Below are 112,707 nucleotides of genomic sequence, written 5' to 3'. Positions count from 1 at the left end.
CCCATCGCGAGCCCGACCTGCTCGATGAACAGCGCGTTCAGCGGGCCGGGCGCGTCGAGGCTGTCGGCCACCGCGTGCGCGAGATGCCCGAGCACCGGGTCGCGCGCATCGACGCGGCACGTGAGGCCGTCGACCGGGCTGCCGCCGTGTTCGGGGCCGATGCGCGCCAGATACGGGTGCGGCAGCTCGACCAGCACGAAGTCGAAGTTGCCGTACAGGTCCGCGTGGAAATGGCGCGAGAAGTCGCGAATGTAGATCGAGTGATGCTGGAACCGGCGCTCGCTCGCGCCGGCGCGCCCATAGAGCGTGCGGCGGTGGCCGCCGTTCAGCGACACGCCGACCAGGAAGCCGCGGTCGCACGCGGGCATGTCGATCCGTTCGACGTGCGCTTCGCGCATGCATTTGCGGTGGAGCTTCAGGCCGCCGGATGCCGTCTCGACATCCTTCGCCAGCAGGCTCGACACGCACCCGAGCGTGTCTTTCGGCCGTGGCGGAGGCGATGCCGTCGGGGCTGCGATGACGGAGTCTGACATGGAATTCCCCAGCGAGGGACTCGGAGCGTGAAATGACGAGTCCAGTTTAGATGCGCGCGCGAACGTTCAAAATGAATTTGCATAAACGTCCGCTCTTCATCCTGACAAATTGCTTTCAATGCGTGCGCGCGGTGAGTGCGTGCCCCGGCGCGACGCCTGCGCGAGCGGCCCGGCAGAGTATAGCGCCCCACTTTTACACGCAAGCGATCGTGCCGGCCGCGCGTGCGCGGCATGCGCGGACAGCGCATTTTCCTTCAAGATTTTCACGGCATGCCCCTCTACACTCGACCCGTATTTCGACATTTATCGTCCGGCGCGGCAGCACGCCGGACTTGGACTCTCCGCCGGGCGAACTGCCGCGTTCACCCGGCGCTCATCCCGAGGTACCCGGAGGCGGCCATGGTCCAGATCGGAACTTTGTCGGTGGATTTCGAGCAGCGGGACATTCGCCGTCACGGCGCGTCGCTGCGCATCGGCGCGCGCGCGCTCGACATTCTCGAGGTCCTGCACCGCGCGAGCGGTTCGGTCGTGTCGAAAGACGACATCATGGATGCGGTCTGGCCGGGCCTGATCGTCGAGGAAAACCGGCTGCAGGTGCATGTGGCGACGCTGCGCAAGGCGCTCGGCGCGAGCCGCGATCTGATCAAGACGGTGCCCGGGCGCGGCTATCTGCTGGTCGCGAGCCCGTCGCCCGGCCCGGACCTCGTGCCCGCGGCCGACGCGCCGGCCGTCGCGGCGCCGCCCGACGTCCCCGCGTCGTCGCTGCTCGCGCCGCTCGTCGGGCGCGACGCCGAAATCGCGCAGATCGTCGACATGCTCGAGCGCACGCCGGTCGTCACGCTCGTCGGCGCGGGCGGCATCGGCAAGACGAGTCTTGCCGTGCGCGTCGCGCACGGCGTGCGCAGCCGCTCGCGCGAGCGCGTGCTGTTCGTCGAGCTGGCGCGCGCGTCGACGCGCGACGACATGCTGATCGCGCTGGCCGCCGAGCTCGGTCTCGACACGCAGGGCGTGCCGGCCATCGAGCGCATCGGCGACGCGTTCGCGACGTCGCGCTGCCTGCTCGTGCTCGACAACGCGGAGCACATCGTCGATCTGGTGGCGAGCCTCGTCGAAACGCTGACGTCGCGCGCCGGCTCGCCGCGCGTGCTCGTGACGAGCCGCGAGCCGCTGCACATCTCGGCCGAAGCGGTGCTGCGGATGAGCCCGCTCGCGGTGCCGGACGGCGGCGCGTCCGTCCCGGAAATGGTCCGCTGTTCGGCCGTCGAGCTGTTCCTGGAGCGCGTGCGCACGGCCGCGCCGGATTGCCCGGTCGACGAAGCCGGCGTGCGGGTGATCGCGGACATCTGCCGGCGCCTCGACGGGCTGCCGCTCGCGATTGAGCTGGCCGCGGCGCGCGTGGCGACGCTCGGGCTCGCGGTCGTCGCGTCGCGTCTCGACGACCGGCTGAACCTGCTGACGGGCGGGCTGCGCTCGGCGCTGCCGCGTCATCAGACGCTGCGGGCGACGTTCGACTGGAGCTACGTGCTGCTCGATCCGGCCGCGCGCGCGCTGTTTCGCCGGATGGGATGCTTCATCGGGCCGTTTTCGTTCGATGCCGCGCGCGCGGTCGCGACCGAGCCCGGCACGTCGGCCGCGGACATGATCGCGGTGCTCGGCGAGCTGGTGGCGAAGTCGCTGGTGACCGTCGAGTTCCATGGCGCGTATGCGCGCTACCGGCTGACCGAATCGACGCGCGCGTACGCGCTGGAAAAACTGCACAACGAAGGCGAATTCGAACGCATCGTCGCGCGCCACGCGGCGTACGAGCGCGAGCATGCGCCCGCGCGTCCCGCGACGCTGGCCGACGCGCTGCCCGCGGATGCACCCGCGCCGGCCGCGGACGAACCGGCGGAGGCCGCCGTGGCCGCAGGCGTGCCCGAGCCCGACCGGCTGGCGCGCGCGCTGCTCGAGCCGGCGCGGATGCGCGCGTGCACGGCGCGCGCGCGCCAGGTACTCGACGCGCTCGACACGGGCGCCGCGGGCCCGGTCGACGCCGCGCGCGAGATGCGGCTGCGGGCGGCCTGCGCGTCGGCGCTGCTGCATACCGATGGCGATGCGCCGGCCGCCGCCGCGATGTGGAACCGCACGCTCGGTCTCGCCGCGCATATCGGCGACGATGCGTTCGACGCGCGCGCGCTGGTCGGGCTGTGGCATACGATGCTGACGCTGTCGGACATCCACGAATCGCTGCGCTACGCGACGCGCTTCGAGCGCGCGGCCGAGCGGCGCGGGGACCGGTCGCAGCGGTTGCTGGCGAACACGATGGTCGCGACGTCGCTGCATTACTTCGGCGAGCATGCGCAGGCGCGCGAGCGGCTGGAAGCGGCGACGGCCGAACTCGCCGACGCGGACGAACCGGCGTGCGCGCAGGCCGCGCTCGGCGTCGACATGGCGACGCTGGGGCGCACGATGCTGATCCGTCTGCTCTGGATGCAAGGCGAGCCCGAGCATGCGATGCGCGTCGCCGCGCAGGCGGTCGAGTGCGCGCGCCGCGGCCCGTCGGCGCTCACGCTGTGCATCGTGCTCGGTGCGGCCGCCGCGCCGATCGCGCTGCGCTACGGCGATCACGACATCACCTCCGACTATCTCGCGACGCTGCGCGCGACCGCCGACGCGCACGGCTTCGACATCTGGCGCAGTCACGCGGAATGCCTGACCGGACAGTTCGACATCCAGGCCGGCCATCCCGGCGCCGGTCTCGCCCGCCTCGAACCGGCGCTGCGGCGCGTCGAGGCGAGCGGTTTCCGGCGTCTGCTCGCGCCGTTGACCGTTGCGTACGCGGAGGGCCTCGTGCGGACCGGCCGCGCGAACGAAGCGCGCTCCCGGCTCGATGCGACGCTCGCGCGCTGCCGCGCGCACGGCGAGCACCTGTTCGTCCCGGAATTGCTGCGGGTGAACGGCGTCGCGATGCTCGAACAGGCGCGCACCGTCGGCGCGGATCTCGCGGTGGCGTACGAGGCCGACGGCCATCGTCATCTGCAGATGGCGATCCAGACCGCGAACGCGCAGGGCGCCGCGATGTGGGCGCTGCGCAGTTCGCTCGATCTCGCCGATCACCTGATCGAGCGCGGGCACACCGCGCAGGCGTCGACGCTGGTCGCCGCGGGCGCGCGGCACTTCGATCCGGATTCGCGCGCGCACGACGTGCGCCGCCTGCTGCGCGTGCAGAACTTCGTCCGTCAGGAGGCGCCGCTCGCGCCGTGCCGGACGCGCGCGCGACGCGATGCCGCCGACGCGGCGCAGCAGGCGGCATAGCGATGCGCGAATCCGGTGCAGCAGCGCGCCCGCGCGATCGCGGCATGCGTGCCGACGCGCGCGGTGCGGCCGCGTTTCAGGCAGCGTCGCCGCGCAGCGCGTCGCGCGCGGATGCGCACGGGAGGCCCGACGGTGCTTAGGGCGACGGAACCCGCGCGCTCGGCGGACCTCGTCGTCTTCAACGGCAAGATCGCGACCCAGGACGAACGACGCTCGTTCGTCCGCGCGCTCGCCGTGAAGGACGGGACCATCGTCGCGACCGGCGACGATCGCGACGTGCTGCGCCATGCGCGCGACGACACGACCCGTATCGATCTGAACGGCCGTACCGTGATTCCGGGCCTGATCGACGCCCACCTGCAGGCGATCCGCGGCGGCATGAACTTCAACCTAGAGGTGCGCTGGGACGGCGTGCCGTCGCTTGCCGACGCGCTCGATCTGCTGGGCCGGCAGGTGCGACGCACGCCCGCGCCGCAATGGGCGCGCGTGGCGGGCGGCTGGACCGCGCTGCAGTTCGCGGAAAAGCGCGGCCCGACGGTGGCCGAGCTCAACGCGATCGCGCCCGACACGCCCGTATTCATTCAGCATCTGGGCGACAGCGCGTGGCTGAATGCGGCCGCGCTGCGCGCGCTCGGCTACGGCCGCGACACGCCCGATCCGCCCGGCGGCGAACTGCGGCGCGATCGCCACGGGCGGCCGACCGGGCTGCTGCTCGCGCGTCGGGATCCGGCCGTGCTGTTCGCGGCGCTCGCCCGCGCGCCCATGCTCGATGCGGCCGACCGGGTCAACTCCACGCGGCAGTTCATGCGCGCGCTGAACCGCGTGGGCGTGACGAGCGCGATCGACGCCGGCGGCGACGGCCTCGCGTATCCGGACGACTATGCGGCGGTCGCGACGCTCGCGCGGCGCGGCGAACTGACGACGCGCATCGCCTATGCGCTGGGCGCGCGGCACGCCGGCCGCGAACTCGACGATTTCGCGACATGGATCGCGCGGACGGCGCCCGGCGACGGCGACGGCGACGCGTTCCTACGCGTGAGCGGCGCGGGCGAGCGGCTCCTGTGCTCGGCGATCGATCTCGGGAATTTTCTCGAACCGCGCGTCGACCTGCCCGCGTCGGTCGACGCGGAACTGGCGGCCGTCGTCCGGCTGCTCGTGCGCCATCGCTGGCCGTTCCGGCTGCATGCGACCTACGACGAATCGATCGGCCGCTTCCTCGACGTGTTCGAAGCGGTGGATCGCGACACGCCGTTCGACGGGCTGCGCTGGTGCTTCGACCGCTGCGAGACGATCTCGGATGCCAATATCGCGCGTGTCGCGGCGCTGGGCGGCGGCATCACCGTGCAGCCGCGCATGGCGTTCCAGGGCGAAGCCTTCATCGCCCGCCACGGCGCGGCGGCGGCCACGCGCGCGCCGCCGATCCGCGCGATGCTCGCGGCCGGGCTGCCGGTCGGCGCGGGCTCCGGGGCGACGGGCGCGGCGAGCTACAACCCGTTCGTCGCGCTGTACTGGATGGTGTCGGGGCGCTCCGTCGGCGGCACCGCGCTGTATCCGGCGCGCAACCGGCTCGGCCGGATGGAGGCGCTGCGCCGCTATACGGTCGGCAGCGCATGGTTCTCCGCCGACGAGCACCGCAAGGGCGCGCTGGTGCCCGGCCGGTACGCCGACTTCGCGGTGCTGAGCGACGACTACTTCACGATCGACGCACGGCGCATCCCCGCGTTGTCGTCGGTGCTGACGGTCGTCGACGGGAAGGTCGTGCACGCGGAGCAGGAATTCGCGCCGCTGGCGCCGCCGCCGCCGCCCGTCAGTCCCGCATGGTCGCCGGTCGCGGAAGGCGGCGTCGGCGGCGCGGCGCTCGCCCGTCCGCATGCGTCGGCGGCGGGCGACGCATGCGCGGCGCCCGGCAGCGATGCGTGCCGGGCGCGCGGTCACGGCCGCCGCTTCGCGCGGCCGCGCTATCCGACGGCAAGTGCGGCCGCCGAGCGCTGCGAAGCGTTCGGCCGCTGCTGCGTCGCGTTTTGAGCGGCGCGTGCCGGTGCGCGACGCGCCGCGCGCCGGACGCCCCCGGGCATTGAACGATTTTCCGCCCCGTGCGCGGGGCATGAAGGAGACAGGATGAATGCTGCGCACCCGCGCGCACCGGCCATCGGCGACGAAGTGGCCGGCGTTCGCATTCCGCGCACGCCCGTTGCGCTCGATGCGGCCGACGCGGCCCGCGCGTCGTTGCCCGCCGTGCTGGTCGATCACGCGGCGCGCGTGTTCGTGTTCGCGTCGCTCGCCGCGCGGCGGGCAGGCGACGCATGCAACGCATGCGACGCCGACGCGCTGTACGTCGCCGCGATGTACGCGAACATGGGGTTGAGCCACGCGTATTGCCGCTCGACCGAGCGCTACGAGCTCGACGGCGCGGATGCCGCATGCGCGCTGCTGTTGCGCCATCGGCGCTCGCGGCGCGTGCGCGACGACGTGTGGCAGGCGATCGCGCTGCATACGACGCCCGGCGTGGCCGCCCGCGCGTCGCCGCTCGCGCGCGCGCTGGCGGCCGCCGTGTCGACCGACCTGATGGCGACCGACTTCGACGCATACACGCTCGACGAGCGTGACGCGTTGCTCGCCGCGTATCCGCGCGGCAGCGGTTTTCGCGAAACGTTCCTCGCGACGGTCGCGCGCGGCGTCGAACATCGGCCGCAATCGACGTTCGGCACGTGGAGTGCCGACGTGCTCGAACGCGCGGATCCGGATTTTCATCGGCCGAATTTCTGCGGGCGCGTGCTGGGCGCGCGGTGGAACGATACGTGACGGCGCCGCTCCGGCACGCGGTGGCCGGACGCGTCGCGGCACCGCGCCCGGCATGCCGGGCCCTGCGCGCCGCATGCGCGGATCATGCGTGCGACTGCACGGCGTCGTGCCGCGCATAGTCGACGTAGCCGGCGCGGTCGCCGCCGTACCAGCCGATGGTCTTCGGCTCCGCGAGCGGTGCGCGGGCCGCGATGCGCTCCACGAGATCCGGGTTCGCGATGTACGCACGCGCAAACGCGACGAGATCGGCGTCGCCCGCGTCGATCAGCGCGTTCGCCGCGTCCGGTGAAATGCCGCCGTTGACGATCAGCGTGCCGCGGAACGACCGCCGCGCGTGCTCGACGATGCGCGGCAGATCGGGCTCGCCGCTCCAGCCGTTGGTATCGGCCGCGTGCAGATAGGCGACGCCCGCCGCGTCGAGCATCCGGCCGACGTAGGCGAGCGTCGCGTCGGGGTCGGCGTCGCGCACGTTGTTGTATTTCGCGTACGGCGAGATGCGCACGCCGACGCGGTTCAACGGCATCACGCCGCCGACCGCGTCGACGATTTCCTCGAGAAAGCGCGCGCGGTTCGCGACCGAGCCGCCGTAGCGATCGTCGCGGCGGTTCAGCGTCGACGACAGGAACTGGTGCGGCAGGTAGCCGTTGGCCGCATGGATCTCGACACCGTCGAAGCCCGCGGCCATCGCGCGCGCGGCCGCCTGCCGGAATTCGTCGACGGTCGCGACGACTTCATCGGTCGTCATTGCGCGCGACGGCGTCGCATGAATCTTCGTGTAGTAGCCGTTCTGCAACTGCGCCCAGACCTGCAACTGTTCGAGGTCGTCGTTCACGCCGGACGGCGACAGCGGCGCGGCGCCGCCGAGCAGCGTCAGCGAGCTGACGCGGCCGCCGTGCCACAGCTGCGCGAAGATGCGCCCGCCGTTCGCGTGGACGGCGTCGGTGACGATTTTCCAGCCGGCGGCCTGTGCATCGTCGACGAGGCCGGGCGTCAGCTCGAACGCCGCGGAGGCCGCGCTGACGTTGGTGGCCTCGGTCACGATCAGGCCGGCCGACGCGCGCTGCGCGTAGTACTCGGCCATCAGTTCGGTGGGCAGGCCGCGCGACGGCGCGCGCGAGCGCGTCATCGGCCCCATCACGACGCGGTTCGGCAGCGCGAGGCCGCGCAGATCGTAGGCACTGAGCAGGGAAGACATGATGGACTCCTGTGGTTCGACGTGGAGCGGGGCGGCGGCGCGCCCCGCGAACGGATCGATTCGATGGGTGAGGGCGGCTCAACCCGCGGCGTGACGTTGCGCGTGCGGCCGCCCGACGAGCAGGTAGTGGGCGAGCGCGACGATCGGGAACGCGCCGGCCGCCGCGGCGACGAGCGGCCAGCCGCCACGCTCGTACAGCGGGCTCGCGAGCGCGGAGCCGACGGCGCCGCCGACGAAGATGCTCGTCATGTACAGCGCGTTCAGCCGGTTGCGGCTCGCCGCGTGCAGTGCGTAGATCTCGCGCTGGCCGAGCACCATGTTCATCTGCACCGCGAAGTCGAGCACGATGCCGGTGACGACGAGCCCGTACAGGCCGGTGCCGTGCACGAACCCGACCGCATACGACAGCGCGCCGGCCACGAGCGCGATCAGCGTCGCGCGCACCGTATGGCCGGCATCCGCCAGACGCCCGGCTACCGGCGCCGACGTCGCGCCGATCGCACCGACCAGCGCGAACAGGCCGATCGCCGATTGCGACAGCCCGTAGTGACGCGTCAGTTCGACCGGCACGGCCGTCCAGAACAGGCTGAACGACGCGAACATCAGGCCCTGGTAGAACGCGCGGTGGCGCAGCACCGGCATCGTGCGAACGAGGTGCAGCAGCGAGCCGATCAGCTCGAAATAGGTCGCGCGGTGATCGGGCTGGCGCGACGGAATCGTCAGCGCGAGCACGGCCGTGACGAGCGTCATCAGCACGGCCGCGGCCGCGAACACGAAGCGCCAGCCGAATGCGTCGGCCACCACGCTCGACAGCGGACGGGCAAGCAGGATGCCGAGTAGCAGCCCGCTCATGATCGTGCCGACGATGCGGCCGCGCGAATGATCCGGCGCGAGGTGCGCGGCGAGCGGCACGAGAATCTGCACGGCCACCGAGCTGAACCCGATCAGCAGCGAAACCGCGAGAAAGAGCCCGGGCGTGCGCACGAGCGCCGCCGCCGCGAGGCTCGCGATCGACACGACGGCCGTCACGATCATCAGCCTGCGGTTTTCGAGCAGATCGCCGAGCGGCACGATGAAGAACAGGCCGAACGCATAGCCGATCTGCGTCAGCGACACGATCAGGCTCGCCGTGTCGCCGGACATGTGCAGGCTCGGCGCGATGAGCTCGGTGATCGGTTGCGCGTAGTACAGGTTCGCGACGATCGCGCCGCAACTGAAGGCGAACAGCAGGATCAGCCCCTGCGTGAGCTTGGCGCCGTGCGCGGGCGGCGCGAGCGGTGTTGAATCCGTTGACATGGTCGACTCCTGGAAAAGGGAAAGGCCGGCTACCGGAGCGCCGCGCCGGCATGGAGGCCGGCCGCGATACGGTGCACCGCATTGCCGTCAATACTATTGATCAATCGATAAAGCCGGAAGCGGAACGCCGCGCAATCGAGCGTTGCGCGGCACGCAAAGGTGTCGCGCCGGGCGGGTTCAGCCGCGTTTGCCCTGCAGCGTCGGAATCTGCTCGAACAGCCCCGCGAGCCAGTCGACGAACACCTTCAGCTTGACCGGAATGTGGCGATTGGGCGGATACAGCACCGAGATCGGCCGGGCCGGCGCGTTGAAATCGGTCAGCACCTCGCGCAGCCGGCCCGATTTCAGGTACGGCTCGACGAGGTACAGCGACGTCTTGATCAGCCCGATGCCGGCGACGCCGCACTCGATGTAGTTGTCCGCGTCGTTGACGGCCACCGTGCCGCACATCTGCACGATGCGCGGCTCGCCGTCGACCACGTAGTCCCACGCGCGCGGCCGCCCGGTATCGGCGGAGATGTGACTGACCGCGACGTGCCGCGCGAGATCGTCGACGGTCTCCGGCTCGCCGAACCGCGCGAAATACGCGGGCGAGCCGCACGTGCAGGTGGTCAGGCTGCCGATCCGCCGCGCGATCATTCCCGAATCGTCCAGCGCGCCGATGCGCACCACGCAGTCGACCCCTTCGCCGACGAGGTCGATCTGCCGGTCGGTCACGCCGAGTTCGAGCATGATGTCCGGATGGGCGTCGAGAAACGCCGGCAGCGCGGGCACCACGACCTGCTTCGCCATCGCCGGCGGCAGGTTCACCTTCAGCCGGCCGCGCGGCACGTTGCGCGCCTGCGAGACCGACGCCTCCATGTCGTCGATCTCGCGCAGCACCGCGACGGACCGTTCGTAGTAGGCCTGGCCGTCCTCGGTCAGCGAGATGCGGCGCGTGGTGCGGTTCAGCAGCCGGCAGCCGAGGTGCTGCTCGAGACCGCTCAGCAGCGCCGACACGCGCGGCGTGGTGAGGCCGGTCGTGTCGGACGCGCGCGTGAAGCTGCCGGTTTCGACGATGCGCGTGAACACGCGCATCGAAAGCAAGGTATCCATCGTCGAAAGTTCTCCAGCCTGTCGGCATGCGGCGCCGGTGCGTGCCGGCGCCGTCTGGTCGGATATCGGGTATCGCGTAGCGGGGGCGACCGGGCCGCTATGCGTCGATGCGCTTTCTCAGCGCGTCGCCGGCAAACGGCATTTCACGCATGCGCTGGCCGGTCGCGTCGAAGATCGCGTTGGCCAGCGCGCCGGCGGTCGGCCCCATCGACGCCTCGGCCGCGCCGAGAAACGGCGCGCCGGGACGATTGATCAGATGAACCTTCACGCTTTGCGGCGCCGCCGAGAAACGCAGGATCGGATAGCTGCTCCAGTCGAAGCTGCGAATCCGTTCGGTGTCGTACTTCAGCGCCTCGTACAGCGTCCAGCTCGCGGCCTGCACGATGCCGCCCTCGATCTGGTTGCGGATCCCGTCCGGCGACACGACCTGGCCCGCGTCGACCGCCGCTTCCGCGCGCTCGAGCGTCACCTGGCCGGTTTCCGGCACGACCGACACCTCGACCGCGATCGCGACGTAGGCCATCAGGTTCTTGTACTTGCCGAACGCGAAGCCGACGCCGCGGTTGCGCGCACGCGGCGGCCGCGGCCAGCCGAAGTGCGTCGCGGCGAGCTTGATCACCTGCCGCGCGCGATGGTCGTCCATGTGGCGCAGCCGGAATTCGACCGGATCGACGCCGGCCGCATGCGCGAGCTCGTCCATGAAGCTTTCGATCGCCCAGACGTTGGTGTGCGCGCCGAGCGAGCGCATCGCGGAGGTCTGCAGCGGCATCGTCGGCGAGAAGTTGTTGACGATGTGCTGGTTCGGCAGCGCATACAGCGGAATCGCGTTGCGGTCGCCGCCGCCTTCCGGTTGCAGCATCGGCGTCGACGGCGCGGGCACGAACGGCGGCTCCAGCATGCGCGCGGGCAGCAGCCGGCCGGCGTTGACGATCCGCTCGTTGTGCGAGCTGCTCCACAACGCATAGTTCCAGTCGACGATGCGCCCGCTCGCGTCCAGCGATGCGCTGACCTCCGTCACCATCGCGGGCGTGAAGTGGTCCCACGTGTGTTCCTGTTCGCGCATCCATTGCACGCGAATCGGCTTGCCCGGCATCGCGGCGGCGATCAGCGCGGCGTGCGCGGCCGCGTCGTCCGCCGCATTGTGCCCGTAGCAGCCCGACCCCTCGGTGTGAATGCAGCGGATGCTCGCCTTCGGCATCGACAGCATCTCGGCGAGCGCGTCGCGCAGCGGGTAGACGCCCTGCGAGTGCGTCCACACCGTCATCATCCCGTTCTCGAGATGCGCGACCGAACACGACGGCCCGATCGACCCGTGCAGCAGGTAGTTCTTCAGGAACGTCGCATTGAGCGTCTTCACGGCTGGTGCGGTGGCCGCGTGCGTGTTCGCGATCTCGATGCGCTGTGTCGCGATCCGCTTCAGGTCCGCGTGCACGGTGCCGCGCTCGGGCAGCGTGCGGCCCGGCGACCAGCGGCAGCCGGCGGCGAGCGCGCGCTGCGCGACCACCGCCTGCCATTCGCCCTGCGCGACGACCGCGAGCATGCTGCCGTTGCGCACGATCCGCACGACGCCCGGCAGCTTCAGGACCGCGGCTTCGTCGAACGACAGCAGCTTCGCTTCATATACCGGCGGCATCACGACGCGCGCGTGCAGCATGCCGGGCAACTGCATGTCCTGCACGTAGCTGACGCCGCCCGTGACCTTGTTCGGGATGTCCACGCGCGGCAGCGACGTGCCGATCACGGCGAACGTCGCCGGGTTCTTCAGCGGCGACGTGGGCGTCGCATTGCGATGCAGGTCGACCGTGCGGATCGCGTCGCCGTAGGTCATCGTGCGTCCGTCGGGCGCCGTGATCACCGCGTCGGCGGTCGTCAGCACGCGCGGCTCGACGCCGAAGCGCTTCGCCGCGCCTTCCACCAGCAGCGCACGCACCTGCGCGGCCGCGTTCAGCAGCGCGGAGCCGCTGTCGGCCATCGTGTGGCTGCCGGCCGTCAGGCCCTCGTCGGGCGACGCGCCGGTGTCGGCCGTCAGGAACGTGATCAGCGACGGCTTCATGTCGAGTTCCTCGGCGGCCACCTGCAGCAGCGCCGTGCGCACGCCGGTGCCGAGCTCGACCTTGCCGGTAAACACGGTGACCTTGCCGTCGGGCGCGATCTTGATCCACGCGTCGAGCAGCGGATTGGTCTTCAGGCTGCCGGCGAGCGCCTGCGTGGCTTTCGCCACGTGCACGGCCGCGCCTTCGTCGGCGATCACCAGCTGCGCGGCCGCGCGCGACGCGGGCGCGAGACTGAACGCGACGAACAGCGCGCCGGAGACGATGAAGTGCCGGCGGCTTTCGTCGATGTCGTCGTGGGAATTCATTACAGCCCCTTGCTGATCGTGACGGGAGCGGAAGCGGGTTCGGGGGCCGGCAGCCCCGCGACCGAGCGCACCGCCGCGAGAATCCGCATGTGCGTGCCGCAGCGGCACAGGTTCGGTTCCATGTGCGTGCGCAGTTCCTGTTCGGTCGGTTTCGGGTTGCGTTCGAGCAGCGCCTGCGCGCGCATGATCATCCCGGCGATGCAGTAGCCGCACTGCGCGGCCTGGTGCTCGATGAACGCGCGTTGCAGCGGGCCCGGACGCTCGGCGGTGCCGAGGCTCTCGATGGTACGCACGCTGCGCGAACCGACCGCGGCCACCGGCATCAGGCACGAGAACGTCGGCTTGCCGTCGACGATCACGGTGCACGCGCCGCACTGCCCGAGGCCGCAGCCGAACTTCGCGCCGTGCAGGTGCAGGTCGTTGCGCAGCGCGTACAGCAGCGGCGTGGACGGGTCGATGTCCAGCGTGTGGCGCACGCCGTTGACGGTGAGGGTGATCATCGTGCGGTGTCCTCTTTTCTGAGCTTCGCGGCCATCGCGTCGACGCCCGACCACGCGGGGCGGTCGGTATAGGTTTCTCGCACGTACGCGGCGAGATCGGCGATCTGCGCGTCGTCGTACTGGTCGATGAACGACGGCATGTAGTTGAGCGTATCCTCGCCGTGCCAGCCGATGCCGTTGAACATCATCTGGATCGCGTTGCGCGGCGTGTCTGCGTTGACCGCCGTGTTGAACGCGAGCGTCGGCCGTTCGCCGATCGACTGCATCGGCGCGGCCGGCCCGTGGCACTGCGCGCACGATGCCTGGAACAGCACCGCGCCGCGCTGCGCGGCCGGCGTCGTCGCGACGCGTTCGACCGGATGCGCGGCCGCGGCCGCACGTGCGTTCGCCGGTTTCTGGATCGACAGGATGTACGCGGCGATCGCCTCGACGTCCTCCACCGGCACCGTCGCGAGGTCGCGCGTGACAGGCAGCATCGGCCCGGCCGCCGCGCCGTGCTCGCTCGCGCGGCCGGTGCGCAGGTAGGTGACGAGCTGCGCCTGCGTCCACGGCCGCGCGGCATCGCCGAGCGCATTGAGCGGCGGCGCTTCCCAGCCGTCGACAATGCCGCCGTCGAACGCGCGGCCGCGCTGCTCGCCGCCGATCGCGTTCAGCGGCGAATGGCACGATGCGCAGTGGCCGAGCCCGTCGACGAGCATCCTGCCGCGGTTCCATTGCGCGGACTGCGCAGGGTCGGGTTGATATGCGCCTTCGTGCAGGAACAGCACGTTCCAGAACGCCACCAGCGGCCGGAAGTTCAGCGGGAATATCAGGTCGTTGGCGGGCGTCGTCGCGCGCACCGGCTCGCGGGTCATCAGGTACGCATATGCGGCGGCGATGTCGTCGTCGGACATCCGCGTGAAATGAATGTACGGAAACGCCGGGTAGAGCGGCTGGCCGTTGCGTCCGATGCCGGTGCGCAGCGCGCGGGCGAACGCGTCGCGCGACCAGCGGCCGATCCCCGTTTCGGCATCCGGCGTGATGTTGGTCGCGTAGATCGTGCCGAACGGCGTCGCGAGCGGCAACCCGCCCGCGAACGGCTTGCCGTCCTTCGCGGTGTGGCACACGACGCAGTCGCCGAGCGCGACGACGCGCGCGCCGGCGCGCACCAGTTGCGGATCGAACGAAGCGGGGGCGGGCGGGTCGATCGGCGCGATCGACGGCCGCACCATGATGCCGATCGCGATCGCCAGGCCGGCGAACGCGATGCCGGCCGCGCCGAACCAGAGTCGTTTGTGCTTCATGCGCGCTCCGCGCGAAGCGGTATGCCGCACGTCGCGCGCGGCGTGCCCGGGCCGTCGTGCGTCGGCCGGCCGGGCCGCGAACGCGTTGCGGCGAGGCGGTAATTGGCAACTGGATTCACGTCGTCACTCCATCAGTCGAAAAGGCGCGCCGGCTGACCAGCGCGGTCGCTCTTGCAGCCAGTCTACGCAGACGCCCGCATCATTTCCTGAAGTCCGGCTGAAACGTTCTGAACGGCGGGCCGGGCCGGTTCGGCGACATCCGGCACGCGCGCGCCAGCTAGATCCGCAGCAGCCGGCCCGCATTGCCGCCGAGCACCATCGCGCGCTGGTCGTCGGGCAGGTCCAGCCGATCGAGAAAACGCACCGGTTGCGCGTAGCCCATGTCGAAGCAATAGTCGCTGCCGAGCACCAGCCGGTCGATGCCGACGTTCTCGATCAGGAAGCTCAGCACCGGCCCCGAGTGGGACACCGTGTCGTAGCTGAAGCGCCGCAGGTAGCTGCTCGGCTTGTGCGCGAGCCGGCGCGTTTCCGGCCGGACGGTCCAGCCGGCGTCCAGCCGGCCGACGAGGATCGGCAGCGCGCCGCCCGCATGCGGCAGCGCGACATGCAGCGCCGGATGGCGGTCGAGCACGCCGCCGAGGATCAGGTGCGAAGCGGCGATGGCCGTATCGAACGGATTGCCGAGCAGGTTGCTCAGGTAGAAATCGCCGAGGCGCGCGTCGCCGACGGTTTGCTGCGGATGCAGGAACACCGGCAGCCCGAGCTGTTCGATGCGCGCGAACACCGGCGCGAACCGCGGATCGTCGAGGTCGCGGTTGTCGATGTTCGTGCCCATGTACACGCCGCGCACGCCCGGCAGCGTCGACGCGCGCTCGAGCTCGTCGATCGCGTCGGTCGCGTCGAGCATCGGCAGCGTCGCGAGTACGACGAAGCGCGCCGGATGCTGCTGGTGCACGCGCGACGCGGCCGTATTCCATGCGCGCGCCAGTTTCGCGTTGAACGGCCGGTCGCCCCAGTACGTCATCGGCACGCTCAGCGACAGCGCCTGCACGTCGACGCCCGACGCGTCCATGTCCGCGAGCCGCGCATCGACGTCGATGAATTTCATCGGCAGCGGCCCGAGGCCGCCGGCCGGCGTGCGGAACGTGAACGTCGTGCCGTCGCACGCGAATGCGCCGCCGAAGCGCTTGCCTTCGCCGCCGACGAGGTCGCAGAAGCTTTCCGGGTAGTAATGCGCGTGGATGTCGATCGCGCGCGGACGCCGGCCAGCCAGCGTGGCCGAAGCGGCCGACGCGGGCGACGCGGCCGACGCGGGCGCCGGTTGCGCCGCCGCGGCGGGGCGTCCGGCAACGGCCGCGCCGGCAAGCGCGGCGAACGCGCCGAGCATGCGGCGGCGCCCGGCGGACAGACAGCAGGGGCAGGTCATCGAATCGTCTCCAGGTCGGGATTGTCGTGTTGCCGCGCGCCGTGGCGCGGCAGGGTGCCGAGTTCGCATGCGACGAGCTGCGCGTCGAAGCGCGCGCGTTCGCGTCGCGCGCGGGCGGACCCGTCGGTGGCCGATACCGCGACGATCGCGATGAACGCGGCGGCCATCGAGAACAGCGCCGGATATTCGTACGGGTAGGGCGCGTGCGCGTGGCCGAGCACCTGGACCCAGACGGTCGGGCTCAGCACGGTGAGCGTGACCGCCGTGACGAGGCCGATCGTGCCGCCGGCCACCGCGCCGCGCGTCGTCAGGCCGCGCCAGTAGATCGAGAGCAGCAGCACCGGAAAATTCGAGCTGGCGGCGATCGAGAACGTGAGGCTGACGATGAACGCGATGTTCTGCTTCTCGAATGCGATGCCCAGCACGATCGCGAGCACGCCGAGCACCAGCGTCGTCGCGCGTGCGACGCGCATTTCGTCGCGGTCGGTCGCCCGGCCGCGGCGCAGCACGTTCGCATAGAGGTCGTGCGAGATCGCGGACGAGCCGGCGAGCGTCAGCCCGGCGACCACGGCGAGAATCGTCGAGAACGCGACCGCGCAGATGAAGCCGAGGAAAAAGTTGCCGCCGACCGCATGCGCGAGATGGATCGCCACCATGTTCGCGCCGCCCGCGACCGCGCCGGACGCATCGTGATACCGCGGGTCCGCCGCGACGAGCGCGATCGTGCCGAAGCCGATCACGATGATCAGCGCATAGCCGGCCCCGACGATGCCCGTCGCATGGAGGATGCTCTTGCGCGCCGCGCCGACGTCGCCGACCGTGAAGAAGCGCATCAGGATGTGCGGCAGGCCGGCCGTGCCGAAGATCAGCGCGAGGCCGAGCGATACCGCGGACACCGGATCGGACACGAGGCCGCCCGGCCGCATGATGGCCGCGTGCTTCGGATGGACGCGCAACGCCTGCGCGAACAGCGCGTCGAGGCTGAAGCCGAAGCGGCTCAGCACCATGAACGCCATGAAGGCTGCGCCGGCGAGCAACAGCACGGCCTTGACGATCTGGATCCACGTGGTGGCGAGCATGCCGCCGAAGAATACGTAGACGACCATCAGCACGCCGACGATCACCACCGCGACCGTGTAGTCGAGCCCGAACAGCAGCTCGACGAGCTTGCCGGCGCCGACCATCTGCGACACGAGATACAGCAGGACTATGACGATCGAGCTCGACGCGGCGAACGCACGGATCGGCTGTTGCTGCAGCCGATACGACACGACGTCGGCGAGCGTGTACTTGCCGAGATTGCGCAACGGCTCCGCGATCAGGAACAGGATGATCGGCCAGCTCGCGAGAAAGCCGACCGAATAGATCAGCCCGTCGTAACCGCTCGTGAACACGAGCGCCGAGATGCCGAGCAGCGACGCGGCCGACATGTAGTCGCCGGCGATCGCCCAGCCGTTCTGCAGCGCGGTGATGCGCCCGCCGGCCGCGTAATGATCGGCGACGCTGCGGTTCTGGCGGGCGGCCCAGCGCGTGATGACGAGCGTCGACGCGACGAACAGCACGAACATGCCGATGGCGACCGGATTGTGCACGTGGGCGAGCGCGGCGGGGCCGGCCGCGAACGCCGGCGCCGTGGCGACCGCGGCCGCGGTGACGAGGATGGCGACGGTGCGTTTCATTGGCCGCCTCCGTCGCGGATCGACGCGACGAGCGCGTCGTGCACCGCATTCGCACGCCACACGTACAGCGCGACGAGTGCGAACGTCGCGACGAACATGCCGAAACCGACCGGGATGCCCCACGTGGTCGGGCGGCTCGCCACGATCGGCCGGCCGAGCCATGCCGGCGAGAACGCCAGCGACAGGATGAATGCGAAGTAAAGCGCGAGCATGACCGCGGTCAGCGACCACGCGAATCGCCTCCTTCGCGTGACGAGATGGCGGAAGCGGGCATCGCGCGGCAGCGGATGCGTGGCCGCGGCGGGCAGGTCCGGATCGGGTGCGGGGCCGGCGGCAGCCGGAATCGAGCGGTTCACGGTGTCTCCTTGTCGGTATCGGATGGGGCGCGATGCGGCGGGCGCGACACGTCGTGCATGCGCCCGCCGGTGGTCAGAGCGACGGCGGCACGGCCGTTTCGCGCATCACGACTTCCGCGGTGCGGTAACGCTCGGCCATCTCGCGTTCGGTGTCGTTCTTCAGTTGCGCCTGCATGTACGCGCCGAGATGGCGCGCGTGTTCGACGATCGCGGCGCCGAACGCGGTGCGCGTTTCGCTGTACGCGTGCAGTGCGTCGAGCGGATCGGCATGCGCGGCCAGCGCGCCGACGAGCGCCAGCGCGTCGCCCGCGGCCTTCGTGACGCCCATTCCGCAATGCGGCCGCGCGACGAATGCGGCATCGCCGAGCAGCGCGATGCGGCCGAACGCCATGCGCGGCACCTCGAGATCGTAGATCGGCTGGAACAGCGGCTGCGCGGCGCGCGACACGACTTCCGCGAACTGCGGCGCGAGCAATGCATGCGCGGCGTCTTCCATGTCGGCGAGCACGTCGCGGCGGATCAGCGTCGGCGGAATGCCGGCCGCCCACACCTTGCCCGTCGCGTCGGTGAGCAGGTTCGGCAGGTCGGTGTCCTCGCGGGTCGCGCGATACCACACGAAGTTGTAGCGGCGCTCGCCGGGCTGCGTGCTGTTGTGCTGGCCGGCGACCGGGTAGCCGAGGATCTGCTCGTGCGGCGGCAGGCCGAACGCGAACTTGTCGAACAGCGCCGCATGCGTGCGCCCGGACAGTTCGCGTTCGTCGACGAGGCCGCGCCACGCGACATAGCCCGCGTACCGCAGACGCGCGTCCGGCAGCAACCGTTCGCGGATCGCCGAACGGAAGCCGTCGGCCGCGACGACGAGGTCGGCATGCACGACCGATCCGTCGGCCAGCGTGAGCGTCGCGCGCTCGGGCCCGTCCGCGACATCGGCGACGACGGCCCCCGCGTGATGGTGCTGGTCGGGCAGCGCGGCGCGCAACACGTGGTACATCTTGCTCCATGCGGTCAGCGTCTGCGGCTGTTGCCGCTCGGCGGCGAGCGAACCGTCCCGCGCCAGCGTGATGCGCGATTCGACGTTCACGCCGATCGATGCGTCGATGCGCACGCCGGCCGCGCGCAGCACGTCGAACAGCTCCGGATGCGTGACGATGCCGGCGCCGCGGCCGGACAGCGCGTCGGGCACGCGTTCGAACACGTCCACGTCCCAGCCGTGGCGCAGCAGCAGGTTGGCGGCGAACAGCCCGCCCAGCGAGCCGCCGACGATGGCGGCCTTGCGATGCGTCGAAGTGGTGCGCATGTCAGTCTCCACGGGTGGCGGCGGCCGCTGCGGCGCCGCGTATGTCGAGGCCGGCGACTTCGGCGGCCGGGTAGTTCAGTTCGATCGTCACGCCCGACGGATCCTCGATGAACACCTGATGCAGCCCGAGCCTCGGCACGGTGCGGTCGCGCCACGCGATGCGCTCGTCACGCAGCGTGCGCCACATCGCCTCGACGCCGGTCGCGACGAACGCGATGTGGTCGACGGTGCCGGTGCCCGCGGCCGGCACGGGCTTGTCGCCGAGATACGCGGCCAGCCCGTGGGGGTTGGCCGGATCGATGCCGATCAGGTGGACCGTGCCGTAATCGGCTTCGTCGTCGCCGAGATAGAGCCACGCGCCCGGAAAGTCGAACGGCGGGCGGTAGCCGCGTCTGAAGCCGAGCACGCGTTCGTAGAAGCGGCACGAGGCTTCGAGATCAGGCGTGCGGATCGAGTAATGCGCGAGTCGCGAGACAGGCATGGCGAACCTCTTGTTTATCGAAGGATAAGTTATCGTTCGATAAATTCTAGGCCGAAAACGACGCGGCGCAAAGCCGTGATCCAGCCGTGTTAACCCTTGGCCCGGAACCGGGGGCGAATCGGCGACGAACGGGCGCCGAGTGCGCCGCGCGTCACGTTACGACGGCACCTCGCCGGCGACGACTTCGTCCTCGTAGCACCAGATCCAGCGCTCGCCGGGCTCGATCGAGCGGACGAGCCGGTGTCCGGTGTCGCGGAAATGCCGGCTCGCGTGGCGATTCGGCGACGAGTCGCAGCAGCCGACGTGTCCGCAGATCAGGCACATCCGCAAATGCACCCAGCCGCTGCCCGATTTGATGCATTCCTCGCAGTAGTCCTTGTCGGTGTCGAGCACGCGTGCTTCGTCGAGATGCGTACAGGCGATGGCCATCTTGCGCTCCGGTGCCGGCGCGGGGAACGACGCTTGCGACGCGGCCGGCGCGATGCCGCAAGCGGGGACGGGGATGCCGCATTGTGCGGCGCCGCGCGGCGGCCGCGCCTTAATTGTTATGAAATCGCGCGTGCGGCGCGTCGGCGCGGCGTACAGTCGCGGTGCGTCCGGCTCACCCTTTTATCCTGGCGACGGCCGGACCGCATCCAGCATCGATTTCTTCGGGAGCCGCGCATGATTCAGTCGCAACTGGTCCGGATCGTCGGCCTGCCGCACAGCAAGGACGCGTACGCGATCCGCGATTTCCTGCAGCGGCGCATGGTCGCGTACGACTGGTGCGAGCTGACGTCCGACGCCGACTGCGCGCGCGAGCTCGGCATCGCGCCGCTGCGCGACATCCGGCTGCCGGTCGTGATCTTTCCGGACGGCTCGCGCCTGTACCAGCCGACGCTGGCCGACATCGCCGCGCGGCTCGGCTGGGTCGCGCGGCCGCGCTTCGTCGAATACGACGTGTCGATCTACGGCGCCGGGCCGGCCGGGTTGTCGGCGGCGGTCTACGCGGCGTCCGAAGGGCTGCGCGCGGTCGTGATCGAGCGCGGCGCGGTGGGCGGGCAGGCCGGCACGAGTTCGCTGATCGAGAACTACATGGGCTTCCCCGACGGCATTCCGGGCGCGGAACTCGCGGAACGCGCGCGCGAGCAGGCGGTCAAGTTCGGCGTCGAGCTGCTGACGATGCGCGAGGGCGTGCATGCGACCTTTGTCGACGGCAAGATCCGCGTCGAGCTCGCCGACGGGTCGACCCTGGTCGCGCGCGCGAACATCTGCGCGACCGGCATCGAATATCGCAGCCTCGGCCTGCCGGAAGAGCCGGCGTTCCTGAATGCAGGGCTGTTCTACGGCGCCGGTTCGAGCGAAGCGCCGATGTGCGCGGGCGAGCAGGTGTTCATCGTCGGCGGCGGCAACTCGGCCGGCCAGGCCGCGATGAATTTCTCGCGGCACGCGCGTCAGGTGACGATGCTCGTGCGCGGTGCGTCGCTCGCCGACACGCTGTCGCGCTACCTGATCGACCGGATCGAGCGGACGCCGAACATCGAGGTCCGCTACCAGTCGAGCGTCGTTGCCCTGCACGGCGACGGCTGGCTCGACGCGATCGAGCTTCGCTCGGCGGACGGCACGCGCGAACGGCTGCCGGCCACGCGCCTGTTCGTGTGCATCGGCGGCGCGCCGAACACCGACTGGGCGAAGGATACCGACATCATCCGCAATCCGGACGGTTATCTGGTCACCGGCGGCGACCTGTACGACTGTCCGGCGTTCGAGCGCGTGTGGCCGCTCGAGCGCCGGCCGTACCATCTGGAAACCAGCGTGCCGGGATCGTTCGCGGCCGGCGACGTGCGATCGGGGTCGGTCAAGCGCGTCGCGTCGGCGGTCGGCGAAGGCGCGATGGCCGTGACCTTCGTGCACCGGTTTCTCGGCGAGGACGCACATCGCCTCGCGAGGGCCTGACGCGCGTGCGAAGGCGTCGCGACCGCCCCGGATCGCGGTTTCATCCGGCGTCGGCCTGCGTCGAACCGCGCGACCCGTCATCGCGCGACCCGTCACGGCCCGTCCGCGCCGGCGGCGTCCACCCGCCGCCCAACGCACGCACGAGGCTCACCGTCGCGATCGCGAGCGCCTGCCGGCTGTGAATCAGCTGGCGCCGCGCGTTCAGTGCGTCGCGATCGGCATCGATGACTTCGAGGTAGCTGACGTAACCGTGCGCGTAACGGCTCAGCGACAGGCGCGCCGCCGCGTCGGTCGCGCGCGCGGCGCTGGCGTAGCGTGCGATCCGTTCCTTTTGCGCGGCGATGTCGTTGAGCGCGTCCTGCACGTCGCGCAGCGCGCCGAGCGCCGTCGCGCGATAGTTCGCGTCGGCGATGTCCGTGCCGGCCCGCGCGGCGGCAACCGCCGCGTCGCGCTTGCCGCCGTCGAACAGCGTCAGTGCGACGTTCGCGCCGAGGCTCCACAGCGAGCTGTTGCGGTCGAGAAACGAGCGCAGGTCGCGGGTGGCGAAACCGCCGTCGGCGGTCAGCGTCAGCGTGGGCAACCACGCGGTGCGCGCGATGCCCAGTTCGAGCGACGCCGCATCGGCGCGCCGCGCGGCCGCGAACACGTCGGGGCGTCGCGCCAGCAGCGCGGACGGCAGCCCGGCCGGCACGTCCGGCACGCGCACGGGTACGGCGCGCGTGTCGACGTCGAACGCAGTCGGCGACACGCCGGTCAGCACCGCGATGGCGTCGACGAGGTTGTCGCGCAGCCGGCGGCTTTCCGCGAGATCGGCATGCGCGGTATCGAGGTCGGCCGACGCGCGCAGCCCGTCGAGGTCGCTCGCCGCGCCGGCCCGCACGCGTGCGGCGATCACGTCCAGCGCGGTGCGGCGCAGCCCGATCGCTCTGTCGAGCGTCGCGAGATCGTCGTCGACGTAGCGTAGCGTCAGGTAGTCGACGGCGACTTCGGTCGCGATCCTCAAGCGGATCGCATCGCGATCGGCCGCGGCCTGCAGCACGTTCTGTTCGCCGACGTCGGCGTCGCCGCGCAAGCGCCCCCATAGATCGACTTCGTAGCTCGCGGCGACGGGAACCGACCAGTTGTGCATCGTCCGCTTCGGCAGCGCGTTGTCGACCGTGCCCGATACGCGCGTGCGGCTGAACGACGGATCGACGCGCACGGTCGGCGCGAGCGCGGCATCGCGGATGCCGAGCAGCGCCCGCGCCTGGTCGACGCGCGCGGCCGCCGCGCGGATATCGAGGTTGTGCGCGAGCGCGGCGTCGACGAGGCGGCCGAGCTGCGGATCGCCGAACCACGCGGGCCATGCCGCGAGCGACGGCGCACCCGCATCGGTCGACGGATCGGCATGGCGGAACCCGTCGTGTCCGACCGGGACGGGCGCGAGCGGTTGCGGCGAGATCGAGCACGCGGCCAGCACGCTCGCGGCGACGAGGATGCATGCGCGCTTCATCGCGATTCACCGCCGGGTTGCAGCGTGACGACGACCGACAGCCCGGGCCGGATGCGTGGCTCCGTCGCCGCCGGGCCGTCGAGCAGGATCTTCACGGGCACCCGTTGCGTGACCTTCGTGAAATTGCCGGTCGCGTTGTCGGGCGGCAGCAGCGCGAACTGCGCGCCCGTCGCGGGCGACAGGCTGTCGATGCGGCCGGTGAACGCGCGCTGCGGCAGCGCATCGAAGCGCAGTTGCACGGCGTCGCCGGCGCGCACGTGCCGCAGTTGCGTCTCGCGGAAATTGGCGACGATCCACGGATGCGGCTCGACCAGCGTGAGCAGCGCCTGACCGGGCGCGACATGCTCGCCGGTCTCGACGGTCTTCTTGCCGACGTAGCCGTCCGACGGCGCGACGACCGTCGTGTACCCGAGCTGCAACTGCGCGTCGCGCAGCTCGGCATCGTTCTGGCTCGACGCGGCATCGGCGGCCTGAGCGGCGGCGGCGGCGCTGCGCCGTTGCGCATCGGCCGCCGCGACGCGCGCGCGGGCCGACTTGCGTGCGGCATCGGCCGCATCGAACTCCTGCTTCGACAAGCCGCGCGGCGTCTCGCGGGTCAGCTCGCGGGCACGCGCGTAATCAAGTTCGGCTTTTTCGGCATCGGCGTGCGCCGACACGAGCGCCGCGTCCGCCTGTTCGATCAGCGCGCGTGCGCGGCTCGCATCGGCATGCGCCTGGGCGACGCGTGCGCGCTGCACCGCGACGCGCACGTCGAAATCGCGGCGGTCGATCTGCACGAGCGCGTCGCCCGCATGCACGAACTGGTTGTCGTCGACGAGCACGCGCTCGACCGCGCCGGCCACGCGCGGCGAGATCACGTGCAGGTGGCCGGTCACGTACGCGTCGTCGGTGCCGCGATCGCGTGCGTCGAACTCGTACACGAGCAACGCGACGAGCAACAGCGCGAGCACGGCGATCGCGACGACGGCCGGCCGGCGCGAGCGCGCGGGCGCGGGCGTGGAAGGCGCGGAGGCCGCGGAAGATCGGGTATCGGGCGAGGGCGGGGTCATGATCGGCACACTCCATCGTACGGACGGGATTCGGCGCATCGCGTTATGCTGGCGCCAGCTTGACAAACGGGAGCCGCTCGACGATGAACACGACGTTCGCCACCGGCAGTGCCGCGCCAGGGCCGGCCTCGGGCGCGGCCTCCGACGTTCCGACGTTCCGGTCGATCGCCGCGATCGCGGCCGTGCTGCTCGGTGCGGTCATCGCGACGCTGACGTCGCGCATCACGTCGCTCGGCTTGGCCGACGTGCGCGGCGCGCTCGGCATCGGCGTCGACGAAGGCGCGTGGATCAACACCGCATTTACCGCGTCGCAGATGTTCATCGGGCCGCTGGCGATCGCCGCGGCCTACCTGTTCGGCACACGCCGCGTGCTGCTCGCGGGCGCCGTGGTGTTTCTCTGCGCCGAAAGCGTGCTGCCGCTCTGCACGCGATTCGGTGCGTTCATCGTGTTTCAGGCGCTCGCCGGGTGCGCATCGGGCGTGTTCGTGCCGCTGACGATCGGCTTCGTCGTGCGCACGCTGCCGCCGCGGCTCATTCCGTTCGGCATCGCCGCGTATGCGATGAATCTCGAGATGTCGCTGAACCTGTCGGCCACGCTCGAAGGCTGGTACAGCGAGCACCTGAGCTGGCGCTGGCTGTTCTGGCAGAACGCGGTGCTGACCCTGCCGTTCATTGCCTGCCTGATGCTGTCGCTCGCCGACGAGCCGGTCAAGCGCTTCGCGTCCGGCATCGACGCGCGCGGCATGCTGCTCGGCGCGGGCGGGTTCGCCTGCCTGTGCATCGCGCTCGACCAGGGCGAGCGGCTGTTCTGGCTGCAGTCGCCGCTGATCGTCGCGCTGCTGGCCGTCGGCATCCTGATGGTCGCCGCGTTCCTGATCCACGAGCTCGCGTCGCCGCGCGCCGGCATCGATCTCGGCTACCTCGCGCGGCCGAACGTCGCGCTGCTGATCGTGCTCGTCGGCCTCGTGCGCTTCACCGTGCTCAACACGAGCTTCATCCCGTCGCTGTTCCTCGCGAGTACGTACGGGCTGCGCCCGCTGCAGATCGGCGATACGCTGCGCTGGATCGCGATTCCGCAGTTGCTGTTCGCTCCGTGCGTCGCGCTGTTGCTGCAGCGTGTCGACCCGCGCCGGCTGATCGTCGCCGGCTTCGCGGTGGTGGCGATCGCGTTTGCGCTCGGCTCGCGGCTCACGCCGGTGTGGGCCGAACCCGACTTCATTCCGTCGCAATTGCTGCAGGCGCTCGGCCAGACGATGGCGCTCACGTCGGTCATCGTCTTCTTCGGCAGGCACGTGACGGCCGAGCATGCGCTGACGTTCGGCGCGATCGTGCAGACGACGCGCCTGCTGAGCGGGCAGCTCGGCACGACGTCGATCGCGGTGATTCAGCGGATCAGGGAGGCTACCCATTCGAATCTCGTCGGTCTGCATGTGTCGCTGTCGGATCCGGAAACGCTCGAACGACTGCGGGCCGGCGCGGCGTCGCTGGTGGCGCACGGCGCCACGTTCGCGACGGGCAACGAGGCGGCCTATGCGCTCGTCGATCGTGCGGTGCGCGTGCAGGCCACGACGCTCGCGCTGGCCGACAACTTTCGCGTGGCGATGGCGTTCGCGCTCGCCGGCGCACTGCTCGGCATCCTGTTGCGCCCGGTGCGGGCGCCGTGAATGCGGCGCCGCATGGGCTGAAATGTCCTGAAAAGTCCTGAACGGCGCTGGCGGCGTCCGTCGCGGCGGCATGCGCGCCGCCGCGACGGACGGCAGGCTTACGCCTGCAGGAACGCGAGCAACTCGGCGTTGATGCGATCGGCGCTCACCACGCACATGCCGTGCGAGCCGCCTTCGATCACCTTCAGCACCGCGTGCTTCACGATCTTCGACGACAGCCGGGCCGAATCGTCGATCGGCACGATCTGGTCGTCGTCGCCGTGCAGCACGAGCGTCGGCACGTCGATCTTCTTCAGGTCGTCCGTGTAGTCGACTTCGGAAAACTCCTTCACGCACAGGTACTGGCCATGGATGCCGCCCATCATCCCCTGCGACCAGAATGCGTCGATCGTGCCCTGCGACACCTTCGCGTTCGGGCGATTGAAACCGAAGAACGGCACGGCCAGATCCTTGTAGAACTGCGAACGGTTTTCCGCAACGTTCTTGCGGATGCCGTCGAATACCTCCATCGGCAGGCCGCCCGGATTGGTCGCCGATTTCACCATCTGCGGCGGCACCGCGCCGATCAGCACCGCCTTCGACACGCGTTTCGTGCCATGCCGGCCGATGTAGCGCGCGACTTCGCCGCCGCCGGTGGAGTGGCCGACGAGCGTCGCTTCGCGCACGTCGAGCGCGTCGAGCAGCGCGGCGAGATCGTCCGCGTACGTGTTCATGTCGTTGCCGTTCGACGGCTGGCTCGAACGGCCGTGGCCGCGGCGGTCGTGCGCGATCACGCGATAGCCGTGCTGCACGAGGAACAGCATCTGCGCGTCCCACGCGTCCGCGCACAGCGGCCAGCCGTGCGAGAACACGACCGGGCGGCCGCTGCCCCAGTCCTTGAAGTAGATCTGCGTGCCGTCCTTCGTGGTGATCGTGTTCATCGTGTGCGCTCCTGAATGCGCGGAAGAGGGGTGGCGGGAGGGCGTGCCGGCCGCGGCCGCCATCGCGGGCAGCGCGGCGGCCGCGACGGCGGTCGCGCCGGCGAGCAGCATGTCGCGGCGGCGAGCCGACGAAACGGCGTCGGTCTGTTCGGGATGCATCTGGACTCCTGAGGTGTGCGGCGGCGAGGCCGCGGGATGGTGGATCGGTGGCGGCCGGCCGCGGCCATCCCGCCCGGCGGCCGTCCGGCGTGCGCCGTCGCGTCGGTTGGTGCGCGCGGACGATCGGATGCCGTCAGGAGCGTATCCCGGCGCGGTGCGCGCCGTACTGAAATCCGGCTGAATTTTCTTGAACGCCGCGGCGCCGCGAGCGGCATTGCCGCACTGCAGAAAAATTAAGCGCGTGACCGGGACTCTTCAGCGCACGGCGACTATCGTCAGCATCGGGTCACCCGCCGTGTGTTTGCCGCGACGCGAGCGGGCCCCCACGCCCGCACCGCCCGTCACTTGCCTGGATAAGCCGCCATGGACGCCTTCAATCGTTGGGAGCACATGATCACGTCGCTCAGGCCGTCGCCCGCCGCGAGCCTCCGGATGATGCCGCGCGAGCGGACCGCGGACGGCTCCTGTCGCCCGCATCGGGACGACGCGCCGACGCCATCGAGCGGCGACGTGCGCCGCCGCAGCGCGATCGTCGCCGTCGAGCGGCAGACCGATTCGTCGATGCTGGTGTCATGGAGCGATCCGACGCGCTGTCGCTACGACGAGCAACGCTGGATCTGCGCGAAGGCGCGCAGGCTGGCGCGCTGCGCGCTCACCGGGCAACCGATCCGGGTGGGCGACGTGATCTACAAACCCCAATGGCGCGGCGAGAGACGCCCCGCGAACTGCCGCGAGATGATTCTCGCGGCGGCGCTCGAGCAGTTCGCCGCCCGGCAGTCCCGGGCATGACGCGCCGCGCCGCACGCTTCGGCCGCGCCCACATCCGCGGGCGCGGCTTCCCTATTCGAAAGGAACCCTCATGAGCACGTTCACCACCCGCGACGGCGTGTCGATTCACTACAAGGACTGGGGCAGCGGCCGCCCGGTCGTGTTCATTCACGGCTGGCCGCTGAATGCCGACATGTGGGACGTGCAGATGCACCATCTCGCGTCGCACGGCCTGCGCTGCGTCGCATACGACCGGCGCGGCTTCGGCCGCTCCGGCCAGCCGTGGGGCGGTTACGACTACGACACGCTGGCCGACGATCTCGCGACGCTGCTCGACACGCTCGACCTGCATGACGTGACGCTCGTCGGCTTTTCGATGGGCGGCGGCGAGGTGGCCCGCTACATCGGCCGGCATGGCACGAAGCGCGTGTCGAAGGCGGTGCTGATCGGTTCGGTGACGCCGCTCATCGCGCGCCGCGACGATCATCCGGAAGGCGTGGACGTCGCGCTCTTCGACGGCATTCGCGCGGGCATCGCGGCCGATCGCGCCGCCTTTCTCGACGGCTTCTGGCCCCTCTTTACCGGGTCGAACCGCGACGGTTCGACGGTTTCGCGCGCCGCGCTCGACTGGACGTCGTTCATGGCGTGGCAGGCCGGGCTGAAGGGCACGCTTGATTGCGTTCGCGCGTTTTCCGAGACCGATTTTCGGGCCGACCTGCAACGATTCGACGTGCCGACGCGCGTGATTCACGGCGACGACGACCAGACGGTTCCGCTCGCGCTGACCGGCGCCGCGACGGCGAAGCTGGTCCCGCATGCGACGCTGAGCGTCTACGAAGGCGGTCCGCATGCGCTTTACCTGACGCACGCGACGCGGCTGAACGACGAGCTGCTGGCGTTCGCGCGGTCCTGAGCGCGCGCCGCGGCACCGCGCGGCGAATCGATTCGAGGCGATGCCGATAATCCCGCGGATATTCGGCCGGTGCAACGGATCGAGCGGAAAATGAATCGGGAATCGGCCGGGCGAATCGAAAAGGAAAATGCGCGGCATTTCCGCGCTCGGCAATTTCGTCTGATATATCGAAATCGCGTTCATGGGCGCATCCATGATTTGCACATGAAACGGGCATCGTCGTGCCGCATGCCGGTGCATGCGGACGTGTCGGGCGCCGAGCCCGCCGCGGCATTTTCGTCATTTCAAAAAATTCGAGCCGTCCATTCTGATAATTTGAATCATTCGATCATGCAAATACCGTAGCATTGATGGCGAACCGGCACCCGATTTCAGCCGGGCGCCGTTGAATGTCACCCTCAAGAAATTCCCATGATCCGGATTGGAACACTTCACGTTTTTCTCGACAGACGTGAAATTCGTTCGAACGGCAAGCTGCTGCGCATCGGCAGCCGCGCATTCGAAATTCTCGAACTGTTGATTCGGGCGAACGGTGCGCTGGTATCGAAAGATGAAATCATGCAGCGCGTGTGGCCGCACACCGTGGTGGAGGAAAACAACCTGCAGGTGCACATCGCATCGCTGCGCAAGGCGCTGGCCGGCGACCGGAACCTGATCGTGACGGTACCCGGTCGCGGCTATCGGCTGGTTTCCGGGCAGGACGCGGGCGCCGCGCCCGTGCGCCCGGCCACGTGGCGGCCGTCCGCCGCGCCGGGCGCGTTGTTCGGCCGCGAACAGACGGTCGCCGACGTGCTGGCCGCGCTGCGCACGGCGCGCATCGTGACGCTCGTCGGCGCGGGCGGCATCGGCAAGACGCGGGTCGCGATCGAAGCGGCGGCGCGCGCCGACGCGCGCTTTCCGGAAGGCACCGTATTCGTTTCGCTCGCCACCGTCGCGTGTCCGCGCTTCGTGCCGGACGCGCTCGCCGGCGCGTTCGGCATCACGCAGCCGACCGGCTCGCTGACGCTCGAAGCGGTGCTCGCCAGCGTCGCGCGGCGCCGGATGCTGCTCGTGCTCGACAACTGCGAGCACCTGCTCGACGCCGCCGCGCGGATCGCGAGCGCGCTCACCGATGCGGACGACGGGCTGTGCGTGCTCGCGACGAGCCGGGAATCGCTGCGCATCCACGGCGAGCGCGTGTGCCCGGTGCCGCCGCTCGACATACCGGGCGAAGGCGCCGGCGATCACGAGGCGATGGGCGCGAGCGCGGTGCAGTTGTTCGCCGCGCGCGCCCGCGCGGCCGATCCGCGCTTTCCGCTCGATGCGCGCAGCCTGTCGTTGATGGCGTCGGTCTGCCGCCGCCTCGACGGCCTGCCGCTCGCGATCGAGCTGGCCGCGGCACGCGCCGCCGTGCTCGGCATCGACGTGCTGGCCGCCCATCTCGACGATCACTTCCGGCTGCTGACCGGCGGATTTCGCACCGCGTTGCCGCGCCATCAGACGCTGCAGGCGATGTACGACTGGAGCTACCGGTTGCTCGGGGAGTCCGAGCGCCTGCTGCTGCGATGGCTCGGCGTGTTCCGCGACAGCTTCGCGATCGAGGCCGTGCGCGAGGTCGTCGGCGCCAACGGGCTGGCCGGCGCCGACCTGCTCGATACGATCGCCGGCCTCGTGTCGAAGTCGCTGCTGATCCTCGAGACCGCGCACGGCGCGCCGCGCTACCGGCTGCTGACGACCACGCGGGCCTACGCGCAACAGCAGCTCGACAGTCACGGCGAGGGCGAGGCTGCCGCCCGCGCGCATGCGGCCTACTTCCTCGCGCTGTTCCGGAGCGCGACCCACGGCGGCGAGCAGCCGGGCGTCGAGCCGGGCGGCACGACCCGGCTCGACGCGGTCCGGTGCGAACTCGGCAATCTGCGTGCTGCGCTCGACTGGGCATTTTCGGCGCGCGGCGACGCGGCGCTCGGCATCGCGCTCGCGGCCGTCGCGGTGCCTTGCCTGTTCGATCTGTCGCTCGTCGACGAATGTCGGGAGCGCGCGCGCGTCGCGCTCGATGCGATGCGCGACGCGGATGCCGCCCTGGTGTCCGACGATGCGCGCGTGCGCTTGCTGGCCGCGTATGCGGCTGCGCTCGCGCATACGGCGGAGTCGACGCAGGCTGCGCATGATGCGTGGTCGGAAGTGCACGCGCTCGGATTCGATGCGGCCGAGGCCGAGTTGCCGTCGCGCGAGTCGTGACGCCGGGTTCGCGCGCTGCTCGCCTGTTTCAGAACGATTCAGCCCGGATACAGGACAGCGGCAGGCGGCACGCGTAGATTGCCTGGACGGCGGGCGCCGGCATGCCACCCGGCGCACGCCGCCGTGCATCCCGCTCAATCGACGAAACGCCGTATGAATCCTGCCCACTCCGATCTTTCCAGCCACGCGACCGATCTCGGCCTGCTGTTCCTGCGTGTATCCGCCAGCGTGCTGCTGCTCGTGGTTCACGGCCTGCCGAAGATCCTGCATTACACGGCCGAAGCCGCGGCCATCGAGGATCCGTTCCATCTCGGCCGCACGCTGTCGATCGTGTTCGCGATCTTCGCGGAGGTCGTGTGCCCGATCTTCATGATCGTCGGCCTGTACCCGAGGCTCGCGGCGCTGCCGGTGATGATCGTCACGCTCGTCGCGTTGGTGTTCGTGCACCCGGACTGGCCGCTGCGCGATGCGCAGTTCGCATGGATGCTGCTGATCCTGTTCGGCACGATCGCGATCGCGGGCGCCGGCCGCTACGTGTTGCCGTTGCCGGGCGTCGCGCGCCGGCGGGACTAGCCGCGACCGGCGCGACGGCGGCCGGCACGCGATGCGTCCGATGATTCCGTTCCCGCGGCGACGTTCGTCTTGCCGCCTTGACCCTTTCGCGCGCCGCGCTGGCGATCCGACATGTTGAATTTCTCCGATACGGCGATCTACGGCGCGCCGATCGTGCTGGCCGATCTCGCCGCGTGGCGGCTGTTCGGGCACGCGCGCCCCGTGACGCGCGCGATCCGGCGCTGTGCGGCGTTCGCCGCGCTGAGCGCCGTGCTGTTCGCGACCGGCGTGAGCCCGCTCGCGGTGCCCGCATCAATCGGCGGGCTCGACCGGATCGCGGTCCAGGCGATCTGCATCGCATGGTGGCTCCAGTGCGCGATCGTGTTCAGCCTGCTGCTCAATCATCTGCTGCTGCCGCGTGCATGGCACAGCCAGCGGCTCTTTCACGACATCGCCGCGGGCATCGTGTTCGGCGCGGCCGCGGTGGCCGCGCTGGGCTACGTGCTCGGCCTGCCGTTGAGCGGCCTCGTCGCGACCTCCGGCGCCGTCGCGGTGATACTCGGTCTCGCGCTCCAGAACACGCTGAACGACGTGTTCTCCGGGCTCGTGCTGAATACCACGCAACCGTTCCGGCTCGACGATACGGTGTCGATCGGCGAGCTCGAAGGGCGGATCGTCGAGAGCAACTGGCGCGCGACGAAGCTGATCGACAGCCTCGGCAACCTGGTCGTCGTGCCGAACAGCGCGGCGGCGCGCGCCACGATCGTGAACCTCAGCGAGCCGGCCGGCCTGCACGGCGTCACGCTCGCGCTCGACCTCGATCCCGCGGTGCGGCCGGCCGTCGCCGTCGGCGCACTGGAGCGGGCCGCGGCGAGTTCGCTCGACGTGCTCGCGCGCCCCGCGCCGATCGCCGTCGTGAAGGCGTTCCGCGCGAACGCGATCCAGTACGAACTCGTCTGTTACGTCGACGCACTGCAGAAGAAAACCACCGTGCGCAACGCGCTCTACGATCTCGCGCATCGGCACCTGGCCGCGGCGGGCGTCGCGTGGCGGCCGCTCGCGGGCGCCGCGCCGGCGTGTGCGTCGCCATCGACATCGCAAGCGCATCCGGTATCGCGCCGGCTGCTGCTGTTGCGGGCGGTCGAATTGTTCGCATGCGTCGACGACGACGATCTGGCCGTGCTGGCCGATGCGCTGGTATCGCGTTCGTTCGGCAAGGGCGACGTGATCTATGCGTCGAATGCCGAGTCGCGCGTGCTGACGATCGTCGAATCGGGTGTCGCGGCGGTGTTCGTGCCGGGCGCGGCGGGCGACGTCGAAGTCCGTCGGATGGCGCCCGGCGATGCGATCGGGCAGTCGGTCGTGCTCGCCGGCACGCGGCTTCATGCGACCGTCCACGCGGTGACCGCGATGACCGTGCATCAGCTTCGCAGCGAGGATCTGGCGGCGCTGATCGGCAGGAAGCCGGCGCTCGGCAGGCTGATGTGCGAGTCGCTCACCGAACATGTCGCGACCGAGGAAAGGATGATGATTCCGCCGGTCGAGCAGGCGCACGCGGGGTTCAGCCTGATCGGATGGCTCGAGAAGGAAATGAAGCGGCTGCACGATTCGCTCGGCTGACGCGCGGCGCGGATGGCGAGGGTCGCCGGCGGGACGGGATGGACGTGCGCTTGCCGTCGCGGCGCGTGGCGCCGTGCCGGGGCGCTGCGTGACGCGTGCGATGCCGGGCCGTCAGTCATCGGCGGGCGGCCGGGCGGCAGCGCGTGCGGCCCCGGCGTGCCGGCGGGCGGGGAACGGGTGCGTCAGTCGGGTGTCGTGAAACGCTCGACGAGATCCGGCTGGTCGAGTTGCTCGACCCACCAGTGCAGCGCGCGGCCCGCCTCGTCGCCGCGCCACGCGAGATAGCAGTGCGTGGTGTCGCGCATGCCCGTCACCTGGCGCGCGACGAGCTTGCCGTCGGCGATCGCGCGCGCCGCGATGCATTCCGGCAGCGTGCCGACCGCGAGCCCTTCGCATTGCGCTTCCAGTTTCGCGGCCAGCGTCGGTACCGCGAGGTAAGGCTGGCCCGCATCGATCGCGACGGACTGCGGCTGCAATTCGCGCGACGTATCGCTGATCACCGCGCCGCGATACTGGACGACCGACGCCATCGCGAGCGGTTCGGGCAACGCCGCGAGCGGATGGGACGGCGCGACCGCGAACACGTGCCTGAGCGAGCCGATCGGCCGCGCGACGATGCCCGGCAATTCCGGCGGTTCGCCCGCCGCGCCGACGACGAGATCGGCCCGCCGCGAAATCAGCGCATCCCACGCGCCGCCGAGCACTTCGGTCGACAGGCGCAGCCGCGTGTCCATTCCGAGCGCGTAGAAGCGGTGGACGTACGGCCACAGCGCGCCGAACGGCAGAATTTCGTCGATACAGACGCGCACTTCCGTTTCCCAGCCCTGTTGCGCACGCAGCGCCTTCAGCTCGAGTTGCTCGGCCGCGCGCAGCAGGCGGCGGCCTTCCTCGACGACGATGCGTCCCGCATGCGTGAGCTTCGCGCGCCGGCCGCTGCGGTCGAACAGCGCCACGCCGAGATCGCTTTCAAGTTTCTGCACGAGGTAGGTCAGCGCGGACGGCACGCGATGCAGCAGTTCCGCGGCTTCGGCAAAGGTTCCGGTGCGGTCGATCGCGTCCAGGGCTTCGAGCGCTTCGAATGACAGCTTCATCGCAAATTCCGGTAGGGGGTGGCTGGCGCATCATACCAGTGCCGCCGCGGCGCGAGCGGCGCGCGTCACCGTGATTTGCTAGAGTGGCCACTCCTGTCATTCGTCTCTTCGCATCGTCCCATGACCACCGCTCAGCCGGACACCGCATCCTCCGATTTCATCCCGGCCGACGTCAGGCAGACCATCGTCACGCAGGCGTTGCCGAAGGGGCAAATCGGTATCGTCCGACTCAAGACCTTGCGCCGGAACATGGGGCTGACCGCGCCCTATGAACTGGAGAATACGGATCTGATCGTCTTGCAGTTGCATGCGTTCGGCGAACAGGATCTGTGGCTCGATGGCCGCCCCGCGCCGTTCGTTCCGTACGACGCGGGAACCGTGTCGATCTACGATCTCGACCGTCGCTGGGTGGCCGACCTGAAGGGCGCGTTCGATTGCCTGCATTTCCACCTGCCGCGCCCCATGCTCGAGGAAACGGTCGACGACCTCGGCGGCCGGCGGCGGCCGCAGCTTTATCTGCCGCCGCATCTGAGCACCCACGATTCGGTCATCCATGCGCTCGGACGCGCGCTGCTGCCCGCGCTGGCCCGGCCTGGCGAGGCGTCGCAGATCTTCATCGATCACGTGGGGCTGGCGTTTCAGGCGCACGTCGCGTGCCGGTACGGCGGCATCGGCGAACGGCGGGAAAAGTCGGACGGCAAGCTCACGCCGTCGCAGGCGCGCCGTGCGAAAGAACTGCTGCTCGCGCATCTCGACGGCAACATCGGGCTGGCCGACGTGGCGAGCGCGTGCGGGCTGTCTCGCAGTCATTTCGTCAAGGCGTTTCATCGGACGACCGGGCTGCCGCCGCATCGCTGGCTCATCGTGCAGCGCGTCGAACGGGCGAAGGAATGGATGCGCAACCCGGACGTGCCGTTGAGCCTGATCGCCGCCGCGTGCGGCTTCGCCGATCAGAGCCATTTCTCGCGAACCTTCACGCGCTTGACCGGTGTCACGCCTCGCCGGTGGCGCGCGGACCATACGTGATCGTGATCGTCACGATGCGAAGGCGGGGTGCGCCGGTCCGCCCCGCGCGCTGCCATGGCGGATCGGCGGCGTATGTTTCGGGCAGCCGGTGCAACTGCGTGGCCAGCACGAGATCGCGGCCCATGGACGGATGCGATGCGTGCGCGTGCAACCATGACGCGGTACAGTGCGTGTTCGCGACCCGCACGAGCGCTGCGCGCTTCGTTGTCCGCGTCGTCCTGCAGCGTCGTCGCGTAGACGACATCATGGGCCCAAGCCGCGAGCTCGATGGCCGGCCACGGCGGTTCCGTACGATACGGCGCGAGGTGCGCGAACAATTCCGCCAGATGCGCGAGCGTGTGATCGAAGCGCCGCAGCTCGCCGTATGCGCGCTCGACGAGCGGCCACACGGCCGCCGCGCCGAAGCAGGCATCGCGGGCGGCGCGCAGCGTGCGTGCGATATCGGCGGAGACGGCGTTCATGACGGCGATCGCTCGGGCGGACGATGCGCGCAGCATGGCAAACGTGGCGCCGTGCGGGCATGCAACTTGCGCGCCTGCACGGGCCGCACCACCTTGGAGATTTTCATGAAACGACGCTGGCCGCGACAACCGATGCTCGCGATAGGTGTGTTCGCAACGTTCGCGCTGCATGCAGCCGCCGCATCGGCGGCGCCCGACGTGTCGATCAGCCGCGCCGATTACGGGACGACCGCGAGCGGGCAGGCGGTGAGCCAGTACACGCTCGCGAACCGGCACGGCGTGACGCTGAAAGTCATCACGTACGGCGGCATCGTGACCGCGCTCGACGTGCCCGACCGCACCGGCCACGTTGCCGACATCGTGCTCGGCTTCGATTCGCTGCGCGACTACGAAGCGCACAACGGCAACATCCATTTTGGCGCGCTGATCGGCCGGTATGCGAACCGCATCGCGGGCGGGCGTTTCACGCTCGGCGGCAAGACGTGGACGCTGCCGGTCAACGACGGGCCGAACACGCTGCACGGCGGCCCGGACAGTTTCGACGCGAAGGTGTGGAAGGTCACCGGTACGCACAGCGACGCGGCCGGTTCGAGCGTCACGCTGCGCTACGTGAGCCCCGACGGCGAGAACGGCTTCCCCGGCACGCTGACGACGGACGTCACCTACACGCTGACCCGCGACGACGAGATCCGCATCGACTACCGCGCGACGACCGACCGGGACACGGTCGTCAACCTGACCAACCACAGCTACTTCAATCTGGCGGGGCAGGCAGCCGGTAGCGTCGAGCGGCAACTGATCGAGATCGCCGCATCGCGTTTCACGCCGACCGACGGCACGTCGATTCCGACCGGGCAACTGGCGAGCGTCGCGGGCACGCCGATGGATCTGCGCCAGTTGACGCCGATCGGCGCGCATTTGCGCGATGCGTATCCGCAGCTTGCGATCGCGCATGGCTACGACCAGAACTGGGTGCTCGACCAGGGCGGCCAGACGGCGCCGGCGTTTGCCGCGCGTGCTTACGACCCGGCGTCCGGGCGGTTCCTCGAGCTGTACACGACGCAGCCGGGGCTGCAGTTCTATACGGCCAACGGGTTGAACGGCAGTGTCGCGGGCAAGGGCGGGACGGCCTACCGGCAAACCGATGCGTTCGCGCTGGAGGCCGAGCATTTTCCCGATTCGCCGAATCATCCGGCCTTCCCGTCGACGGCGCTCAAGCCGGGCGAGACGCTGCACGAAGTGACGGTGTGGCGGGTAGGCGCGCGATGAGCGTCGGCGTCGGCATCGGCGGGCGTGCGTCGGTCACACGTTGATCACGCCGCGCCCGATTTCGATCACGCGCCCGCCGACGCCGATTTCGCCCGCGGCATCGACCGACAAGCGCAGCAGGCAGGGCCGGCCGACGGCTTCGCCTTGCTCGACCCGAAACGCGGCCGGCAGATCGTGTCCGGCGGCGAGCAGCCAGCCGCCCAGATTCGCGCAGGCCGATCCGGTGCCTGGGTCTTCCGACACGCCGCCGCCTTGCTTCACGAAGAAGTAGCGGGACACGACCGTCCCCGGGCGCGCGGCATCGAACGCGAACACATAGGCGGTCTTGCGGCCGAGGCTGCTTCGCGGCCAGACGTCGAGGTGCGCGCTATCGGGCTGCGCGCGCCGCACGGCGGCCGGGTCCTTGAGCGCGACCAGCAACTGGTCGGCACCGGTGTCGACCCACAGCGGCGGCGCGAGCAGGTCGCTTTCCGCGATTCCGAGCAGCGCCGCGACCTGCGCATTCGGCAACGCGCACGGCGCCGTGTTCGGCATGCCGGCGTGCGGCGCGATGAAGGTCCACACGTCGCCGCGCGCGGCGACGTCGACGACGCCGGCCTTGAATTCGAGCGACAGCGCATCGCCTGCCTCGAGCAGGTCCCGCACGACGTGCGCGGTGCCGAGCGTCGGATGGCCCGCGAAAGCCATCTCGTAGCCGGGCGTGAAGATGCGCACGCGTGCATGCGCGCGCTCGGACGGCAGCACGAAGGTCGTCTCCGACAGATTGAACTGCACGGCCAGCGCCTGCATGGTCGCGTCGTCCATGCCGCGCGCATCGTCGAACACGCACAGCGGGTTGCCGCCGAACGTCGATTCGGCGAAGACGTTCAGCAGGCGGAAGGTGTACTGGGTCATCGGTATCTCGTGTGGGTCAGCCCTGTTTGTCGAGCGGTGCGAGCATCGCCTGCATGTCGGGATGCTTCAGCACTTTCCGGTATTCTGCCGGACTCATCGCGTCGATCAAGACGCGGCCGCTCACGTCGGCCTTGATGGACTCGACCGCGAGCAGCGCGATGACCGGATGGGTCGTCAGCGTCGCGTGGTCGGGCGACGGGTCGCCGAATTCCGCCATCACTGCCTCGGTATTGTCCGCGACCGCGACGGCCAGCGGCCGGCCCGAGAGCCGAAGTCTCGCGCTGGCGCCGCAGGGCATCCGGGGCGTGACCGCGTTCATCCTGAAGTCGCCGCCCGGCCGCGCGCTCGATGCGGCGCGATGAACGCGCGCGTCGCGGCGGGGGGGCGGCGCACGTCAACGACGTCAATGCGACGACACGAACACCGCATCGTCGAACGCCTCCGGAATCGCGAAGCTCGCGCGCATGCGCCGCGCTTCCTTCGCCGGCGTCAAGCCGAACAGGCGCTTGAATTCCCGGCTGAACTGCGACGGGCTCGTATAGCCGACCGCATAGCCGGCCGCCTCCGCCGTCAGGTCCTGGCGCACCATCAACAGCCGCGCCTGATGCAGCCGCGTCGATTTCAGGTACTGCATCGGCGACACCTGCGTGATCGCCTTGAAGTGACTGTGAAAGCTCGGCACGCTCATGCCGGCTTCGTCGGCCAGTTGCGACACGTCGAGCGGCCGCGCGTAATCGGCGTGGATCATGCGCAGCGATCGCCCGATCCGGCCGTATTGCCCGCGCATCGCCAGCGCGCTGCGCATCGCATGGCCCTGCGCGCCGGTCAGCACGCGGAAATACAGCTCGCGCAGCAGCGCCGGGCCGAGCACGGCGGCGTCGAGCGGCCGCTGCATCGCGTCGACGAAACGCAGCACCGACGCGTGCATCGCTTCGTCCATCGGCGTCGACATCATGCTCTTCGGCGCCTGCACCGTTTCCGCGACGCCCGCGCGATCGATCTGCGCGGCGAGTTCGGCGGCCAGCGTGAAATCGAGGTGCAGGTACAGCGCGAGCAGCGGGCGCTCCGGCGTCGCGTCGGTTTCCATGCTGAACGGGACCGGCACGGAGACGGCCAGGTAATGGTGTTCGTCGTACAGATAGCACTCGCCGCCGAAGTAGCCGCGCTTCGACCCCTGGCACACGATCACGATGCCCGGGTCGTACAGCACCGGCGTGCGCGACAGCGCGCGGTTCGAGCGCAGGATGCGCACGCTCGGCAGCGCGGTCAGGTTGTAGCCCTCGTTCGGCGCCAGCGCGCGCAGCAGCGCCACCAGGCGCTTCCGGTCGCGCGGCGACAGCGCTGGAGGTTGGGCGGAGACGGGCACGATGCTCATAGTTTTGTGCAAGAAAATCAGCGGAATCGGGCTTATTCGGCGTCCTTCGTCAGACTAGTATGCACGCTTGAATCGACATTCGGGAGAAGCTCACATGGCATCCGGCAACATCATGCTCATTACCGGCGTCAGCAGCGGTTTCGGCCGCGCGCTGGCCCAGGAAGCGCTGGCCGCCGGCCACACGGTGGTCGGCACGGTGCGCAGCGCGCAGGCGGCGCGCGACTTCGAGGCGCTGTCCGCGCAGGCGGCCGTCGCACGCGTGCTCGACGTGACCGATTTCGAGCGGATCGACGGCGTCGTCGCGGACATCGAGGCGAACGTCGGGCCCGTCGACGTGCTGGTGAACAACGCGGGTTACGGGCACGAAGGGATCATGGAGGAGTCGCCGCTCGACGAGATGCGCCGGCAGTTCGACGTGAACGTGTTCGGCGCGGTCGCGATGATGAAGGCCGTCGTGCCGTTCATGCGCGAACGCCGGCGCGGCCGCATCCTGAACATCACGTCGATGGGCGGGCACATCACGATGCCGGGCATCGCGTACTACTGCGGCAGCAAGTTCGCGCTGGAGGGCATTTCCGAGACCCTCGGCAAGGAACTCGAGCCGTTCGGCATCGCGGTGACGGCCGTCGCGCCGGGTTCGTTCCGCACCGACTGGGCCGGCCGCTCGATGGCGCGCACGCCGCGCTCGATCGCCGACTACGACGCGCTGTTCGACCCGATCCGCCGTGCGCGCGAGGAAAAGAGCGGCAAGCAGCCGGGCGACCCCGCGAAGGCCGCGCGGGCGATGCTCGCCGTCATCGCGGCGGACCATCCGCCCGCGCATCTGCTGCTCGGCAGCGACGCGCTGCGGCTCGTGCGGAGCAAGCTGGCGGCGCTGGACGACGAAATCCGCGCGTGGGAGGCGCTGACGGTGTCGACCGACGGCTGACGCGTGCCGCCGCGTCCGTTTCCTGCCGGTGGATGATCGGCCATCGCATTGCACGATAGCGTCGTGGTTTCACAATAAAGCCGATAATGGCGGCGGCCCGTTCGCCACGTTCATCCACCTCACAGGAGTACCGCGATGCCATACGTCACCACGAAGGACAACGTCGAGATTTTCTACAAGGATTGGGGTCCGAAAGACGCGCAGCCCGTCATGTTCCACCACGGCTGGCCGCTGTCCAGCGACGACTGGGATGCGCAACTGCTGTTCTTCGTCCAGCACGGCTATCGCGTGATCGCGCACGACCGGCGCGGGCACGGCCGCTCGGCGCAGGTCTGGGACGGCCACGACATGGACCATTACGCGGCGGACGCGTTCGCGGTCGTCGAGGCGCTCGACCTGCGCAATGCGGTGCATGTCGGCCATTCGACGGGCGGCGGCGAAGTGGCGCGCTACGTCGCGAAGCACGGCGAGCCGGCCGGCCGCGTCGCGAAGGCCGTGCTGGTCAGCGCGGTGCCGCCGCTGATGCTGAAAACCGAATCGAACCCCGAAGGCCTGCCGCTGGAGGTGTTCGACGGCTTCCGGAAAGCGCTCGCCGACAATCGCGCGCAGTTCTTCCTCGACGTGGCGAGCGGTCCGTTCTACGGGTTCAATCGCGAAGGCGCGACCGTGCACCAGGGCGTGATCCGCAACTGGTGGCGGCAGGGGATGGAAGGCAGCGCGAAGGCGCATTACGACGGCATCAAGGCGTTTTCGGAAACGGACCAGACCGACGACCTGAAGTCGATCTCCGTCCCGACGCTCGTGCTGCATGGCGAGGACGATCAGATCGTGCCGATCGCGGATGCCGCGCTGAAGTCGATCAAGCTGCTGAAGAACGGCACGCTGAAGACGTACCCGGGCTATTCGCACGGCATGCTGACGGTCAATGCGGACGTGCTGAACGCCGATCTGCTGGCGTTCGTGCGGGCATGACGGTGGCGGCGCCGGCCCGCCGCGGCGGGCGGCGCCGCGATTGAAAACCGGCGATCCGGCCGCGCGAGCAAAAGGGCCGATCGCCCGCCCTCTGCTTCACCCCAAATCGACGAAGCGAACGCCCGGATGCGCGAGGCGCGGCATCCGGCCGGCCAGGAACGCATGCAACTCGCGCACCTGCGCGGTCTTCGCTGAGTCTTCCGGCCACACGAGGTAGTACGCATCGCCGGTGCTCACGGCCGTCTTGAACGGCAGCACGAGCTGCTTCTCGTCGAGGGCCGTCGCGCACAGCGCGAGGTCGCCGATCGACATCCCGTGGCCGGCGATGGCCGCCGCGATCCCCTGTTCGAGCATGTCGAACACCTGCCCGCGCGTGATGTCCACATCGAGATCGTGACCGCTGCCGTTGAGCCAGCGGCGCCAGTCGCGCCGGTCGGGCGACGGATGGATCAGCTCGCACGCGGCGGGATTCGTACGCGCGAGCGTGGCGGTGGCCCGCGAGCACACCGGAATCAGCCATTCGTCGAACAGCTTCACGCAATGCGTGCTTTCGCCGAACTTGCCCGCGCCGAGCAGGATCGCGCAATCGTAGGATTCGCTGAAAAAATCCACGGTATCGACATCCATCCACACGCTCGCGATCTGCACCTCGAACGCCGGCCGCGTGCCGCGAAAGGCGGCCAGCGCGTCGAGCAGCCAGCGCATCGTGAGCGTGGAGGGCGCCTTGAGCCGCAGCACGTCGCGTTGCGTGCGGAACAGCATGCACGCTTCCTCGATCTGCCGGAACCCGCGCCTGAGGCCGGCCGCGAAGATATGGGCTTCCGCCGTCACGGTCATCCTGGGCCCGCGTCGGACGAACAGCTTCCGGCCGAAGTAGGCTTCGAGCGTCTTCACGTGCTTGCTGACCGCGCTTTGCGTCAGGCTCAGTTCCTCGGCGGCCAGCGTGAACGAGCCGGTGCGCGCGGCACTCTCGAATGCGCGCAACGCGTAGACGGGCGGAAGCGGTTTGGCTTTCATGGATTTCGAATATGAATAAAACTCATGTCATCAGACAGGATTTTCCGTTTTAGCTCGACAGAGCGGGCGCGTGATACTGCTTATCGCCGTGTCTTTCGCGATATCGGACCTCCATGATGCCACTGTGACGTACACGCCCCCGACTCATCAAACAGAACTTTTTGTCATGACGCTCCATTACCCGCTGCTGTTCGCCTACCTCGCCGCGATCGTGCTGCTCATCGCGACGCCCGGCCCGGTCGTGATGCTCGTGACGGGCACCGTCGCGCGACGCGGGTTCCGTCAGGGCGTGCTGACCGCGGTGGGCGCGAACGCCGCGAGCCTCGTGATGATCGCGGGTGCGATGCTGATGGTGTTCGGCGTCGTGATGGTCAGCGCCCGCCTGCTTGCCGGGCTGCATGTCGCGGGGTGCCTGTTCATCGCGGGGCTTGCCATCCGGACGCTGCTCGGCGAATGGCGCGCCGCCCGCGAGCGTGGCGGCGACGGCGCGGCCGCAGCGGAGGCGGCGGCGGGCGAACCCGCGGCGGGCGAACCCGTGGCGCGGCCGCGCGGTTTGCCGGGCATCGTGCGCGGTTTCCTCGTCGGCATCGCGAACCCGAAGGACCTGCTGTTCTTCGTCGCGTTCTTTCCGCAGTTCGTCGCCATCACGCCCGATTCGCGCGTGAGCCTCGCGATCCTCGCCGCGTTGTGGATCGCGGTCGATTTCACGATCCTGACCGGCTATATGGCGGCGATCAACCACCCGGCGATGCATCGGAAGCAGCGATGGATCTCGGCGTCGTCGGCGCTCGCGCTGCTCGCGATTGCGCTCGCCGGGCTCGGCAGCATGATCGCGGGCGCCGCTTAGTGCAGCGTACTGCCGCGGCGTTCGGCGTTACCGCTTCGTTGGCGCCGCGTGCGGCCCGTTATCAGCGTGGACGGGTTTCAGCCGTTGCGCAGGAACACGACGTAGCCGCGGAACCACGGGTTCGTCGCGAGATACGGCGGCGCGTCCCAGTCGCCGCCCTGGATCACGCCGATGCGAAACGGCAGTTGCAGCCGCGCGACGCGCGGCAGGTACGCCGCGTAGTCGGGGATCGTGCGGCGGCCCTGGTAGGTCTGCACGACCACCTCGTCGACGATGCCCTTGAGCGCGTTGACCTGGTCGGTATCGATGCGGCTGCTCCAGTCGAGCAGCCCCGTGATGCTGAGCTGGCAATCGGCGGGCAAGGTCTCGCGCAGCGTGCGCAGGAACGCGAGGTAATCCTGCAGGTGGCGCGTGCCCGCATCGAAATCGATCTGGATGCCGGCGATCGTGCGGCCCGACGCACGCCAGCGCGCGAGCTGCGCGAGCATGATCTGCGTGACGCGCGGTGTCCAGCGCAGCGTATGCGCACGATAGACGAGCCACACGCGCGCGTCGGGCGCGGGCGGCAGTGCGACGCCCTGCGCGATCACGCGCACCTGCGACTCGTCCCGCGGCGACGCCTCGATCTGTCCTTGCAGCACGTAGACGATGCGCGCGTCGCGCACGACCGCCTGCGGCTTCACGCCCGCCCACAGCCAGAACGCGTCGTACCGCGCGGCGTCGACGGTGCCGGCCAGCGCGACGCGCGCGGCCAGCAGCAGCGCGACGCACGCGATGCGCTTCATGCGGCCTACCAGTAGTAGCGGAGCTTCTGCGCCCACGGGCTGCCCGGATAGGCCGTCTTCAGCGTGTCGAACCAGCGCTTGCGCGTGCTCTTCGACACCTCCTTGCCGCCGCATTCGTTGGCGCCGGCCGGTGCATAGCACCTGATCGCACGGTAGAACGCGTACGCGCGATCGTTCGGGTTCGCCTGCGTATCGGCCATCACCGTCACGTAGCTCGACATCCGCTCGTACGGCTTGCCGGCGAACTGCGACGGCGCCGCGCCGAGTGTCGGCGGCACGCGCGTGGCGGCCGCGCTCGACCCGTTGCGGACCCACGCGGGCACCGGATCGATTTCGAGGCCCGACGCCGGCGGATGCACGCGCACGAAATCGGCGAGGCAGTTCAGCCCTTTCGGATCGGCCGGATTCTGCTGCAGCGTCGCGGCGATGTCGCGCGCCGAGGGGCACGTGTAGCCGTCCTCGTTTTTCGCGCCGGCGGCGATGAACGGCTTCAACGGATCGGCGGGCGTGCCCGATACCAGCGCGGTATCGGCGAGGAAGTCCGCGTAGTGCGAACGCGTGAGTTCCTTGTACAGCAGCGTATACAGCGCGGTGTCGCGCAGCGCGCCGCTCGTCGCCTGATTCTGCGCCTGCGCGCGCAACAGGTCGGCATTGGCCGCGCGCTGCAGCAGCACCGCAAGGATCGCGGCGTTCTGCACGAGCGAATCGTCGGCGAATGCGTCGTTGACGAGCCCGGCCTGTTCCAGGTTGATCGCGAGCGCGAGTTCCAGCATTTCGCGCTGGAAGCGGAATTTCGCGAGCGGGATCAGGTCGCGCCACAGCTGGCGGGCCGTGTCGTTCTGGCCGCTGTCCTCCAGCGCGAACCCGCGCAGCGCCTGCTGGCTGAGGCCGAAGTAGTCGAGCGGCGCGGCGGGCGTCCGCGGCAGCAGATCGAGGGCGGCGTCCGGCTTGTGCCCGATCTGCACGTACCAGGTCGCGAGCAGGTAGTCGTACAGCGCGGGCGCGTTCGCGAAGCGCGGCTTCTGCGCCTGCAGTTCGTCGAGCGTCATCGGCTTGCGGCTCGCATCGCTGCTGTCCGACGCGCGCATGCGCAGCAGGTCGACGGTGGCGAGTACGGTCGGCGACTGGATCTGGCCGGCGTCGAATTCCGGGCCGAACAGCAGCTTGCTGTCGAGTTCGTTCGCCAGTTGCATCAGCGGCACGTTCGACGTCGCTGGCGACCAGCGCGCGAGTGCATGGCTGTACAGGTCGGCCTGCTGCGTGACGTTGCCGCCGAGCCACGCGACCCGTCGCAACAGCCCGGCCGCGGACACCGCATAGCGTCCCTTCGGATACACCTTCAGGTAGGTTCGGAACACGGTGTTCGCCGCGTCGAGCGACACCTTCGTCACGCGCGCGCGCGTCGGCGTCGGGCTGTCGTGGTCGAATACGTTGGCTTGCGCGGCGTTCAACTGCGCGCGCCCGGCCATGTAGAGGCCGGTTTCCTTCAGCCACGGGTCCGCGCTGTGCGATGCGTTCGCGAAGGCGCGGGTCGCGGTGAGGAAGTCGGCGCGATAGAACGCGTTCGTGCCGTCGAGGTACGCGGCGAACTGCTGGCCGAGCGGCGACTTGACCGGCGGCTTCGCCCATGCGGCGCTCGCGGCGCCCGCGCCACAGGTTTTCTGCGCGATGTCGGCGCGCGCCGCGCGCAGGCGGGCGGCTTCGTCGGCGGGCAGGCCGCCGGCGCCGCCGAGTGCTTCGTTGAACGCGTCCACGCCGGCGCTCATGCTGCGGCAGATGCTGCCTTCGCCGTCCGCGTACCGGTTCGACGACGCATCGGCGTCCGCCGCGCTACCGGTCTTGTCGGGCTCCTTCTGGCCGATGTAGATCCATCCGGAGAAATCCATCGGGAACGGCACGACGATCTGGTTGATCCGCTCTTTCGCCGGGATGGTCTTCGGGTCCGGGAACACCTGCGCGACCTTGGCGCTGTCGGCCATCATCAGCATCGCGTTGATGCGCGTGTCGTTGGCGGGCGTCAGCATCGGCACGTTGCCGCACGAGTATGAAGCCTGCCGGAGCGTGGTCGGCACGTAGCAGCCGTCGTCGCCGCTGGCATGGGCGGCCGGCATCCAGAGCAGGCTGGCCGCCAGCGCGGCGAACAGGTGGCGGTGCAGCGTCGGTGTTTTTCGCATTTTTCTTGTGCTGGTTAGGGGCCGCGACGGCCGGGTCTCTCAGGGGGCGCGCTGCCCCGGCGCGTATCGTACCTCACGGCGCGTGACGGCCGGCGGGGCGCCAACCGAGCCGGGCGCGCGCGAGCGTCGCGGCCGTGCCCGCGCCTCACGCGCACACGCTGCTGGCGATGCCTCCGTCGTTCATTTCGTCGAGCGTGGCGCGCAAATCGTCGATGGCCACCATCAGCTCGCGCACTTGCCGCAACGACGGGTACTGATGCAGCACGGCTTGCCATTGCGGCAGCGTCAGCAGGGCATGCCAGATGACGCCGAGGCCGTCCGGATCGGCGTCCGGCCGCCGCGCGAGCGCGCTCGCGTATTCGAGGCTCGCCTGCGCGGACAGCAACTGCATCCGGCTCGCAGCGCCCAGCAGGCGCGGCGTCGCGTCCGCGGACGCGTCGCAGCAATACAGTACTTCGCGCGGCAGCGCCGCTTCGTCGGTCGTCAATGCGTGCAGCGATGCGCCATGCACGCGCACCGTGCCCTGGTGCGTCTCGAATGCATAGACCGTGTCGGGATCCGCCTGCGCGAGCAGGTTCAGGCCGCGCAGCAGCCGCGGCAGATCGGTCGTCGCGGCATCCGCGGAGGCCTTCGCCTCGACGAGGAAGCGCACGTTCCACGCAGGCGCCGGGTCGCTGCCGCGCGCCCGTTCGAGCAGGATCGCGTCCCATTCGGTTTTCGCGCGGTCGTGCCGGCCCGGGATCGACGACGGCACGCGCATCGACGTGACCACGCGGTAGGTACGCTGCTCGTCCGCCGCGTCGAGCCGGCGCGCCAATGCGTCGAGCGCCTGTGCCGCCAGCGCTTCGACGGCCGCGCCGCGCCGCTGGGACGCGGCGCCTTGCGCGACGGCCACCGTGCTGCCGACGAGCGGCCCCTGCCGCACCCACAACGCGCGGTAGCGACGGACGTCCTCGTCCGCGGCGAGCGCATCGAGCCGCAGCATGCGTTCGAGCGCGGGGCTGTCCTTGAGCCTGACGATGTCCTGCTCGAATGCCGCGTCGGTCGCCGTCTCGGGCCGCGCGAGCAGGTGCGCGAGCGCCGCGTGCAGTTCGGCCCACGACGCCGCGGCCGCGGCCGCGTGCAGGCGCGCGAGGCCGTCGCGTTGCCATGCGTGGGCGCTGCGCTCGAGCTTGGCCGGGTGCGCGATCGCATTGACGGCCGAGTGCAGCGCGCGCCGGTCCTGCTCCGCGTGCGCGGACAACGACGCGTATTCGCGCACGCTCGGCGCATCGTGGCGCAGCACCGATGCCTGAAACGACGGATCGCCGGACGACGGATCCATCGCATCGCGGATCATCCGCCCGAGCGCGTCGATGAAGCGCTGCCGCAAGTCCGCGCCGGGCGCGTGGCCGTCCGCCCGCATGCTGCGCGCTTCCTCGATCACGATCGCCAGCGCGGTGGCCGGATTCGTCGCGTCGGTCAGTGCCGACGCGCGGTCGAGCGGCGGCAGCCGGTAACGGCGCGCGACGGTGCGCAGCGTCGCGTCGAGCAGGGCGGGAAGCGGTGTCAGCGACATGGCGGACGGGAGCGTGAAAGCGACCGAACCGTCACGCGGTCAACGTCACCGACAGGCTGCCGAGCTCGCCGAAGCGGACCGTCAGCACATCGCCGAGCGGCACGTCGATCGCGCCCGCGTACGAGCCGGTCGTCACGATCTGGCCGGCGCGCACCGCGTCGCCGCGCGACGCGAGGAAATTGACGAGCCACACCAGCGGCTTGAGCGGATCGCCGTCCGGATGGCTGCCGTCGATCGTGCGGTTCAGCGCGCCTTCGAACGACAACGCCAGCGTCGCGAGCGGCACGTTCAACCCATCGGGCACGACCGGGCCGACGCACAGCCCCTGGTTGAATTGCCCGTCGGCCAGCAGCTCGAACTTCGACGCGCGCGCGGGCTCCGCGTAGCGGCAGCCGAGCACCTCGAGCACGATGCGCACCTCGCGGATCGCCGCGCGCACGTCGCCTTCGTCGTACGGCTGCTCGCGCGCGGGCAGGTCGCGATCGAGCACGAATGCGATTTCCGGTTCGATCCGCACGATCGGTCCGCCGACGACGCGGTACGGTGCATCGGCTTCGCGGATCGCCGACGCGAAGATCGGCGCGAGGATCACGCGATCGGGCGGCGGCAGCGCGCATTTCCATCCGCCGACGGGTTCGCCGAGCAAATCGGCCACGCGCTGCTGGATCGCGAGCGCGGTCTCGATGTCGTCGGGACGCAGTGCATCGGGCAACAGCGGGCCGGGCGAGCCGGCATGGCGGGCGGCGACCAGATGCTGGGCGGCGCCGTCCACGCGTTCGATAGTCGTTGTCATGTCGGTTGAGCGAGTTGAAAGTGGGGCCGGCAAAAAAGGGCCGGACGAAAGTCGCATGGTTGATGATAGCGCCTTCGGCGCGATGGCTGTTCGGTCGTGTCGGGATCGACAGCGGCAACGCGAGCACGGAAGCCGGCGGAATCCGCCCGGACGCTCGGACCGACATGCGGATCGGCGGCCTGATCGACGACGTGGTTCGCACTTCCGGTTCCGCTTCGCCGCTTGTCCGGGCGCCCGCGTCGTCCGGTCGCAGGCCGGACGTTTGCCGGCTTGATCGTCGTCAAGACCGGAACCCGCTGTCGGCCGATGATGACGACATGGCCGCACGCGACAGCGCGCGCGGCAACTCACCCCAGCGAGGTTCGCATGTACGAGAAGATCATGGTGGCCGTCGACGGCAGCGCTTCGTCGAAACAGGCGCTTGCCGAGGCCGTGAAGGTGGCGCTGGCGGGCGACGCGCACGTCAGCGTCGTGTATGTGGTCGACAAGTCGGTGCTGTTCACGTATGCGGGCCGTATCGATCCGCACGCGCTCGTCGAGGAAATCCGCGACGACGGGCGCAAGGTGCTGCGCGAAGCCGAACAGGTCATCGCGCTGGCCGGCGCGAAGGGCGACGCGGAACTGGTCGAGACCGAGAGCATCGGCGAGGACATCGCGGAACGCCTGCAGCGCTACGTGAAGGAGCACGGGATCGATCTCGCGGTGGTCGGCACGCACGGGCGGCGCGGCATCCGGCGCGTGCTGCTCGGCAGCGTCGCCGAGCGCTTCGTCCGCGGCTCGAAGTGCCCGGTGCTGCTGATTCGCGGCGACGACGCCGACGTGAAGGCCGCCTCGGCCGCGGCATGACGCGGCGCGCGCGATGATACGCCGCCAGTCCCGCATCGTCGTCGCGGCGATCGCCGTGTTCATGTCGCTCGCCGGAATGATGGCCGTCGTGACGGGCCTGCTGCTCGATGCCGCGACGGTGCTGCGCGGCGGCGCCCTCGCGTTGATCGTCGGCGTGGCCGGCTTCGTCGTGATGTTGAACCCGGGGCCGAAAGGCGAGGAGTGATGCGTCGCGTCGCGCGCGATGGCGAACGCATCCGCACACGTCGACATGCTGTCCCGCGACGATCCGCGCCAGCCGTGATGTGGGGTTTCCCGACGATCACGGCTTGCCGCGCGTGTCGTCACGTGCGGCTCGTACCGGGCGCCGTCGCACCGGCCGAGCGCGCCTGCACGTTCAACCGCTTCAACGTTTCCGCCAGCGCGGCGTTCGCCGGCTGAATTTTCTCCGCCTGCGCGAACGCGTTGCGCGCTTCATCCCGGTGGCCCAGCTTCCACAGCACTTCGCCCTTGCGCTCGAGCCCGATCGCCAGGGCTTCGCGCGCGTCGTCGTCCTTCGCGAGGATTGCGATCGCGCGGTCGAACCATGCGAGCGCGTCGTCGTTGCGGCCGAGGCGATACAGCGCCCAGCCCTTGCTGTCGAGCGCATACGCCACGTCCGGCGATTGCGCGAGATGCGTGTCGATCATCGCGAGCCCGCGCTCGACCGCGACGCCCGCATCGGCGAGCCGATAGCCGACGTCGTTCAGCAGATCGTCCGGAATCCTGTCGAAAGATCGACGTTGCTCGGCGTGCGCGACTGCGCGTAGTCGGGGTAGCCGTTCGCATCCGAATGGCCGCACGGCAGATATCCGTTCTCCACGTCTAGCAGATACGGGACGCCGGCGTGCACCTTTTGGCCGCCCGGGTCGATCAGATGGAACGACTCGCCGAGGTCGCCGTCGCCGACGACCGCGTTGAACACCCACTTCTTTTGCGGATGCCATTTCGGCAGGCGAATCCTCGCCGTGCGGCCGGCCGCGTCCGTCGTGCCGAAGATCACGCTGTCGTGCTGGTCCGGCTTGACGGGCGCCCCCGCAATGACCTGGCCGGGCAGAAACAGCCGGTCGCGCACGTTCGGCCGCGGTTGTTGCGCGCAGCATAGCAGGCGGCGCGATTCGAGCGCTCTCCCTTTGCCCTCATTGTTGCGGGCAGATGAACGATTCCGTGATTTGTATCAACTTGTGATATTTGGATCCGTCTGACAATGGGTTCGACCACGGTGAGCAGGGCGAAATGATCGAAATCCGATCGTCCTTTACAACCGGCATTTCACCTCCTTAAATAATCAGGGTCTGCAAAAAGACCGGAAAAACGAGATCCCCATGAGCCATTTCCTGGATAGATTGCGTTATTTCTCCACCACGAGGCCACGCTTTTCCGATGGACACGGCGCCGTCACAGACGAAGACCGCAAGTGGGAAGACGGTTACCGGATGCGCTGGCAGCACGACAAGATCGTCCGTTCGACCCACGGTGTGAACTGCACGGGTTCGTGCTCGTGGAAGGTCTACGTGAAAGGTGGGATCGTCACGTGGGAAACCCAGCAGACCGACTATCCGCGCACGCGCCCGGACATGCCGAACCACGAGCCGCGCGGCTGCTCGCGCGGCGCATCGTACTCGTGGTATCTGTACAGCGCGAACCGTCTCAAGCACCCGATGGTGCGCAGCGCGCTCGTGAAGCTGTGGCGTGAACGCCGCCGCACGCTGGGCGCCGTCGACGCGTGGCGCTCGATCGTCGAGGACGACGAAGCACGCCGGTCGTACCAGAGCCGGCGCGGGCTCGGCGGGTTCGTGCGCGCGAGCTGGGACGAGGTCAACGAGCTCGTTGCGGCCGCAAACGTCTACACGGTCGAGCGTCATGGCCCCGATCGCGTGGTCGGCTTCTCGCCGATCCCGGCGATGTCGATGGTGTCGTACGCCGCCGGCTCGCGCTACCTGTCGCTGATCGGCGGCGTGTGCCTGAGCTTCTACGACTGGTATTGCGACCTGCCGCCCGCGTCGCCGCAGACCTGGGGCGAGCAGACCGACGTGCCGGAATCGGCCGACTGGTACAACTCGACGTTCATCATGATGTGGGGCTCCAATGTCCCGCAGACGCGCACGCCCGACGCGCACTTCCTCGTCGAGGCGCGCTATCGCGGCACCAAGGTCGTGTCGGTGTTCCCCGACTACTCGGAAGGCGCGAAATTCGGCGACCTGTGGCTGCATCCGAAGCAGGGCACCGACGCGGCGCTCGCGCTCGCGATGGGGCACGTGATCCTGAAGGAGTTCCATTTAGCGCGCAAGAGCGACTACTTCATCGACTACTGCAAGCGCTACACCGACATGCCGGCGCTCGTGCGCCTCGTGCCGCACGGCGACGGCTACGTGCCCGAGCGCCTCGTGCGCGCGTCCGACTTCGACGACGCGCTCGACGAAGCCGCGCATCCGGAGTGGAAGACCGTGATGATCGACGACGCGACCGGTGAATTCGTCGTGCCGGTCGGCTCGATCGGCTTCCGCTGGGGCCAGCAGGGCAAGGACGGATCGAGCGACAAGGGCAAGTGGAACCTGCGCGGCGAGACGTCGAAGGGCGCGGCGCTGTCGCCGCGGCTGTCGTGCACGACCGCGCACGACGACGTGGTCGACGTGCTGTTCCCGTACTTCGGCAACCAGCCGCATGCGCACTTCAATTCGACGCAGCACGCATCCGAGCTGTCGCGCCGGATCGGCGTGCGGCGCGTGGCGAACCGCGACGGCGACATGCTGGTCGCGACCGTCTACGACCTGTTCGTCGCGAACTACGGGCTCGACCAGGGGCTGGGCGGGCGCGACGTGGCCGCGAGCTACGACGACGACCTGCCCTACACGCCCGCATGGCAGGAGGCAATCACCGGCGTGAAGCGCGCGGACGTGATCTCGGTCGCGCGGCAGTTCGCGGAGAACGCGCACAAGACGCAGGGCAAGTCGATGGTGATCATCGGCGCGGGGATCAACCACTGGTTCCACATGGACATGTCGTACCGCGCGATCATCAACATGCTGATCATGTGCGGCTGCATCGGCAAGCCGGGCGGCGGCTGGTCGCATTACGTCGGCCAGGAGAAACTGCGCCCGCAGACCGGCTGGACCGCGCTCGCGTTCGCGCTCGACTGGAGCCGGCCGCCGCGGCACATGAATGCGACCTCGTTCTTCTACGCGCACACCGACCAGTGGCGCTACGACACGATGGACCCGGGCGCGCTGCTGTCGCCGCTCGCGGACAGGGCGCAGTTCCACGGCTCGCCGATTGACTACAACGTGCGTGCGGAACGGATGGGCTGGCTGCCGTCCGCGCCGCAGCTCGCGGCGAATCCGCTGAAGGTCGGCGCGAGCCTGGACGACCCGTCGCGGGCCGGTGCGGACATCGCGCAACGGTTGAAGGCCGGCACGCTGCGGATGGCGTGCGAGGACCCGGACGCACCCGGCAACTTCCCGCGCAACCTGTTCGTGTGGCGCTCGAACCTGCTCGGCTCGTCGGGCAAGGGCCACGAGTATTTCCTGAAGCATCTGCTCGGCACCACCAACGGTGTGCAAGGGGAGGACCTCGGCGCGACGGGCGGCGCGCGCCCCGAGGAAGTGAATTGGCGCGACGACGCGCCGCGCGGCAAGCTCGACCTGCTCGTCACGCTCGACTTCCGGATGTCGACGACCTGCATGTATTCGGACATCGTGCTGCCGACCGCGACGTGGTACGAGAAGGACGACATGAACACGTCCGACATGCATCCGTTCATTCATCCGCTGTCGGCGGCGGTCGATCCTGCATGGGAATCGAAGAGCGACTGGGAGATCTTCAAGGGGATCGCGAAGCGCTTCTCCGAGCTGTGCGACGGGCATCTCGGCGTCGAGCGCGACGTCGTGCTCGCGCCGATCGCGCACGACACGCCGGGCGAGCTCGCGCAGCCGTTCGACGTGCAGGACTGGAAGCGCGGCGAATGCGAACCGGTGCCGGGTCGCACGATGCCGAACGTGATCGCGGTCGAGCGCGACTACCCGAACACGTATGCGCGCTTCACGTCGCTCGGGCCCCTGATGGACAAGCTCGGCAACGCGGGCAAGGGCATCGGGTGGGATACGCGGGATGAAGTGAAGCTGCTCGGCGAGCTCAACTACACGGTCGCTCAAGGCGCTGCACAAGGCCGCCCGCGCATCGACACCGCGCTCGACGCGGCCGAGGTGATTCTCGCGCTCGCGCCGGAGACCAACGGGGAAGTGGCGGTGAAGGCATGGCGCGCGCTGTCCGGCATCACCGGTATCGACCACACGCACCTGGCCGCCGCGCGCGCGGACGAGAAGATCCGCTTTCGCGACATCCAGGCGCAGCCGCGCAAGATCATCTCGTCGCCGACGTGGAGCGGGATTGAATCGGAGCACGTGTCGTACAACGCGGGCTACGTGAACGTGCACGAGCTGGTGCCGTGGCGCACGCTGACCGGCCGTCAGCAGTTGTACCAGGATCACCCGTGGATGCGCGCGTTCGGCGAATCGCTGTGCGCATACAAGCCGCCGATCGACACCGGCAGCTACGCGCACATGGTCGGCAAGCGTTCGAACGGCAACCCGGAGCGCGTGCTGAATTTCCTGACGCCGCATCAGAAGTGGGGGATCCACAGCACGTACACCGACAACCTGCTGATGCTGACGCTGTCGCGCGGCGGCCCGATCGTATGGATGTCGGAGGACGACGCGAAGGCGATCGGCGCGGCCGACAACGACTGGATCGAGTGCTACAACTCGAACGGCGCGTTGTGCGCGCGGGCCGTCGTGAGCCAGCGGATTCCGTCCGGGATGGTGATGATGTACCACGCGCAGGAAAAGATCGTGAACACGCCGGGATCCGAGATCACCGGCACGCGCGGCGGCATTCACAACTCGGTCACGCGCATCGCGCTGAAGCCGACTCACATGATCGGCGGCTATGCGCAACTGTCGTACGGCTTCAACTACTACGGCACGGTCGGCTCGAATCGCGACGAGTTCCTGATCGTGCGCAGGATGAACAGGATCGACTGGCTCGACGGGGAAGACGCCGCGAGCGACCCGACAACGCAGGCCGTTCGCATCGGAGAAACGTCATGAAAATCCGCGCACAGATCGCGATGGTGCTGAACCTCGACAAGTGCATCGGCTGCCATACCTGCTCGGTGACCTGCAAGAACGTGTGGACGAGCCGCGAAGGAATGGAATACGCGTGGTTCAACAACGTCGAGACGAAGCCGGGCATCGGCTATCCGAAGGACTGGGAGAACCAGGATCGCTGGCGCGGCGGCTGGCAGCGGCGCGCGGACGGCAGGATCGAGCCGCGCCTCGGCGGCAAGTGGCGGCTGCTCGCGCAGATCTTCGCGAACCCGCACCTGCCCGAGATAGACGATTACTACGAGCCGTTCACATTCGATTACGCGCACCTGCAGGAAGCCGGCAACACGCGCGCGATGCCGGTCGCGCGGCCGCGTTCGGTGATCAGCGGCCAGCGGCTCGAGAAGATCGAGTGGGGGCCGAACTGGGAGGAAATCCTCGGCGGCGAGTTCGAGAAGCGCGCGAAGGACATCAACTTCGAGAACGTGCAGAAGGACATCTACGGGCAGTTCGAGAACACCTTCATGATGTACCTGCCGCGCCTGTGCGAGCACTGCCTGAACCCGGCGTGCGTCGCGTCGTGCCCGTCGGGCTCGATCTACAAGCGCGAGGAAGACGGCATCGTGCTGATCGACCAGGACAAGTGCCGCGGCTGGCGCATGTGCGTGTCGGGCTGCCCGTACAAGAAGATCTACTACAACTGGCAGAGCGGCAAGGCCGAGAAGTGCATCTTCTGCTATCCGCGCATCGAGGCCGGCCAGCCGACCGTGTGCTCGGAAACCTGCGTGGGCCGCATCCGCTACCTCGGCGTGCTGCTGTACGACGCCGACCGGATCGGCGAGGCGGCCAGTGCCGCGAACGAGAAGGATCTGTACGAAGCGCAACTGTCGCTGTTCGTCGATCCGGACGATCCGGCCGTGATCGCGCAGGCCGAGCGCGACGGCGTGCCGGCCGCGTGGATCGACGCCGCGCGGCGTTCGCCGACCTACAAGATGGCGATCGACTGGAAGATCGCGTTCCCGCTGCATCCGGAATACCGGACGCTGCCGATGGTGTGGTACGTGCCGCCGCTGTCGCCGATCAACGCGGCCGCCAATAGCGGCGACCTGGGGATGAACGGCTACCTGCCGGACGTCGAATCGCTGCGCATTCCGCTGCGCTATCTGGCCAATCTGCTGACGGCCGGTGACGAGGCGCCCGTGAAGCGCGCGCTCGAACGGCTGCTGGCGATGCGCGCGTTCATGCGCGCGCGCCACGTGGACGGCATCGATGCGCGCGGCGTGCTCGATCAGGTCGGGCTGTCGCTCGCGCAGGTCGAGGAGATGTATCGCTATCTGGCGATCGCGAACTACGAGGATCGCTTCGTGATCCCGACCACCCACCGCGAATACGCGGAGAACGCGTACGACCTGCGCGCGTCGTGCGGCTTTTCGTTCGGCAACGGCTGCTCGGACGGCCGTTCCGAGACGAGCCTGTTCAGCCCGAGGAAGGGCAACAAGACGATTCCGATTCACGAGGCTGCCCGATGACGAGCACCGCACCCGATCCGACCTATGCGGCGCTCGCGGCGCTGCTCGACTATCCCGACGAATCGCTGGTCGCCGCGCTCGATTCGATCGACGCGCACCTGCGCGAGCGCACGCGTTTGCCGAAAGCGGTGCGCGCGGGCCTCTACCGGTTTTTTGCGTACGTGCGCGAGCGCGATCTGCTGACGCTGCAGGAGAACTACGTCGGGCTGTTCGACCGTGGCCGCGCGACGTCGCTGTACCTGTTCGAGCACGTGCACGGCGAATCGCGCGACCGCGGGCAGGCGATGGTCGACCTGCTGCAGATGTACGAGCGGCACGGGCTGTTCCTGAACCCGGGCGAGCTGCCCGACTACCTGCCCGTGTTTCTCGAATACCTGTCGCGGCTGCCGGCGCCCGATGCCCGCAAGCTGCTCGCCGAAACCGGCGAGATCCTGAGCGCGCTGGCCGGCCAGCTCGCGCAGCGCGGCAGCCATTACAGCTTCGTCGTCGGCGCGCTGCTGCCGATGGCCGGGCTCGCGCCGGCCGACGCGCCCGACGCTGCCGACGACGACGTTGCCGCCGAGCGGCCGAGTGCCGACGACTACCGCACGCTCGACGCGTCGTATGCGGACGAGGCCGTGCGCTTCGTCGGCGCGGCAACGCCGGCGTCGACCGAGCAGACCGTGCGGTTCCACGACAAGCGGCCGGCCCGCGGCGCGTGAGCGCGGGCCCAATTGGGGAATGACATGAACGCTTACTTGCATCAGTTCCTGTTCGGGATCTACCCGTACATCTGTCTCGCCGTATTGCTGGTCGGCAGCCTGATCCGCTTCGACCGCGAGCAATACACGTGGAAAAGCGATTCATCACAGCTGCTGCGCCACGGCATGCTGCGACTCGGCAGCAACCTGTTCCACTGGGGCGTGCTGGTCGTCGTGCTCGGGCACTTCGGCGGTTTTCTGGCGCCGCACTGGCTCGTGTCGCCGTTCCTGTCGGCGTCCGGGCACCAGCTAGTCGCGATGGTTGCGGGCGGCGCGGCCGGCGTCGCGGCGATCATCGGATTGACGATCCTGATCTGGCGCCGCCTGGGCGACGCACGCATCCGCAAGAACAGCCGCACGTCGGACATCCTGATCGTGTTGATGCTGTGGGTGCAGCTCGCGCTCGGGCTCGGCACCGTCGTGCTGTCGACGCGCCACATGGACGGCGTGATGTTCGAACAGCTCACCGATTACGTGAAGGGCGTCGTCACGTTCCGTCCGGACATCGCGAGCCTGCTCGTCGGCGTGCCGCTCACGTACCGGCTGCACATCCTGCTCGGCTTCACGATCTTCCTCGTATCGCCGTTCACGCGGATGGTGCACGTCTGGAGCGGGATCGCGTCGGTCGCGTACCTGATCCGCCCGTACCAGCTCGTGCGCAAGCGCTGAGGAGGCTGCATGAACGACGTTCTCTCCGAAGTCGTCACGGCGCCGCTCACGGTCAACGGCGTAGCGATCGGCAACGACGCGATCGCGGCCGAAGCCGCGCATCACGGCGATGCGCCCGATCCGCTCGATGCGGCGCGGCGCGCGCTCGCGGTGCGCGAATTGCTGCGGCAGCGCGCGGTGTCGCTCGCGCTGCTCGACGAAAGCGCGGCGCTCGACGACGCGGCGGTCGACGCATTGCTCGGACGCGAACTCACACACGTGCCCGACCCCGACCGCGAGGCGTGCGAGCGCTATTACGCGCGGCATCCGGCGCGCTTTCGCCGCAACGACATCGTCTATGCGAGCCACGTGCTGTTCGCGATGACGGACCGCGTGCCGCTCGCGCCGCTGCGGCAGCGCGCGGAACGGGCGCTCGCCGGCATCGTGGCCGCGCCCGATACGTTCGAGACGGTCGCGCGCGCATCGTCGAACTGTCCGTCGGCCGAAGTCGGCGGTAGCCTCGGGCAACTGCTGCGCGGCGACACGGTGCCGGAATTCGAGGCCGCGCTGTTCGACACCGACAGCATCGGCGTGCTGCCGAAGCTCGTCAACACGCGCTTCGGCTTCCACATCGTGCGCATCGAGCGCCGCGTGCCGGGCGATGCGGTGCCGTTCGACGAAGCAGCCGATCAGATCGCCGCGCACCTGGCCGCGCGCGTACGGCAGCAGGCGATGCGGCAGTACGTGGCGATTCTCGCGGGCGGCGCACGGGTCGAAGGCGTGACCTTCGACGGTGCGAACGGGCCGCTGGTCCAATGAAAACGAGGTTGACGTATGGCAACTCAACAAGGTAACGCCGGGCCGGTCGTGAGCGCGCCGGCCGTCCCGCTGCGCGCGTGGTCGGTGCTGGCCGCGAGCACGCTCGCATTCATGGTGTGTTTCGTCGTGTGGATGATGTTCGGCGTGCTCGGCGTGCAACTGCGCGCCGATCTCGGCCTGAACAGCACCGAGTTCGGGATGCTCACGTCGACGCCGGTGCTGACCGGCGCGCTGATGCGTTTGCCGCTCGGCACCTGGACTGACCGCTTCGGCGGTCGCATCGTGATGACGGTGCTGCTCGTCGTGTGCGCGGTGCCCGTCTATGTCGTCAGCTACGCGACGCAGCTGTGGCAGTTCCTGCTGATCGGGCTGTTCCTCGGCTGCGTCGGTGCGTCGTTCGCGGTCGGCACGCCGTATGTCGCGCGCTTTTTCCCGCCGCAGCGGCGCGGGCTTGCGATGGGCGTGTTCGGCGCGGGGACGTGCGGCGCGGCGGTCAACCTGTTCGTCACGCCGGTGCTGCTCGACGCGTACGGCTGGCGCGTCGTGCCGCGCATCTACGCGGTCGCGCTGCTCGTCACGGCGCTGATCTTCTGGTTCGCGTCGGCGCCCGATCCGGGCGCGGGCAAGCGCGGCGGATCGATGCTCGATTCGTTCAAGGTGCTGCGCGACCCGCGCGTGTGGCGGCTCTGCCAGTACTATTCGATCACGTTCGGCGGCTTCACCGCGCTGTCGCTGTGGATCCCGCAGTACCTGAAGAGCGAATACGGGATGTCGCTGGTGATGGCGTCCGCGTTTGCGGCCGGCTTTTCGCTGCCGGGCTCCGTGCTGCGCGCGCTCGGCGGCGCGCTGTCCGATCGCTTCGGCGCGCATGCGGTCACGTGGTGGGGGCTGTGGGTCGCGTGGATCGCGCTGTTCCTGCTGTCGTATCCGGCGACCGATTTCGTGATCCACACGATCGACGGCACCGCGACGCTGAACGTCGCGATGCCGGTGGCCGGCTTCGTCGCGCTGACCTTCGTGCTCGGTGCGGTGTTCGCGCTCGGGATGGCCTCGACGTTCAAGTACGTCGCCGACGATTTCGCGGACAATATGGGCGTCGTCACCGGCATCGTCGGGCTCGCGGGCGGGCTCGGCGGTTTCCTGCTGCCGATCCTGTTCGGCATGTTGCTCGACCTGCTGCGCGTGCGCACGACCTGCTTCATGTTTTTGTACGGAATCGTGTGGGTGTCGCTGATTCTCATCTACCTGTCCGAAGTGCGCCGCACGCCTGTCGTCACGGGTTGAGGTCGGTTCGAACGGTCCGATGCGCTCGCGTGATGCCCGGAGGAGGGTTCGGGGTCGCGCACGCGCATCGTTGCGTTCTGGAGGTTCGCGCGCGACGTACCCGGCCGCCCGCGCTTCTGTCAAACTGGCGCCCATGAAACCGCGCCTCACTGCACAGCTTTCCCCCGATTCCACGCCTGCGCCCGCAGGCTTTCCCGACGCCGACGAACTGGCCGCACTGCGCGCGTGGTACGCGGGCATGGCCGTGCGCCAGGCCGTCGAGCGCTATCTGCCCGACCGGCTCGGCGACGGGCGCTCGGCGCGCGGCGTGATCGGCGCGATTCGCCGCCGCCTCGTGCGCGTCGCGCGGCAGGTCGGCCGCCCCGATCTCGCGGAACGGCTCGGCCATCCGGACGGTGAGCGTTTGCGGCAGGCGAAAGCGGCCACCGACGCGATCGGCCAGTTGCGTCATGCGCGCGCACCGGTCCCGCAGATGGGCGACGACGTCGGCCTGTGGCTGCCGGCACGCGCGGTCGTTGCGTTGCGTGCGCACGGCATCGCGACGCTCGCCGACCTGACGGTGCGGATTCCGCGCCGGCGCCAGTGGTGGCGCACGATCGCGGGCCTCGGCATGGCCGGCGCGCGGCGCATCGAGGCGTTCTTCGCCGCGCATCCGGACCTGACCGAACGGGCGCGTGCGCTGATCGCCGCGACGCCGCGCGGCAGCATCGTGCCGTGGGAGCAATTGAAGCTGCCGCACGAAGTCGACGGCTCGGCCGGCACGTTCCGCGCGCCGCGCGCGACCTGCACGCTCGACGCGGACAACGATTACGCGGCCGTGCACGCGTGGCTGTCGCTGCACGAATCGGCCGCGACGCGGCGCGCGTACCGCAAGGAGGCCGAGCGGCTGATCCTGTGGGCGATCGTCGAGCGCGGCCGCGCGCTGTCGTCGCTGACGACCGAGGACGCGCTCGCCTATCGCGCGTTCATCCGCCGCCCGACGCCGCACGAGCGTTGGGTCGGGCCCGTGCGGCCGCGCGGCGCGCCCGACTGGCGGCCGTTCTCGGGTGCGTTGTCCGCGCGATCGGCGGCGTATACGCTGTCGGTGCTCGGCGCGCTGTTCCGCTGGCTGATCGAGCAGCGCTACCTGCTCGCGAATCCGTTCGCGGGCGTGAAGGTGCGCGACACGCGCGGCGTGACCGCACTCGATACGTCGCATGCATTCACCGAAGGCGAGTGGCTGCTGGTCCGCACGATCGCCGACGGGCTCGAATTCGGCAAGCGCACGGCCGATGGTGCGCCGCGGTCGGGCTGGACGCCGGCCGCCGCGCAACGGCTGCGCTTCATTCTCGATTTCGGCTATGCGACCGGGCTGCGCGCGAGCGAACTGGTCGGCGCGACGCTCGGCGACATCGAGACGGACGCGCACGGCGACGCGTGGCTGAAGGTCGTCGGCAAGGGCAGCAAGGCCGCCCGCGTCGCGCTGCCGCCGCTCGCGCGCACGGCGCTCGATCGCTATCTGGTCGCGCGCCGGTTGCCGGTCACGCCGGCGCGCTGGCGGCCCGATACGCCGCTGATTCCGAGCCTCGCGGAAGACGACGCGGCCGCGATCACGAGCGTGCGGCTGTGGAAGGTGATGCAGCGCTTCTTCGCGCAGACGGCCGATGCCGTCGAAGCCGACAACCCGGCGCTCGCGCACAAGCTGCGCCAGGCGAGCCCGCACTGGATGCGGCATACGCATGCGACGCACGCGCTGGCGCGCGGCGCGGAGCTGACGACGGTGCGCGACAACCTGCGGCACGCGTCGATCTCGACGACGTCGATCTATCTGCATGGCGACGACGTGAAGCGGGCACGGCAGATGTCGAGCGCGTTCGGTATCGACAAATGAGTGGAACGGCACGGCATCGACGCAGGTCAGACGAATTTTCGATTCCGGAGATCGCTATGGCATCGAGCCAGGGTACGTCGATTTCATCGTCGAGCAGATCGCGGCGGCCGGTACGGTATCGGCGCGCAAGCTGTTCGGCGATCGCCGGGACGATCGCGCATGGCTGGCGACGCCGATCCGGATCACCGCCGCGCGCTTGCCGCTGCCGGTGAAGCGCGGCCGATGACGAACGCGCCGCATGCCGCACCGCATAGCAGGCAGGCGTATTCTGTGACACATGCGCGCGACCATCGTGCGCCAGGGAGTACCAACATGGAGACATCCGGAGCTTCGCGCGGCACGCGGCTGGCGCGCCGCGCCTGGCGCGCGCTCGTCGTGACCGTGTGCGTGGGATGGAGCGCGCTGTCGTTCGGCGCGGAGGGCGCGAACGGCGCGGCCGCGCTGCTCGAGCGCTATCGCAGCCTCGGCGCGCAACTGAAGGACAACGCGTTTCACCGGCCGGTGGTGCTCGAATCGTCGGAAGCGTCGTCTTCGCTGAAGGGCGACATCTATGCGGTCGTCGATTATCCGTTCGCGGTGGTGAACGGCCAGCTCAACGATCCCGCGCAAGGCCCCGCGAACTGGTGCGCGGTGCTGATCCTGCACCTGAACACGAAGTACTGTCGTGCGTCGAGCGGCGGCAACGGCCCGGTGCTCGACGTGAACCTCGGCCGCAAGGTCGAGCAAAAGCTGTCGGATACCTATCGCGTGCAGTTCCGCTATCGCGTGGCGGCCGCGACGCCCGACTATTTCCAGGTCGACCTGACCGCCGACAGCGGCCCGATGGGCACGAAGGATTACCGGATTGCGCTCGAAGCCGTGCCGGTCGGCGCGTCGCGCACGTTCCTGCACCTCACGTATTCGTATGGTTTCGGCACGGTCGGCCGGATGGCGATGAAGACCTACCTCGCGACGGTCGGCAGCGACAAGGTCGGGTTCACGCCCGCCAGCGGCGCGTCGGCCGCGCAGCCGCAGTACATCGGCGGCGTGCGCGGGCTGCTGGAGCGCAACACGATGCGCTACTACCTCGCGATCGACACCTACCTCGCGACGCTCGACAAGCCGCTCGACCAGCGCCTCGCGCGCTGGTTCGACGCGACCGAGCAGTATCCGCAGCAACTGCATGAAGTGGAGCGCGGCGCGTATCTGCAGATGAAAGCGCAGGAGGTGCAGCGGCAGCAGACGGCGCGATGACGCCGCCTGCCGCCTGCCGCTCGGCGTCGATCAGTTCGACGCGCCGCCGACCGTGCGAATGCTGCGCCACTGTCCTTGTTCGACACGGAACAGCGTGTACGGCGGCTTGATCAGGTCGCCGCGCTCGTCGAACGAGATCTTGCCGTGCGCAACCGATTCGACGAATACGACGACAGCACCTGCCTGCGCTGTCGCGCCATCACACCCGGTGGTAAATCCTACAAGCGGTTCAGGCGGCGCCAGCGTTGCGTCCCGATATCGCGCTGGCGGACCGGATTCGTCGCGCGGGCACCGGCCGCCGTACGGGGCGCATCGTCGTCGAGCGCGAACGTGGACACGGACACGCTGACGAGCAGGTCGACCGCACGCGCGACTTCCGAAAACACCACCGAATGGCGCCCGCCGATCGGCAACGGCGCCCCGGCGCGCGCCGTGCCGGTGAAGCGTGGGCGGGCATCCCGGGCCGATTCGGCCGCGCGGTGCTGGCCAACCGGCCGTCCGGCCATTTCATAAGACGTACAGTTCCCCCCGCGATGCGCGATTCGCGCCGAACTGTACTCTTGTTCGCGCGCTCGATGTGTGTACTCGCCGCCAACTGTTCTTCTCTTAAGATTCCACCATCAAGTGCACAGTGCTGCAGATCCAGCCGTATCGGAACCCTGCCGGCGCATCTTCAAGAGAGAGCCAGTGCGATGGAAAAGGCAAAACCGGAGGGAAAGATCAGGAATCACGGCGGCCCGGTCGGCGGGCGAAACATCTGCAACACGTGCGTATGGGACGCACACGGCGAAGCGGTGCGATGGCGCGTGCCGGCAGGAGACGCACGATGAAACTCTATGAAAAACTCGCGGACGATATCGAGCGCCTGATCCGCCAGGGCGTGTACCGGCACGGCGATCGGATTCCGTCGGTGCGGCAGGCGAGCCAGCAACACCGGATCAGCATCACGACCGTGCTGCACGCGTATCTGCTGCTGGAAAGCCGCGGGCTGCTCGAAAGCCGGCCGCAGTCCGGCTATTTCGTGAACCTGCGGCGCGACGACGGCCATGCGCCGGTGCGCGAGCTGCGGCCGTCGAAGCCGATCGCGATCTCGTCGTCGGTCGACGTGAGCCGGCTCGTGCTGTCGACGCTGCGCTCGATCGGCACGGACGACGCGGTGCCGCTGGGTTCGCCGTATCCGGACCCGAGCTTGTTCCCGTTCGAGAAACTGAACCGCTATGCGTACGCGGCCGGTCGCGACAAGTCGCTGTGGGGCGTGACCGACGGGCTACCGCCGGGCCATCCGCGGCTGATCCGGCAGATCGCACGCCGCTACCTGGAAAACGGGATGTCGGTGGACCCGAACGAGATCATCGTGACGGTCGGCGCGACGGAGGCGATCAACCTGTGCCTGCAGGCGGTGGCGAAGCCGGGCGACACGATCGCGGTGGAATCACCGACGTTCTACGCGATGCTGCACGCGATCGAGCGGATGGGGATGAAGGCGATCGAGGTGGCGACGCATCCGGAATACGGGATCGACATCGCGGCGCTGGCCGCGATCGCGAAGTCGCAGCCGATCGCTGCGTGCATGGTGATGCCGAATTTCCAGAATCCGCTCGGCTTTCAGATGCCGGACGAGCGAAAACGCGAACTGGTCGAATTCGCAACGAAGGCCGACCTGCCGATCATCGAGAACGGCGTGTACAACGAACTGTATTTCGGCGATACGCATCCGAGTTCGCTGAAATCCTACGACCGGACCGGGATCGTGCTGCATTGCTCGTCGTTCTCGAAGAGCCTGACGGCCGCGTACCGGATCGGCTGGGCGCTGCCGGGCCGCTACCGAGATCAGGTCGAGAAGCTGAAATTCCTGAATACGCTGGCGACGCCGTCGTTGCCGCAACTGGCGATCGCGGAGTTTCTCGAACGCGACGGCTACGAGCATCACCTGCGGCGGATCCGGAAGGCGTATGCGCAGCAGGCGAACCTGATGCGCGCGATGGTGTCGCGGTTCTTTCCGGAGGGCACGCGCATTTCGAGCCCGGCGGGCGGGTACGTGCTGTGGGTCGAGCTGCCCGCGCAGGTCGATGCGATGCGACTGTATCAGCTCGCGCTGGAGCAGGGGATCACGATCGGGCCCGGCTACATGTTCTCGATCACGGACAATTACCGGAACTTCATCCGGCTGAACTACAGTAGCCCGTGGTCGCCGGAGATCGAGCAGGCGGTGATCACGGTCGGGAAGCTGGCCACGGCATGCATGCGGTGAATGGACGCGCGCGGTACGCCGCGCTTCGATGACACAGCCGGCCTCGTGCCGGCTTTGTTTTTCCCGGCCGGCGCCGACGACCGCGTTCGCGGTCGTCGCGTCGAAACGACTGCATGCGAGCCCGCGTCCCCGCGCGTCCCGTCATCCCCCCGTCACCGGCGGAAAGAACGCAACCTCGCTATCCTCCCGCACGACGAATTCCCCCGTCACCATTTCGAGGTTCACGGCCGCGCGTACGGGGCGGTCCATCCGCAGTGCTTCGGCGCTGCGCGCGTCACGCGCGGCTAGCGTGCCGCGCAGCGCGTCGACGGTGAGTTCGCGGGCATCGATCTCGACGGTTTCTTCGTCGATTGCCAGTCGTTCGCGAATGCTTGCGAAGTATTTGATCGTCAGTTTCATTGGGATGTCTCGAGCAGGAGCGGCGGAATCGGAAACGCGAAGCGAACGCAATCAGCCCCAGCGTCGCATCGCCTGGTCGTCACGCGCCTTCGCCTCGACCCAGCCGGATTCGCCGTCGTGCCGGATCTCCTTCTTCCAGAACGGCGCATGGGTCTTCAGGAAATCCATCAGGAATTCGCACGCGTCGAACGCGGACGCGCGATGCGCGGCGGCCACCACGACCAGCACGACCGGCTGGCCGAGCGGAATGCGGCCGACGCGGTGCACGATCCTGACCGCTTCGAGCCGCCAGCGCGCGGTCGCTTCCTCGACGATGCTCCACAGCGCCTGTTCGGTCATCGTCGGATAGTGCTCGACTTCCAGTGCGACGACGTCGTCCACATCGCCTTCCTTGCGCACGACCCCGAGAAAATTCACGACCGCACCGACATTCGGATTACGAACGATCGGCGCGAGTTCCGCGCCCGCGTCGATCGGCGCATGCTGCACGCGCACCTCGAAGCCGGCGGCAATCGCGGGCGCCGCTTCGGGGTAGGGTTCGGTCGGGTCGACGGGCGGCGCGGAGCTGCCGGCGCGCAGCGGATCGTCCGGCAGCCCGGCGCGGGATTCGGTGAAAGTGGTCATGACAGGTTCTCCAGTGGGCGGCGCATCCTGTATCGCGCGGCGGCCCGTCAGCCGCCGACGAGCGACATGCGCACGGTCGGATAGGTCTTGCCCGGCGCGCGGGCCGGCCGTAGGGCCCGGCGCTCGGAATAGCGGTCGTCGCGTCGCGTCCAGCGTTCGCGCACGGCGGCGGCGAGGTCGGCGGTCGACGTCGCTTCGTCGAGCCACGGCCGCAGGTCGGTGCCCTGCGTCGCGAACAGGCACGTATAGAGCTGGCCGTCAGCCGACACGCGGGCGCGCGAACAGGTGCCGCAAAACGGATGCGACACGCTCGCGATGAAGCCGACTTCGCCGGCGCCGTCGATGTGCGCGCAACGGATCGCGGTGGCGTCGTGCCCCGGTTCGCCGACGAGCACGAGTGGATAGTGCTCGTCGATCAGCTCGCGCATCCGCGCGGCCGGCACCACCTTGTCGCCGGACCAGAAGCTGGCGCCGCCGACGTCCATGTATTCGATGAAACGCACGGCCACGCCCGTATGCCGGAAGTGCCGCACGAGCGGCACGATCTGGTCGTCGTTCACGCCGCGCTCGATCACCGCGTTGACCTTGACCGGCGCGAGCCCGGCCGCCTGCGCGGCCTCGATGCCGGCCAGCACGCGCGCGACGGGCACGTCGGCGTCGCTCATCCTGCGAAACACCGTGTCGTCGAGCGCATCGAGGCTCACGGTCACGCGCGTCAGTCCCGCGTCGCGCAACGTGCGTGCCTTCGCGGCGAGCAGCGAGCCGTTGGTCGTCAGTGCGATTTCGACGGGCTTGCCGTCGACGGTCGTCAGCGCGGCAAGCCGTTCGATCAGCGCTTCGAGGTGGCGGCGCAGCAGCGGCTCGCCGCCCGTGATGCGGATCTTCTCGACGCCGAGCGACGTGAAGGCGCGCGCGATCTTTTCCAGTTGCGCGAACGACAATCGCTCGGACGACGGCATGAACGCGTAGTCGGCGCCGAAGCTCTCGCGCGGCATGCAGTAGCCGCAGCGGAAATTGCACTGGTCGATGACGGACAGGCGCATGTCGCGCAGCGGGCGGCCGAGCGTGTCGAACGGGCGGGGAGAAGCGCCGGGTGACGCGCCGCCGGATAAAGCGGCGGCGGCCGGCGCGGCGGAAACGATGGCATTCACGATCGGGTCGTCGGCCTGCATGAAGTAAGCGGAGGGGCGTCGCCGCCCGGCCGTGCGGGTGCCGACGTGTCGGCGCACAGGTCGTGACGAGCCTCATCGTGAGCATAGTCCGCCGGGTTTCGTCGGCAGAGACACAATCGCGCCCGAATGGCAGGAATACAGTTCGCCGCGCGGGAGGTTCGGCACGCACGGCGAATCGGCCGAAGGCGCCGCATGGGGCGGGTATTCGGCGTCGTGCTCATGCGAGCCAGCGCGCGAATTCGTAATACGGTACCGCGTCGCCGCGCGCGATGCTGCTCCCGGCCGGCAGCCGCGCGAGCCCGCTGGCCTGCACCAGCGACTGCAGCGTGCCGGCGCCTTGCTGGCGCAACGTGTCGAGCACCGGCGCGCCGTCGGCGCCCACCGTACAGCACACGCGCACGAACCGATCGCGCTGCGCATCCGGCTCGAAGCCGGTGTCGATCGGCAGCGACGGCACGGCCGGCAGGCACGTGTCGCGCCCTTGCAGGCGGCGGATCAGCGGCGCGACGAACAGCGCGAACGCCGTCATCGCGGCGCCCGGATTGCCGGGCAGCAGCACCACGGGCCGCGCATCGAGGCGTGCGAGCGCGACCGGCTTGCCGGGTTTCATGCGCACGCCGGCGACGAGGAGCGACGCGCCGAGTGCGGCCAGCGCGGGGCGCAGCAGGTCCTTGTCGCCGACCGACGCGCCGCCGACGCAGATCACGAGGTCGCACTGCGCGTGCAGGTCGCGCAGCGCCCGATCGACGGCGGCCGCCGTATCGGCCGCGTGCACGCTCATCGCGACGTCGGCGCCGGTGCCCGCCACCAGCGCGCCGAGCATCGGCGCGTTGCTGTTGTAGATTTGCTGCGGCGCGCGCGGCTGGCCGCACGCGATCAACTCGTCGCCGGTCGTCAGGATACCGACGCGCAGCGCCGCACGCACGTCGATGCGCGCGAACCCTTGCGCGGCGGCGACGCCAACGTGCATCGCGCCCATCCGCACGCCGGCCGGCACGAGCCGATCGCCGGCGCGCACTTCCTCGCCGCGGCGGCGGATGTGCGACCCGCTGCGTTGGGGCGCGTCGAACGTGACGTCGCCCGCTTGTTCGCGCGCATGCTCCTGCATCACGACGGTGTCGGCGCCGGGCGGAATCAGGCTGCCGGTGAAGAGGCGTGCGGCCGTGCGCGGTGCGAGCGGCGCGGGCGTGTCGCCGGCATAGCAGCACTGTGCGACGCGCAGCGGCTCGCCGTGCGCGAGGTCGACGTGCCGCACGGCATAGCCGTCCATCGCGCTCTGGTCGGCCGGCGGCTGGTCGAGCACCGCGGTCAGCGGCGCGGCCAGCACGTGGCCGGCTGCCTGCGCGATCGGCACGGACCGGGTGCTGTCGAGCGGCGCGAACGCGCCGGCGAATTGCTGCTGCGCGGTATCGAAATCGAGCAGGTGTTTCATGACGAATGGGCCGGGTGCGCCGGTGCGGGCGCCGTTGAGTGGAAGGGCGCGACAGCGGGCGACACGTATTCGACGAAGCCGTCGTTGCGGCAAAAGCCGAGCAGCCGCACGCCGGCTTCGCGGGCGACGTCGATCGCGAGCGACGTCGGCGCCGAGATCGTCGCGACCATCGGGATGCCGACCCGCGCGGCCTTGCGCACCAGTTCGTAGCTTGCGCGGCTTGACAGGAACACGAAGCCCGCGCTCCAGTCGGCGCGGCGGCGCGCGAGCTGCCCGATCAGCTTGTCGAGCGCGTTGTGGCGACCGACGTCCTCGAACACGTCGAGCACGGCGCCGTCGCGGTCGCACCACGCGGCCGCGTGGATGCCGCCCGTCTCGCGCATCAGCGTCTGCCGGGCCGGCAATGCACGAGCGGCGCGTGCGATCGCGTCGGCGCCGATGCCCGCGGCCGCGCCGGCGGCGGCGATGCGCGGCGGCTGCAGGTCGAGTTGCGCGATGCTTTCGATGCCGCACACGCCGCAGCCCGTGCGGCCGGCCAGCGCGCGGCGGTGCGCCTTCAGCGCCATGAACGCCTGCTGCGACACGGTCAGCCGCACTTCGGCGCCACCGGGCCGGCATTCGCTCTCGATATCGAAGACGTCCGACGCGCGCTCGACGATGCCTTCGCTCAGTGCGAAGCCGAGGCCGAACGCGTCGAGGTCGATCGGCGTCGCCATCATGACCGTGTGCGAGATGCCGTTGAACACGAGTGCAACCGGCGTCTCGTCGACGACGCGATCGACGGTGTCGCGCGCGTCGCCGGCACGATGGCGCGTCACCCGACACGCGGTACTGCCGGTCGGATCGTCGCGGCGGATGCAGGACTCCATGCAGGTTTCTCCAGGCGGGGCGGCCGGCGGGCCGGCCGGGCTCGGCGCATGCGCCGAACGACGGGAATCGATGCCGCCGGGCGGGGCGCCGAAGGGCGCGCGACCGCCGCGGGCTGGCGTTGCATCACATGTTAAGTGGAGCGAACAGCGCACCGCAGGTACAGCGCCGCAACGGGGAAAGCAGTACAGCTGAGCGTCCCGCCGGCACGGAAAGTGTTTTCCGTGCACACATCTTTGGCGGAGCGGGCATCACAGTTTCAGCGCACGTCCGAATGATTGCGAGTATCGTTGCAAACGCGATATCGTCATTCACGCTTCGATGCCGTGCGAGCGACCGGTTGCGTTCGCATGTGTCGCCGCCAAGCCGTCGCGCGATTTCCTGCTTCGAGCGTACGTCCTCACAAACCACGAGCAAATTACGGTCATGGAAATCTTCGATGCGTTCCATCTCGCCCGATTGCAATTCGCATTCACGGTGTCGTTCCACATCGTGTTCCCCGCGATCAGCATCGGCATGGCGAGCTTTCTGGCAGTGCTGGAATGGCGCTATCTCGTCACCGGCGACGCCGCCTACAAATCCATGTTTCAGTTCTGGTCGAAGATCTTCGCGATCGGCTTCGGGATGGGCGTGGTCTCCGGCGTCGTGATGGCGTACGAGTTCGGCACCAACTGGTCCGGGTTCTCGCGCGTCGCGGGCAACATCACGGGGCCGCTGCTCACGTACGAAGTGCTGACGGCGTTCTTCCTCGAAGCCGGCTTCCTCGGCGTGATGCTGTTCGGCTGGCAGCGCGTCAGCCCGCGCGCGCACTTCTTCGCGACGCTGATGGTCGCGGTCGGCACGCTGATCTCGACGTTCTGGATTCTCGCGTCGAACAGCTTCATGCAGACGCCGCAAGGCTACAAGATCGAAAACGGCCTCGTCGTGCCGGTCGACTGGTTCAAGGTGATCTTCAACCCGTCGTTTCCGTACCGGCTCGCGCACATGACGATCGCGGCGTTCATCGTCGCGGGCTTCATCGTCGCCGCGTGCGGCGCGTGGCACCTGCTGAAGGGCCGCCGCGACGAGCCGGTGAAGCGCAGCTTCTCGATGGCGCTGTGGATGCTGCTGGTGCTCGCGCCGATCCAGATCTTCGTCGGCGACGCGCACGGGCTGAACACGCGCGAATACCAGCCGGCGAAGATCGCGGCGATCGAGGGGCTGTGGGAAACCGAGAAGGGCGGCACCGCGCTGAACCTCGTCGGGCTGCCCGACATGCAGGCCGAAACCACGCGCTATGCGATCCAGGTGCCGCACCTCGGCAGCCTGATCCTCACGCACAGCTGGGACGGCGAGATCCGCGGGCTGAAGGAATTCGCGCCGCAGGATCGCCCGTATTCTCCGATCATCTTCTGGACGTTCCGGATCATGGCCGGCCTGGGGATGCTGATGCTGCTGACCGCGCTGCTCGGGCTGCTGCTGAGAAAGGGCGGGCGCCTGTACGAGACGCGCTGGTTCCAGTGGCTCGTCGTGTGCATGGGGCCGTCGGGCATCGTCGCGCTGCTGGCCGGCTGGATCACGACCGAGGTCGGGCGCCAGCCGTGGACCGTGTACGGCGTGCTGCGCACCATCGATTCGGTCGCGCCGCTCACCGCGCAGCAGGTCGGCGTATCGCTGCTGATTTTCGTGGTCGTGTACTTCCTGGTATTCGGAACGGGTATCTACTACATGATGAAACTGATGAAGCGCGGGCCGGCCGCCCAGGCCGGGTACATCGAGCTGCACCGGCATCCGGGGCTGCGCAAGAGCGCGCTGTCCACGCCGCTGAACGTCACCGAGGCGGAGTAACCATGCACATCGATCTTCCTGTCGTCTGGGCCGCGATCATCGGCCTCGGCGTGTTCATCTACGTGATGCTGGACGGCTTCGACCTCGGCATCGGGCTGCTGTTTCCGTTTTTCGATGCGAAGGCCGAGCGCCAGGTGATGCTCGACACCGTCGCGCCGGTGTGGGACGGCAACGAGACGTTCCTCGTGCTCGGCGGCGCGGGCCTCTATGGCGCGTTTCCGGTCGTGTATTCGACGCTGCTGCCGGCCAACTACCTGCCGCTGGTGCTGATGCTGGTCGGGCTGATCTTCCGCGGCGCGGCGTTCGAGCTGCGCGCGAAAGCCACCCGCACGCAGCACATGTGGGATCTGGCGTTCATCGGCGGCTCGGCGCTCGCCGCGTTCTGCCAGGGGATCGTGCTCGGTTCGCTGCTGCAGGGCATCAAGATCGAGAACAACCATTTCGTGGGCGGGCCGTTCGACTGGCTGTCGCCGTTCAGCATGCTGTGCGGGATCGGCGTGCTCGTCACCTATGCGACGCTCGGCTGCGGCTGGCTGATCCTGAAGGTCGACGGCGAACTCCAGCGCAAGATGCGGTTGCTGATGAAGCCGCTCACGGGCGTGCTGCTCGCGGTGATGGGCGTCGTGAGCCTGTGGACCGTGATCGGGCTGCCGGCCGTCGCGCACCGCTGGTTCGGCAGCGGCAACCTCGGCTGGTTCCTGCCGGTGCCGGTCCTCGTCGTCGCATGCGTGTGGGGCATCTTCCACGCGGTGAAGCGTGCGCACGAGGCCACGCCGTTCCTGCTGACGCTCGCGCTCGTGTTCCTCGGCTACACGGGGCTCGTGATCAGCATCTGGCCGAACATCGTGCCGCCGTCGCTGACGATCTGGGACGCGTCGTCGAGCCATTCGAGCCAGTTGTTCGCGCTGGTCGGCACCGTCATCGTGCTGCCGATCATCCTCGTGTACAACGCGATGCAGTATCGCGTGTTTCGCGGCAAGGTGCGCGAGGGCGACATCGGCTATCACTGAGCGGCACGCGAGGTGACAGGGCGCGGCGCTCGCGTATCATCACGCGCGGCGCGGTGCCCGGCACGGTGCCCGACAGAAAGCGGCCCGCCACGCGCGGGCCGTTGCGCATCGGGTGCGGGCGCAACGGGCTGCGTTGCGCATTCCTTTGGCAGTCGAGAAAACATCATGATCGTCAGACCACGACAGAACTGGCTCAGGATGCTGTTCGTATGGAACGGCTCCGTGCTGCAATCGATCATTCCGCAGCTCGTGTTCATGGCGATCGTCAGCACGCTGGCGGTCTTCACGAACGGGCGCATCTTCGGCGAGAAGATTCCGCTCAACACCGCGCCGTTCACGCTGTTCGGGCTCGCGCTCGCGATCTTCCTCGGGTTTCGCAACAACGCGAGCTTCGAGCGCTTCAAGGAAGCGCGGCATCTGTGGGGCAACCTGCTGATCGCCGCACGCGCGGTGACGTCGCAACTGCATCGCTACCTGCCCGACAGCGTGAGCGACGCCGAGCGCAACCGGCTCGCCGACCTGCTGATCGCGCTCGCGTATGCGTTGAAGCATCAGTTGCGTCATACCGATCCGACCGCGGATCTGCAGCGCATTCTCGGGGCGGAACGCGCGGCGGCGCTTGGCGGCAAATGCTACAAGCCGGTCGCGATCCTCGACGAACTGCGCGGCGGGATCGTCCGTGCGCTGGGCCGCGCGCCCGGCAGCGACACGGCCTGCTGGATGTTCGAGACGCAACTCGACGAGCTCGGCAAGTCGATCGGTGGTTGCGAGCGCATCCTGTCGACGCCGATCCCGTTTTCGTACAGCGTGCTGCTCCATCGCACCGTGTATGCGTATTGCGTGCTGCTGCCGTTCGGGCTCGTCGATTCGACGGAGTTCTTCACGCCGCTGATCTGCGTGTTCATCTCGTACACGCTGATCGCGCTCGAAGCGATCGCGAACGAAGTGGCCGAACCGTTCGGGCTCGCGCCGAATGCGCTCGCGCTCGATGCGATCACGCGCACGATCGAGCGGTCGGTGCTCGAACTCGGCGATCGGCCGATGCCGGAGGAGTTCGTGCCGGCGTCGACGTATCAGATCACGTAGGCGGCGCGGTCGGTAGTGCAGTCGTCGGTAAGGTTGATCGGCCGGGCCGGGAACGGTTGTGTAGACTCGGGCTCGTTCAATGGAGCCCATACCATGCAACTTCTCGATCACGTGTCGATCAGTGTTCCGGACATCGACCTGGCACGCCCCTTCTACGATGCCGTCATGGCTGCGCTGGGCGCGACCAAGGTCTATGACCGGCCCAACGCGCTCGGCTATGGTGAACGTTGCAGCGCGAATGACCCGGAGTCGACTTTTCTGGCGGTGTATCTGGACCCCGCCGAAATCGGGGCGAGCAAGCGGCACTGGTGTTTCAAGGCTGCTTCCCGCGAGCAGGTACATGCATTTTTCGACGCAGGGCTCGCGACGGGCGGCCAGTCCGACGGCGCCCCGGGCTTGCGGCCGCAGTACCACGGCGACTACTACGCGGCTTTCCTGGTCGATCCGGCCGGCAACCGGATCGAGGCCGTGTGTCATGCGGCGGGGGCGGGGCGCGAGCGGACGTGACGGAGGTGAGGCCCGGCGGCCGCTAGTTTTCGACTGCGTGGGAGTCCCACGTCCCGAGCGATATCGCTTTACTCGGCATGCCGACGGTCAACGCATGCCGCCGGAACGTATCAGTCGAAATACGTCAACCCCATCGCACCCTTCACCTCCGCGAGCGTCGCGCCTGCCACTTCCCGTGCATGCAGCGTGCCGCGCTTCAGGATCGCCATCACTTCCGCCTTGTCGGCCTCGAATTCGCGGCGGCGCGCGCGAATCGGCTCGATCAGCGCCTGCAGCCGCTCGTTGAGCACGCGCTTGACCACGCTATCGCCGAGGCCGCCGCGGCGATAGTGCGCCTTCAGTTCGTCGACCTTCGCGACGTCGGGCTCGAACGCATCGAGGAACGTGAACACGACGTTACCCTCGACCTGGCCCGGGTCGCTCACGCGCAGGTGGTTGGGGTCCGTGTACATGTCCTTCACGGCTTGCGCGATCTCGTCCGGCGTCGAGCCGAGCGTGATCGCGTTGCCGAGCGACTTGCTCATCTTCGCCTTGCCGTCGATGCCCGGCAGCCGCGTGACCGACGACAGCACGGCCTCGCATTCGACCAGCACCGGCTGCTCGACGGTCGCGTTGAAGCGGCGCACGAGTTCGTTGGTTTGCTCGATCATCGGCAGTTGATCGTCGCCGACCGGCACGTGGGTCGCCTTGAACGCGGTGATGTCGGCCGCCTGGCTCACCGGATAGGTGAGGAAGCCGGCCGGGATGTCGCGCTCGAACCCGCGCAGGCGGATTTCTTCCTTGATGGTCGGATTGCGTTCGAGGCGCGCGACCGTGACGAGATTGAGCAGGTATTGCGACAGCTCGGCGAGTTCGGGCACCTGCGATTGCACGACGATCGTCGAGATCGCCGGATCGATGCCGACGGCGAGGTAGTCCAGCGCGACCTCGATCACGTTCTCGGTGACGCGCTGGCGGCGGCCCATGTTGTCGGTCAGCGCCTGCGTGTCGGCGAGCAGCAGGAATTGCCGCGCTTCGTGCTGCATCTGCACGCGTGCGCGCAGCGAGCCGATGTAGTGGCCGAGATGCAGCGGGCCGGTCGTGCGGTCGCCGGTGAGAATGGTCGGGCGGGCGGGGTGAGTCATGGTCGTCGTTGGCTCCGGGTTGTCGAGGCCGCCAGCCATGATGTCGGCGCAGAAACGCGAATGCCGCCATCGCTGGCGGCATCACGTTTGGGACATGCAAAAGGAAACGGGCCGCCTGGGTCAGGCGCGCCACCAGCAATGCACGATCGGCGAGGCGGGTCGGGTTTCCATCGCGGCAGTATAGCGTAGTGCGTCGGGGGACGTGCGCGTCAGCGGATCACCGACTCCATCGCGAGGTAGGCGGTTTCGGCGGACGGCCACAGCAGATACAGCAGGCCGGCCATCAGCAGCCACGCGCCGGCGCGTACGAGCGGCGTGCGGTCCTTGTCGCGTGGGGAATGGATGGGCTGCTTCGATTTCTTCATGCTTGCAGGCGCGAGGTGCGCCACTCCAACGTTACTGCAACGGGTCGCGCGGGGCGAGGCCGGGGTGTTGCGGGGAAATGGGGCTCAATCTGGCTTCCCGTGCGGCGGGGCACGCGCGGGCATTTAAAGGGGAACGATCATGTGTTCCGCGAACGCATCGTTTCGTGCGAAGCGGTGCGCATGCTACCAGTTCGGGGCGGTGCGCACAGTCAGGAATTGTAGGGCAATGGCCCGAATGGATCGCGTCGCGTTCGGTCTGCGAGCCAAGCCGAGGCCGCAGTATTTCTCGGTCGGGTGCGATTGCCGGGGCCAATGATATCACCCGGAAAAAACCGGATGGACGCGCTGGTCGCGCGCGTGGGCACCATAATGAGCGGGCGATAATGGGTTCGCTTTTCTTGCGTGGGTATTCGAAATCGTGCGAAATCAATTACGTCCGACTGCTGCCAACCGTATTGGCTTCATGCAATTGGTTTCTGTTTTCCTGTTCTTCGCGTGTACAGCCTGTTCGAGGAACGATGTTCTCCCTCGGAATATGTCGCTGACTGCCTTCAATCCGCATCGCGGGGCATTTGCGTGCAAGCACGAATCTTCCGTCGCGCCGCCTGTCGAGCCAGAGGCCGATCGCTGGAATCAGCAAGCAATGGCGCTGACCAGTTCGCTGTTGTGGCCGAACCAGCGCGATTACAAGGGCGCTGTCGACTTGTGGACGAAGGCGGCCGAGCGCAAGCACTGGAAAGCCATGTTGAATCTGGCGAATGCCTACGCTCAGGGCCAGGGTGTGGAACGTGATGCGGAACATGCCGTTCAGATCACCGAACAGGCGATGAAACTCGGCATTCCGGCAGCCTACGACCTGATGGGCACGTACCACATGAACGGGATGGGCGTTAGGCAGGATGCCAGCCGCGCCTATGCATTCTGGCAACTGGCCGCCGATATGGGCAGCCCGAGTGCGATGGCGTATCTGGGCGGCAAGATGGACGCGCTCTATGACGACCCGAAGGCGGGCTTCTGGGGGAACCGCAAGATCGCACTCCAGATGCTTGAATGTGCGGTTGCGCAGGGCAACGGACTTGCCGCATATGAATTGGGAACGACGATTGCCGGCGATCGAGCCGAGTTGAGCGAGAACAACGAACGCGCACTCCAGACGCTGCATACGGGTGTGAAATTCGGTAATGCCGAGAGTGCGGGGTGGTTGAGTGCGTCGTTTGGCAAGGGGGACGCTCTGGTCGGCCATGTCAAGGATGAAGCCCGCGCCGAGCGCTACAGTGTCCTTGCCGATCGCCTCGAGCGCGACCCCGGCCTGCGTCTGCCGAATCTGGACAAGGTCGTGCCGCTGCCGCCCGCCAAGCTGCCCAGGTGGGACGGAAAGAAGGAGACGTTGATCGACGCGGCGAAGGCGGAGACGGAGACGTCCGCGCCGGTGTCGCCGGTCAAGCCCGCGGCGCATCCCGCGTCGTCGCGTACGGGCCGCGTGCATGTGCCCGATGGCTACATGCCGCCGGAGAAGCCGCAAGCCGCCGATCCTCCCCGAGCGGAAACGACGGCCGCTCCTGTCGGTGGTTACCGGCTCACCTGACACACACCGCCCGCCCCGCCTCCCGATTTCACATCCCCGTCGCACGGTTCGTCCTTGCAGCGGTCCTGCCGACATTTCCGGCAAGGCCGTCGCACGTCCCTTTCCCGGAGAACACCATGCGATATCCATTGCAGCACCCCGACGAGGCCGCCGTGACGCGGCGTCCATCCGAACCCGAACCGCACGTACTCGCGCCGCGAGCGACCGGCGAGGAGGGGTGAGCCATGAGCACTGAAGAACTGACCCCGCTGCTGCGGCAGCTTGCGGAGAAGCGACTCGGACGGCCGCTCGAGCCCGAAGAACAGGCGTTGCTCGAGCGGCTGCCGAGCCGGCAGGGGAACCCGCCGCCGCCCGCCGGCGGCCCGGCCGCGCAGGCGGGCGCCGCGAAGCCTCCATTGCCGCAATTCAAAACGCGGCAAGAGGCGCGCGAACAGATCAAGCATTTCCTGCAGCTCAACCAGCAAAAGGCGTACGAGAAGATGCGCGGGATCCTGCAGACGATCGATACGCAGAACGAGACGACCCTCGGCATGCTCGCGTCGGAGCAGCGGAAAGTATCGGGCGTACTCGACGCGCACGAGCCGGCGGGCGACGCGCAGGCGTCCGGCGCGGTCGAGATTCACGACAGCACCCGCGAGGCGCTGACGATGATCGGGGAACAACTGACGGGCCTGATCCGGCAGGAAATCGAAGCATGCTTCCGGCAATACGGCGATGCGCTCGCCGAACGGCTCGCTGGAGGGCTCGCCGTCAGGCTCGACGCGATGGAGGACCGGTTGCGGACCATCGGCGCCGGCCCGGCCGAACCGGCCGAACCCACCGCTGCCGTTCACGATACGCCCGGCGCAGCGTCCATGGAGTAGCACGCGGGTCATGCGGCCGAACGCGAAACCGGCCGGCCCCGAAGTGCGACCTCTCAACTACGTGAACCAAGGAGCAACAAATGGCTGATACGTGTCAAGTGTGCCAGGTCAATCCCGCGATTACCGATGCGGTCACACAGGTCAACGTCAAGGTGGTCGCGGAAGCGCCGGCAATGGCGATGGGCTCGCTGTACCAGGCCCAGAGCCATTCGCTCAGCATCCTGTTCGAGAACGCGGTGCAGCAGCAGTCGCAGGCCGCGATCCAGTCGCAAACGTCGACGAACGTGGGGACGATGCAGCTCTACACGATCGGGCCGGAAAGCGCGGGCGCGGCCGCCACGGAAATCGGCGCGAACGGGATCATTTCGATTCTGGCCGACGTGATCGCGATCGGGAAGGCAGTCAAGGGCTGACGCGCCATCGCAACGCCGTGGTCGAGCGGCGGCGCAAGCGGCGTGAGCCGCCCATGCCACCGCCGTGCCGCGAGTCGGCAGCATGGCCGCCGGCGCCTGAACAGCGGTGCCGCGCGGTGTTCCGGAGCAATCGACAGAACGGGCAGCACCGATTCGATGCGGCGCCCGTTCGCCAATCAGGAGAAATACGATGGCAAACGACGTAGACGATCCGAAAGACCCCTGCAACTGCACGACGTGCGCGGTCAACGCCGCGATCACCGACGCGGTCACGCAGACCAACGTCAAGGTGGTCGGCGAAGCGCCCGCGATGGCAACGGGTTCGCTGTACCAGGCGCAGAGCCACTCGCTGAGCGTGTTGTTCGAGAACGCGGTGCAGCAGCAGTCGCAGTCCGCGGTGCAACTGCCGACCTCGACGAACGTGGGCACGATGCAGCTGTACACGCTCGGGCCGGCGAGCGCCGGCGCATCCGCGACGGAAATCGGCTCGAACGGCGTGCTTTCCGTGTTGGCCGACGTGCTGGCGCTCGGCAAGGCGCTTGCCTGACGCATCACTGGCGCGGACGCCGGGCGGCGGCTCCCATCGGGTGCTGCCGCCCGGCGTCGGACGCCGTGTCGACACGCCCGCGCAAGCGGGCCCCAGCGGGCGCATCGGCGGCGCCGTGTCGCACGCGGCAGCGACCGACCCACTCATGCTTTCGCCGTGACAGCGTGTCAGCGGCGAACCAACCAGGAGCAACGACATGCCGGAACAGGTTTCTCCCGCGATGACCGATGCGGTCACGCAAGCCAACGTGAAGGTGGTGGGCGAAGCGCCCGCCGTGGCGTTGGGCACGCTCATGCAGTCGAACAGCCATGCGTCCGCGATCCTGCTTCACAACGCGGTGCAGATGCAGGCGAACCAGGCGATGTCCAACCTTGCCGCCACGACCGTCGGCGTCATGCAGCTCTATGCCGGGTCGCCGGCGGCGGCGGCCGGCGCGGCGCGCTCGGCGAGCGACAGCTTCGTATCGCAACTCGCCGCCGTCGCGCAGTTGATGAACGCCCTCGGTCACGGGCGCGGCTGACCTTCACCGCGCGCCGCATGACCCGGCGCGCATCCGTCCGCCCGGCGGCGCTGCGCGACGCACGCGCTTGCCGCGGCATCAATTGGCGTCGACGATGGTCCGGAGCTGCTCCGGTTTCTGAATCGTCACGCCGTGTTCGTGTAGCCGGATCAGGCCGTCGCGCTGCATCTTCCGCAGGCTGCTGTTCAGTCGCGGCCGGCTGACGTTGAGCATCGCGGCGAGGATGCTCTGGTTCTCCGGCAGCGGCACCTCGAGATCGTTCCCTTGCATGCGGTTCAGCAGATGGCGCGCGAGCCGTGCTTCGACCCGGTACAGGCATGCCGACTCGACGAAGTCGCTCAACTGGTGAAGGTGCCGGCACAGCTGATCATGGATGCGCCCCATGAATTCCGCGTTCGCCAGCAGCGGCGCGAAGTACTGGCGATACAGCAGCGAAATGCGGCAGTCGGCGCTCAACTGGGCGGTGAAACTGCGCCGGTGCGCGCGAATCAGCGTGTTTTCGCCGATGAGTTCGCCGGGCATCGAGTGGCCGAGAATGATCTCGCGCCCGCCGGGTTCGTGCAGTGTCTTGTAGACGCGGCCGCTGTGCACGAACGCGACGAAATCCCCCGGATCGCCCTTGAAGAACAACAGGCGATTGCCGTGTTCGGGCCAGGGCGTCACGTGCCGCTCGATGTGGGCGATCAGGCTTTCCGGGAGGCCGGCGAGTATCGGTATATTGCGCAGCGTTTGAGCGTTAGCAAGGGCAGGCATGGTTTCCGCGCGAGGTTGTTTGACGATGCGGCCACCTAGCGAAAAACGCTGCCTCTGGCATTGCGTGAAAAATGAATAATGAAAGTATTGAAATAATCGGCAAGCAGTCCGGACAGGGCGGCGCTCCGGCGGCAAGCGCGCTTGATCGACCGACACGGGAAGCAGCATGCCGACGCACGGACGCATCGCGGCGGTAGTCGTTCTTGTTCATCGCAATGCCGTTATTCAGTCAGGTCCGGCGGCGCACCTGAAACGACGGATCGGGCTATGCCGGCTAATTAAAATTTCCGTTCATAATAATCAAGATAATTTACTGCGCCCGATTATCGTTATATCGGTGTTACGCGGGTAACAGCGCCATTCCCGGCGTCGAATCGATTCTGTGTTTTCCATAAAAAAAGGAAGACACGGGATGACAACCTCGAACCAGCACGCTGCCTCGGCGCCCGAGTCTCCGGCGCAGCAGCTCGACCGCGCATGGCGGGAAATGCAGGGGAAATTGCGGCGCCGTGCGCGCCTGTTGTGCAAGGGTGATATTCACCGCGCCGACGAACTGCTTTCCGATACCGCGCTCAAGGTCCACATTTACCTGCAGCGCTCGCCCGAGCGCGTGCGGAATCTGACGGGCTTTCTCTTTCTGGCGCTGAATCACGCGTTCCTCGATGGCGCGCGCCGCCGTGTGCGCGAAAGCGGCATGCTCGAATTCGACTCGGGCTGGGACGACGATCACGCGGTCGAGCTCGCCGGCCACGCGCCGTCGGTGGAGCAGCAACTGCTGCTGCGGCAACAGCTGCTGCGTCTCGAACAGGCGCTGTCGATGCTTTCCCCGCAGCAGCAGATGCTGTTCACGCTGAAGTTCGAGGAGGACCGGCCCTATCTGCACATCGCCGCGACGCTCGGGATCAACGAGCCGCTCGCCAGAAAGCGCGTCGAGCTGCTGCGCAAGAAGTTGCGCGAGGAACTCGCGTGAGCGCGTTCACGAATGCCGGCACGCAGCGTTCCTAACGGCATGCGCGGCGTCGATGGCCTGCCGGCCCGCCCGTTCCTTCAACCGCATGCCGGAGCCGAGATCCGAGGAGGCCTCGTGGCAGACACAGTCAATGAGCAGATTACCGACGCGGTGACGCAGACCAACGTCAACGTCGTGGCGGGATCGCCGGCCCAGGCGCTGGGCATGCTTTACCAGATGTTCAGCCAGGCCGTCGGCATCTCGGCGCAGAACATGACGCAGCAGCAGGCCGCGCTGAACCAGATTTCGAACGCCGTGGTGTCGAAGGCCGTGGCCATGATCCTGTCCGTCGAAGCGTCGCCGAAGCCGGCCTCGGGCGGCGCGTCGCAGCCGGAGGCGGGCGCGCCGAAGACGGGTTCCACGCATTAGTACGCGATGACTATCGGGATACCTGAATCATGAACATGAAAGGTCTTTTGGGCGGACGCGGCGACGGCGCGACGCCGGCGCCGGACGATGGCGCGGCCGCCGCGGCCGAAGCAACGACGGCGGCCGATGTCGCATCGCACGCCGCTGCTTCGACGGCCGGCACGCGCACGTGGCCGGTCAACCGGCAGCGCAGGTTCACCGACGCGCTGAAGGCGCCGGACCAGATCGCGGGGGCCACCGGGGCCGCCTCGTCGGCGCTGCAGACCGTGCAGGCGATCAACGCGGAGGCGGCGTCCTACGCGACGACGCAGATCGCCGTCGGCCCGAACATGATGATCACGCAGGCGGGCGGCATGGTCGCGCAGGCGGCGGCCAACTACTTCGAGGCGACGACGTCGCTGGCGATCGCGGGCAAGAGCGTGTTGATGAAGGACCTGGCGCAGAAGACCATCGACGAGGACGTGAAAGGCATGGCGATGGATGCGGTGGGCCTGCTGTTGACGGACTTGTTCGTCGCGACCGCGGCGATCGTCGCCGGCGCCGCGGAGGCGATCGAAGGAGAAGCCGCGAGCGTCGCGCTCGACAAGATCGACGAGAGCCTGCAGAGGTATCAGACGCTGCTGGACAAGAAGGGCACGTAGGGCGCGCCAGCGGCGCATGACGATGCCATCGCAGGCCGCGCCCAGCACGCCGACGACGGTGCGGCGTGCTCGACCGGCATCGATCGACACGACCCGCCGGGCCGTCGGGCCGGACGGGATGTGAGCGGCAGGCGCGACGCGCGTTCTTCGTCGAATACGTCGCGGCCTGCTACCGGCAGTGTTGTCCAGTCATGTGAGGAAACCCATGTCCTACATCATTCAGAACGTAAACGGTCCCGCGCCGCTGGGGGTTGGCGAGCGCAAATGGGGAGATGCGACGGAAATCGATTTCGGCGCGATGACGAGCTGCATCGCGCTCGTCGAGCAAACGCCGGGTCAACCGACGTTGGTGCGCGGCATTCATCTGTCGATCGTGAGCCCCGACGGCACGAATGTCTACGATCCGGCGGCGGACGTTGCCGGACAGGTCGAGACGATCATGCAGCAGCAGGGCAACATGCGCGCGTGCCTCGGGCGCATCGATCTCTGGCAGGCCAGCACGTCGCAAGAGCTGCAGGATTTCTTCGTCGCGTTGATGATGAGTCTCGACATGACCGAATGGGTGCAGGTGCCGGACGGCAACCTGCGGGTGCGGCTCCACGGCGGCGTGATGCAGTATCAGCACGGCACTGGCGCATGGACCAACGTGTAGCCGAAACGATCGGCTGAAGCCGGCGCCCGCCATGCAGGCGGGCGCCGGTGCAGTGTCGTTCGACGGTATCGGCGCTGCGCGCCGGTACGGCCGGCCGTCCAGGCCGTCCCCAGCTTTTTTCTCGTCAACATCAACAAAAATCATCATTTCGCCCCCGGCGGCGTGTCAGCAGAATGTCTCCATTCCAGCTCACGCGACAGCACGCGCGTCGCACCGAGCCGCACTTCAGAAGGAGACAGCCGTGGCAGTCGAAACAACTTCAATCGATACGCTCGTCGTCGGCGCCGGGCAGGCCGGCATCGCGATGAGCGAGCATCTGGGCAAGCTGGGCGTGCCCCATCTCGTGCTGGAGCGCAGCCGCATCGCCGAGCGCTGGCGCACGGGGCGCTGGGATTCGCTGGTCGCGAACGGCCCCGCGTGGCACGACCGTTTCCCGGGGCTCGAATTCGACGGCCTCGCGCCCGATGCGTTCGCATCGAAAGACCAGGTCGCCGACTACTTCGAAGCGTATGCGCGCAAATTCAACGCGCCGATCCGGACCGGCGTCGAAGTGAAGAGCGTCGTGCGCAACACCGGCAAGCCCGGCTTCGGCGTCGAGACATCCGACGGCACGATCGACGCGAATCGCGTGGTGGTCGCCACCGGCCCGTTCCAGCGCCCGGTGATTCCGCCGATCGCACCGGACGACGCGCGCGTCGTGCAGATCCATTCCGCCGACTATCGCAACCCGGGCCAGCTTCCGGAAGGCGCGGTGCTGGTGGTCGGTGCCGGCTCGTCGGGCGTGCAGATCGCCGACGAACTACAGCGCGCGGGCCGGCAGGTCTATCTGTCGGTCGGGCCGCACGATCGCCCGCCGCGCGCATATCGCGGCCGCGACTTCTGCTGGTGGCTCGGCGTGCTCGGCGAATGGGACAAGGAAGTCGCGACCCCGGGCCGCGAACACGTGACGATCGCGGTGAGCGGCGCGCGCGGCGGCCACACGGTCGATTTCCGCGCGCTCGCGAATCAGGGCGTGACGCTGGTCGGGCTGACCAAGGCCTTCGACGGTGGCGTGGCCACTTTCGAACGCGATCTCGCGATCAATCTCGCGCGTGGCGACGAGAACTACCTGTCACTGCTCGACGCGGCCGACGCCTACGTGGCCCGCAACGGCCTCGACCTGCCGGAAGAACCGGAAGCCCGCCGCATCCTGCCTGACCCGGCATGCGTCGCGCATCCGCTCCTCTCGCTCGATCTCGCCGCCGCCGGCGTCACGTCGATCGTGTGGGCGACCGGCTATGCGGTCGACTACGGCTGGCTGAACGTCGACGCATTCGCGCCGAACGGCAAGCCGCAGCACCAGCGCGGCGTGTCGAAGGAGCCGGGCATCTATTTCCTTGGCCTGCCGTGGCTGTCGCGGCGCGGCTCCAGCTTCATCTGGGGCGTGTGGCACGACGCGAAGCACATCGCCGATCACATCGTCACGCAGCGCAAGTACCTCGCGTACCACGACGCGGCGCAGCACTGCGCGGCCGCGCACGCGGCACGGCCCGAAGCCCGCGCGCTCGCCGAAGCGGCGAACTGACCTCCCGACCCAGTCCGCCGCGCCGCGACCGCTTCCGGCGCGGCGGGCGATCATACCGACACTCGAAGGATTTCGATGAGCCAGCCTACCCATACGCGTATCCGCATGTTCAACACGAAGGATACCTACCCGAACCAGACGCTCGACAACGACCTGTGCCAGGCGGTGCGCGCCGGCAACACCGTCTACGTGCGCGGCCAGGTCGGCACCGATTTCGGCGGCAACCTGATCGGCCTCGGCGATGCACGCGCGCAGGCGGAGCAGGCGATGAAGAACGTCAAGCAGTTGCTCGAGGAAGCCGGCAGCGACCTCACGCACATCGTGAAGACGACGACCTACCTGATCGACCCGCGTTATCGCGAACCCGTGTACCAGGAAGTCGGCAAGTGGCTGAAGGGCGTCTATCCGATCTCGACGGGGCTCGTCGTCTCGGCGCTCGGCCAGCCGCAATGGCTGATGGAGATCGACGTGATTGCGGTGATTCCCGACAACGGGCAGCCGAACCGCGCACAGGAGGCGACATGACTTTCTCCATCGTCGGGCGTTGCCCGGAGACGGGCCAGCTCGGTATCGCGATCAGCTCGTCGAGCATCGCGGTGGGCGCACGCTGCCCGTGGGTGCGCGCGGGCGTCGGCGCGGTCGCGACGCAGAACGTCACGCTGCCGGCCCTTGGGCCGCAGACGCTGGACCTGATCGAGCACGAGCAGCTCGCGCCCGCCGCCGCGCTCGACCGCGCGCTGAGCGCGAACGGCTGGAGCCAGTACCGGCAGGTCACGGTGGTCGACGGGCAGGGACAAACGGCCTTTTTCACCGGCAAGGAAGCGCTCGGCACGCACCACGCGGTGCGCGGCGAGCAATGCGTGGCGGCCGGCAACCTGCTGGCTTCGCCGGACGTGATCGGCGCGATGGTGCGCGCGTTCGAGCAGGCGTCCGGCTTGCTCGCCGATCGTCTGCTGGCCGCGATGCACGCGGCGATGGTAGCCGGCGGCGAGGCGGGGCCCGTGCATTCGGCCGCGTTGAAGGTGGCCGGCGACGTGGTCTGGCCGATCGTCGACCTGCGCGTCGACTGGGCCGATACCGACCCGATCGGGCAGCTCGATGCGCTGTGGCGTGCGTATCGGCCGCAGATGCAGGACTACCAGACGCGCGCGCTGGACCCGACCGCCGCGCCGAGCTACGGAGTGCCGGGCGATGAATGACACGTCGAGCCGCGCGTTGCTCGAACGGCTGATCGCGTTCGCGACCGTCAGCCGCGATTCGAACCTCGAGATGATCGGCTTCATCCGCGACTATCTCGCGGGCTTTGGCGTGGCGAGCGAGCTGTTCCACAACGCGGACCGCACAAAGGCGAGCCTGTACGCGACGATCGGCCCGTACGTGCGCGGCGGCGTGGCGCTGTCAGGCCATACCGACGTCGTGCCGGTCGACGGGCAGGCGTGGACGGTCGAGCCGTTCCGGCTGACCGAGCGCGACGGCCGCCTGTACGGCCGCGGCACGGCCGACATGAAGGGTTTCATCGCGTCGGTGCTCGCGGCCGTGCCGGCGTTCGTCGCGCGGCCGTTGCGCGAACCGGTGCATCTCGCGTTCTCGTACGACGAGGAAATCGGTTGCGTCGGCGTGCGGCCGATGCTCGCCGAGTTGGCCAAGCGTGCGCACCGCCCGCGCGTATGCGTGATCGGCGAGCCGACCGAGCTCAAGCCGGTGCTCGGCCACAAAGGCAAGCTCGCGATGCGGTGCCACGTGAAGGGCGCGGCGTGCCACTCGGCGTATGCGCCGCTCGGTGTCAACGCAATCGACTACGCGGCGAAGCTGATCGGCCGGCTTGGCGAGATCGGCGCGGCGCTCGCGCGGCCCGACCGGCACGACAGCCGTTTCGATCCGCCGTTCTCGACCGTGCAGACGGGGCTGATCAAGGGCGGCCGCGCGCTGAACATCGTGCCGGCCGAATGCGAATTCGATTTCGAGGTGCGGGCGCTGCCCGATTTCGATGCGCACGACGTGCCGAGAACGCTGCAGGACTATGCGGAATCCGAACTGTTGCCGAAGATGCGCGCGGTGCAGCCCGATACCGACATCCGGCTGCAGCCGCTCGGTGCGTATCCGGGGTTGGCGACCGCGCCGGACAGCGATGCCGCGCGCCTGCTCGCGACGTTGAGTGGGTCCGACGCGTTCGGCACGGTGGCGTTCGGCACCGAGGGCGGCCTGTTCGGGCAGGCCGGCATTCCGACCGTCGTGTGCGGGCCCGGCAGCATGGATCAGGGGCACAAGCCCGACGAGTTCGTCACGCTCGAACAACTGCACGGATGCGACACGATGATGGCGCGCCTCGCCGCATATCTCGCTTGCGCCGGCTGAACCGGCGGCCGACACGCACGCATCGCATCGTGCGGCGCGTGCGTGTGCTTGTTCCCGTTCCTGTTTGCGATCGCGGCGCTTACCGCGCCGCTCGAGCGACGATCTGCGCGAGCCGCTCGCGGCAGAAGTCGACGAATGACTGCGCCTGCTTCGTGAGCTGGCCGCGCTTCAGCCGCGCACTCACGAGCCCCGACGGGCTCACCGTTTCGCTGAGCGCGATCGTCACGACGCGCTGGCCGTCGTACGTGTATTCCGAGTGCGGACGCGTGACGAGCAGCGAGAAGCCGAATCCCTGGCCGACCATCCCGCGCACCATCTCGATCGACGGCGAGCCGAACACGATGTTCGGCGTGAGCCCGAGTTCATGAAACAGACTGACGAAGTACGTGCGGCTCGGCTGCACGTCGAGCAGGATCATCGGCTCGACGCACAGGTCGCGCAGCGACACGTGCGTCTGGCCCGCGAACCGATGGTGCTCCGGCAGCAGCACGTACGGCTGCTGTGGCGGCATCAGCGGCTCGGTTTCGATCGTGCCGTCCAGATCGTGGTCGTACATCAGCGCGAGGTCGAACGTGCCCGACGTCAGCCCCTGCACGAGTTCCTGCTGGTCGCCGTCGCGCAGCCGGATGTTCACGCCCGGGTAGCGCTCGCGAAAGCCGGCGATCAGTTGCGGCAGATAGAGCGGCGCGACGGTCTCGAAGCAGCCGATGTCGATCTGCCCGGTGACCACGTCGTTGTCGGCGAGCGCGTTCTGTTCGAACTCGTGCGCGATGCGCAGCAGTTCCTGCGCTTTCCGGTAGAAGCGCGTGCCGCTCGGCGTCAGCGACACGCCCTGCGCGTGATGGCGAATGAACAGCTTCACGCCGAAGCTTTCCTCGAGCCCCTTGATCGCGCTGGAAATCGACGGCTGCGCGATGAAGAGCTGGCGCGACGCCTCGGCGACGCTGCCGGATTCGACCGTCGTGATGAAGTATTTCAGTTGCCGCAAAGTGTAGTGAGCCACAAGCACCTCTGATGCCCGGCCCCGGCGTGCCGCCGCGGGCGCACGTGCGTTCCATAGGGAAACAGACCCTGGCACCTTACCCGAAGTCGTCCGGCGCCGAACATTCCGCTGCAGAGCTTTTTCGTATATCCCGAAAATATTTTTAGTATTTTCCGGTCCCCACCCCCGTGGCGCACCATCGTCTCCAACCTGGATCGCGACGAGGCCGCGTACGCCGGCGGGCGTCATCCGCCCCCGTCTGCCGCGCATCGCGCATCCGGACCCGATTGCAGGCGCGCATCCCGGCGCGCACCGGCGAAAACGGCCCGCGCGCATCGCCGCGCACGACAGGAGGCATCACCATGACGAACGCGGAACGCAATGCGTCCCCGATGATAGAGAAACACACGATCGGCTACGTGCCGCCCACGGAGCGCCACGGCAAGGTGCGCGACCTGTTCACGCTCTGGTTCGGCGGCAACATCGCGCCGCTGCCGATCGTGACCGGCGCGCTCGGCGTGCAGCTGTTCCACCTGAACCTGATGTGGGGCATCGTCGCGATCGTCGTGGGCCAGGCGGTCGGCGGCGTGCTGATGGCCCTGCATTCGGCGCAGGGGCCGCAGATGGGCATCCCGCAGATGATCCAGAGCCGCGCGCAGTTCGGCTCGTGGGGCGCGCTGCTCGTCACGGTGATCGCGGCGGTGATGTATGTCGGTTTCTTCGCGTCGAACATCGTGCTCGCCGGCAAGTCGGTGCACGGCATCGCACCGTCGGTGCCGGTGCCCGTCGGCATCGTGATCGGTGCGGTCGGCTCCGGGCTGATCGGGATCGTCGGTTACCGGTTCATCCACATCCTGAACCGCATCGGCACGTGGGTGCTCGGCATCGGCATCGCCGTCGGCTTCTGGATGATCCTCTCGCACGTGAGCACGGCCGATTTCCTCACGCGCGGCGGTTTCGACTTCGCGGGCTGGCTCGCGACGGTGTCGCTGTCGGCGCTGTGGCAGATCGCGTTCGCGCCGTACGTGTCGGACTATTCGCGCTATCTGCCGGAGGACGTCGGTGTCGCGTCGACGTTCTGGGCGACCTATCTCGGCTGCACGATCGGCTCGACGCTCGCGTTCATCTTCGGCGCGGTCGCGGTGCTCGCGGTGCCCGCCGGCGCGGACACGATGGATGCGGTCAAGCAGGCGACGGGCCCGCTCGGCCCGCTGATGCTCGTGCTGTTCCTGCTGAGCGTGATCAGCCACAACGCGCTGAACCTGTACGGCGCGGTGCTCGCGGTGATCACGTCGGTGCAGACGTTCGCGTACAAGTGGATTCCGACCGCGAAGGCGCGCGCGGTGGTATCGGTCGTGATCTTCGTCGCGTGCTGCTATGCGGCGATCGGCGCGTCGACGAACTTCGTCGGCAACCTCGTCGATCTGGTGCTTGCGCTGCTGGTGGTGTTGGTGCCGTGGACGGCGATCAACCTGATCGACTTCTACGTGATCCACAAGGGCAAGTACGATATTCAGTCGATCTTCATGGCCGACGGCGGCGTGTACGGCCGCTTCAACCCGCAGGCGCTGCTCGCGTATGCGATCGGCATCGTCGTGCAGATTCCGTTCATGAACACGCCGATGTATGCGGGCCCGATTCCCGCGCATCTGGGCGGCGCGGACCTGTCGTGGCTCGTGGGCCTGCTGCTCACCTCGCCGCTGTACTACTGGCTCGCGACGCGCGACAGCGCGTACCGGCGCCGGCAGGGCGCGGCGCATCTGCCGCCGACGGCGGCGCGGTAAACGCGGCGTCGTTCGACGCGATCGAATGAAACGGCCGCTGCATCGGTAGCGATGCGGCGGCCGCGAGGCCGAGGAGCAGCGCGGCAGGCGGGCCGAAGGGCGCGGCGTGTGCCGCGACCCCGCCCGCCCGCGGATCAGACCGCCGCCGAGCGCGCGACGCGTACCGGCACCGACTTGTACGACGGCGTGCCGCTTTCCTTGTCGATGTAGTCGAGCGGCACGAGCACGTTCGCTTCCGGATAGTACGCACCGACCGAGCCCGGCGCGATGTCGTACTCGATCGCGGTGATCTTCTCGAGGCGCAGTGTGCGGCCCGACGCGGTGACCGTCTCGATGTCGACGAGGTCGCCGTGCTCGAGCCCGTACTTGTCGAGATCGGCCGCGTTCATGAACAGCACGTCACGCCGGCCGAACACGCCGCGATAGCGATCGTCGAGACCGTAGATCGTCGTGTTGTACTGATCGTGGCTGCGCAGCGTGATGAGACGCAGCACCTGCTCGGCGCCGAGCACGTCCGCGTCCTCCTTCACGCCCTTGTAGACCGAGAACATCGCCTTGCCGGTCGGCGTCGGCCATACGCGCTCGGTGGGCGGCAACGGCAGGCGGAAGCCGCCCGGCGTGCGGATCCGCTCGTTGAACGCCTCGAAGCCGGATACCGTCTTGTCGATCAGGTCGCGGATGCGGTCATAGTCGGCGATCAGGTCGAGCCACGCGACCTTGCTGTTCGGCAGCGTCGCGTGTGCGATGCCGGCGACGATCGCGGGCTCCGAGCGCAACTGGTCCGACGCGGGCTTGAGCTTGCCGGCCGACGCGTGGACCATCGACATCGAATCCTCGACCGTGATCGACTGCGGGCCGGTGGCCTGCATGTCGAGCTCGGTGCGGCCGAGCACCGGCAGGATGAAGGTTTCCTTGCCGACCAGCAGATGCGAACGGTTCAGCTTCGTGCCGAGATGCACGCTCAGGTCGAGCTTCGCCATCGCCGGGAACGACAGCTCGGGATCGGGCAGCGCGACCGCGAAGTTGCCACCGAGGCACAGCAGCGCCTTCGCGGTGCCGTCGATCATCGCCTGCATCGCCTGTACCGCGTCGTGCCCGTGCTGCGCGGGCGGCGTGAAGCCGCACACGTCCTCGATCTTCTTCAGGAATTCGGCCGACGGCTTCTCGGTGATGCCGACGGTGCGGTTGCCCTGCACGTTCGAATGGCCGCGCAGCGGGCACACGCCGGCGCCCGGCTTGCCGATGTTGCCGCGCATCAGCAGCAGGTCGGCGATCAGGCGCACGGTGGCCGTGCCCTTGTTGTGCTGCGTGACGCCCATCCCGTACGTGATGATCGTCGCGTTCGACTTCGCGTACGCGAGCGCGACCTGTTCGAGCTGCGCCTGGCTCAGGCCGCTCGCGCGCTCGATGTCGTCCCACGACGTCGCTTCGAGGTCGGCCGAGAACGCATCGAAGCCGTTGGTGTGCTGCGCGATGAAGTCGCGGTCGAGCACGCCGCCTTGCTCGGCTTCGAGCTTCAGCAGCGCCTTCATGATGCCCTTCAGCGCGGCCGCGTCGCCGCCCGCGTCGACCTGGTAGTACGTCGACGCGATCCGCGTCGAGCCGAACGACGCCATCTCGATCATGTCCTGCGGATCGGCGAAGCGTTCGAGCGCGCGCTCGCGCAGCGGGTTGAACACGATGATCGGTACGTTGCGGCGCGCGCACTCGTGCAGCGTGCCCATCATCCGCGGATGGTTCGTGCCGGGATTGTGACCGATCGAGATGATCAGCTCGCAGTGGTCGAAATCCTCCAGCGACACGGTGCCCTTGCCGATGCCGATCGACTGCGGCAGGCCGACGCTGGTCGGCTCGTGACACATGTTCGAGCAATCGGGGAAGTTGTTGGTGCCGAGCTCGCGCGCGAACAACTGGTACAGGTACGCGGCTTCGTTCGACGCGCGGCCGGACGTGTAGAACTCGACCTGCTCGGGCGGCAGCGCGCGCAGCACTTCGCCGATGCGCGCGAAGGCGTCGTCCCATTCGATCGCCCGGAACGTGTCGGTCGCGCGGTCGTAGGCGAGCGGATGCGTGAGCCGGCCCATGTTCTCCAGTTCGTAGTCCGACATGCGCAGCAGCGACGACACGGTGTTCGCCGCGAAGAACTCGGGCGTCACGCGCTTGGTCGTCGCTTCCCACGTGACGGCTTTCGCGCCGTTCTCGCAGAACTGGAACGTCGACTTGTGCTCCTTGTCCGGCCACGCACAGCCGGGACAGTCGAAGCCGTCGGGCTGGTTGGTCCGCATCAGCACGATCGGCGCCTCGATGGTTTCCATCTGCGTGCGCACCGCATCGGCTGTCGCGCGAAGCGCGCCCCAACCGCCGGCGGGCCCGTCGTATTTCCTGATGCCTGGCACTTCGCGTCGATTTGTCATGGTGAATCTCCAATAGCCGGGCCCGATGCGGGTGGCTCGGTTGCGCCGTGTCGCGGCGTGGGGCGGCTCCGTCCGGCGGACGGAGCCGGTCATGCGTGCCCCGGGTGGCGGGGCATGCGTTTTTTTAGTGCGCGTCCTTCTTCGCGCCGGACGATTTCTTGCCCGACGGCTTCGCGGCAGGCGGTGGGGCGTCCGCGGGCGTATCTTCCGGCTTCGCATCTGTTGCCGCCTTGGCGGCCTTGCCGTTTGGCTTGGCCTTGCCGTCGGCGTCCTTCGCGTCTTTCGCCTCCTTCGCTTCAGGTGCGGCGAGCTTGTTGAACGTCACTTCGTCGCTGTCCTTGTCGTAGTCGACCTCGCACTTGTCGCCCGACTTCAGCCGGTCGGCGAGGATCTCCTTCGCGAGCCGCGTCTCGATCGTCTGGCGGATCTGGCGCTTCAGTTCGCGCGCGCCGAACTCCGGCTGGTAGCCGGCTTCGGTCAGGTGCTCGACGAGCGAGTCACCCATCACGAGCGTGATGTCCTGCGCGGCGGCCGTGCGCACCACGCGGTCGAGCTGGATCTGCACGATCGCGCGGATGTTCTCCTTCGACAGCGCGTGGAACACGATCACCTCGTCGATCCGGTTCAGGAACTCGGGGCGGAAATGCCCTTTGAGCACCTGCATCAGTTCGTCGCGGATCGCCTTGTCGGTCTTGCGCGCGGCTTCCGGCTGCGTGAGGTTGTCCATGATGATCGCCGCGCCTAGGTTGCTGGTCGCGATGATGATCGTGTTGCTGAAATCGACCACGCGGCCCTTGCCGTCGGTGAGACGCCCGTCGTCGAACACCTGCAGCAGCACGTTGTAGACGTCCGGATGCGCCTTCTCGATCTCGTCGAGCAGGATCACGCTGTACGGGCGGCGCCGCACGCGCTCGGTGAGCTGGCCGCCTTCGTCGTAGCCGACGTAGCCGGGCGGCGCGCCGATCAGCCGCGCGACCGCATGCCGCTCCATGTATTCGGACATGTCGATGCGGATGATCGCCTGCTCGTCGCCGAACACGGTCTCGGCCAGCGCCTTCGCGAGCTCGGTCTTGCCGACACCGGTCGGCCCGAGGAACAGGAACGTCGCGATCGGCCGGTGCGTCTGGCCGAGCCCCGCGCGCGACAGCCGCACGGCATCGCTGACGGCGACCACCGCATCGCTCTGGCCGACCACGCGCTCGCGCAGCTGCTCTTCCATCTTCAGCAGCTTCTGGCGTTCTTCCTGCGTGAGTTCGGATACGGGAATGCCGGTCAGCCGCGACACGACCTCGGCCACCGATTCGACGGTCACTTCGAGCGTTTCCGAGCCGGTCTTGCGCTGCCACGCCTCCATCATCTCGTCGACGGCCTTCTGCTTCGCGTTGATCTGCTCTTCGAACTGTTTCGCTTCGTCAAAGCGCTTGCGCGACGTCGCATAATCCTGCTCGCGCTTCAGTTGCGCGATCTGCGCTTCGCCTTCCTGAATGTCGACCGGGCGCGACGTCGCGCCGATCCGCACGCGCGCGGCCGCCTGGTCGATCAGGTCGATCGCCTTGTCGGGCAGGAAGCGCGACGTGATGTAGCGGTCGGCGAACTCGGCGGCCGCGACGAACGCGTCGTCGGCAAACGTCACCTGGTGGTGCGCCTCGAGGCTGTCGCGCAGCCCGCGCAGGATCACGATCGTCTGCTCGACGCTCGGCTCCGGCACGAACACCGGCTGGAAACGGCGTTCGAGCGCGGCGTCCTTCTCGATGTACTTCTGGTATTCGTTGAGCGTCGTCGCGCCGATCAGGCTCAGCTCGCCGCGTGCGAGCGCGGGCTTCAGCACGTTCGCGATGTCGAGGCCGCCTTCGCCGCCGCCCTGGCCTGCGCCGACGATCGTGTGCAGCTCGTCGATGAACAGGATCAGTTCGTCCTGCTTCGCGGTCACCTCGTCGATCAGCTGCTTCGCGCGTTCCTCGAATTCGCCGCGATACTTCGCGCCGGCCACCATCGAGTTGATGTTGACTTCGACGAGCCGCTTGTCGCGCAGCACTTCGGGCACGTCGCCGTTGACGATGCGCTGCGCGAGGCCTTCGACGATCGCGGTCTTGCCGACGCCCGGCTCGCCGATCAGCACCGGGTTGTTCTTCTTGCGGCGGGCGAGCACCTCGATCGTGCTCTCGATTTCCTGCGCGCGGCCGAGCACCGGATCGAGCTTGCCCTGGCGCGCGATCGCGGTGAGGTCGCGGCCGAACTTGTCGAGGTTCGGCGTGCCGGTCGGCGCATCGACGCGGCCGTCCTCGGCGCCCTTGCCGACCACCTTCACGACCTTCTGGCGCAGCGCCTCGGGCGTCACGCCGTATTTCTTCAGCAACGTGCCGGCGACACTGTCCGGCACCGCCGCGAGCCCGATCAGCAGGTGCTCGGGGCCGATATACGAGTGGCCGAGATCGCGCGACGCCTGGAACGCATACTGCACGGCCTTCTTCACGCGCGGCGAGATCGACAGCTTGTCGAGCGGCGCATCGGGGGCGGCCGTGCCGGTGTGTGCATGCGCGTCGATGTACGACTTGATGTCGTCCGGCGACAGCTTCAGTTCCTTCAGCAGCGCGGCGCAGACGTCGGTGTCCGCGAGCGCGTACAGCAGATGCTCGGAATCGAGTTCGCTGCGGCGCAATTCATGCGCCTTCTCGGCCGCGCGCTGCAGCAGTTCGAGCGTCTGTTCGCTGAACGCGTCGGTCGGGTCGACCGATTCGCGCGGAATCTCGGCGGCGAGCGGCGATTCGTCGCCGAGCCCGCCGAACAGCGACGACGGTCCGCCTCCGCCCAGCAGCGAATCGAACGGATTCAGCATGCTCTGATGCCGCATCAGTTGACGGAAATGGTAATCGCAGATCGAGATCGTCTTGCGCTCGCCGTCCTGCATCACGGTTGCGCGCGCAACGGCCGGCCGCGCGTGGCAGATATCGCAAAGTGCGGGCATGGTGGTCTGGCTCCTGTCGGTGAAGGTGGGTCGAAGGTGCGGCCCGATGCGGTGCGGCGCTCGCGCGTCCCGACCGCACGTGCACGGCGCGCACCGCGGCGGCGCGCGCGCCGCACCCGTGCGGTCGCATGGCGCGCGCCGGCGTGGCGCACGGTCGCGGTCGGGGCGGGAAGCGCGAGTGCCGCGAGGAGCCCGCGGCATCGCTTCGACTGCGTTCAAAATAACGAATCGGCGTGGGCCATCCAAGACACAGTTCCTGGCCGGGCCGGCCGCGAATTGCACCCTCACATGGGCGCGCGATTCGGCGGCAAGGAGTACAGACGGGCAAGCGCGCGGCGGCGCGGGCGTGCGCGGCGTGCGCGGCGTGTGCGGCTGGCGGTGGAAGGGGGCGGGAACCGACGGCGTGCGAACGGCACGCGGTGCGACATCGGCGCGCATGGTGCCGGCCGCCGGCAAACGGGGAGCGAAACGGGGCGCAACACGCGATGCAACACGCGGCGCGGATGCGAACCGGTGACGTCCGACCGCGCCCGCACCGCAGCCGATGCGCGCCGTGGGGTCGGTGAAGGCGAGGGCGGGTTGCACGGTAGACGCCGGGCATCGCGCAACCATGGTGAGCCGCGATCAGTCCGACAGGTTCATCGCGAGCCGTTGCCGTGCGATCTGTTTCACGTCGGCGGACAGTGCCGCATTCGGCAGACCATTGGCCCAGACGGAGAACGAATCCTCGATCAGGTTGCGCGTGTCGGGCGGCAGCTCGGCCAGCATCAGCGACACGACGGTAAACAGCACGGCGGTGTCGCCGGCCTGGCGGCTCGTGTTGGCGTCGACCGTCTGCTTCAGGGTCGCGACGGACGCCTGCAGCGCCTGTAATGCGTCATTTGATTCGCTCACGACATTCTCCATGCAAGATGGGCTGGATCGGCGACGAACCTGCGGCCGGCGGGGCGGCCGTCGCGTGCGGCGCCCGCGCGGGCACCGCGCGCCGGCAACCGCGCTCAGGCGGCCGCGTTGCCCTGCGGCGCCACGGCCACCGATGCCTCGCTCGTCAGCATCAGGAACGTGAACGTTTCGCGCAGGTACAGGCGGACGCTCTTGTCGGTGTGGCTCGTGTAGCCGATCGACACGTCTTCGCCGAGATGCAGCTCGTAATCGCCGCCGCGCGTGGACAGCACGCAGCCGCCGCTGATCGCCGGCGCCCAGATGATCTCGCCGCTGACGATGCGCTTGATATGGCCGAGGACCGGATAGCCCTGGTCGCGCGCTTCGCTGAGCGCGGTGTATGCGTCCGACCCGAGCACGACCGAGTACGGCCCGTCCACCCCGGCGAGGCGCAGCGCTTCCAGCGCGTCGCTGATCGCGTCCGGGTACGCGGCGACATCCGCCGGCAGCGTGAGCCGGCGGTTCGACGTGCCTTCGCGGACGCCGACGATGCCGGCCGCGCGGTAGCCGTCGAAGATCGCGCCGTCCTCGGCGAACGCGAGCCGCTGCGCGGCTTCCTTCGCCGGCTGCCAGTCGGCGTCGCGCGCGCCGCGCTCGACGCTGTCGATCGCGTCGCGGCTCAGCTCGAACGGCACCGTCAGCTCGACGATCGTGCGCGCTTCGCGCAGCCGCGCGTTCACGAGCTCGCACGGCGCGGCGACGTCGAGCAGGTGCCCGGTGCCGACGGCCGACAGCTCGGGGCCCGCGGGGCCCTCGACGTCGACGACGCGGCGCCCGGCCACCGATCGTTTGAAGGTGCGCGCCACTTCCTCCTCGATTTGTTCCCACGCGGACGACGAGATCGGGGCGAGTTCGCGATGCAGGTTATTCATAGGTCGGGGTTCCTTTCAGCGAGCCGATGTTCAGCGAGCCGTCGCGCTGCGGTGCGGAAGGCGCGGACGGCGTGGATTCAGGTCGGGCGGCGTCGGCGGCCGGCGCCGGGCGGTCGGCGAGCGCTTCGAGCAGGTCGGCCGACGGCACGAAGAACAGCGAGCCGGTGACCGCGCGGCTGTAGTCGAGCAGGCGGTCGTAGTTGCCGGGCGGGCGGCCGACGAACATGTTCTCGAGCATCTGCTCGATCGGCGCCGGCGAGCGCGCATAGCCGATGAAATAGGTGCCGAATTCGCCGGCGCCCGGGCGCCCGAACGGCATGTTGTCGCGCAGGATCTTCACTTCCTGGCCGCCCTCGTCGAGCGTGGTCAGCGAGCTGTGCGAGCACGACGGCTTCACATCCGGCGCGAGCTCGATGTCGGACAGTTTGGTGCGGCCGATGATGCGCTCCTGCGTCTCGACCGCGAGCGCGTTCCAGCCGGCCATGTCGTGCAGGTACTTCTGCACGAGCACGTAGCTGCCGCCCGCGAATTCGGCGTCCTCGTCGCCGATCACCGTGAAGTCGACGGCCTCGCGGCCTTCCGGGTTCTCGGTGCCGTCGACGAAGCCGATCATCGCGCGCTGGTCGAAATTGCGGAAGCCGTGCACCTCGTCGACGACCGTGACCGCATCGCCGAGCGCGCCGAGCAGTTGCGTCGCGAGCTCGAAGCACAGGTCCATCGCTTCGGCGCGGATGTGCAGCAGGATGTCGCCGGGCGTCGCGATGGCGACGCGCTGGCCGGCGCCGAATTCGCGGAACGGATGCAGCGACGCGGGGCGCGGCTCGCCGAACAGCGCATCCCATGCATCGGAGCCGAAGCCGCATACGCACGTGAGGTTGCCGCCCGGCACGCGCTTGCCGACCGAGCGCACGAGCGCGGCGATGTTGCCGCACCATGAACGGATCGTGTCGGCGTGATCGGCGCCGGGATTGATCGTCGCCACGAGAAAGATCGCGCTGCGCGTGATCGGGCTGTGGACGGCCTGGGAAAGCGGGGGACGGTTGGTTTGCATCGCGGCCTGCCGGTCAGTCATGTCGGGACGGACGGGCCGCGGCAGCCGCGGCGCGCGAAGGCGAACGGTTGGACTGTGTCATGCGACTGATCTCTTTGTGACGTGCGGATGAAGGACGTTGCGCGGGCATCGCGCAACGGGCCGCTGCGGCGGCCAGCCCCCCGGCGCGAAGGGGAGGCAGACGTGGGGGCCGCGCGTTCGCCCGGCGCGTGACCGCCTGCACCGCGTAACGTCGTCGAGCATGCAATCTAGCAGCTTCGGCGGGTCTTTGGAACACGTATCGACGATCTGTCATTCGAATGGGTTGATCGAGGTCCGATTGGGCGCGGCGCGCGTGCAGCTGTACTCCTGAAACCGGCGACGCTGTGCTCTTGAGCGGGCGTGGCGCATGCAGTAGATTGGGTTCGCTCCGCCCGGCGACGGTCATCATGATGAACCTTTTGGAAGCGATGCGTATTTTCGGTGCAATCGTCGGGCACGGCGGGCCGTCCGGCGCGGGCTTTCCGTTCCCCGAGATCCCTTGCCGCGGCGACGGCGCGTCGATCGCGGCACCTACGACACTGTGAGCGCGTTGAATACATCCACTGCATCCGCCGATACGGCCGCCGAACGCATCCGCCGCCGCTTCGGCCATTTCCTTCATGCGGCCGAGTTGGCCGGGCTGGTCGTGATCGGGCTCGCGACCGCGTTCGCGATGGCGCAGGAGGCGTGGAAGGTCGTGCTCGCGGGCGAGGTGTCGCTGACCGACTTGCTGCTGATGTTCCTGTATCTGGAAGTGCTCGCGATGGACTTGCGCTACCTGCGGCTCGGCCGGTTGCCGGTGCGGTTCCCGCTATTCATCGCGATGACGTCGCTCGCGCGCGACCTGATCCTGCGCGGCGCGACCGACAGCCCCGAGCGGATGCTGATGACGACCTTCGGGATCGTGCTGCTCGCGGTCGGCGTGCTGATCCTGAGCTTCGGCCAGCATCGCTTTCCGGCGGACGTCGACGATGTCGAGGACGACGTGCATGCCGGCCGGTAACGCGCGGGCGGCGTCCGAAGCGAAACCCGACGCGCCGTACACGGCGCGGCGGCTCCGCCCTCATTCAATCAAGCGAGGTGTTGCATGACCAGACAATTGATCGTCGCCGTGTTCGGCAGCGTCGAGACGGCCCGCCAGGCCGCGCACGATTTCGACGCGCTGTCGGAGAAGAACGAAGGATTCCACATCGAGAATGGCGTCGTCGTCGAGAAGGACGCGAACGGCAAGCTCGCGGTGCTCGACGCCGAATCGCGGCCGTTCAAGGGCGGCGTAATCGGCGCGCTCGCGGGTGGGTTGCTCGGCCTGCTCGCCGGGCCGCTCGGCGTGGTGACCGGCATGGCGGCCGGCGCGGGCGCCGGCGTGCTCGCGCAGGCGGCCGGCAACGCGCTGCTCGACGGCACGTTCGTCGAGACGGTCGCGGCGCGGCTCGTGCCCGGCAGCGTCGCGGTCATTCTCGAAGCGAAGGAGGACACGCCGTTCTCGGTCGACAACGTCGTGACGGGATTCGGCGGCAAGGTCTTTCGCCAGGCGCTCGGCTGAGCGCGCACCTTTCGAACCGATTCGGGAGAACCGCATGCGCATCGATCAATCGTACCGGCGCTTCGACATCGCGGCGACGCTGTCGCCGCTGCCCGGCAACCGCGCGATCGCGAGCGTCGACGTGACGACCGACGATCCGGGCCGCCTCGCCGATCTCGGCACCGGCCAGTTCCTGCAGATCCGCAAGTGGCTCGAGTCGAACGACGTCGCGCTGCTGACGGTGGTATTCGACGAGTGCAAGGTCGCGATCGACCACTATGCGGACAACGTCGACGACGCGTGAGGGCGAGCGGGCGCGCGCATTCGTGAGCAGGCCGCGCTTCGCGGCGGCCGGCGCGCCGCCATCTGCGATGCATCATGACGTGCGCCGGGCGAGCGGCTGCCGCGCGATCGCGCGCGGGCCGCGCCGTCGCATTCGCATCTGTTCACCACGCCGGCCGGATTTGCCGTTTCCCCGCCAAACTGTCACTTACATTCGCCGAAATGACGCAGTAGGATGCCGAACCTTGTCTTCATGAGATTCGCATTGCTATTCGCCTTCAACTTCGGTAACGGACGAGGTTCCAGCCGGGACACCCGCACCCGGCGACGGCTATCCGGCTTCGTGCGTCGGCGCGGCCGGGCCGCCCATGCCGCGCAGGCCGGTTCATCGCTCGCGGGGCGAGGCGGATGAAGCTCTACGAGAAATTTGCGAACGACGTAGAGCGACTCATTCGGCAAGGGGTATATCGGCACGGCGATCGCGTGCCGTCGGTGCGGCAGGCGAGCCAGCAGCACCGGATCAGCATCACGACCGTGCTGCACGCGTATCTGCTGCTGGAAAGCCGCGGGCTGCTCGAAAGCCGTCCGCAGTCCGGCTATTTCGTGAACCTGTGCCGCGACGACGGCCATGCGCCGGTGCGCGAGCTGCGGCCGTCGAAGCCGATCGCGATCTCGTCGTCGGTCGACGTGAGCCGGCTCGTGCTGTCGACGCTGCGCTCGATCGGCACGGACGACGCGGTGCCGCTCGGCTCGCCGTATCCGGACCCGAGCCTGTTTCCGTTCGAGAAGCTGAACCGCTATGCGTACGCGGCCGGTCGCGACAAGTCGCTGTGGGGCGTGACCGACGGGCTACCGCCGGGCCATCCGCGGCTGATCCGGCAGATCGCACGCCGCTACCTGGAAAACGGGATGTCGGTGGACCCGAACGAGATCATCGTGACGGTCGGCGCGACGGAGGCGATCAACCTGTGCCTGCAGGCGGAGGCGAAGCCGGGCGACACGATCGCGGTGGAGTCGCCGACGTTCTACGCGATGCTGCACGCGATCGAGCGGATGGGGATGAAGGCGATCGAGGTGGCCACGCATCCGGAATACGGGATCGACATCGCGGCACTGGCCGCGATCGCGAAGTCGCAGCCGATCGCTGCGTGCATGGTGATGCCGAATTTCCAGAATCCGCTCGGCTTTCAGATGCCGGACGAGCGAAAACGCGAACTGGTCGAATTCGCAACGAAGGCCGACCTGCCGATCATCGAGAACGGCGTGTACAACGAACTGTATTTCGGCGATACGCATCCGAGTTCGCTGAAATCCTACGACCGGACCGGGATCGTGCTGCATTGCTCGTCGTTCTCGAAGAGCCTGACGGCCGCGTACCGGATCGGCTGGGCGCTGCCGGGCCGCTACCGAGATCAGGTCGAGAAGCTGAAATTCCTGAATACGCTGGCGACGCCGTCGTTGCCGCAACTGGCGATCGCGGAGTTTCTCGAACGCGACGGCTACGAGCATCACCTGCGGCGGATCCGGAAGGCGTATGCGCAGCAGGCGAACCTGATGCGCGCGATGGTGTCGCGGTTCTTTCCGGAGGGCACGCGCATTTCGAGCCCGGCGGGCGGGTACGTGCTGTGGGTCGAGCTGCCCGCGCAGGTCGATGCGATGCGGCTGTACCAGCTCGCGCTGGAGCAGGGGATCACGATCGGGCCCGGCTACATGTTCTCGATCACGGACAACTACCGGAACTTCATCCGGTTGAACTACAGCAGCCCGTGGTCGCAGGAGATCGAGCAGGCGGTTGTCGTCGTCGGCAAGCTAGTCGCAACGTGCATCGACTGAGCGCGCCGCGGCGTGCGGCGCGGCTTGCGCGCCCCGTGGCAGCGCGGCCGGCGTGTTGCGCCGCAACGTCGACCACGTTCCACGCCGGTCATGGAGCGCGTGCAAGCTACAGTCCGCGTTTGCGTGCGCTGCGGGGCGTCTGTACCTGTTTCTTTTCAGGACGAATGCCGATAATGGGATCGTCACCTGACTTTTCGGGAGCCACGTCATGACTGGAAGCGATGCTGCGTCCTCGCCCGATCTCACCCAAGGGATCGCGCTCGACGATCTCGCCGACGGCGCGATGATCGAGGGCCATGTCGGCGACGCGGCGGTGCTGCTCGTGCGCCGCGGCGACGAACTGTTCGCGGTGGGCGCGCAATGCCCGCACTATGGCGGCCCGCTGGCCAAGGGCCTGCTGGTCGGCGACACGATTCGCTGTCCGTGGCATCACGCGGCGTTCTGCCTGCGCACCGGCGAGATGGAGCGCGCGCCGGCGCTCGACGGGCTGCCGTGCTGGCGCGTCGAGCGGCGCGATGGCCGCGCGGTCGTACTCGATGCGCGGCCGGCCGCCGTGCCGCCTGCGTTGGAGACGAGCGGGCTGCCCGCGTCGGTCGTGATCGTCGGCGGCGGCGCCGCTGCGATCGCGGCGGCCGTGACGCTGCGGCAGGAAGGCTATCCGCATGCGATCACGCTGCTGAGCGCCGATGCCGATCCGCCGTACGACCGGCCGAATCTGTCGAAGGATTACCTCGCGGGCACGGCGCAGGCCGACTGGCTGCCGTTGCGCGCGCCGTCGTTCTATACCGACCAGCGCATCGACGTGCGCTGCAACACGCGGGTCGCGCGCATCGATCCGGCGCAACGCGCGGTCGAGCTCGCCGACGGCAGCCGTATCGAGTACGGCGCGCTGCTGCTTGCCACGGGCGCCGAACCGAACCGGCTGAACGTGCCGGGCGCCGATCTGCCGCACGTGTGTACGTTGCGCTCGCGCGCCGATTGCGACGCGCTGATCGCCAGGCTGAAAACGGCGCGCCGCTGCGTGGTGGTTGGCGCGAGCTTCATCGGGCTCGAAGCGGCCGCCGCGTTGCGCACGCGCGGGCTCGACGTGCATGTGGTCGCGCCCGACCCGCATCCGATGGGCCGCGTGCTCGGCGATGCGCTCGGCGACACGATCAAGGCGCTGCACGAAGCGCACGGCGTCGTATTCCATCTCGGCGCGACGCCCGCGCGGATCGGGCCGGACAGCGTGACGCTGTCGAGCGGCGACGTGCTGCCGGCCGACGTCGTGCTGGTCGGCATCGGCGTGCATCCGAACGTCGCGCTCGCGCAGGACGCGGGGCTCGCCGTCGAACGCGGTGTCACGGTCGACCGCTTCCTGCAGACGAGCGCGCCTGGTATCCATGCGGCCGGCGATATCGCGCGCTGGCCCGATCCGCTGACGGGCGAGCGGATTCGCGTCGAGCACTGGGTCGTCGCCGAGCGGCAGGGCATCGTCGCCGCGCGCAACATGCTCGGCCAGCAGCGGCCGTTCGACGCGGTGCCGTTTTTCTGGAGCCAGCATTACGACGTGACGATCCGCTATGTCGGGCATGCGGCGCAATGGGATCGCGTCGAGATCGACGGCGACCTCGGCGCGCACGACTGCTCGATCGCGTACTGGCGCGGCAACACGCGGCTCGCGGTCGCGACGATGGCCCGCGATCTCGACAACCTGAAGGCCGAAGCAGCGCTCGAGCGGCAGATGGCTTCCGCATGAAAGCAGCATGACGATACACACCGAATCATGAATGGAGGCGAGATGAACCCCGACGTTCGTGCCCGTTTCGAAACCGAGTTTGCGCCGCGCATCGCGACGCGCCTGCGTGGCCTGTATCAACGCGGGGAAGTGAAGGTCGACGTCGTGCCGCACGACGGGCAGGGCAGCCCGACCTGTGTCGACGTGATCGGCCTCACGTCGACGGTCGGCCTGCCGAACCGGCTGAACGCGCGGCTCGCGTGGCGCGACGACGCGATCGCCGGTCTGCTGGCCGAGCCCGATCACAGCCGCTTCGATCGCTATCTCGCGGCGCTGCCGGTCACGATCGAGCGCTGGCAGATGGAGTTGCCGGTCGATTTCAGCACCCGGACGCAGCGCGATCGCGAGATCCTGATCGGCGACCTCGATTTCGATGCGTGACCTGCATCGTGCGATGCCGGCCGACGCTGCGCGGATGAGCCGGGTGCGGTTACCGGTCGCGCGTCCGGATCATCACGCGCCCCTGGTCGATACCGCCGCGCAGCGCTTCGTCGCATGTCAGCCATTCGGGCGTGACGAGTTCGGGCGCGGGCAGATCGACGGGCGCGCCGTCGCGGAAGATCCGCACCTGCGCAACCCACGCGCCGTTCGCGTTGCGCGTCGCGTCGACGCGAATCTCGTGACCCATGAAAGTGTCGGTGGCTTGCATCGATCGGGGCCCTCCGTCGTGATTGAACGTCGTGCGTGGATCGTATCAGCATGGCGTGCGCCGCGCATCGAAAACGAACCGGCGTGGGCGTTTCACTTGCCGCGCGAGACGGGAGCGACCCTGTGGCCTTCGACCTGACCTTTTCCGTCAAGGTGTTCGCGGCGCTGTTCGCGATCATGAACCCGATCGCGAACATCCCGGTGTTCCTGTCGCTGACCGAAGGCGCGGCGGACGGCGTGCGCCGCAAGGTCGCGCTCACGGCCGCGATCGGCGTCACGGTCGGCTGCATCGTGTCGGCCGTCGCGGGCGGCGCGATCCTGCGCGTGTTCGGTTTGACGATCGACGATTTCCGCCTCGCGGGCGGGCTGCTGGTGCTGCTGATCGCGCTGTCGATGCTGCATGGTGCGCCGAGCCGCCAGCATGCGCCGGGCAGCGACGAAGGCGCCGATCCGACGGCCGCCGAAAGCGTCGCGATCTACCCGTTGACGATCCCGTTGCTGGTGGGCCCCGGCACGATCGCGACGATGATCGTGCTCGGGCACGGTGCCGTCGCGACCGGGCAGGAACTCGCGTTCGCGCTCGGGCTCGGCGCGTTTCTCGTGCTGCTGGCCGCGTCGCTGCTGTCGGCGCCGGTGATCGGCCATTACCTGTCGCCGCGCGTGACGGCCGTCACGCAGCGCCTGATGGGGATGATTCTCGCGGCCATCGCGATGCAGATGGTCGTCGCGAGCCTGAAGGCCGCGTTCGGGCTGCCGCACTGAGCACGCCCATCCGATTGCATGGAGTCGCCGATGAACACGCTGATCGTGTTGTCCTATCCCGATCTCGACGCGGCCCGTCGCGCGCTGGCCGAACTCGGCACGTTGCGCGACCGGCACGTCGTCGCGCTGTCGGGTGTCGTGATCGTCGAGTGCTCGACCGACGGACAGTTGCGCACGCATGCAATCGACACGGGCCGCGTGTCGTCCGGATCGCTGCTCGACAGCGTGGTCGCGCGCATCGAATCGTCGCTCGACGCGTGGCGCGAGCGGCCGGTGGACGATGCGCTGACCGACCGCGTCGCGCGCAAGGCGCGCCCCGGCACCGTGTCGCTCGGGCTGGCCGCGACGCAGCTTGACATCTACGCGCTGAGCGCGGCGCTCGCGCCGCTGGGCGGCGACGTGACCGACACGACGCTGTCGATCGACGACGAACTGAAGCTCGTCGAAGCGATCTCGAACGCGCGTGACGTCAACAGCGACAACAGCGGCAACAGCCCACCGACGGACTGACGCGCAGGCGCGATCCCTCCCCGAAACCGAAGCACTTCCGCTCCGCGCATCACGGCGCCGCACGCGCTGCACAGGCGCACCCCTTGCTCGATCGGCTCGACGGTCACATTCACCGTTTCCGCTTTCGACAAGGAGGGCCTGACATGAAAGCAGTCGTATTCCACGGCATCGGCGACATTCGCATCGACACGGTGCCCGATCCGGAAGTCTCCGAGGCGACCGACGCGGTCGTGCGCCTGACGGCCAGCGCGATCTGCGGCACCGATCTGCACATGGTGCGCGGCACGCTCGGCGGAATGAAGCCGGGCACGATTCTCGGCCATGAAGGTGTCGGCATCGTCGAGGCGGTCGGGCGCGACGTGCGCAACCTGCGGCGCGGCGATCGCGTGCTGATTCCGTCGACGATCGCGTGCGGCAGTTGCGCGTACTGCCGCGCGGGCTACACCGCGCAGTGCGACGTCGCGAACCCGGGCGGGCCGCGCGCGGGCACCGCGTTCTTCGGCGGGCCGGCCGATACGGGCCCGTTCGACGGGCTGCAGGCCGAATATGCGCGCACGCCGCTTGCGCACGCGAGCCTGATCCGGCTGCCCGATGCGATCGACGACGATCGCGCGATCCTGATGTCGGACATTTTCCCGACCGGCTATTTCGGCGCGCAGCTCGCGGAAGTGAAGCCGGGCGATACGGTCGCCGTGTTCGGCGCGGGGCCGGTCGGCCAGTTCGCGATCGCGAGCGCGAAGCTGATGGGCGCGGGGCGCGTGATCGCGGTCGACCGCATCGCGTCGCGGCTCGAGATGGCATGCGCGCAGGGCGCCGAGACCGTCGATTTTTCCGAGGACGATCCGGTGGACACGATATTGCGGCTGACGGGCGGGATCGGCGTCGATCGCGTGATCGACGCGGTGGGCGTCGACGCGATGCGCGCGACGCACGGGCCGGCCGCGGCCGATCGCGACGCCGCGCGCGCGTTCGATGCGGAAGTCGACGCGGTCGCGCCGCACCGCAAGCCGGACGGCCGCAACTGGGTGCCGGGCGACGGGCCGTCGCAGGTGCTGCAATGGGCGGTGCGCGCGGTCGCGAAGGCCGGCACGGTCTCGGTGATCGGCGTGTATCCGCCGGCCGCACGCGTGTTTCCGATCGGCGAGGCGATGAACCGCAACCTCACGATCAAGATGGGCAACTGCAATCACCGGACGGTCACGCCGCCGCTCGTCGAACTCGTGCGCAGCGGTGCGTTCGACCCGCTGTCGGTGCTCACGCGCAGCGAGCCGCTGACGAACGCGATCGATGCGTATCGCGCGTTCGACGTGCGCGAGCCGGGCTGGATGAAGGTGAAGCTGACGCCGTGACGACAGGAACCGAAACGATGCAAACCGAAACCGGGAGCACTGCTATGAACGATCAGTACGACAACTGCATGGCCGCGTGCGACGCCTGCGCGCACGCATGCGACACCTGTTCCGCCGCCTGCCTCGCGGAGCGCGACGTGCACGCGTTGGCCACGTGCATCGCGCTCGACATCGAATGCGCGCAGCTGTGCCGCTTTGCGTCGGGCGCGATGGCGCGCCGCAGCGGGCTCGCCCCGCGCATTTGCGCGCTGTGCGCGCACGCGTGCGATCTGTGTGCGGCCGAGTGTTCGCGGCATGCGCACGAGCATTGCCGCCGCTGTGCGCTCGCATGCGAGGCGTGCGCGGCGATGTGCCGCGCGATGGCCTGAGCGTGAACAGGCGCTACGGCGTGCCCTGAACCTCGCGCGCGACGCGCTGCAGCAGCGCGTCGAGGACGGCCATCTCGACGGGCTTCACGAGATGGTCGTCGAAGCCCGCGCTTTCGGTACGCTCGAGATCGGATGCGCGCGCATGGCCGGACAGCGCGACGCAGGTCGTGTCGCGCAGCGCGTCGATCGCGCGTAGTTCGCGCAGCAGCGTGAAGCCGTCGACGTCCGGCATCGTCAGGTCGAGAATCATCAGGTGCGGTGCATAGTCGCGGGCGAGCGCGAGCGCTTCGTTCCCGTTGTATGCGACGCGCGGCGCGTGCCCTTTCAGTTGCAGCAGCACCGCGAGCGTGTCGGCCGAGTCGCGGTTGTCGTCGACGACGACGATGCGCAGCGGCTCGACGGCCGGCTGCGCGGGCGCGGCAGGCCCGGGCGCGGCGGCGTGCCCGCCGCGGGCCACCTGCGCGATCGGCAGCCATACCGTGAACGTCGCGCCGTGGCCGGGGCCGTCGCTCTCCGCGACGATCCGCCCGCCGTGCAGTTCGACGAACGACCGGCAGATCGCGAGACCGAGCCCGAAACCGCCGGACGGGGAGCGGCCCGTCGCGCCTTCCTGTTCGAATAGATCGAAAATCGTTTCGAGCGCGCCGGCGGCGATGCCCATGCCGTGATCGACGACGCGGATCGCGACCGACGGCCCTTCGATACGCGCGACGACGTCGATCCGGCCGCCGTGCGGCGAGAATTTCGACGCGTTGTCGAGCAGGTTGTGCAACACCTGGACGAGCCGTGCGTCGTCGCCGTGCAGCACCACGGAATCGTCCGGCAGGTCGACGCGAATCCACTGTCCGCGCGCGGCCAGTTTCGGCTGGACGCTCTCGACGCCGCGGCACACGATGTCCCGCACGGTGGTGGGGCGATCGTCGAGTTCGACCTTGCCGGCCGTGATGCGCCCGACGTCGAGCAGATCGTCGACGAGCCGCGTCAGTTGCCCGACCTGGCGGTGTACGGCGTCGCGGCACTGCGCGAGCATGGGCGGCGGATCGGGCAGGCTCTGCAGCACGCCGACCGAATTGCGCAGCGGCGCGAGATGATTGCGCAGCTCGTGCGCGAGCATCGCGATGAACACGCTGAGCCGGTGCGTCGACGCTTCGAGCTCCTCGAGCCGCTTGCGCTCGGTCATGTCGCGCGTGATCTTGATGAAGCCGCACAGCGCATGCGTCGCGTCGTACACCGGCGTGATCGTCACGCTCGCCCAGAACTGCGTGCCGTCCTTGCGCACGCGCCAGCCTTCGTCCTCGAAGTGGCCCTGCGCGGCGGCCCGCGCGAGCCCGTGCGCCGGCCGGCCCGCCGCGACCGCGTCGGCCGGGTAGAAACGCGAGAAATGGTGGCCGACGATCTCGGCGGCACGGTAGCCCTTGATGCGCTCAGCACCGGCGTTCCAGGTCGCGACGTTGCCGTGCGGGTCGAGCATGAACACCGCGTAGTCGGTGATCGACTCCACCACGGTCTGGAACCGGAATTCGGCGAAGCGATGCAGCAGGTCCCGCGCGCCGGGCGAGCTGGCGGGCGGTGGATGCGGGTGAAGATCGGCGTCGTCTTTCTTCATCGGGGCAGCAGGTCGGAAACGCGGTGGGCCGCACGCCGCCTGACCGCCGCCGGGCAAGCCCGTGGCGGCCATACGGTCGATTGGCACGTCCGAAAGAATAAAGGAACTCGATTCAGCTGATCAATGGGTGCGCATCGGCCGTGCCGTGCAGCGTGCCGGCGACGACGGGGCGGCAGCGGCCGGCGCGGCATGCCGATTGCACGACCGGGGCAGTACGCCTGCCGGGCGGCGGCCATCCGGCCGATCGCCCGGCGGCAAGCCAGGCAAGGAGGCCGACATGAACAGCACGCTGAATCCCGACAACGAACCGGCCGGCCCGGATGACGACAACGCCAGCCGCGGCCGCGACGGCCGCGCGCTCGGCCCGAGCGACTCGTCCGACAGCGGCAGCGACACGGCGGGCGCGCGGCGCCATCCGTTCGACGTCGATTCGCCGCTGGACGACCACGCGCTCGAACGCGGCGACGCGTCGCTCGACACCGACACGGACCGCGCGGGCACCGGCGAGCGTGCGTCGGCGGACGGCGACTCGACGCTCGAGGAGGGCGCCGACATCGAGCCGGACCGCACCGAGCGGTTGAGCGAGCCCGGCCGCATCGACGAATCGGACGACCCGGACGACGTGCCGTGACGCCCGGCGCGCAAAAACTGCAATCGCGTTGCAGATTGGGGCGCCTGACGGTGTCCCCGCGCTGCGACGCGCAACCATCGCGGTCCGGCAACCACGCCGGCACGCGATTTGCGTCGCCCCGACCGACGCGCGCGGCGACGCGGCTTGGCGCCGTGCGCGGCGCAGGCGATCAAGGAGAGACACGATGCAACGACGATATCCCGGACGGTACGGCGAGCGTGGCGGCCCGCCCGACTGGCACGCGCGCGACGAGCGCGCGTACCGGGGCGCTGGCGAGCGCGGCATCCCGGACGATCCGGCACGATGGCCGGAAGAGGACGACGAATCGGCTTACCGCCGCTTCGCGAGCGAGGACGTGGGCCCGGAAGACTGGGGCAGCGAATGGACCGAGCGCGCGGCGCGGCCGGCCGAGCAGCGGCGCGGCGCGGCCGACGCGGACCGGCAGGGCGGCGCGCGCCCGCCGGCGCGGGACGCCGAGCGCGGCTACGGCGAACCGGGCCGCCGCGTGGAGGGCCGTGAAGGCCGCTATGGCGGCGAGCGCCCGGAATGGCGCGACCAGCACCGGATGAGCGGGTACGGCGGCGAGCGCGATGGCGGCGACCCGCGCTACGGCGGCGCCCCCGATCTGTCGCGTTTCGGCGGGGATGCCGAACGCGATGCGCTGCGCCGTCGCCGCGGTCCGAAAGGCTACACGCGCTCGGACGAGCGGATTCGCGAGGACGTATGCGAGCGGCTCGCGCATGCGCTGGAGATCGACGTGAGCGACGTCACCGTGCAGGTGACCGACGGTCGCGTCGAGCTGGACGGCACGGTGCCGGTACGCTGGATGAAGCACGGCATCGAGGATCTGGCCGACGGCTGCCTCGGCGTGCGCGACGTCGAGAATCGCGTGCGCGTGCGCCGCGACGGCGAACACGATACGGGCATGGTGCTGCATCCGCACCAGCGGACCGTCACGCCCACGCAGCCCGCCGCGCGTGATCCCGAGCCCGGCACCGTCGTCGGCGGCCGGGAGCGCGAACCGCGCCACTGACTGCCCGTGCGTGAAACGGCGCGCCCCGACCGCGAGCACTGCCTGCATGACGACCGGAATCGACGAGACGCCAATCAAGGACCGTGATGCGGCCGCGGGCCGCGAGCGCCGGCAGCGCCGGGACGAGCGGGGCTTGAGGCTCAGGATCGCCGTCGAACTCTGGCGCGCGATCTGGCGTTACCGTGCGCGCGTGGTGGCGGCGGTCGTCCTGCTGGTGCTCGCGAAAGCGGCGGCCGTCTCGGTGCCGCTGCTGCTCAAGGACATCGTGGACGGTTTCGGCCGCGCGGCCGCCCAGCCCGTCGCGTGGCCGGTGCTGCTGCTGTTCGCCTACGCGGTGGTGCGCTTCGCGTCGAACGCGCTGAACGAAGTGCGCGACATGACGTTCGTGCAGGTCACGCAGCATACGGTCGCGTCGTTTACCGTGCGCACGTTCGGCCACCTGCACCGGCTCGGCGCGCGCTTTCATGCGCGGCGCGAGACGGGCGCCGTCGTGCGCGATCTCGAGAAAGGCACGGCCGGCATCGGTTATCTGCTCGGCGTCGCGGTGTTTACGGTCGTGCCGACGGCCATCGAGATCGGCTCGGTGCTCGTGATCGTGATCAGCAAGTACGGCGGCGGCTTTACCGCGATCATTTTCGTCACGTTCGCCGTCTATGCCGCGTATACGGTCGTATTCACGCGCCGCCGCATGCGTTACCAGCGGCGCGTGAATGCGCTGGAAGCCGAGTCGAATTCGCGCGTGGTCGACAGCCTGCTGAACGTCGACACGGTCAAGTACTTCGCGCGCGAGGACGTCGAGCGCGACCGGCTCGACCGCGTGCTCGACGCATGGCGCGAAGCCGGCGTGGACAACCAGTACGCGCTGTCGACGCTGCATATCGGGCAGAGCGCGTGCATCGGCGCGGGGATCGCGGCGGTGATGCTGCTCGCGGGCCAGCAGGTCGCGCGCGGTGCGCTGACGGTCGGCGATCTCGTGCTGATCAACGCGTACATCATCCAGATCAGCCTGCCGCTGAATGCGCTCGGCTTCGTGTTCCGGGAGGCGAACGACGCGATGACGAACATCGAGCGGCTGTTCGGGCTGCTCGACGCGCGCGGCAAGCCGGGCGAGGACGGCGATGCGCCCGGCGCGCAGCCGCTCGTGGTGCGCGGCGGCGCGATCGAGTTCGAGCACGTCGATTTCGGCTATGAGCCGAGCCGGCAGATCCTGTCCGACGTGTCGTTCCGCATCGAGCCCGGGCAGACGGTCGCCGTGGTCGGCGGCAGCGGCTCGGGCAAATCGACGCTCGCGCGGCTGCTGTTCCGGCTGTATCAGCCCGATGCGGGCACGATCCGCATCGACGGCCAGGACTTGCGGCTCGTCACCGAGCGCAGCCTGCGCGATGCGCTCGGCATCGTCCCGCAGGACACCATCCTGTTCAACGACACGCTCGCGTACAACATCGCGTACGGCAAGCGCGACGCGACCCGCGGCGAAGTGATCGCGGCCGCGCGCGGCGCGCAGCTCGACGCGTTCATCGAGCGGCTGCCCGATGCGTACGACACGCGCGTCGGCGAGCGCGGCGTGCGGCTGTCGGGCGGCGAGCGGCAGCGGGTCGCGATCGCGCGCGCGTTGCTGAAGGCGCCGCCGATCGTCGTGTTCGACGAGGCGACGTCGGCGCTCGACACGCGCTCGGAGCGCGCGATCCAGCAGGAGCTGATGCGCGTCGCGCGGCATCGCACGAGCCTCATCATCGCGCACCGGCTGTCGACGATCGTCGATGCCGATCGCATCCTCGTGATGGAGCACGGCCGGCTCGTCGAGCACGGCACCCACGACGAACTGCTCGAAAGCGGCGGCGTGTATGCGCAGATGTGGTCGCTGCAGGCGAAGCAGCGTGAGCTCGAACGCACGGAGGCGAAGTTCGCGCGGCAGCCGGTGCGCATCAATCCGCTCGTGTCGCAGGTGCTCGATTCGCTGGCGGAGGCGGCCGCGCAGCGCGGCGTGCCGGTGTTCCGCCATCTGTCGGACGAGGATCTCGTCGTCGAGGCCGATCCGGCCGCGCTGCGGCGCTTCGTGTGGGAACTGTGCCGCGGTGCGGTCGACGCGAGCCGCGGCGGGCAACTCGAGGTGCGCACGGGGCGCCACGATCCGGAAGCGCGGATCACGATCGCATGCGCGGGCGTCGACGCAACCGAGCTGTCGCTGATCGATCTCGAACGATTGCAGGACGCGATCGAGGAGGCCGGCGGCTACGTCGTGCGCGAACGCGACGACATCGGCGTGAAGCTGCATCTGTCGCTGCCGGTCTGCGCGGTGGCGCCGGCGTCGATGCAACCCGGCGACGCCGTGCCGCGTGCGGGCGCCGGTGCGCCGGGCGCGGCGAAGCCGCTCGACGGCCTGCGCATCGCGTGCGTGGACGACCACGACGAGGCGCGCGACGCGCTCGGCGCGCTGCTGAAGGTGGCCGGCGCCGACGTGCGCGCGTATGCGTCGGGCCAGGCGTTGCTGGACGACCTGTGGCGCGCGCGCCGCGCCGACTGGCCGGCGCTGCTCGTCTGCGACATCGACCTCGGCGACGACGAAGAGGACGGCTACACGGTGATGGCGCGCGTGCGCCAGCTCGACGCCGTACGCGATCGCGACGGCCGCGCGCCGCTCGAGGCGCTTGCCTTGTCCGGCCATGCGCGCGATCACGACCGCGCGCGCGCGGTCGAAGCCGGTTTCCACGCGTACCTGACCAAGCCCGCGGTAGCGGCCGACCTGATCGCGGCGTTGCGTGCGCTCGCGTTTTCCTCCGGAGAAATCCATGCCGAACCTTCTGAATCCGACGACACCCGAAGCCCCGAACGCGGCGCGTCGCGGCGGTAGTGCGTTCGCCGACCGCCAGGCCGCGGTGGCGGCCGTCGAGCTGCTGTTGCCGACCTTGTCCGCCGCGCTGCAAAGCGATTTCGTCGGCGACAGCGGCTGCCTGCACATCGTGATCATGGACCCGGCGCTCGGGCCGCGCGACGCGGCGTTCGAGGACGCGATCCTGTATGAGTTTTCGCTGCCCGACCCGAAGGACTGGGACGCCGATTACCGCGCCTACGCGCGCGCCAAGGCGCGGCTGTCCTGGGAAACGGGCCGCGACGGGCATGTCGTGCAGGCGCTGGAGCCGTACCGGCTGCGCGCGGGCGACACGAACCTGTGGGGCGGCGTCGCGCTCGGCGGCATCGTGGTGGGTGTGTCGGGCGCGCAGCCGTGGTTCGACGAGGCGTTCGCGGGCTGCATCGC

At 68.8% G+C, this 112,707-nt stretch carries 102 protein-coding genes and 1 pseudogene (2 of these 103 cut by a window edge); 59 read left to right on the top strand and 44 right to left on the bottom strand.

The genetic code is table 11. The features are described 5' to 3' along the window. On the bottom strand, nucleotides 1-533 hold the 5' portion of the coding sequence (locus tag C5F75_RS34330) for a helix-turn-helix domain-containing protein (RefSeq protein ID WP_059574821.1). The gene continues 388 nt to the left of window position 1, outside the view; the window shows 533 of its 921 coding nt (coding positions 1-533); its start codon is at nucleotides 531-533; its stop codon lies beyond the left edge, outside the window. A 399-nt stretch (nucleotides 534-932) separates the two neighbouring features. On the opposite strand from C5F75_RS34330, the gene C5F75_RS34325 reads away from it, so the two are divergent. From C5F75_RS34325 to C5F75_RS34310, 3 genes are all read left to right on the top strand, one after another. Beyond that, nucleotides 933-3,827 (top strand): ATP-binding protein, encoded by a 2,895-nt coding sequence (locus C5F75_RS34325; protein WP_104013379.1) that lies wholly within the window; start codon nucleotides 933-935, stop codon nucleotides 3,825-3,827. Nucleotides 3,828-3,959: 132 nt separating this feature from the next. Then, a complete protein-coding gene (locus C5F75_RS34315; protein ID WP_104013389.1) occupies nucleotides 3,960-5,852 on the top strand; it encodes an amidohydrolase in 1,893 nt (630 codons plus the stop codon). A gap of 93 nt (nucleotides 5,853-5,945) precedes the next feature. Continuing rightward, nucleotides 5,946-6,629 carry an HD domain-containing protein gene (locus C5F75_RS34310; protein WP_059574825.1) on the top strand — a complete coding sequence of 228 codons (684 nt, stop codon included), beginning with the start codon at nucleotides 5,946-5,948 and terminating at the stop codon, nucleotides 6,627-6,629. An 82-nt stretch (nucleotides 6,630-6,711) separates the two neighbouring features. Here C5F75_RS34310 and C5F75_RS34305 read toward each other — a convergent pair whose 3' ends face one another. The 12 genes from C5F75_RS34305 to C5F75_RS34250 all read right to left on the bottom strand — a co-directional run bounded on the left by C5F75_RS34305 (nucleotide 6,712) and on the right by C5F75_RS34250 (nucleotide 20,025). Continuing rightward, nucleotides 6,712-7,824 carry an alkene reductase gene (locus C5F75_RS34305; RefSeq protein WP_059640767.1) on the bottom strand — a complete coding sequence of 371 codons (1,113 nt, stop codon included), beginning with the start codon at nucleotides 7,822-7,824 and terminating at the stop codon, nucleotides 6,712-6,714. A 78-nt stretch (nucleotides 7,825-7,902) separates the two neighbouring features. Next, the gene (locus C5F75_RS34300; protein WP_104013378.1) at nucleotides 7,903-9,120 is read right to left on the bottom strand and encodes an MFS transporter; all 1,218 of its coding nucleotides are present in this window, start codon (nucleotides 9,118-9,120) and stop codon (nucleotides 7,903-7,905) included. A gap of 177 nt (nucleotides 9,121-9,297) precedes the next feature. Continuing rightward, nucleotides 9,298-10,215 carry a LysR family transcriptional regulator gene (locus tag C5F75_RS34295; protein ID WP_059640765.1) on the bottom strand — a complete coding sequence of 306 codons (918 nt, stop codon included), beginning with the start codon at nucleotides 10,213-10,215 and terminating at the stop codon, nucleotides 9,298-9,300. Between the two features lie 97 nt (nucleotides 10,216-10,312). Beyond that, nucleotides 10,313-12,574 carry a xanthine dehydrogenase family protein molybdopterin-binding subunit gene (locus tag C5F75_RS34290; protein WP_104013377.1) on the bottom strand — a complete coding sequence of 754 codons (2,262 nt, stop codon included), beginning with the start codon at nucleotides 12,572-12,574 and terminating at the stop codon, nucleotides 10,313-10,315. Then, nucleotides 12,574-13,074, bottom strand: a complete 501-nt coding sequence (locus tag C5F75_RS34285; protein WP_060310513.1) for a (2Fe-2S)-binding protein — start codon at nucleotides 13,072-13,074, stop codon at nucleotides 12,574-12,576. Before C5F75_RS34285 ends, C5F75_RS34290 begins: the two co-directional genes overlap by 1 nt. Beyond that, the gene (locus C5F75_RS34280) at nucleotides 13,071-14,357 is read right to left on the bottom strand and encodes a c-type cytochrome (protein ID WP_104013376.1); all 1,287 of its coding nucleotides are present in this window, start codon (nucleotides 14,355-14,357) and stop codon (nucleotides 13,071-13,073) included. Before C5F75_RS34280 ends, C5F75_RS34285 begins: the two co-directional genes overlap by 4 nt. 277 nt (nucleotides 14,358-14,634) lie before the next feature. Continuing rightward, on the bottom strand, nucleotides 14,635-15,783 hold the full coding sequence (locus C5F75_RS34275) for an amidohydrolase family protein (protein WP_104013375.1): 1,149 nt from the start codon (nucleotides 15,781-15,783) through the stop codon (nucleotides 14,635-14,637). Continuing rightward, the gene (gene actP, locus C5F75_RS34270) at nucleotides 15,780-17,462 is read right to left on the bottom strand and encodes a cation/acetate symporter ActP (RefSeq protein WP_104013374.1); all 1,683 of its coding nucleotides are present in this window, start codon (nucleotides 17,460-17,462) and stop codon (nucleotides 15,780-15,782) included. Before actP ends, C5F75_RS34275 begins: the two co-directional genes overlap by 4 nt. Continuing rightward, on the bottom strand, nucleotides 17,459-17,818 hold the full coding sequence (locus tag C5F75_RS34265; protein ID WP_059574845.1) for a DUF485 domain-containing protein: 360 nt from the start codon (nucleotides 17,816-17,818) through the stop codon (nucleotides 17,459-17,461). Before C5F75_RS34265 ends, actP begins: the two co-directional genes overlap by 4 nt. Nucleotides 17,819-17,891: 73 nt before the next feature. Beyond that, a complete protein-coding gene (locus C5F75_RS34260) occupies nucleotides 17,892-19,115 on the bottom strand; it encodes an FAD binding domain-containing protein (RefSeq protein WP_104013373.1) in 1,224 nt (407 codons plus the stop codon). Between the two features lies 1 nt (nucleotide 19,116). Further along, the gene (locus C5F75_RS34255; RefSeq protein ID WP_059574848.1) at nucleotides 19,117-19,596 is read right to left on the bottom strand and encodes a VOC family protein; all 480 of its coding nucleotides are present in this window, start codon (nucleotides 19,594-19,596) and stop codon (nucleotides 19,117-19,119) included. A gap of 156 nt (nucleotides 19,597-19,752) precedes the next feature. Next, a complete protein-coding gene (locus C5F75_RS34250; RefSeq protein WP_059574850.1) occupies nucleotides 19,753-20,025 on the bottom strand; it encodes a UBP-type zinc finger domain-containing protein in 273 nt (90 codons plus the stop codon). 234 nt (nucleotides 20,026-20,259) lie between these two features. On the opposite strand from C5F75_RS34250, the gene C5F75_RS34240 reads away from it, so the two are divergent. Next, nucleotides 20,260-21,531 (top strand): NAD(P)/FAD-dependent oxidoreductase, encoded by a 1,272-nt coding sequence (locus C5F75_RS34240; RefSeq protein ID WP_059574852.1) that lies wholly within the window; start codon nucleotides 20,260-20,262, stop codon nucleotides 21,529-21,531. Between the two features lie 40 nt (nucleotides 21,532-21,571). Here C5F75_RS34240 and C5F75_RS34235 read toward each other — a convergent pair whose 3' ends face one another. Both C5F75_RS34235 and C5F75_RS34230 read right to left on the bottom strand, forming a co-directional pair. Next, entirely contained in the window at nucleotides 21,572-23,023 is a 1,452-nt protein-coding gene (locus C5F75_RS34235) for an efflux transporter outer membrane subunit (RefSeq protein ID WP_059574854.1), read from the bottom strand. Next, on the bottom strand, nucleotides 23,020-24,072 hold the full coding sequence (locus tag C5F75_RS34230; protein WP_059575184.1) for an HlyD family secretion protein: 1,053 nt from the start codon (nucleotides 24,070-24,072) through the stop codon (nucleotides 23,020-23,022). The genes C5F75_RS34235 and C5F75_RS34230 overlap by 4 nt, the downstream gene beginning before the upstream one ends. A gap of 83 nt (nucleotides 24,073-24,155) precedes the next feature. Here C5F75_RS34230 and C5F75_RS34225 point away from each other — a divergent pair, with 83 nt between their 5' ends. After that, the gene (locus C5F75_RS34225; protein WP_059574856.1) at nucleotides 24,156-25,736 is read left to right on the top strand and encodes an MFS transporter; all 1,581 of its coding nucleotides are present in this window, start codon (nucleotides 24,156-24,158) and stop codon (nucleotides 25,734-25,736) included. 98 nt (nucleotides 25,737-25,834) lie between these two features. Here the strand turns inward: C5F75_RS34225 and C5F75_RS34220 are convergent, their stop codons facing one another. Beyond that, entirely contained in the window at nucleotides 25,835-26,815 is a 981-nt protein-coding gene (locus C5F75_RS34220) for an alpha/beta fold hydrolase (protein WP_059574858.1), read from the bottom strand. A 363-nt stretch (nucleotides 26,816-27,178) separates the two neighbouring features. On the opposite strand from C5F75_RS34220, the gene C5F75_RS34215 reads away from it, so the two are divergent. The 5 genes from C5F75_RS34215 (at nucleotide 27,179) to C5F75_RS34195 (ending at nucleotide 32,885) form a co-directional block, all read left to right on the top strand. Continuing rightward, entirely contained in the window at nucleotides 27,179-27,604 is a 426-nt protein-coding gene (locus C5F75_RS34215; RefSeq protein WP_059574860.1) for a DUF3331 domain-containing protein, read from the top strand. A gap of 70 nt (nucleotides 27,605-27,674) precedes the next feature. Continuing rightward, nucleotides 27,675-28,496: an alpha/beta fold hydrolase gene (locus C5F75_RS34210; RefSeq protein ID WP_059574862.1), complete on the top strand. Its 822-nt coding sequence runs from the start codon at nucleotides 27,675-27,677 to the stop codon at nucleotides 28,494-28,496. A 411-nt stretch (nucleotides 28,497-28,907) separates the two neighbouring features. Beyond that, nucleotides 28,908-30,713 (top strand): winged helix-turn-helix domain-containing protein, encoded by a 1,806-nt coding sequence (locus C5F75_RS34205; RefSeq protein ID WP_059574864.1) that lies wholly within the window; start codon nucleotides 28,908-28,910, stop codon nucleotides 30,711-30,713. A gap of 153 nt (nucleotides 30,714-30,866) precedes the next feature. Continuing rightward, nucleotides 30,867-31,286, top strand: coding sequence for a DoxX family protein (locus C5F75_RS34200; RefSeq protein WP_059574865.1), 420 nt, complete (start codon nucleotides 30,867-30,869; stop codon nucleotides 31,284-31,286). 111 nt (nucleotides 31,287-31,397) lie between these two features. Then, nucleotides 31,398-32,885: a mechanosensitive ion channel family protein gene (locus tag C5F75_RS34195; RefSeq protein ID WP_059574867.1), complete on the top strand. Its 1,488-nt coding sequence runs from the start codon at nucleotides 31,398-31,400 to the stop codon at nucleotides 32,883-32,885. A 182-nt stretch (nucleotides 32,886-33,067) separates the two neighbouring features. Here the strand turns inward: C5F75_RS34195 and C5F75_RS34190 are convergent, their stop codons facing one another. Continuing rightward, on the bottom strand, nucleotides 33,068-33,976 hold the full coding sequence (locus tag C5F75_RS34190; protein WP_059574869.1) for a LysR family transcriptional regulator: 909 nt from the start codon (nucleotides 33,974-33,976) through the stop codon (nucleotides 33,068-33,070). Nucleotides 33,977-34,096: 120 nt separating this feature from the next. On the opposite strand from C5F75_RS34190, the gene C5F75_RS34185 reads away from it, so the two are divergent. Further along, nucleotides 34,097-35,002, top strand: a complete 906-nt coding sequence (locus tag C5F75_RS34185; RefSeq protein WP_059574870.1) for a helix-turn-helix domain-containing protein — start codon at nucleotides 34,097-34,099, stop codon at nucleotides 35,000-35,002. Here C5F75_RS34185 and C5F75_RS36995 read toward each other — a convergent pair. Next, nucleotides 34,968-35,126, bottom strand: a complete 159-nt coding sequence (locus tag C5F75_RS36995; protein ID WP_181035508.1) for a hypothetical protein — start codon at nucleotides 35,124-35,126, stop codon at nucleotides 34,968-34,970. The genes C5F75_RS34185 and C5F75_RS36995 overlap by 35 nt on opposite strands. 442 nt (nucleotides 35,127-35,568) lie before the next feature. On the opposite strand from C5F75_RS36995, the gene C5F75_RS34180 reads away from it, so the two are divergent. Continuing rightward, nucleotides 35,569-36,732, top strand: coding sequence for an aldose epimerase family protein (locus tag C5F75_RS34180; protein ID WP_059575186.1), 1,164 nt, complete (start codon nucleotides 35,569-35,571; stop codon nucleotides 36,730-36,732). Nucleotides 36,733-36,765: 33 nt separating this feature from the next. Here C5F75_RS34180 and C5F75_RS34175 read toward each other — a convergent pair whose 3' ends face one another. The 3 genes and pseudogenes from C5F75_RS34175 to C5F75_RS34165 all read right to left on the bottom strand — a co-directional run bounded on the left by C5F75_RS34175 (nucleotide 36,766) and on the right by C5F75_RS34165 (nucleotide 39,001). Further along, nucleotides 36,766-37,626 (bottom strand): PhzF family phenazine biosynthesis protein, encoded by an 861-nt coding sequence (locus C5F75_RS34175; protein WP_059574872.1) that lies wholly within the window; start codon nucleotides 37,624-37,626, stop codon nucleotides 36,766-36,768. Nucleotides 37,627-37,642: 16 nt separating this feature from the next. After that, a pseudogene (locus C5F75_RS34170) lies at nucleotides 37,643-37,918 on the bottom strand (TrmB family transcriptional regulator); the annotation flags it as partial. 111 nt (nucleotides 37,919-38,029) lie between these two features. Beyond that, nucleotides 38,030-39,001 (bottom strand): AraC family transcriptional regulator, encoded by a 972-nt coding sequence (locus C5F75_RS34165; protein ID WP_059574876.1) that lies wholly within the window; start codon nucleotides 38,999-39,001, stop codon nucleotides 38,030-38,032. A 94-nt stretch (nucleotides 39,002-39,095) separates the two neighbouring features. On the opposite strand from C5F75_RS34165, the gene C5F75_RS34160 reads away from it, so the two are divergent. Further along, complete coding sequence (locus C5F75_RS34160; protein ID WP_059574878.1) at nucleotides 39,096-39,929, top strand: oxidoreductase; 834 nt, start codon at nucleotides 39,096-39,098, stop codon at nucleotides 39,927-39,929. Nucleotides 39,930-40,064: 135 nt separating this feature from the next. Continuing rightward, nucleotides 40,065-40,901: an alpha/beta fold hydrolase gene (locus C5F75_RS34155; protein WP_059574880.1), complete on the top strand. Its 837-nt coding sequence runs from the start codon at nucleotides 40,065-40,067 to the stop codon at nucleotides 40,899-40,901. A 96-nt stretch (nucleotides 40,902-40,997) separates the two neighbouring features. Here the strand turns inward: C5F75_RS34155 and C5F75_RS34150 are convergent, their stop codons facing one another. Beyond that, entirely contained in the window at nucleotides 40,998-41,918 is a 921-nt protein-coding gene (locus tag C5F75_RS34150) for a LysR substrate-binding domain-containing protein (RefSeq protein WP_059574882.1), read from the bottom strand. A gap of 166 nt (nucleotides 41,919-42,084) precedes the next feature. Here C5F75_RS34150 and C5F75_RS34145 point away from each other — a divergent pair, with 166 nt between their 5' ends. Beyond that, complete coding sequence (locus C5F75_RS34145; RefSeq protein ID WP_059574884.1) at nucleotides 42,085-42,765, top strand: LysE family translocator; 681 nt, start codon at nucleotides 42,085-42,087, stop codon at nucleotides 42,763-42,765. A gap of 77 nt (nucleotides 42,766-42,842) precedes the next feature. Here C5F75_RS34145 and C5F75_RS34140 read toward each other — a convergent pair whose 3' ends face one another. The 4 genes from C5F75_RS34140 to C5F75_RS34125 all read right to left on the bottom strand — a co-directional run bounded on the left by C5F75_RS34140 (nucleotide 42,843) and on the right by C5F75_RS34125 (nucleotide 48,075). Then, the gene (locus tag C5F75_RS34140; RefSeq protein ID WP_059574885.1) at nucleotides 42,843-43,550 is read right to left on the bottom strand and encodes a DUF3142 domain-containing protein; all 708 of its coding nucleotides are present in this window, start codon (nucleotides 43,548-43,550) and stop codon (nucleotides 42,843-42,845) included. A gap of 5 nt (nucleotides 43,551-43,555) precedes the next feature. Further along, complete coding sequence (locus tag C5F75_RS34135; RefSeq protein WP_060009267.1) at nucleotides 43,556-45,724, bottom strand: hypothetical protein; 2,169 nt, start codon at nucleotides 45,722-45,724, stop codon at nucleotides 43,556-43,558. A gap of 145 nt (nucleotides 45,725-45,869) precedes the next feature. Next, nucleotides 45,870-47,282, bottom strand: coding sequence for a hypothetical protein (locus C5F75_RS34130; RefSeq protein WP_059574890.1), 1,413 nt, complete (start codon nucleotides 47,280-47,282; stop codon nucleotides 45,870-45,872). A 31-nt stretch (nucleotides 47,283-47,313) separates the two neighbouring features. Next, nucleotides 47,314-48,075 (bottom strand): 2-keto-4-pentenoate hydratase, encoded by a 762-nt coding sequence (locus tag C5F75_RS34125; RefSeq protein ID WP_059574892.1) that lies wholly within the window; start codon nucleotides 48,073-48,075, stop codon nucleotides 47,314-47,316. 366 nt (nucleotides 48,076-48,441) lie between these two features. On the opposite strand from C5F75_RS34125, the gene C5F75_RS34120 reads away from it, so the two are divergent. Both C5F75_RS34120 and C5F75_RS34115 read left to right on the top strand, forming a co-directional pair. Next, nucleotides 48,442-48,921 carry a universal stress protein gene (locus C5F75_RS34120; RefSeq protein ID WP_059574894.1) on the top strand — a complete coding sequence of 160 codons (480 nt, stop codon included), beginning with the start codon at nucleotides 48,442-48,444 and terminating at the stop codon, nucleotides 48,919-48,921. Nucleotides 48,922-48,934: 13 nt separating this feature from the next. Then, nucleotides 48,935-49,126 carry a DUF2964 family protein gene (locus C5F75_RS34115; protein ID WP_059574896.1) on the top strand — a complete coding sequence of 64 codons (192 nt, stop codon included), beginning with the start codon at nucleotides 48,935-48,937 and terminating at the stop codon, nucleotides 49,124-49,126. Nucleotides 49,127-49,244: 118 nt separating this feature from the next. Here the strand turns inward: C5F75_RS34115 and C5F75_RS37470 are convergent, their stop codons facing one another. Together C5F75_RS37470 and C5F75_RS37465 are read right to left on the bottom strand one after the other, a co-directional pair. Then, complete coding sequence (locus C5F75_RS37470) at nucleotides 49,245-49,742, bottom strand: tetratricopeptide repeat protein (RefSeq protein ID WP_226225506.1); 498 nt, start codon at nucleotides 49,740-49,742, stop codon at nucleotides 49,245-49,247. After that, nucleotides 49,646-50,014 (bottom strand): hypothetical protein, encoded by a 369-nt coding sequence (locus tag C5F75_RS37465; RefSeq protein WP_059574900.1) that lies wholly within the window; start codon nucleotides 50,012-50,014, stop codon nucleotides 49,646-49,648. The genes C5F75_RS37470 and C5F75_RS37465 overlap by 97 nt, the downstream gene beginning before the upstream one ends. A 250-nt stretch (nucleotides 50,015-50,264) precedes the next feature. Between C5F75_RS37465 and C5F75_RS34105 the strand changes: the two genes are divergently transcribed. The 10 genes from C5F75_RS34105 to C5F75_RS34055 all read left to right on the top strand — a co-directional run bounded on the left by C5F75_RS34105 (nucleotide 50,265) and on the right by C5F75_RS34055 (nucleotide 64,415). Then, nucleotides 50,265-54,044 (top strand): nitrate reductase subunit alpha, encoded by a 3,780-nt coding sequence (locus C5F75_RS34105; protein WP_059574902.1) that lies wholly within the window; start codon nucleotides 50,265-50,267, stop codon nucleotides 54,042-54,044. Next, nucleotides 54,041-55,570 (top strand): nitrate reductase subunit beta, encoded by a 1,530-nt coding sequence (gene narH, locus C5F75_RS34100; RefSeq protein ID WP_059574905.1) that lies wholly within the window; start codon nucleotides 54,041-54,043, stop codon nucleotides 55,568-55,570. Before C5F75_RS34105 ends, narH begins: the two co-directional genes overlap by 4 nt. Beyond that, nucleotides 55,567-56,271 (top strand): nitrate reductase molybdenum cofactor assembly chaperone, encoded by a 705-nt coding sequence (gene narJ, locus C5F75_RS34095; RefSeq protein WP_059574907.1) that lies wholly within the window; start codon nucleotides 55,567-55,569, stop codon nucleotides 56,269-56,271. The genes narH and narJ overlap by 4 nt, the downstream gene beginning before the upstream one ends. A gap of 24 nt (nucleotides 56,272-56,295) precedes the next feature. Further along, nucleotides 56,296-56,979, top strand: coding sequence for a respiratory nitrate reductase subunit gamma (gene narI, locus C5F75_RS34090; protein WP_059574909.1), 684 nt, complete (start codon nucleotides 56,296-56,298; stop codon nucleotides 56,977-56,979). Between the two features lie 9 nt (nucleotides 56,980-56,988). Further along, entirely contained in the window at nucleotides 56,989-57,777 is a 789-nt protein-coding gene (locus C5F75_RS34085) for a peptidylprolyl isomerase (protein ID WP_059574910.1), read from the top strand. 15 nt (nucleotides 57,778-57,792) lie between these two features. Next, nucleotides 57,793-59,061: an MFS transporter gene (locus tag C5F75_RS34080; RefSeq protein ID WP_059574912.1), complete on the top strand. Its 1,269-nt coding sequence runs from the start codon at nucleotides 57,793-57,795 to the stop codon at nucleotides 59,059-59,061. 133 nt (nucleotides 59,062-59,194) lie between these two features. After that, nucleotides 59,195-60,931 (top strand): site-specific integrase, encoded by a 1,737-nt coding sequence (locus C5F75_RS34075; RefSeq protein ID WP_059574914.1) that lies wholly within the window; start codon nucleotides 59,195-59,197, stop codon nucleotides 60,929-60,931. 312 nt (nucleotides 60,932-61,243) lie between these two features. Next, on the top strand, nucleotides 61,244-62,164 hold the full coding sequence (locus C5F75_RS34065) for a hypothetical protein (protein WP_060009258.1): 921 nt from the start codon (nucleotides 61,244-61,246) through the stop codon (nucleotides 62,162-62,164). A gap of 75 nt (nucleotides 62,165-62,239) precedes the next feature. Next, nucleotides 62,240-62,677, top strand: a complete 438-nt coding sequence (locus tag C5F75_RS36575; protein ID WP_143328777.1) for a hypothetical protein — start codon at nucleotides 62,240-62,242, stop codon at nucleotides 62,675-62,677. Nucleotides 62,678-62,990: 313 nt separating this feature from the next. Then, a complete protein-coding gene (locus C5F75_RS34055) occupies nucleotides 62,991-64,415 on the top strand; it encodes an aminotransferase-like domain-containing protein (RefSeq protein ID WP_104013372.1) in 1,425 nt (474 codons plus the stop codon). Nucleotides 64,416-64,556: 141 nt separating this feature from the next. On the opposite strand, the gene moaD is transcribed toward C5F75_RS34055, so the two are convergent. From moaD to fdhD, 5 genes are all read right to left on the bottom strand, one after another. Beyond that, nucleotides 64,557-64,814 carry a molybdopterin converting factor subunit 1 gene (gene moaD / locus C5F75_RS34050; protein ID WP_059574924.1) on the bottom strand — a complete coding sequence of 86 codons (258 nt, stop codon included), beginning with the start codon at nucleotides 64,812-64,814 and terminating at the stop codon, nucleotides 64,557-64,559. A 51-nt stretch (nucleotides 64,815-64,865) separates the two neighbouring features. Then, entirely contained in the window at nucleotides 64,866-65,438 is a 573-nt protein-coding gene (locus C5F75_RS34045) for a molybdenum cofactor biosynthesis protein MoaE (protein ID WP_059574926.1), read from the bottom strand. Nucleotides 65,439-65,485: 47 nt separating this feature from the next. After that, nucleotides 65,486-66,610: a GTP 3',8-cyclase MoaA gene (gene moaA / locus C5F75_RS34040; RefSeq protein ID WP_059574928.1), complete on the bottom strand. Its 1,125-nt coding sequence runs from the start codon at nucleotides 66,608-66,610 to the stop codon at nucleotides 65,486-65,488. Nucleotides 66,611-66,827: 217 nt separating this feature from the next. Next, nucleotides 66,828-68,042 (bottom strand): molybdopterin molybdotransferase MoeA, encoded by a 1,215-nt coding sequence (locus C5F75_RS34035; RefSeq protein WP_059574930.1) that lies wholly within the window; start codon nucleotides 68,040-68,042, stop codon nucleotides 66,828-66,830. After that, nucleotides 68,039-68,911: a formate dehydrogenase accessory sulfurtransferase FdhD gene (gene fdhD, locus C5F75_RS34030; RefSeq protein ID WP_059574932.1), complete on the bottom strand. Its 873-nt coding sequence runs from the start codon at nucleotides 68,909-68,911 to the stop codon at nucleotides 68,039-68,041. Before fdhD ends, C5F75_RS34035 begins: the two co-directional genes overlap by 4 nt. Nucleotides 68,912-69,335: 424 nt before the next feature. On the opposite strand from fdhD, the gene C5F75_RS34025 reads away from it, so the two are divergent. The 4 genes from C5F75_RS34025 to C5F75_RS34010 all read left to right on the top strand — a co-directional run bounded on the left by C5F75_RS34025 (nucleotide 69,336) and on the right by C5F75_RS34010 (nucleotide 73,339). Further along, the gene (locus C5F75_RS34025) at nucleotides 69,336-70,736 is read left to right on the top strand and encodes a cytochrome ubiquinol oxidase subunit I (RefSeq protein WP_059574934.1); all 1,401 of its coding nucleotides are present in this window, start codon (nucleotides 69,336-69,338) and stop codon (nucleotides 70,734-70,736) included. 2 nt (nucleotides 70,737-70,738) lie between these two features. Beyond that, nucleotides 70,739-71,746 (top strand): cytochrome d ubiquinol oxidase subunit II, encoded by a 1,008-nt coding sequence (gene cydB / locus C5F75_RS34020; protein WP_059574936.1) that lies wholly within the window; start codon nucleotides 70,739-70,741, stop codon nucleotides 71,744-71,746. A gap of 165 nt (nucleotides 71,747-71,911) precedes the next feature. Further along, nucleotides 71,912-72,832 (top strand): bestrophin family protein, encoded by a 921-nt coding sequence (locus tag C5F75_RS34015; RefSeq protein ID WP_104013371.1) that lies wholly within the window; start codon nucleotides 71,912-71,914, stop codon nucleotides 72,830-72,832. Between the two features lie 93 nt (nucleotides 72,833-72,925). Further along, nucleotides 72,926-73,339, top strand: coding sequence for a VOC family protein (locus C5F75_RS34010; RefSeq protein WP_089466103.1), 414 nt, complete (start codon nucleotides 72,926-72,928; stop codon nucleotides 73,337-73,339). Nucleotides 73,340-73,449: 110 nt separating this feature from the next. Here C5F75_RS34010 and trpS read toward each other — a convergent pair whose 3' ends face one another. Together trpS and C5F75_RS36990 are read right to left on the bottom strand one after the other, a co-directional pair. Then, a complete protein-coding gene (trpS, locus tag C5F75_RS34005) occupies nucleotides 73,450-74,463 on the bottom strand; it encodes a tryptophan--tRNA ligase (protein ID WP_059575188.1) in 1,014 nt (337 codons plus the stop codon). A gap of 209 nt (nucleotides 74,464-74,672) precedes the next feature. Further along, entirely contained in the window at nucleotides 74,673-74,828 is a 156-nt protein-coding gene (locus C5F75_RS36990) for a hypothetical protein (RefSeq protein WP_167351636.1), read from the bottom strand. A gap of 535 nt (nucleotides 74,829-75,363) precedes the next feature. Between C5F75_RS36990 and C5F75_RS34000 the strand changes: the two genes are divergently transcribed. The 5 genes from C5F75_RS34000 (at nucleotide 75,364) to C5F75_RS33980 (ending at nucleotide 78,756) form a co-directional block, all read left to right on the top strand. Then, nucleotides 75,364-76,413: an SEL1-like repeat protein gene (locus C5F75_RS34000; RefSeq protein WP_258048629.1), complete on the top strand. Its 1,050-nt coding sequence runs from the start codon at nucleotides 75,364-75,366 to the stop codon at nucleotides 76,411-76,413. A gap of 224 nt (nucleotides 76,414-76,637) precedes the next feature. Continuing rightward, complete coding sequence (locus C5F75_RS33995) at nucleotides 76,638-77,276, top strand: hypothetical protein (protein ID WP_104013370.1); 639 nt, start codon at nucleotides 76,638-76,640, stop codon at nucleotides 77,274-77,276. Between the two features lie 80 nt (nucleotides 77,277-77,356). Next, on the top strand, nucleotides 77,357-77,689 hold the full coding sequence (locus C5F75_RS33990; protein WP_059574945.1) for a RebB family R body protein: 333 nt from the start codon (nucleotides 77,357-77,359) through the stop codon (nucleotides 77,687-77,689). A 190-nt stretch (nucleotides 77,690-77,879) separates the two neighbouring features. Further along, nucleotides 77,880-78,236: a RebB family R body protein gene (locus C5F75_RS33985; protein WP_059574947.1), complete on the top strand. Its 357-nt coding sequence runs from the start codon at nucleotides 77,880-77,882 to the stop codon at nucleotides 78,234-78,236. 196 nt (nucleotides 78,237-78,432) lie between these two features. After that, a complete protein-coding gene (locus tag C5F75_RS33980; RefSeq protein WP_104013369.1) occupies nucleotides 78,433-78,756 on the top strand; it encodes a RebB family R body protein in 324 nt (107 codons plus the stop codon). A gap of 78 nt (nucleotides 78,757-78,834) precedes the next feature. On the opposite strand, the gene C5F75_RS33975 is transcribed toward C5F75_RS33980, so the two are convergent. Next, complete coding sequence (locus tag C5F75_RS33975; protein ID WP_258048627.1) at nucleotides 78,835-79,677, bottom strand: Crp/Fnr family transcriptional regulator; 843 nt, start codon at nucleotides 79,675-79,677, stop codon at nucleotides 78,835-78,837. A gap of 244 nt (nucleotides 79,678-79,921) precedes the next feature. Here C5F75_RS33975 and C5F75_RS33970 point away from each other — a divergent pair, with 244 nt between their 5' ends. The 8 genes from C5F75_RS33970 (at nucleotide 79,922) to argE (ending at nucleotide 86,099) form a co-directional block, all read left to right on the top strand. Beyond that, nucleotides 79,922-80,479: an RNA polymerase sigma factor gene (locus C5F75_RS33970; RefSeq protein ID WP_059574953.1), complete on the top strand. Its 558-nt coding sequence runs from the start codon at nucleotides 79,922-79,924 to the stop codon at nucleotides 80,477-80,479. A 114-nt stretch (nucleotides 80,480-80,593) separates the two neighbouring features. After that, a complete protein-coding gene (locus C5F75_RS33965; RefSeq protein ID WP_059574955.1) occupies nucleotides 80,594-80,887 on the top strand; it encodes a RebB family R body protein in 294 nt (97 codons plus the stop codon). A gap of 35 nt (nucleotides 80,888-80,922) precedes the next feature. Continuing rightward, a complete protein-coding gene (locus tag C5F75_RS33960; protein WP_257220845.1) occupies nucleotides 80,923-81,528 on the top strand; it encodes a hypothetical protein in 606 nt (201 codons plus the stop codon). A 205-nt stretch (nucleotides 81,529-81,733) separates the two neighbouring features. Further along, on the top strand, nucleotides 81,734-82,180 hold the full coding sequence (locus C5F75_RS33955) for a hypothetical protein (protein WP_060967396.1): 447 nt from the start codon (nucleotides 81,734-81,736) through the stop codon (nucleotides 82,178-82,180). Between the two features lie 241 nt (nucleotides 82,181-82,421). Then, a complete protein-coding gene (locus tag C5F75_RS33950; RefSeq protein WP_104013367.1) occupies nucleotides 82,422-83,744 on the top strand; it encodes a flavin-containing monooxygenase in 1,323 nt (440 codons plus the stop codon). A gap of 75 nt (nucleotides 83,745-83,819) precedes the next feature. Further along, nucleotides 83,820-84,269, top strand: a complete 450-nt coding sequence (locus C5F75_RS33945; RefSeq protein ID WP_059574963.1) for a RidA family protein — start codon at nucleotides 83,820-83,822, stop codon at nucleotides 84,267-84,269. Then, nucleotides 84,266-84,943, top strand: coding sequence for a DUF1028 domain-containing protein (locus tag C5F75_RS33940; protein ID WP_104013366.1), 678 nt, complete (start codon nucleotides 84,266-84,268; stop codon nucleotides 84,941-84,943). The genes C5F75_RS33945 and C5F75_RS33940 overlap by 4 nt, the downstream gene beginning before the upstream one ends. Continuing rightward, nucleotides 84,936-86,099, top strand: a complete 1,164-nt coding sequence (argE, locus tag C5F75_RS33935; RefSeq protein ID WP_104013365.1) for an acetylornithine deacetylase — start codon at nucleotides 84,936-84,938, stop codon at nucleotides 86,097-86,099. The genes C5F75_RS33940 and argE overlap by 8 nt, the downstream gene beginning before the upstream one ends. 79 nt (nucleotides 86,100-86,178) lie before the next feature. Here argE and C5F75_RS33930 read toward each other — a convergent pair whose 3' ends face one another. Further along, a complete protein-coding gene (locus C5F75_RS33930) occupies nucleotides 86,179-87,102 on the bottom strand; it encodes a LysR substrate-binding domain-containing protein (RefSeq protein WP_059574969.1) in 924 nt (307 codons plus the stop codon). A 341-nt stretch (nucleotides 87,103-87,443) separates the two neighbouring features. Between C5F75_RS33930 and C5F75_RS33925 the strand changes: the two genes are divergently transcribed. Beyond that, nucleotides 87,444-88,865, top strand: coding sequence for a purine-cytosine permease family protein (locus C5F75_RS33925; protein WP_059642907.1), 1,422 nt, complete (start codon nucleotides 87,444-87,446; stop codon nucleotides 88,863-88,865). Between the two features lie 134 nt (nucleotides 88,866-88,999). Here the strand turns inward: C5F75_RS33925 and C5F75_RS33920 are convergent, their stop codons facing one another. From C5F75_RS33920 to C5F75_RS33900, 5 genes are all read right to left on the bottom strand, one after another. Beyond that, nucleotides 89,000-91,279, bottom strand: a complete 2,280-nt coding sequence (locus C5F75_RS33920) for an FdhF/YdeP family oxidoreductase (RefSeq protein ID WP_104013364.1) — start codon at nucleotides 91,277-91,279, stop codon at nucleotides 89,000-89,002. Between the two features lie 124 nt (nucleotides 91,280-91,403). Continuing rightward, nucleotides 91,404-94,244: an ATP-dependent Clp protease ATP-binding subunit gene (locus tag C5F75_RS33915; protein ID WP_104013363.1), complete on the bottom strand. Its 2,841-nt coding sequence runs from the start codon at nucleotides 94,242-94,244 to the stop codon at nucleotides 91,404-91,406. Nucleotides 94,245-94,868: 624 nt separating this feature from the next. Beyond that, nucleotides 94,869-95,138 (bottom strand): hypothetical protein, encoded by a 270-nt coding sequence (locus C5F75_RS33910; protein ID WP_059575192.1) that lies wholly within the window; start codon nucleotides 95,136-95,138, stop codon nucleotides 94,869-94,871. 104 nt (nucleotides 95,139-95,242) lie between these two features. Further along, entirely contained in the window at nucleotides 95,243-96,058 is an 816-nt protein-coding gene (locus C5F75_RS33905) for a family 1 encapsulin nanocompartment shell protein (RefSeq protein WP_059574974.1), read from the bottom strand. Then, entirely contained in the window at nucleotides 96,051-97,130 is a 1,080-nt protein-coding gene (locus C5F75_RS33900) for a Dyp-type peroxidase (protein WP_059574976.1), read from the bottom strand. The genes C5F75_RS33905 and C5F75_RS33900 overlap by 8 nt, the downstream gene beginning before the upstream one ends. Before the next feature lie 550 nt (nucleotides 97,131-97,680). Between C5F75_RS33900 and C5F75_RS33890 the strand changes: the two genes are divergently transcribed. The 6 genes from C5F75_RS33890 to C5F75_RS33865 all read left to right on the top strand — a co-directional run bounded on the left by C5F75_RS33890 (nucleotide 97,681) and on the right by C5F75_RS33865 (nucleotide 102,925). Continuing rightward, nucleotides 97,681-98,133, top strand: coding sequence for a phosphate-starvation-inducible protein PsiE (locus tag C5F75_RS33890; RefSeq protein WP_059575194.1), 453 nt, complete (start codon nucleotides 97,681-97,683; stop codon nucleotides 98,131-98,133). A gap of 84 nt (nucleotides 98,134-98,217) precedes the next feature. Beyond that, complete coding sequence (locus C5F75_RS33885) at nucleotides 98,218-98,673, top strand: DUF1269 domain-containing protein (protein ID WP_060009250.1); 456 nt, start codon at nucleotides 98,218-98,220, stop codon at nucleotides 98,671-98,673. Nucleotides 98,674-98,707: 34 nt separating this feature from the next. Next, complete coding sequence (locus C5F75_RS33880) at nucleotides 98,708-98,956, top strand: hypothetical protein (protein ID WP_006481293.1); 249 nt, start codon at nucleotides 98,708-98,710, stop codon at nucleotides 98,954-98,956. Between the two features lie 386 nt (nucleotides 98,957-99,342). Beyond that, nucleotides 99,343-100,767 carry an aminotransferase-like domain-containing protein gene (locus tag C5F75_RS33875; RefSeq protein ID WP_104013362.1) on the top strand — a complete coding sequence of 475 codons (1,425 nt, stop codon included), beginning with the start codon at nucleotides 99,343-99,345 and terminating at the stop codon, nucleotides 100,765-100,767. A gap of 208 nt (nucleotides 100,768-100,975) precedes the next feature. Continuing rightward, a complete protein-coding gene (locus tag C5F75_RS33870; protein WP_089466116.1) occupies nucleotides 100,976-102,505 on the top strand; it encodes an FAD-dependent oxidoreductase in 1,530 nt (509 codons plus the stop codon). A gap of 42 nt (nucleotides 102,506-102,547) precedes the next feature. Next, a complete protein-coding gene (locus C5F75_RS33865; protein ID WP_089466117.1) occupies nucleotides 102,548-102,925 on the top strand; it encodes a DUF5594 family protein in 378 nt (125 codons plus the stop codon). Nucleotides 102,926-102,974: 49 nt separating this feature from the next. Here C5F75_RS33865 and C5F75_RS33860 read toward each other — a convergent pair whose 3' ends face one another. Next, nucleotides 102,975-103,193: a DUF6566 family protein gene (locus C5F75_RS33860; RefSeq protein ID WP_059574987.1), complete on the bottom strand. Its 219-nt coding sequence runs from the start codon at nucleotides 103,191-103,193 to the stop codon at nucleotides 102,975-102,977. A 122-nt stretch (nucleotides 103,194-103,315) separates the two neighbouring features. Between C5F75_RS33860 and C5F75_RS33855 the strand changes: the two genes are divergently transcribed. The 4 genes from C5F75_RS33855 to C5F75_RS33840 all read left to right on the top strand — a co-directional run bounded on the left by C5F75_RS33855 (nucleotide 103,316) and on the right by C5F75_RS33840 (nucleotide 106,181). After that, the gene (locus C5F75_RS33855; protein ID WP_089466118.1) at nucleotides 103,316-103,954 is read left to right on the top strand and encodes a MarC family protein; all 639 of its coding nucleotides are present in this window, start codon (nucleotides 103,316-103,318) and stop codon (nucleotides 103,952-103,954) included. Between the two features lie 30 nt (nucleotides 103,955-103,984). Next, entirely contained in the window at nucleotides 103,985-104,464 is a 480-nt protein-coding gene (locus tag C5F75_RS33850; RefSeq protein WP_089466239.1) for a hypothetical protein, read from the top strand. A 143-nt stretch (nucleotides 104,465-104,607) separates the two neighbouring features. After that, nucleotides 104,608-105,813, top strand: coding sequence for a zinc-dependent alcohol dehydrogenase (locus C5F75_RS33845; RefSeq protein ID WP_089466119.1), 1,206 nt, complete (start codon nucleotides 104,608-104,610; stop codon nucleotides 105,811-105,813). A 44-nt stretch (nucleotides 105,814-105,857) separates the two neighbouring features. Further along, nucleotides 105,858-106,181: a four-helix bundle copper-binding protein gene (locus tag C5F75_RS33840; protein ID WP_179231823.1), complete on the top strand. Its 324-nt coding sequence runs from the start codon at nucleotides 105,858-105,860 to the stop codon at nucleotides 106,179-106,181. A gap of 13 nt (nucleotides 106,182-106,194) precedes the next feature. On the opposite strand, the gene C5F75_RS33835 is transcribed toward C5F75_RS33840, so the two are convergent. Further along, a complete protein-coding gene (locus C5F75_RS33835) occupies nucleotides 106,195-107,787 on the bottom strand; it encodes a hybrid sensor histidine kinase/response regulator (RefSeq protein ID WP_104013361.1) in 1,593 nt (530 codons plus the stop codon). A gap of 277 nt (nucleotides 107,788-108,064) precedes the next feature. Here C5F75_RS33835 and C5F75_RS33830 point away from each other — a divergent pair, with 277 nt between their 5' ends. The 4 genes from C5F75_RS33830 to C5F75_RS33815 all read left to right on the top strand — a co-directional run. Then, nucleotides 108,065-108,418, top strand: a complete 354-nt coding sequence (locus C5F75_RS33830; RefSeq protein ID WP_059637110.1) for a hypothetical protein — start codon at nucleotides 108,065-108,067, stop codon at nucleotides 108,416-108,418. Nucleotides 108,419-108,602: 184 nt separating this feature from the next. Continuing rightward, nucleotides 108,603-109,451: a BON domain-containing protein gene (locus C5F75_RS33825; protein ID WP_089466122.1), complete on the top strand. Its 849-nt coding sequence runs from the start codon at nucleotides 108,603-108,605 to the stop codon at nucleotides 109,449-109,451. Between the two features lie 46 nt (nucleotides 109,452-109,497). Continuing rightward, nucleotides 109,498-112,302, top strand: coding sequence for an ABC transporter transmembrane domain-containing protein (locus C5F75_RS33820; protein ID WP_226093985.1), 2,805 nt, complete (start codon nucleotides 109,498-109,500; stop codon nucleotides 112,300-112,302). Continuing rightward, nucleotides 112,241-112,707 carry the 5' portion of a hypothetical protein gene (locus C5F75_RS33815; protein WP_060967411.1) on the top strand. The gene runs 64 nt beyond the window's last position, so only the first 467 of its 531 coding nucleotides appear in the window; the start codon lies at nucleotides 112,241-112,243; the stop codon falls past the right edge of the window. The genes C5F75_RS33820 and C5F75_RS33815 overlap by 62 nt, the downstream gene beginning before the upstream one ends.

The sequence above is a fragment of the Burkholderia anthinoferrum genome (assembly GCF_002925705.1).
Classification (GTDB): domain Bacteria; phylum Pseudomonadota; class Gammaproteobacteria; order Burkholderiales; family Burkholderiaceae; genus Burkholderia; species Burkholderia semiarida.
This window is presented reverse-complemented; position numbering and strand designations above follow the sequence as displayed.

What these genes read in the sequence shown, in the direction of transcription:
- C5F75_RS34255 (WP_059574848.1), bottom strand. Translation starts at nt 19,596, where the DNA reads ATGCCTGTCTCGCGACTCGCGCATTACTCGATCCGCACGCCTGATCTC.
- C5F75_RS33970 (WP_059574953.1), top strand. Translation starts at nt 79,922, where the DNA reads ATGACAACCTCGAACCAGCACGCTGCCTCGGCGCCCGAGTCTCCGGCG.
- C5F75_RS34295 (WP_059640765.1), bottom strand. Translation starts at nt 10,215, where the DNA reads ATGGATACCTTGCTTTCGATGCGCGTGTTCACGCGCATCGTCGAAACC.
- C5F75_RS33860 (WP_059574987.1), bottom strand. Translation starts at nt 103,193, where the DNA reads ATGCAAGCCACCGACACTTTCATGGGTCACGAGATTCGCGTCGACGCG.
- C5F75_RS33945 (WP_059574963.1), top strand. Translation starts at nt 83,820, where the DNA reads ATGAGCCAGCCTACCCATACGCGTATCCGCATGTTCAACACGAAGGAT.
- C5F75_RS34305 (WP_059640767.1), bottom strand. Translation starts at nt 7,824, where the DNA reads ATGTCTTCCCTGCTCAGTGCCTACGATCTGCGCGGCCTCGCGCTGCCG.
- C5F75_RS34130 (WP_059574890.1), bottom strand. Translation starts at nt 47,282, where the DNA reads ATGTCGCTGACACCGCTTCCCGCCCTGCTCGACGCGACGCTGCGCACC.
- C5F75_RS33905 (WP_059574974.1), bottom strand. Translation starts at nt 96,058, where the DNA reads ATGAATAACCTGCATCGCGAACTCGCCCCGATCTCGTCGTCCGCGTGG.
- C5F75_RS34250 (WP_059574850.1), bottom strand. Translation starts at nt 20,025, where the DNA reads ATGGCCATCGCCTGTACGCATCTCGACGAAGCACGCGTGCTCGACACC.
- fdhD (WP_059574932.1), bottom strand. Translation starts at nt 68,911, where the DNA reads ATGGAGTCCTGCATCCGCCGCGACGATCCGACCGGCAGTACCGCGTGT.
- C5F75_RS33865 (WP_089466117.1), top strand. Translation starts at nt 102,548, where the DNA reads ATGAACCCCGACGTTCGTGCCCGTTTCGAAACCGAGTTTGCGCCGCGC.
- C5F75_RS33880 (WP_006481293.1), top strand. Translation starts at nt 98,708, where the DNA reads ATGCGCATCGATCAATCGTACCGGCGCTTCGACATCGCGGCGACGCTG.
- C5F75_RS34125 (WP_059574892.1), bottom strand. Translation starts at nt 48,075, where the DNA reads ATGACAACGACTATCGAACGCGTGGACGGCGCCGCCCAGCATCTGGTC.
- C5F75_RS34145 (WP_059574884.1), top strand. Translation starts at nt 42,085, where the DNA reads ATGACGCTCCATTACCCGCTGCTGTTCGCCTACCTCGCCGCGATCGTG.
- C5F75_RS34205 (WP_059574864.1), top strand. Translation starts at nt 28,908, where the DNA reads ATGATCCGGATTGGAACACTTCACGTTTTTCTCGACAGACGTGAAATT.
- C5F75_RS33875 (WP_104013362.1), top strand. Translation starts at nt 99,343, where the DNA reads ATGAAGCTCTACGAGAAATTTGCGAACGACGTAGAGCGACTCATTCGG.
- narI (WP_059574909.1), top strand. Translation starts at nt 56,296, where the DNA reads ATGAACGCTTACTTGCATCAGTTCCTGTTCGGGATCTACCCGTACATC.
- C5F75_RS33885 (WP_060009250.1), top strand. Translation starts at nt 98,218, where the DNA reads ATGACCAGACAATTGATCGTCGCCGTGTTCGGCAGCGTCGAGACGGCC.
- C5F75_RS34065 (WP_060009258.1), top strand. Translation starts at nt 61,244, where the DNA reads ATGGAGACATCCGGAGCTTCGCGCGGCACGCGGCTGGCGCGCCGCGCC.
- C5F75_RS34015 (WP_104013371.1), top strand. Translation starts at nt 71,912, where the DNA reads ATGATCGTCAGACCACGACAGAACTGGCTCAGGATGCTGTTCGTATGG.
- C5F75_RS33835 (WP_104013361.1), bottom strand. Translation starts at nt 107,787, where the DNA reads ATGAAGAAAGACGACGCCGATCTTCACCCGCATCCACCGCCCGCCAGC.
- C5F75_RS34035 (WP_059574930.1), bottom strand. Translation starts at nt 68,042, where the DNA reads ATGAAACACCTGCTCGATTTCGATACCGCGCAGCAGCAATTCGCCGGC.
- C5F75_RS33850 (WP_089466239.1), top strand. Translation starts at nt 103,985, where the DNA reads ATGAACACGCTGATCGTGTTGTCCTATCCCGATCTCGACGCGGCCCGT.
- C5F75_RS33840 (WP_179231823.1), top strand. Translation starts at nt 105,858, where the DNA reads ATGAACGATCAGTACGACAACTGCATGGCCGCGTGCGACGCCTGCGCG.
- C5F75_RS34010 (WP_089466103.1), top strand. Translation starts at nt 72,926, where the DNA reads ATGCAACTTCTCGATCACGTGTCGATCAGTGTTCCGGACATCGACCTG.
- C5F75_RS33990 (WP_059574945.1), top strand. Translation starts at nt 77,357, where the DNA reads ATGGCTGATACGTGTCAAGTGTGCCAGGTCAATCCCGCGATTACCGAT.
- C5F75_RS34310 (WP_059574825.1), top strand. Translation starts at nt 5,946, where the DNA reads ATGAATGCTGCGCACCCGCGCGCACCGGCCATCGGCGACGAAGTGGCC.
- C5F75_RS34160 (WP_059574878.1), top strand. Translation starts at nt 39,096, where the DNA reads ATGGCATCCGGCAACATCATGCTCATTACCGGCGTCAGCAGCGGTTTC.
- C5F75_RS34120 (WP_059574894.1), top strand. Translation starts at nt 48,442, where the DNA reads ATGTACGAGAAGATCATGGTGGCCGTCGACGGCAGCGCTTCGTCGAAA.
- C5F75_RS34055 (WP_104013372.1), top strand. Translation starts at nt 62,991, where the DNA reads ATGAAACTCTATGAAAAACTCGCGGACGATATCGAGCGCCTGATCCGC.
- C5F75_RS34000 (WP_258048629.1), top strand. Translation starts at nt 75,364, where the DNA reads ATGTCGCTGACTGCCTTCAATCCGCATCGCGGGGCATTTGCGTGCAAG.
- C5F75_RS34200 (WP_059574865.1), top strand. Translation starts at nt 30,867, where the DNA reads ATGAATCCTGCCCACTCCGATCTTTCCAGCCACGCGACCGATCTCGGC.
- moaA (WP_059574928.1), bottom strand. Translation starts at nt 66,610, where the DNA reads ATGCAGGCCGACGACCCGATCGTGAATGCCATCGTTTCCGCCGCGCCG.
- C5F75_RS33820 (WP_226093985.1), top strand. Translation starts at nt 109,498, where the DNA reads ATGACGACCGGAATCGACGAGACGCCAATCAAGGACCGTGATGCGGCC.
- C5F75_RS34260 (WP_104013373.1), bottom strand. Translation starts at nt 19,115, where the DNA reads ATGCGCACCACTTCGACGCATCGCAAGGCCGCCATCGTCGGCGGCTCG.
- C5F75_RS33960 (WP_257220845.1), top strand. Translation starts at nt 80,923, where the DNA reads ATGAAAGGTCTTTTGGGCGGACGCGGCGACGGCGCGACGCCGGCGCCG.
- C5F75_RS33845 (WP_089466119.1), top strand. Translation starts at nt 104,608, where the DNA reads ATGAAAGCAGTCGTATTCCACGGCATCGGCGACATTCGCATCGACACG.
- narH (WP_059574905.1), top strand. Translation starts at nt 54,041, where the DNA reads ATGAAAATCCGCGCACAGATCGCGATGGTGCTGAACCTCGACAAGTGC.
- C5F75_RS34135 (WP_060009267.1), bottom strand. Translation starts at nt 45,724, where the DNA reads ATGCGAAAAACACCGACGCTGCACCGCCACCTGTTCGCCGCGCTGGCG.
- C5F75_RS34045 (WP_059574926.1), bottom strand. Translation starts at nt 65,438, where the DNA reads ATGACCACTTTCACCGAATCCCGCGCCGGGCTGCCGGACGATCCGCTG.
- C5F75_RS34240 (WP_059574852.1), top strand. Translation starts at nt 20,260, where the DNA reads ATGATTCAGTCGCAACTGGTCCGGATCGTCGGCCTGCCGCACAGCAAG.
- C5F75_RS34185 (WP_059574870.1), top strand. Translation starts at nt 34,097, where the DNA reads ATGACCACCGCTCAGCCGGACACCGCATCCTCCGATTTCATCCCGGCC.
- C5F75_RS34190 (WP_059574869.1), bottom strand. Translation starts at nt 33,976, where the DNA reads ATGAAGCTGTCATTCGAAGCGCTCGAAGCCCTGGACGCGATCGACCGC.
- C5F75_RS34300 (WP_104013378.1), bottom strand. Translation starts at nt 9,120, where the DNA reads ATGTCAACGGATTCAACACCGCTCGCGCCGCCCGCGCACGGCGCCAAG.
- C5F75_RS34140 (WP_059574885.1), bottom strand. Translation starts at nt 43,550, where the DNA reads ATGAAGCGCATCGCGTGCGTCGCGCTGCTGCTGGCCGCGCGCGTCGCG.
- C5F75_RS34280 (WP_104013376.1), bottom strand. Translation starts at nt 14,357, where the DNA reads ATGAAGCACAAACGACTCTGGTTCGGCGCGGCCGGCATCGCGTTCGCC.
- C5F75_RS36995 (WP_181035508.1), bottom strand. Translation starts at nt 35,126, where the DNA reads ATGGGCCGCGATCTCGTGCTGGCCACGCAGTTGCACCGGCTGCCCGAA.
- argE (WP_104013365.1), top strand. Translation starts at nt 84,936, where the DNA reads ATGAATGACACGTCGAGCCGCGCGTTGCTCGAACGGCTGATCGCGTTC.
- C5F75_RS34150 (WP_059574882.1), bottom strand. Translation starts at nt 41,918, where the DNA reads ATGAAAGCCAAACCGCTTCCGCCCGTCTACGCGTTGCGCGCATTCGAG.
- C5F75_RS33915 (WP_104013363.1), bottom strand. Translation starts at nt 94,244, where the DNA reads ATGCCCGCACTTTGCGATATCTGCCACGCGCGGCCGGCCGTTGCGCGC.
- C5F75_RS33995 (WP_104013370.1), top strand. Translation starts at nt 76,638, where the DNA reads ATGAGCACTGAAGAACTGACCCCGCTGCTGCGGCAGCTTGCGGAGAAG.
- cydB (WP_059574936.1), top strand. Translation starts at nt 70,739, where the DNA reads ATGCACATCGATCTTCCTGTCGTCTGGGCCGCGATCATCGGCCTCGGC.
- C5F75_RS34155 (WP_059574880.1), top strand. Translation starts at nt 40,065, where the DNA reads ATGCCATACGTCACCACGAAGGACAACGTCGAGATTTTCTACAAGGAT.
- C5F75_RS33955 (WP_060967396.1), top strand. Translation starts at nt 81,734, where the DNA reads ATGTCCTACATCATTCAGAACGTAAACGGTCCCGCGCCGCTGGGGGTT.
- C5F75_RS34175 (WP_059574872.1), bottom strand. Translation starts at nt 37,626, where the DNA reads ATGACCCAGTACACCTTCCGCCTGCTGAACGTCTTCGCCGAATCGACG.
- C5F75_RS34105 (WP_059574902.1), top strand. Translation starts at nt 50,265, where the DNA reads ATGAGCCATTTCCTGGATAGATTGCGTTATTTCTCCACCACGAGGCCA.
- C5F75_RS34085 (WP_059574910.1), top strand. Translation starts at nt 56,989, where the DNA reads ATGAACGACGTTCTCTCCGAAGTCGTCACGGCGCCGCTCACGGTCAAC.
- C5F75_RS34230 (WP_059575184.1), bottom strand. Translation starts at nt 24,072, where the DNA reads ATGACCCCGCCCTCGCCCGATACCCGATCTTCCGCGGCCTCCGCGCCT.
- C5F75_RS34165 (WP_059574876.1), bottom strand. Translation starts at nt 39,001, where the DNA reads ATGAGCATCGTGCCCGTCTCCGCCCAACCTCCAGCGCTGTCGCCGCGC.
- C5F75_RS33900 (WP_059574976.1), bottom strand. Translation starts at nt 97,130, where the DNA reads ATGACTGACCGGCAGGCCGCGATGCAAACCAACCGTCCCCCGCTTTCC.
- C5F75_RS34115 (WP_059574896.1), top strand. Translation starts at nt 48,935, where the DNA reads ATGATACGCCGCCAGTCCCGCATCGTCGTCGCGGCGATCGCCGTGTTC.
- C5F75_RS33925 (WP_059642907.1), top strand. Translation starts at nt 87,444, where the DNA reads ATGACGAACGCGGAACGCAATGCGTCCCCGATGATAGAGAAACACACG.
- C5F75_RS34290 (WP_104013377.1), bottom strand. Translation starts at nt 12,574, where the DNA reads ATGAATTCCCACGACGACATCGACGAAAGCCGCCGGCACTTCATCGTC.
- C5F75_RS34080 (WP_059574912.1), top strand. Translation starts at nt 57,793, where the DNA reads ATGGCAACTCAACAAGGTAACGCCGGGCCGGTCGTGAGCGCGCCGGCC.
- C5F75_RS33985 (WP_059574947.1), top strand. Translation starts at nt 77,880, where the DNA reads ATGGCAAACGACGTAGACGATCCGAAAGACCCCTGCAACTGCACGACG.
- trpS (WP_059575188.1), bottom strand. Translation starts at nt 74,463, where the DNA reads ATGACTCACCCCGCCCGCCCGACCATTCTCACCGGCGACCGCACGACC.
- C5F75_RS34285 (WP_060310513.1), bottom strand. Translation starts at nt 13,074, where the DNA reads ATGATCACCCTCACCGTCAACGGCGTGCGCCACACGCTGGACATCGAC.
- C5F75_RS34220 (WP_059574858.1), bottom strand. Translation starts at nt 26,815, where the DNA reads ATGCATCCCGAACAGACCGACGCCGTTTCGTCGGCTCGCCGCCGCGAC.
- moaD (WP_059574924.1), bottom strand. Translation starts at nt 64,814, where the DNA reads ATGAAACTGACGATCAAATACTTCGCAAGCATTCGCGAACGACTGGCA.
- C5F75_RS34325 (WP_104013379.1), top strand. Translation starts at nt 933, where the DNA reads ATGGTCCAGATCGGAACTTTGTCGGTGGATTTCGAGCAGCGGGACATT.
- C5F75_RS33870 (WP_089466116.1), top strand. Translation starts at nt 100,976, where the DNA reads ATGACTGGAAGCGATGCTGCGTCCTCGCCCGATCTCACCCAAGGGATC.
- C5F75_RS34275 (WP_104013375.1), bottom strand. Translation starts at nt 15,783, where the DNA reads ATGACCTGCCCCTGCTGTCTGTCCGCCGGGCGCCGCCGCATGCTCGGC.
- C5F75_RS34215 (WP_059574860.1), top strand. Translation starts at nt 27,179, where the DNA reads ATGGACGCCTTCAATCGTTGGGAGCACATGATCACGTCGCTCAGGCCG.
- C5F75_RS34235 (WP_059574854.1), bottom strand. Translation starts at nt 23,023, where the DNA reads ATGAAGCGCGCATGCATCCTCGTCGCCGCGAGCGTGCTGGCCGCGTGC.
- C5F75_RS34210 (WP_059574862.1), top strand. Translation starts at nt 27,675, where the DNA reads ATGAGCACGTTCACCACCCGCGACGGCGTGTCGATTCACTACAAGGAC.
- C5F75_RS34025 (WP_059574934.1), top strand. Translation starts at nt 69,336, where the DNA reads ATGGAAATCTTCGATGCGTTCCATCTCGCCCGATTGCAATTCGCATTC.
- C5F75_RS33975 (WP_258048627.1), bottom strand. Translation starts at nt 79,677, where the DNA reads ATGCTGCTTCCCGTGTCGGTCGATCAAGCGCGCTTGCCGCCGGAGCGC.
- C5F75_RS33830 (WP_059637110.1), top strand. Translation starts at nt 108,065, where the DNA reads ATGAACAGCACGCTGAATCCCGACAACGAACCGGCCGGCCCGGATGAC.
- C5F75_RS34075 (WP_059574914.1), top strand. Translation starts at nt 59,195, where the DNA reads ATGAAACCGCGCCTCACTGCACAGCTTTCCCCCGATTCCACGCCTGCG.
- C5F75_RS33940 (WP_104013366.1), top strand. Translation starts at nt 84,266, where the DNA reads ATGACTTTCTCCATCGTCGGGCGTTGCCCGGAGACGGGCCAGCTCGGT.
- C5F75_RS34225 (WP_059574856.1), top strand. Translation starts at nt 24,156, where the DNA reads ATGAACACGACGTTCGCCACCGGCAGTGCCGCGCCAGGGCCGGCCTCG.
- C5F75_RS34180 (WP_059575186.1), top strand. Translation starts at nt 35,569, where the DNA reads ATGAAACGACGCTGGCCGCGACAACCGATGCTCGCGATAGGTGTGTTC.
- C5F75_RS33825 (WP_089466122.1), top strand. Translation starts at nt 108,603, where the DNA reads ATGCAACGACGATATCCCGGACGGTACGGCGAGCGTGGCGGCCCGCCC.
- C5F75_RS33980 (WP_104013369.1), top strand. Translation starts at nt 78,433, where the DNA reads ATGCCGGAACAGGTTTCTCCCGCGATGACCGATGCGGTCACGCAAGCC.
- narJ (WP_059574907.1), top strand. Translation starts at nt 55,567, where the DNA reads ATGACGAGCACCGCACCCGATCCGACCTATGCGGCGCTCGCGGCGCTG.
- C5F75_RS36990 (WP_167351636.1), bottom strand. Translation starts at nt 74,828, where the DNA reads ATGAAGAAATCGAAGCAGCCCATCCATTCCCCACGCGACAAGGACCGC.
- C5F75_RS34195 (WP_059574867.1), top strand. Translation starts at nt 31,398, where the DNA reads ATGTTGAATTTCTCCGATACGGCGATCTACGGCGCGCCGATCGTGCTG.
- actP (WP_104013374.1), bottom strand. Translation starts at nt 17,462, where the DNA reads ATGAAACGCACCGTCGCCATCCTCGTCACCGCGGCCGCGGTCGCCACG.
- C5F75_RS33920 (WP_104013364.1), bottom strand. Translation starts at nt 91,279, where the DNA reads ATGACAAATCGACGCGAAGTGCCAGGCATCAGGAAATACGACGGGCCC.